The 88,342-nt window shown below is 67.1% G+C and carries 86 protein-coding genes and 1 tRNA gene; 49 read left to right on the top strand and 38 right to left on the bottom strand.

Features of this window, described 5'->3' with window-relative positions:
• Positions 1-108 precede the first annotated feature (108 nt).
• Positions 109-537, top strand: coding sequence for a hypothetical protein (locus P6144_RS20175; RefSeq protein ID WP_277769622.1), 429 nt, complete (start codon positions 109-111; stop codon positions 535-537).
• A gap of 4 nt (positions 538-541) precedes the next feature.
• Here the strand turns inward: P6144_RS20175 and P6144_RS20170 are convergent, their stop codons facing one another.
• The gene (locus P6144_RS20170) at positions 542-1,186 is read right to left on the bottom strand and encodes a TetR/AcrR family transcriptional regulator (protein WP_277769621.1); all 645 of its coding nucleotides are present in this window, start codon (positions 1,184-1,186) and stop codon (positions 542-544) included.
• A 249-nt stretch (positions 1,187-1,435) separates the two neighbouring features.
• Between P6144_RS20170 and argS the strand changes: the two genes are divergently transcribed.
• The 8 genes from argS (at position 1,436) to tatC (ending at position 8,052) form a co-directional block, all read left to right on the top strand.
• On the top strand, positions 1,436-3,157 hold the full coding sequence (gene argS, locus P6144_RS20165; RefSeq protein ID WP_277769620.1) for an arginine--tRNA ligase: 1,722 nt from the start codon (positions 1,436-1,438) through the stop codon (positions 3,155-3,157).
• Positions 3,158-3,166: 9 nt separating this feature from the next.
• Positions 3,167-3,892 (top strand): SPOR domain-containing protein, encoded by a 726-nt coding sequence (locus tag P6144_RS20160; RefSeq protein WP_277769619.1) that lies wholly within the window; start codon positions 3,167-3,169, stop codon positions 3,890-3,892.
• A 77-nt stretch (positions 3,893-3,969) separates the two neighbouring features.
• Positions 3,970-4,977 carry a beta-N-acetylhexosaminidase gene (nagZ, locus tag P6144_RS20155; protein WP_277769618.1) on the top strand — a complete coding sequence of 336 codons (1,008 nt, stop codon included), beginning with the start codon at positions 3,970-3,972 and terminating at the stop codon, positions 4,975-4,977.
• Positions 4,978-5,049: 72 nt separating this feature from the next.
• On the top strand, positions 5,050-5,784 hold the full coding sequence (locus tag P6144_RS20150; protein ID WP_277769617.1) for a ScpA family protein: 735 nt from the start codon (positions 5,050-5,052) through the stop codon (positions 5,782-5,784).
• Positions 5,781-6,392: an SMC-Scp complex subunit ScpB gene (gene scpB / locus P6144_RS20145; RefSeq protein ID WP_277769616.1), complete on the top strand. Its 612-nt coding sequence runs from the start codon at positions 5,781-5,783 to the stop codon at positions 6,390-6,392. The genes P6144_RS20150 and scpB overlap by 4 nt, the downstream gene beginning before the upstream one ends.
• Before the next feature lie 66 nt (positions 6,393-6,458).
• Complete coding sequence (locus P6144_RS20140) at positions 6,459-6,692, top strand: twin-arginine translocase TatA/TatE family subunit (RefSeq protein ID WP_277769615.1); 234 nt, start codon at positions 6,459-6,461, stop codon at positions 6,690-6,692.
• 50 nt (positions 6,693-6,742) lie between these two features.
• Positions 6,743-7,285, top strand: coding sequence for a Sec-independent protein translocase protein TatB (gene tatB / locus P6144_RS20135; RefSeq protein ID WP_277769614.1), 543 nt, complete (start codon positions 6,743-6,745; stop codon positions 7,283-7,285).
• Positions 7,282-8,052, top strand: coding sequence for a twin-arginine translocase subunit TatC (gene tatC / locus P6144_RS20130; RefSeq protein ID WP_277769613.1), 771 nt, complete (start codon positions 7,282-7,284; stop codon positions 8,050-8,052). Before tatB ends, tatC begins: the two co-directional genes overlap by 4 nt.
• 57 nt (positions 8,053-8,109) lie before the next feature.
• On the opposite strand, the gene P6144_RS20125 is transcribed toward tatC, so the two are convergent.
• From P6144_RS20125 to P6144_RS20115, 3 genes are all read right to left on the bottom strand, one after another.
• A complete protein-coding gene (locus P6144_RS20125) occupies positions 8,110-8,244 on the bottom strand; it encodes an entericidin A/B family lipoprotein (protein WP_277769612.1) in 135 nt (44 codons plus the stop codon).
• Positions 8,245-8,543: 299 nt separating this feature from the next.
• Entirely contained in the window at positions 8,544-10,118 is a 1,575-nt protein-coding gene (locus P6144_RS20120) for a histidine kinase dimerization/phosphoacceptor domain -containing protein (RefSeq protein WP_277769611.1), read from the bottom strand.
• A gap of 10 nt (positions 10,119-10,128) precedes the next feature.
• Positions 10,129-10,275, bottom strand: a complete 147-nt coding sequence (locus P6144_RS20115; protein ID WP_277769610.1) for a NepR family anti-sigma factor — start codon at positions 10,273-10,275, stop codon at positions 10,129-10,131.
• 303 nt (positions 10,276-10,578) lie between these two features.
• Between P6144_RS20115 and P6144_RS20110 the strand changes: the two genes are divergently transcribed.
• The 3 genes from P6144_RS20110 (at position 10,579) to P6144_RS20100 (ending at position 12,437) form a co-directional block, all read left to right on the top strand.
• Complete coding sequence (locus tag P6144_RS20110; protein ID WP_277769609.1) at positions 10,579-11,376, top strand: response regulator; 798 nt, start codon at positions 10,579-10,581, stop codon at positions 11,374-11,376.
• 158 nt (positions 11,377-11,534) lie between these two features.
• Positions 11,535-11,672: a hypothetical protein gene (locus P6144_RS20105; RefSeq protein ID WP_277769608.1), complete on the top strand. Its 138-nt coding sequence runs from the start codon at positions 11,535-11,537 to the stop codon at positions 11,670-11,672.
• 102 nt (positions 11,673-11,774) lie between these two features.
• Positions 11,775-12,437, top strand: coding sequence for a sigma-70 family RNA polymerase sigma factor (locus P6144_RS20100; protein WP_277769607.1), 663 nt, complete (start codon positions 11,775-11,777; stop codon positions 12,435-12,437).
• A 68-nt stretch (positions 12,438-12,505) separates the two neighbouring features.
• Here the strand turns inward: P6144_RS20100 and P6144_RS20095 are convergent, their stop codons facing one another.
• Positions 12,506-12,691, bottom strand: a complete 186-nt coding sequence (locus P6144_RS20095; RefSeq protein ID WP_277769606.1) for a hypothetical protein — start codon at positions 12,689-12,691, stop codon at positions 12,506-12,508.
• Positions 12,692-12,765: 74 nt separating this feature from the next.
• Here P6144_RS20095 and P6144_RS20090 point away from each other — a divergent pair, with 74 nt between their 5' ends.
• From P6144_RS20090 to P6144_RS20070, 5 genes are all read left to right on the top strand, one after another.
• The gene (locus P6144_RS20090; RefSeq protein ID WP_277769626.1) at positions 12,766-15,462 is read left to right on the top strand and encodes a bifunctional [glutamine synthetase] adenylyltransferase/[glutamine synthetase]-adenylyl-L-tyrosine phosphorylase; all 2,697 of its coding nucleotides are present in this window, start codon (positions 12,766-12,768) and stop codon (positions 15,460-15,462) included.
• Position 15,463: 1 nt separating this feature from the next.
• The gene (locus P6144_RS20085; protein WP_277769605.1) at positions 15,464-15,937 is read left to right on the top strand and encodes a peroxiredoxin; all 474 of its coding nucleotides are present in this window, start codon (positions 15,464-15,466) and stop codon (positions 15,935-15,937) included.
• Positions 15,938-16,130: 193 nt separating this feature from the next.
• Complete coding sequence (locus P6144_RS20080; protein WP_277769604.1) at positions 16,131-16,928, top strand: ferritin-like domain-containing protein; 798 nt, start codon at positions 16,131-16,133, stop codon at positions 16,926-16,928.
• A gap of 120 nt (positions 16,929-17,048) precedes the next feature.
• On the top strand, positions 17,049-18,239 hold the full coding sequence (locus P6144_RS20075) for a M23 family metallopeptidase (protein ID WP_277769603.1): 1,191 nt from the start codon (positions 17,049-17,051) through the stop codon (positions 18,237-18,239).
• A gap of 127 nt (positions 18,240-18,366) precedes the next feature.
• Positions 18,367-18,939 carry a hypothetical protein gene (locus P6144_RS20070; RefSeq protein WP_277769602.1) on the top strand — a complete coding sequence of 191 codons (573 nt, stop codon included), beginning with the start codon at positions 18,367-18,369 and terminating at the stop codon, positions 18,937-18,939.
• Here P6144_RS20070 and P6144_RS20065 read toward each other — a convergent pair.
• Both P6144_RS20065 and P6144_RS20060 read right to left on the bottom strand, forming a co-directional pair.
• On the bottom strand, positions 18,936-19,472 hold the full coding sequence (locus P6144_RS20065; RefSeq protein WP_277769601.1) for an AAA family ATPase: 537 nt from the start codon (positions 19,470-19,472) through the stop codon (positions 18,936-18,938). The two genes, P6144_RS20070 and P6144_RS20065, sit on opposite strands and share 4 nt — an antisense overlap.
• A 43-nt stretch (positions 19,473-19,515) precedes the next feature.
• Entirely contained in the window at positions 19,516-20,457 is a 942-nt protein-coding gene (locus tag P6144_RS20060) for a zinc-binding alcohol dehydrogenase family protein (protein WP_277769600.1), read from the bottom strand.
• Between the two features lie 77 nt (positions 20,458-20,534).
• On the opposite strand from P6144_RS20060, the gene P6144_RS20055 reads away from it, so the two are divergent.
• The 5 genes from P6144_RS20055 (at position 20,535) to P6144_RS20035 (ending at position 23,034) form a co-directional block, all read left to right on the top strand.
• Positions 20,535-21,005 (top strand): MarR family transcriptional regulator, encoded by a 471-nt coding sequence (locus tag P6144_RS20055; protein WP_277769599.1) that lies wholly within the window; start codon positions 20,535-20,537, stop codon positions 21,003-21,005.
• Positions 21,006-21,044: 39 nt separating this feature from the next.
• Positions 21,045-21,386, top strand: a complete 342-nt coding sequence (gene erpA, locus P6144_RS20050) for an iron-sulfur cluster insertion protein ErpA (protein WP_277769598.1) — start codon at positions 21,045-21,047, stop codon at positions 21,384-21,386.
• A gap of 10 nt (positions 21,387-21,396) precedes the next feature.
• Positions 21,397-22,170, top strand: coding sequence for an exodeoxyribonuclease III (gene xth, locus P6144_RS20045; RefSeq protein WP_277769597.1), 774 nt, complete (start codon positions 21,397-21,399; stop codon positions 22,168-22,170).
• Positions 22,171-22,392: 222 nt separating this feature from the next.
• Entirely contained in the window at positions 22,393-22,665 is a 273-nt protein-coding gene (locus P6144_RS20040) for a hypothetical protein (protein WP_277769596.1), read from the top strand.
• Between the two features lie 99 nt (positions 22,666-22,764).
• On the top strand, positions 22,765-23,034 hold the full coding sequence (locus tag P6144_RS20035; protein WP_277769595.1) for a hypothetical protein: 270 nt from the start codon (positions 22,765-22,767) through the stop codon (positions 23,032-23,034).
• A 133-nt stretch (positions 23,035-23,167) separates the two neighbouring features.
• On the opposite strand, the gene P6144_RS20030 is transcribed toward P6144_RS20035, so the two are convergent.
• A complete protein-coding gene (locus P6144_RS20030) occupies positions 23,168-24,325 on the bottom strand; it encodes a GNAT family N-acetyltransferase (protein ID WP_277769594.1) in 1,158 nt (385 codons plus the stop codon).
• A gap of 152 nt (positions 24,326-24,477) precedes the next feature.
• On the opposite strand from P6144_RS20030, the gene P6144_RS20025 reads away from it, so the two are divergent.
• Both P6144_RS20025 and P6144_RS20020 read left to right on the top strand, forming a co-directional pair.
• The gene (locus P6144_RS20025; RefSeq protein WP_277769593.1) at positions 24,478-25,581 is read left to right on the top strand and encodes a fatty acid desaturase; all 1,104 of its coding nucleotides are present in this window, start codon (positions 24,478-24,480) and stop codon (positions 25,579-25,581) included.
• Between the two features lie 131 nt (positions 25,582-25,712).
• Entirely contained in the window at positions 25,713-26,105 is a 393-nt protein-coding gene (locus P6144_RS20020; protein ID WP_277769592.1) for a DUF559 domain-containing protein, read from the top strand.
• Positions 26,106-26,112: 7 nt separating this feature from the next.
• Here P6144_RS20020 and lptG read toward each other — a convergent pair whose 3' ends face one another.
• Together lptG and lptF are read right to left on the bottom strand one after the other, a co-directional pair.
• The gene (gene lptG / locus P6144_RS20015) at positions 26,113-27,210 is read right to left on the bottom strand and encodes an LPS export ABC transporter permease LptG (protein ID WP_277769625.1); all 1,098 of its coding nucleotides are present in this window, start codon (positions 27,208-27,210) and stop codon (positions 26,113-26,115) included.
• Positions 27,210-28,421 (bottom strand): LPS export ABC transporter permease LptF, encoded by a 1,212-nt coding sequence (gene lptF, locus P6144_RS20010; RefSeq protein ID WP_277769591.1) that lies wholly within the window; start codon positions 28,419-28,421, stop codon positions 27,210-27,212. Before lptF ends, lptG begins: the two co-directional genes overlap by 1 nt.
• 241 nt (positions 28,422-28,662) lie before the next feature.
• On the opposite strand from lptF, the gene obgE reads away from it, so the two are divergent.
• Positions 28,663-29,712 (top strand): GTPase ObgE, encoded by a 1,050-nt coding sequence (gene obgE, locus P6144_RS20005; protein ID WP_277769590.1) that lies wholly within the window; start codon positions 28,663-28,665, stop codon positions 29,710-29,712.
• Positions 29,713-29,767: 55 nt separating this feature from the next.
• Here the strand turns inward: obgE and P6144_RS20440 are convergent, their stop codons facing one another.
• Positions 29,768-29,980 (bottom strand): DUF559 domain-containing protein, encoded by a 213-nt coding sequence (locus tag P6144_RS20440; protein WP_347275845.1) that lies wholly within the window; start codon positions 29,978-29,980, stop codon positions 29,768-29,770.
• Positions 29,981-30,228: 248 nt separating this feature from the next.
• Here P6144_RS20440 and proB point away from each other — a divergent pair, with 248 nt between their 5' ends.
• The 3 genes from proB to P6144_RS19985 all read left to right on the top strand — a co-directional run bounded on the left by proB (position 30,229) and on the right by P6144_RS19985 (position 33,864).
• On the top strand, positions 30,229-31,335 hold the full coding sequence (gene proB, locus P6144_RS19995) for a glutamate 5-kinase (RefSeq protein WP_277769589.1): 1,107 nt from the start codon (positions 30,229-30,231) through the stop codon (positions 31,333-31,335).
• A complete protein-coding gene (locus P6144_RS19990) occupies positions 31,332-32,237 on the top strand; it encodes an NAD(P)H-binding protein (RefSeq protein WP_277769588.1) in 906 nt (301 codons plus the stop codon). Before proB ends, P6144_RS19990 begins: the two co-directional genes overlap by 4 nt.
• Before the next feature lie 91 nt (positions 32,238-32,328).
• Complete coding sequence (locus P6144_RS19985) at positions 32,329-33,864, top strand: HAD-IIIC family phosphatase (protein ID WP_277769587.1); 1,536 nt, start codon at positions 32,329-32,331, stop codon at positions 33,862-33,864.
• Positions 33,865-33,990: 126 nt separating this feature from the next.
• On the opposite strand, the gene P6144_RS19980 is transcribed toward P6144_RS19985, so the two are convergent.
• Entirely contained in the window at positions 33,991-34,479 is a 489-nt protein-coding gene (locus tag P6144_RS19980) for an Lrp/AsnC family transcriptional regulator (protein WP_277769586.1), read from the bottom strand.
• A 93-nt stretch (positions 34,480-34,572) separates the two neighbouring features.
• Here P6144_RS19980 and P6144_RS19975 point away from each other — a divergent pair, with 93 nt between their 5' ends.
• Positions 34,573-35,535 (top strand): DMT family transporter, encoded by a 963-nt coding sequence (locus tag P6144_RS19975; RefSeq protein WP_277769585.1) that lies wholly within the window; start codon positions 34,573-34,575, stop codon positions 35,533-35,535.
• A 142-nt stretch (positions 35,536-35,677) separates the two neighbouring features.
• Here the strand turns inward: P6144_RS19975 and P6144_RS19970 are convergent, their stop codons facing one another.
• Entirely contained in the window at positions 35,678-37,318 is a 1,641-nt protein-coding gene (locus P6144_RS19970; protein ID WP_277769584.1) for an FAD-dependent protein, read from the bottom strand.
• A gap of 122 nt (positions 37,319-37,440) precedes the next feature.
• Complete coding sequence (locus P6144_RS19965) at positions 37,441-38,529, bottom strand: prolyl oligopeptidase family serine peptidase (protein ID WP_277769583.1); 1,089 nt, start codon at positions 38,527-38,529, stop codon at positions 37,441-37,443.
• 133 nt (positions 38,530-38,662) lie between these two features.
• On the opposite strand from P6144_RS19965, the gene P6144_RS19960 reads away from it, so the two are divergent.
• Genes P6144_RS19960 through P6144_RS19945 form a run of 4 tightly spaced genes read left to right on the top strand, consistent with a single transcriptional unit; the run spans position 38,663 to position 42,364 of the window.
• Positions 38,663-38,836: a hypothetical protein gene (locus P6144_RS19960; protein WP_277769582.1), complete on the top strand. Its 174-nt coding sequence runs from the start codon at positions 38,663-38,665 to the stop codon at positions 38,834-38,836.
• 9 nt (positions 38,837-38,845) lie between these two features.
• On the top strand, positions 38,846-39,088 hold the full coding sequence (locus P6144_RS19955) for an acyl carrier protein (RefSeq protein ID WP_277769581.1): 243 nt from the start codon (positions 38,846-38,848) through the stop codon (positions 39,086-39,088).
• Between the two features lie 5 nt (positions 39,089-39,093).
• Positions 39,094-40,356, top strand: coding sequence for an aminotransferase class I/II-fold pyridoxal phosphate-dependent enzyme (locus tag P6144_RS19950; protein WP_277769580.1), 1,263 nt, complete (start codon positions 39,094-39,096; stop codon positions 40,354-40,356).
• A 46-nt stretch (positions 40,357-40,402) separates the two neighbouring features.
• Positions 40,403-42,364, top strand: coding sequence for an ATP-binding protein (locus tag P6144_RS19945; RefSeq protein WP_277769579.1), 1,962 nt, complete (start codon positions 40,403-40,405; stop codon positions 42,362-42,364).
• 6 nt (positions 42,365-42,370) lie between these two features.
• On the opposite strand, the gene P6144_RS19940 is transcribed toward P6144_RS19945, so the two are convergent.
• From P6144_RS19940 to hspQ, 6 genes are all read right to left on the bottom strand, one after another.
• Positions 42,371-42,736, bottom strand: coding sequence for a hypothetical protein (locus P6144_RS19940; RefSeq protein ID WP_277769578.1), 366 nt, complete (start codon positions 42,734-42,736; stop codon positions 42,371-42,373).
• Positions 42,733-43,347: a helix-turn-helix domain-containing protein gene (locus P6144_RS19935; RefSeq protein ID WP_277769577.1), complete on the bottom strand. Its 615-nt coding sequence runs from the start codon at positions 43,345-43,347 to the stop codon at positions 42,733-42,735. Before P6144_RS19935 ends, P6144_RS19940 begins: the two co-directional genes overlap by 4 nt.
• 102 nt (positions 43,348-43,449) lie before the next feature.
• Positions 43,450-44,010, bottom strand: coding sequence for a GNAT family N-acetyltransferase (locus P6144_RS19930; RefSeq protein WP_277769576.1), 561 nt, complete (start codon positions 44,008-44,010; stop codon positions 43,450-43,452).
• Positions 44,011-44,184: 174 nt separating this feature from the next.
• Positions 44,185-44,454: a 50S ribosomal protein L27 gene (gene rpmA, locus P6144_RS19925; protein ID WP_277769575.1), complete on the bottom strand. Its 270-nt coding sequence runs from the start codon at positions 44,452-44,454 to the stop codon at positions 44,185-44,187.
• A 24-nt stretch (positions 44,455-44,478) separates the two neighbouring features.
• The gene (gene rplU, locus P6144_RS19920) at positions 44,479-44,859 is read right to left on the bottom strand and encodes a 50S ribosomal protein L21 (protein WP_277769574.1); all 381 of its coding nucleotides are present in this window, start codon (positions 44,857-44,859) and stop codon (positions 44,479-44,481) included.
• Positions 44,860-44,975: 116 nt separating this feature from the next.
• Positions 44,976-45,308 (bottom strand): heat shock protein HspQ, encoded by a 333-nt coding sequence (gene hspQ, locus P6144_RS19915; protein WP_277769573.1) that lies wholly within the window; start codon positions 45,306-45,308, stop codon positions 44,976-44,978.
• A 174-nt stretch (positions 45,309-45,482) separates the two neighbouring features.
• On the opposite strand from hspQ, the gene P6144_RS19910 reads away from it, so the two are divergent.
• Positions 45,483-45,572, top strand: a tRNA-Ser gene (locus P6144_RS19910).
• A gap of 185 nt (positions 45,573-45,757) precedes the next feature.
• Here P6144_RS19910 and P6144_RS19905 read toward each other — a convergent pair.
• From P6144_RS19905 to P6144_RS19895, 3 genes are read right to left on the bottom strand one after another with little or no spacing between them, the layout of a single operon-like run.
• Positions 45,758-46,444 (bottom strand): aspartate/glutamate racemase family protein, encoded by a 687-nt coding sequence (locus P6144_RS19905; protein ID WP_277769572.1) that lies wholly within the window; start codon positions 46,442-46,444, stop codon positions 45,758-45,760.
• Positions 46,431-47,345 (bottom strand): 3-hydroxyacyl-CoA dehydrogenase NAD-binding domain-containing protein, encoded by a 915-nt coding sequence (locus P6144_RS19900; protein ID WP_277769571.1) that lies wholly within the window; start codon positions 47,343-47,345, stop codon positions 46,431-46,433. Before P6144_RS19900 ends, P6144_RS19905 begins: the two co-directional genes overlap by 14 nt.
• Positions 47,342-47,974 carry an FMN-binding negative transcriptional regulator gene (locus P6144_RS19895; protein ID WP_277769570.1) on the bottom strand — a complete coding sequence of 211 codons (633 nt, stop codon included), beginning with the start codon at positions 47,972-47,974 and terminating at the stop codon, positions 47,342-47,344. The genes P6144_RS19900 and P6144_RS19895 overlap by 4 nt, the downstream gene beginning before the upstream one ends.
• A 214-nt stretch (positions 47,975-48,188) precedes the next feature.
• On the opposite strand from P6144_RS19895, the gene P6144_RS19890 reads away from it, so the two are divergent.
• From P6144_RS19890 to gabT, 8 genes are all read left to right on the top strand, one after another.
• Positions 48,189-49,589 carry a P1 family peptidase gene (locus P6144_RS19890; protein WP_277769569.1) on the top strand — a complete coding sequence of 467 codons (1,401 nt, stop codon included), beginning with the start codon at positions 48,189-48,191 and terminating at the stop codon, positions 49,587-49,589.
• 178 nt (positions 49,590-49,767) lie between these two features.
• Positions 49,768-51,852 carry a TonB-dependent receptor gene (locus P6144_RS19885; RefSeq protein WP_277769568.1) on the top strand — a complete coding sequence of 695 codons (2,085 nt, stop codon included), beginning with the start codon at positions 49,768-49,770 and terminating at the stop codon, positions 51,850-51,852.
• A 64-nt stretch (positions 51,853-51,916) separates the two neighbouring features.
• A complete protein-coding gene (locus tag P6144_RS19880) occupies positions 51,917-53,350 on the top strand; it encodes a peptide MFS transporter (protein WP_277769567.1) in 1,434 nt (477 codons plus the stop codon).
• On the top strand, positions 53,337-54,347 hold the full coding sequence (locus P6144_RS19875) for a LysR substrate-binding domain-containing protein (protein WP_277769566.1): 1,011 nt from the start codon (positions 53,337-53,339) through the stop codon (positions 54,345-54,347). The genes P6144_RS19880 and P6144_RS19875 overlap by 14 nt, the downstream gene beginning before the upstream one ends.
• A 123-nt stretch (positions 54,348-54,470) precedes the next feature.
• The gene (locus tag P6144_RS19870) at positions 54,471-55,670 is read left to right on the top strand and encodes a serine hydrolase (RefSeq protein WP_277769565.1); all 1,200 of its coding nucleotides are present in this window, start codon (positions 54,471-54,473) and stop codon (positions 55,668-55,670) included.
• On the top strand, positions 55,663-57,039 hold the full coding sequence (locus P6144_RS19865) for an aspartate aminotransferase family protein (RefSeq protein WP_277769564.1): 1,377 nt from the start codon (positions 55,663-55,665) through the stop codon (positions 57,037-57,039). Before P6144_RS19870 ends, P6144_RS19865 begins: the two co-directional genes overlap by 8 nt.
• Before the next feature lie 2 nt (positions 57,040-57,041).
• Positions 57,042-58,505, top strand: a complete 1,464-nt coding sequence (locus P6144_RS19860; RefSeq protein WP_277769563.1) for an NAD-dependent succinate-semialdehyde dehydrogenase — start codon at positions 57,042-57,044, stop codon at positions 58,503-58,505.
• Positions 58,505-59,818, top strand: coding sequence for a 4-aminobutyrate--2-oxoglutarate transaminase (gene gabT, locus P6144_RS19855; RefSeq protein WP_277769562.1), 1,314 nt, complete (start codon positions 58,505-58,507; stop codon positions 59,816-59,818). Before P6144_RS19860 ends, gabT begins: the two co-directional genes overlap by 1 nt.
• Before the next feature lie 21 nt (positions 59,819-59,839).
• Here gabT and P6144_RS19850 read toward each other — a convergent pair whose 3' ends face one another.
• From P6144_RS19850 to P6144_RS19820, 7 genes are all read right to left on the bottom strand, one after another.
• A complete protein-coding gene (locus P6144_RS19850) occupies positions 59,840-61,045 on the bottom strand; it encodes a dipeptidase (RefSeq protein WP_277769561.1) in 1,206 nt (401 codons plus the stop codon).
• A complete protein-coding gene (locus P6144_RS19845) occupies positions 61,042-62,616 on the bottom strand; it encodes a serine hydrolase (RefSeq protein WP_277769560.1) in 1,575 nt (524 codons plus the stop codon). Before P6144_RS19845 ends, P6144_RS19850 begins: the two co-directional genes overlap by 4 nt.
• Positions 62,613-63,740: a hypothetical protein gene (locus tag P6144_RS19840; RefSeq protein WP_277769559.1), complete on the bottom strand. Its 1,128-nt coding sequence runs from the start codon at positions 63,738-63,740 to the stop codon at positions 62,613-62,615. Before P6144_RS19840 ends, P6144_RS19845 begins: the two co-directional genes overlap by 4 nt.
• The gene (locus P6144_RS19835) at positions 63,737-64,777 is read right to left on the bottom strand and encodes a DUF1611 domain-containing protein (protein WP_277769558.1); all 1,041 of its coding nucleotides are present in this window, start codon (positions 64,775-64,777) and stop codon (positions 63,737-63,739) included. The genes P6144_RS19840 and P6144_RS19835 overlap by 4 nt, the downstream gene beginning before the upstream one ends.
• Before the next feature lie 20 nt (positions 64,778-64,797).
• The gene (locus P6144_RS19830; RefSeq protein WP_277769557.1) at positions 64,798-66,984 is read right to left on the bottom strand and encodes a TonB-dependent receptor; all 2,187 of its coding nucleotides are present in this window, start codon (positions 66,982-66,984) and stop codon (positions 64,798-64,800) included.
• Positions 66,985-67,136: 152 nt separating this feature from the next.
• Positions 67,137-68,165, bottom strand: coding sequence for a dipeptide epimerase (locus tag P6144_RS19825; protein WP_277769556.1), 1,029 nt, complete (start codon positions 68,163-68,165; stop codon positions 67,137-67,139).
• 4 nt (positions 68,166-68,169) lie between these two features.
• A complete protein-coding gene (locus P6144_RS19820) occupies positions 68,170-70,143 on the bottom strand; it encodes a serine hydrolase (protein ID WP_277769555.1) in 1,974 nt (657 codons plus the stop codon).
• Between the two features lie 152 nt (positions 70,144-70,295).
• On the opposite strand from P6144_RS19820, the gene P6144_RS19815 reads away from it, so the two are divergent.
• The gene (locus P6144_RS19815; RefSeq protein WP_277769554.1) at positions 70,296-70,925 is read left to right on the top strand and encodes an XRE family transcriptional regulator; all 630 of its coding nucleotides are present in this window, start codon (positions 70,296-70,298) and stop codon (positions 70,923-70,925) included.
• On the opposite strand, the gene P6144_RS19810 is transcribed toward P6144_RS19815, so the two are convergent.
• Positions 70,909-71,238, bottom strand: coding sequence for an efflux RND transporter permease subunit (locus tag P6144_RS19810; protein WP_347275840.1), 330 nt, complete (start codon positions 71,236-71,238; stop codon positions 70,909-70,911). The two genes, P6144_RS19815 and P6144_RS19810, sit on opposite strands and share 17 nt — an antisense overlap.
• 166 nt (positions 71,239-71,404) lie before the next feature.
• Between P6144_RS19810 and P6144_RS19805 the strand changes: the two genes are divergently transcribed.
• Positions 71,405-72,121 (top strand): energy transducer TonB, encoded by a 717-nt coding sequence (locus tag P6144_RS19805; protein ID WP_277769553.1) that lies wholly within the window; start codon positions 71,405-71,407, stop codon positions 72,119-72,121.
• Here the strand turns inward: P6144_RS19805 and P6144_RS19800 are convergent.
• Both P6144_RS19800 and P6144_RS19795 read right to left on the bottom strand, forming a co-directional pair.
• Positions 72,118-73,170: a cytochrome c peroxidase gene (locus tag P6144_RS19800; protein ID WP_277769552.1), complete on the bottom strand. Its 1,053-nt coding sequence runs from the start codon at positions 73,168-73,170 to the stop codon at positions 72,118-72,120. The genes P6144_RS19805 and P6144_RS19800 overlap by 4 nt on opposite strands.
• Positions 73,171-73,220: 50 nt before the next feature.
• Complete coding sequence (locus P6144_RS19795) at positions 73,221-75,710, bottom strand: energy transducer TonB (RefSeq protein WP_277769551.1); 2,490 nt, start codon at positions 75,708-75,710, stop codon at positions 73,221-73,223.
• A gap of 383 nt (positions 75,711-76,093) precedes the next feature.
• On the opposite strand from P6144_RS19795, the gene P6144_RS19790 reads away from it, so the two are divergent.
• From P6144_RS19790 to P6144_RS19775, 4 genes are read left to right on the top strand one after another with little or no spacing between them, the layout of a single operon-like run.
• Positions 76,094-76,594 (top strand): spore coat U domain-containing protein, encoded by a 501-nt coding sequence (locus P6144_RS19790; RefSeq protein ID WP_277769550.1) that lies wholly within the window; start codon positions 76,094-76,096, stop codon positions 76,592-76,594.
• Between the two features lie 2 nt (positions 76,595-76,596).
• Positions 76,597-77,337, top strand: coding sequence for a fimbria/pilus periplasmic chaperone (locus P6144_RS19785; RefSeq protein WP_277769549.1), 741 nt, complete (start codon positions 76,597-76,599; stop codon positions 77,335-77,337).
• 14 nt (positions 77,338-77,351) lie between these two features.
• Positions 77,352-79,637 (top strand): fimbria/pilus outer membrane usher protein, encoded by a 2,286-nt coding sequence (locus tag P6144_RS19780; RefSeq protein WP_277769548.1) that lies wholly within the window; start codon positions 77,352-77,354, stop codon positions 79,635-79,637.
• Positions 79,628-80,101 carry a spore coat U domain-containing protein gene (locus P6144_RS19775; RefSeq protein ID WP_277769547.1) on the top strand — a complete coding sequence of 158 codons (474 nt, stop codon included), beginning with the start codon at positions 79,628-79,630 and terminating at the stop codon, positions 80,099-80,101. Before P6144_RS19780 ends, P6144_RS19775 begins: the two co-directional genes overlap by 10 nt.
• On the opposite strand, the gene P6144_RS19770 is transcribed toward P6144_RS19775, so the two are convergent.
• Both P6144_RS19770 and P6144_RS19765 read right to left on the bottom strand, forming a co-directional pair.
• Complete coding sequence (locus P6144_RS19770) at positions 80,096-80,851, bottom strand: response regulator (RefSeq protein WP_277769546.1); 756 nt, start codon at positions 80,849-80,851, stop codon at positions 80,096-80,098. The genes P6144_RS19775 and P6144_RS19770 overlap by 6 nt on opposite strands.
• The gene (locus P6144_RS19765; protein WP_277769545.1) at positions 80,829-81,455 is read right to left on the bottom strand and encodes a PilZ domain-containing protein; all 627 of its coding nucleotides are present in this window, start codon (positions 81,453-81,455) and stop codon (positions 80,829-80,831) included. The genes P6144_RS19770 and P6144_RS19765 overlap by 23 nt, the downstream gene beginning before the upstream one ends.
• A gap of 572 nt (positions 81,456-82,027) precedes the next feature.
• Here P6144_RS19765 and P6144_RS19760 point away from each other — a divergent pair.
• Positions 82,028-82,342, top strand: coding sequence for a BLUF domain-containing protein (locus P6144_RS19760; RefSeq protein ID WP_277769544.1), 315 nt, complete (start codon positions 82,028-82,030; stop codon positions 82,340-82,342).
• 27 nt (positions 82,343-82,369) lie between these two features.
• On the opposite strand, the gene P6144_RS19755 is transcribed toward P6144_RS19760, so the two are convergent.
• The 3 genes from P6144_RS19755 to P6144_RS19745 are packed head-to-tail and all read right to left on the bottom strand — an operon-like array spanning position 82,370 to position 88,098.
• Positions 82,370-83,767, bottom strand: coding sequence for an efflux transporter outer membrane subunit (locus tag P6144_RS19755; RefSeq protein WP_277769543.1), 1,398 nt, complete (start codon positions 83,765-83,767; stop codon positions 82,370-82,372).
• Positions 83,757-84,905 (bottom strand): efflux RND transporter periplasmic adaptor subunit, encoded by a 1,149-nt coding sequence (locus P6144_RS19750; protein ID WP_277769542.1) that lies wholly within the window; start codon positions 84,903-84,905, stop codon positions 83,757-83,759. The genes P6144_RS19755 and P6144_RS19750 overlap by 11 nt, the downstream gene beginning before the upstream one ends.
• Positions 84,898-88,098, bottom strand: coding sequence for an efflux RND transporter permease subunit (locus P6144_RS19745; protein ID WP_277769541.1), 3,201 nt, complete (start codon positions 88,096-88,098; stop codon positions 84,898-84,900). The genes P6144_RS19750 and P6144_RS19745 overlap by 8 nt, the downstream gene beginning before the upstream one ends.
• Between the last annotated feature and the right edge of the window lie 244 nt (positions 88,099-88,342).

Below are 88,342 nucleotides of genomic sequence, written 5' to 3'. Positions count from 1 at the left end.
GCCCCGGCCCGGGTGGGGCGGGGACACACACAGCCCCGCCCCCCGGCGGGGCCCGCCCCCCCCCGGGGGCGCCCCGCGACCGATCCACATTGGAGGAAAGGGCAGGCCATGGTGCGCATCTATTTCCTCGTTGCGGCGCTGGTCGCGGCGGCGGCCGTCTGGGCCGTTTTCGCCTGGCCGCGCGGCGAGCCGGCTCCGCCCGATGCGGGCGCGGTGGTGGTTCGGCCCGCCGATCCGCCCACGGCTTCGCCCGAACCTTCGGTGCTGCCCGGCCCCGCGGCATCGTCGCCGCCGCCGCGCGCTGCGATCGAAACTGCGATCCTCGCCTCGATGGCCGATCCGCATGCCGAGCTGCGCGCGGTCGTGGTGCGCCGCGATGCGCCGCAGATCGCCTGTGGTGAGAAGCGCACCGGGCGTGATCCGGTGTTCCGGCGCTTCGTCTGGCTCGGCCATCTCAAGATGCTGGCGACCGATGACGGCGCGGTCGATTTCGGCAAGATCGCTGCGGTCTGCCGCGAAGGCCGGCCGGTGCCCTGATCGCTCAGCCCGGGGGCGCGCGGCCGTGCGAATCGATCGCGCCTGCGCTGATCGCGCCGTCGACCAGCCGTTTGAGGAAGTCGATCGAGCGCCGCATCTCCTCGGGGTTGGGTGCCAGCACCTGCGCGATCGACAGCCCGCGCGCGGCCCAGACGAACAGGCGCATGCCTGCGAGCAGCCCGGCATCGTCGCCGCTGCCGAACTGCTCCCGGATGCTGTCGAGCGACATCTGCTCGACCCTGGCCTGCATCGGCGCGACCAGGGCGGCCAGCTCGGGATCGCTGCGCGACGCCTGGAGGATCTCGAGCACCGCGAGACCCGAGGGGCGGCTGAGCACTTCCCACAGCATCTCCGGCCAGTCGGAAAGATGCGTGCCGCGGCCGGTGTCCGCCGCGATCTGCGCATAGGCCAGGCGTTCGCGCTCATAGACGGTGCCGATCACCTCGGCCATCAGCTGTGGCCGAGTGCCGAAATGGTGTTGGAGCGCGCCGCGGGTGACGCCGGCTTCCTCGGAGATCGCCTCGGTCGAGGTGCCGCCATAGCCGTTGCGGTAGAGCAGCCGGATCGCCGCATCGAGCAGTGCCTCGCGCGTCTCCGCGGTCCGTTCCGCCTGGGTCCGGCGTTTCTTCCCCGGGGCTGTCTCCGCCACCTTGCTCCAAACCGTTCCTGCGGCGGCGGGAATGGCCGCCGCGCCGCCATTTGGCGGCTCCGGCGCGGCGCCGTCAACAAGCCTGTCCTACAGCCGCGGCATCTGCCATAACCGATTCGAACAGAGTAGGAACATGGGCGCCGATTTTAATAGCGGATACGCGCGAGCTTGGTGAAGTTTGGCCGGGGGCTGTGAAGTTTCGGCCGCATCCGCTAAGAGCGCCCGCTTCCGCAACCACTGGAACCGTGAATGACGCTTTACGCACGCTTCGCCGCGCATCTGAACCTGGCCCTCGATGCGCTCGTCCTCGCCGGCGATCTGCCTGCGGGGCTGGAGCGACGTGCGATCACGGTCGAGCCGCCGCGCGATGCGTCGCATGGCGATCTGGCGACCAACGCCGCGATGGTGCTAGCCAAGCCGGCCGGTACCAATCCGCGCGCGCTCGCCGAGAAGATCGGCGCCGAGCTGGAGAAGCTCGACGAAGTCGCCGCGGTTTCGATCGCCGGCCCGGGTTTCATCAACCTGACGCTGACCGACGCCACCTGGCGCGGCGAGCTGACCGCGATCCTCGATGCCGGGGACGATTATGGCCGCTCGACCGTCGGCGCCGGCACCACCGTCAATGTCGAATATGTCTCGGCCAACCCGACCGGCCCGATGCACATGGGCCATTGCCGCGGCGCGGTGGTGGGCGATGCGCTCGCCGCGCTGCTTGAGTTCGCCGGGCACAAGGTGATCCGCGAATATTATGTCAACGACGCGGGTGGCCAGGTCGACGTGCTCGCCCGCTCGGCGCACCTGCGCTACCGCGAAGCGCTGGGCGAGACGATCGAGATCCCCGAGGGGCTCTATCCGGGCGACTATCTGAAGCCGGTCGGCGCGAAGCTCGTCGCCGAATATGGCGACAAATACGTCGCCGCGCCCGAGAGCGAATGGCTCGTCCTGTTCCGCAAGACCGCCGTCGCCGCGATGATGGACATGATCCGCGCCGATCTCGCGCTGCTCGGCATCCATCACGACCTGTTCTCGTCGGAAGCCGAGCTCCAGGCCGCCGGCAAGCCCGAACAGGCCGAGGCTTGGCTGCGCGAGCGCGGCTATGTCTATGACGGCGTGCTCGAGGCCCCCAAGGGCGAGACGCCCGAGGATTGGGAGCCGGTCGAGCTGCCGCTGTTCCGCTCGACGCAGTTCGGCGACGACCAGGACCGTCCGATCAAGAAGTCGAACGGCGCCTGGACCTATTTCGGCGCCGATCTCGCCTATCACTTCCAGAAGGCGCAGTCGGCCGACCAGCTGATCGACATCTGGGGCGCCGACCATGCCGGCACGGTCAAGCGCATCGTCGCCGCGGTGCAGGCGCTGACCGGCGGCGAGACCAAGTTCGACGTCAAGCTGGTCCAGATGGTCCGGCTGCTGCGCGACGGCGAGCCGGTGAAGATGTCGAAGCGCGCGGGCAATTTCGTGACGCTCGCCGACGTCGTCAACGAAGTCGGCAAGGACGTGGTCCGCTTCACCATGCTGACCCGCAAGGCCGACGCCCAGATGGACTTCGATTTCGCCAAGGTGGTCGAGGCGTCGAAGGACAATCCGGTGTTCTATGTCCAGTATGCGCATGCCCGCGTGGCGTCGCTCGGCCGCCGCACGGCGGAGGCGGGGATCGAGTGTGCCAATGTGGACCTGTCTCTGCTTGATACACAGGAGCTCGGGCTGGTTAAGGCCGCCGCGCAGTTTCCCCGGATCGTCGAGGCAGCGGCATCGGCGCGCGAGCCGCACCGAATTGCGTTCTATCTCTACGACTTGGCGGCCGAACTCCATTCGCTGTGGAATCTCGGCAAGGACGATGCGACCCGTCGATTCCTTATCGTCGATCAAACAGGGTTAACGTGCGCGCGGCTTTATCTGGCGCGTTCGATCGGGCAGATTATCCGAAATGGCCTCCGCATCATGGGCGTAGAGGCCGTCCAGGAGATGTAGGGAATGAATATGCGTGGGGGGGAGGCCGGATTCGGAGACGATGACCGCCTTCCCTGGCTTGAGACGGTGGAAGAGGACTATCGGGAAGGCCCGTCCTTCGGCCGGATATTGCTGCTCATCCTGCTGCTGCTTGCCGTCATCGGCGCAGGCGCCTTTGGCTATTACTGGTATCAGAAGCAGCGCAGCCTTGTCGGCAATGGCGAGCTGATCGCCGCGCCGGCCGGCGAGTACAAGGTCAAGCCGGACGAGCCCGGCGGCATGAAGGTGGAAGGCGAGGGCGACACGGTCTTCGCGACCAGCCAGGGCGATACCGGCAATTCCAGCATCGACACCAGCGCGCTGCCCGAGGCGCCGGTCGATGGCAAGAAGGTGGCGGAGAAGGCGCCGTCGCTTACCGGCGAGAAAGCCGCCAAGGTCGCGATTCCGTCGGGCGCCACCGCCGCTTCGGAGCCCAGGCGCGTGCCTGCGCTTGCGCCGGCCACGGCCTCCGCAGCGGGCTCGGGCTCGCTGATCCAGCTCGGCGCCTTTCCGGACGAGGGCGGCGCCAATGCCGCCTGGGCGCGGCTTTCGAAGCGCTTTTCCTATCTCGCGCCGCTGGGCAAGTCGGTCGAGCGCGGCGAGAAGGACGGCAAGGCGGTGTTCCGCCTGCGCGTGAACGCGGGCTCGAACAGCCAGGCCAAGGAACTGTGCGGCAAGCTCAAGGTGGCGGGCGAGAGCTGCTACGTGGCGAACTGACCGGTCATGCCGGGGGTGCATGGCTGATGAAGGGGGAGGGGCTTATCCGGCGCCTCCCGCTTCGCTAAGAGGCTTGCATGAAGCCAGTAATCTTCGGTGTCTCCGGCCTGTCGCTCACGGCCGAGGAGCGCGATTTCTTCCGTGATGCCGATCCGCTCGGCTACATCTTCTTCAAGCGCAATTGCGAGAGCCGCGAGCAGATGCGCGCGCTCACCGAGGAGCTTCGGGAGCTTTCGGGGCGCGCCGATCTGCCCATCCTGATCGACCAGGAAGGCGGCCGCGTCAGCCGCATGGTGCCGCCCGAATGGCCGGCCTTTCCGGCGGGCGAAGTGTTCGGCAAGCTCTATGACGTCGCGCCGGTTTCCGCGATCGAGGCGGCGCGGGCGAACTATCACGCGCTGGGCATGATGCTCGCCGATGTAGGCGTAACCGTCGATTGCGCGCCGCTCCTCGACGTCGTCACGCCCGAAGTTACCCAGGCGATCGGCGACCGAGCCTTCGGCGGCGAGCCGATGCGCGTGGCGGCGCTCGGCCAGGCGTGCATCGAGGGGCTGCGCCGCGGCGGCGTGGTCGGGGTGGTCAAGCACATGCCGGGGCATGGCCGCGCGTTGGTCGACAGCCATCTCGAGTTGCCGCGGGTCAGGGTGGATGCCGAAGCGCTGGAGCAGGACATCGCGCCGTTCCATGCGCTCAAGGGCGCGCCAATGGGCATGACTTGCCATGTCGTGTTCGATGCCTGGGACGCCGATCGCCCGGCCACGCTTTCGCCCAAGGTGATCCAGGAGATCATCCGCGGCCGCATCGGCTTCGACGGGCTGCTGATGACCGACGACATCGATATGAAGGCGCTGAGCGGCACGCCGGGCGAGAAGGCGACCCAGGCGCTGGCCGCCGGTTGCGACGTGGTGCTCGATTGCTGGGCGCGGATGGACGAGATGGTCGAGATATCGGGCCTGTTGCCCGATGCGACGCCCGAATGCATCGAGCGGCTCGACCGCGCGATGGCCACCACCGGCGCGGACGAGCCCGATGCGGACTTCGCCGAGCTGATCGCCAAGCGGGACGCGTTGCTGGCGCTGGCGTGAGCGTCATCCCGCTTTCGCCAGGATGACGGTTGAAGACATGACAGCGGCTCTCCGACCTGCTTAACTCGCCCGATGGACGTCGAGACCGCCGACATTCTGAAGATCGATATCGACGGCTGGGAAGGGCCGCTCGATCTGTTGCTCACGCTGGCGCGTAGCCAGAAGGTCGATCTGCGCCAGATCTCGATCCTCCAGCTCGTCGAGCAATATCTCGGCTTCGTGAACCAGGCGCGCGAGCTGAAGCTCGAGCTGGCCGCCGATTATCTGGTGATGGCCGCCTGGCTGGCCTATCTGAAGTCCGCGCTGCTGCTGCCGCGCAATCCGGAGGAGACTCCCAGCCCCGAAGAGCTGGCGCTGCGGCTGCAACTGCGCCTCGAGCGGCTCAACGCGATGCGCGAGGCCGGCGCGCGGCTGATGGCGCGCGACCGTACCGGCCGCGACATCTTCTTCCGCGGCGAGCCGGAAGGGCTGCGCGTGTTGCGCAAGGCGCGCTGGGAAGCCGAGATCTACGACCTGATCGCCGCCTATGGCCGGATCAGCGCGCGCACCCGCCCGGTGATGCACGTCGTCCAGCATCGCGATGTGATGACGCTGGAAGCCGCGATCGAGCGCGTATCGGCGCTGATCGGCACGCGGATCGAGTGGAGCACGCTCCAGTCCTTCCTGCCCGAGGGCGCGAGCGGCCCCTATGCCAAGTCGGCGCTCGCCTCGTCCTTCGTAGCGGCGCTCGAACTGGCCAAGCAGGGCAAGGTGGAGCTCAAGCAGAAATCGGCCTTTGCGCCGCTCTATCTCAAGGCCGCAGGATGACTCCCGAAGACGCCGCTTCCCGGGCCGTGGAGGCCGTGCTGTTCGCCTCCGAGCACCCGCTCAACCTCGACGAGATCAAGGCGCATGTAGGCCCCGAGCTCGACGTGCGCGCGGCACTGTCCAACCTGGAGGCGCTCTACGCCGGGCGCGGGATCGAGCTGGTCCGGCGCGGCGATCGCTGGCATTTCCAGACCGCCGCCGATCTCGCCCATCTGCTGCGCCGCGATCGCGAGGAGAGCCGCAAGTTAAGCCGCGCAGGCATCGAGACGCTGGCGATCATCGCCTATCACGAGCCCGTCACCCGCGCCGAGATCGAGGCGATCCGCGGCGTGCAGATCAGCAAGGGCACGATCGACGTGCTGATGGAGGCGGGCTGGGTGCGCCCCGCCGGTCGCCGCGAAGTGCCCGGGCGCCCGCTGATGTACGCCACCACCGCCGGCTTCCTCACCCATTTCGGCCTCGCCAGCCGGCGCGACCTGCCGGGGATCGACGATCTCAAGGCCGCGGGTCTGCTCGATCCGGTCGATCTCGCGATGGAAGCTCTGGGCGAAGGCGGCGATGATGAGCCCGAACCGAGCGAAATCGAAAGTGTAACAGAGGACGAATAGGGGCCCTTCGGCATTGCCGCAGGTTCGCTCGGAGCCTAGATAGGGCTTGAATCAAGGAGATTTCTTATGGGTATGGGCAGCATCTGGCACTGGCTTCTGCTGGGCCTGGTAGCGATCCTGCTGCTCGGCGGCGGCCGCTTCTCGAACATGATGGGCGACGTGGCCAAGGGCATCAAGCAGTTCAAGAAGGGCATGGCCGAGGACGATGACGAGGTGAAGCCGACCCGCATCGAGGGCAAGGCGGCTCCCGAGCCGACCGTGCAGCGCGAAGCCGAACCGGCGCGCGAAGAGAAGCTCTGACCCTTCGCTCCCGGCTCAGGGCGCCGGGGGCCGCTTCTGGCGATTGATCGATGCTAGATTTCAACGCGCCCGAATTCGTGGTGGTCGCCATCGTGGCGCTGCTGGTGATCGGGCCCAAGGATTTGCCCAAGGCGATGCGCTTCGTGGGCAAGTGGTTCGGCAAGGCGCGCGCTGTCGCGCGCCAGTTCCGCTCGGGTTTCGACACGATGGTGCGCGAAGCCGAGCTGGCCGAACTGGAGAAGCAGTGGGCGGCGGAGAATGCGCGGATCATGTCCGAGCATCCGCCCGCCGCGCTTCCCGCACCCGAGACTGAGCCGCTGGATGCCGATGTCCACCTTGTCACAGAGGAGGCTGCGCCCGTGATGGTCGCGCAGCCCGAGATCGTCGGCGAGACCCCGGGCGTGTCCGCACCCAAGCCCAAGCGCGCACGCAAGGCGCCCGCCAAGGCGGAGGCTGTCGCCGAGCCTGTTGCCAAGGCCCCGCCCAAGCCGCGTGCCCGCAAGGCGGCTGCCGCGCCGGCCGAGCCTGCGGCGCCCAAGCCCGCCTCCAAGCCGCGCGCGCCGCGCAAGCCCAAGGCCGAGGCGGCGGAATGAGGGACATCGACGACACCCAGCAGCCGCTGCTCGAGCATCTGATCGAGCTGCGCCGCCGCCTGCTCTACTGCGTGGCCTCGCTGCTGGTCACCTTCTTCGTCTCGATGTACTTCTCGAAGGAAATCTACGGGGTTCTGGTCCATCCGCTTGCTGCGGCGGGGCAGAACAAGATCGTCTTCACCCAGATTTTCGGTGCGTTCTTCGTTCAGCTGAAGGTCGCGTTCTTCGCGGCGATGATGCTGTCCTTCCCGGTGGTGGCGACCCAGCTCTGGCGGTTTGTCGCGCCCGGGCTCTATCGCCAGGAGAAGAAGGCGCTGCTGCCCTTCCTGCTGGCCACGCCGATCCTGTTCATCGCCGGCGCCTGCCTGGCCTATTTCATCGCGATCCCGACGGCGTTGCATTTCCTGCTCGGCTATCAGGGCGATCTGGGTGGCGGGGTCACCCAGGAAGCGCTGCCCGAGGCCGAGAAATATCTCGATTTCGTGATGCAGTTCCTGTTCGCCTTCGGCATCACCTTCCTGCTGCCGGTGCTGCTGATGCTGCTCGAGCGCTCGGGGATCGTCACCTATGAGCAGCTCAAGGGGGCCTGGCGCTATGCCGTGGTCGCCGCCTTCGCGATCGCCGCGGTGCTGACTCCGCCCGATATCGGCTCGCAGCTGTTGCTCGCCTTCCCGCTGGTCGGCCTCTATTTCCTCTCGCTCGTGGCGATCTGGTTCACGCGCCGGCGCCGCCAGGCCGAGGACAGCACGGAAATCGCCGAGGCCTGATACGAAAACCCCTCCCGCGCGGGGGAGGGGCCTTCTTCATGTTTGTTGCCTGCCGGTTTATTTGGCGTCGTCGGCCGTCTTGGCGACGGTGTCACCCGCCGACGAAACGTCCTTGCCCACGCCTTCGACCGTGTTGCAGGCCGAAACCAGCACCGCGCCCGCAAGGGCGAAGCAGGTGATGATCTTACGCATCTACTCTCTCCAAAATACCGGACCCTTTACGGGGTCGGAGGAGTAATGCCCGGCGCCGCTAAAACGTTCCGTCTGCGAAGCAAGTGCTTGGTAATGTTGGGAAAAACTGGGAAGTGCCCCAAAAAGTTTTAGGCCCGGAAGCGTCACCGGGGGGGGGGAGGGTTGACGCTTCCGGGCCCATGTCTTGGATAGCGAGAGCGGGGGGGCAAAAGGTCACTATCCGAAGAGCATAACGGTCCATGCGGGCCCGGGTTCCACGCCGTTCGAATTTTTTCGAAGTTTTTTATCTGGGTTATTGTTCAGGGGCGCCCGGTGATCGCGATCGCCGCTTCATAGGCGCCGGTCAGCGGATCATGGTGTAGCTTGGTGCGAAGCTGGCGGGCCAGGCCGCCGATCACCCGGCCATAGCGGTTTTCCACCAGCGTCTCGAGCGCGGGACTCTCGACTAGCGCGGGAGAGGTGACGCGCAGCAGCGCCTTGGTGTCGTCGTCGTCGATCAGCTTGATCGAGATGCGGATCTGCGCGGCCGGGTTGCAGCTCATCGCCAGTTCTACGATCTCGGTGAGCAGGAAGGCGATCGCGATCGCCACGTCCTGGTTGACCAGCACCGGCGTGAGCTCGAGCGTCACGCTCAGCCCCTGGGCGCGTTCGGGGGCGGTGGCGCGGATGTTTGCGGCCAACTCGCCGATCACCGACCGCAGGTCGAGCCCGCGATTTTCCTCCAGCTCGGCATAATGGTGGCGATGCACCACCGCGAGCGCGTCGACCCGGCGCTGGATCGAGGCATAGGCCTCGCTCGCTTCCTCGCTCTTGGCGCTGCGGGCGTGGAAATTGATCAGGCTGGCAATCACCTGCAGGTTGTTCTTCACGCGGTGATGCACTTCGCGGGTCAGCTTGGTCTGGCGGAGCAGGCCCTCGGCCAGGTCGGCCTCATGCTCCTTCACCGTGCGGCTGATCTCGCGAAACGTGTCGCCCAGCTCGCGGATCTCGGCCGCAGGCATGTCGCCGAAGCGCTTGATGTCGAGCACTTCGCCCGGCTGATAGGCGCCCACGCTGGCGCGCAGCCGGCGCAGGGGGCGGATGAGCAGGATGTCGACCACCAGCCAGCTGATTCCTGCCGCGGCGAGCCACATCAGCACCAGCACCACGGTGTTGATGATCATCGGCGAGGTGATCGGGGTGCCGAGCATCGACATTTCAAGCTGGACGCCGTCTAGCCCGAGGTCGTTTGGCACCGTCTCGCGTCGGTCGAGCGGGCCGACGCCTTCGAGCTTGCGCAGCACCAGCTTGTCGCCATGCCCGGTCAGCGCGGCGCCATATTCCGGCACGAAGCCGCTCGGCTGGGCGATCGTCGCCAATGCGGCGGTTGGATAGAAGGCGGTCGCCGTGCCGCCGGTGCGGCCGCCGATGCGCAGCGTCATCCCGTCGTCATCGAGCGTCGAGCGTACCTGGCGGGGCTGGAGCGGCGCCTTGCTGGCGGCTTTGAAATTCTGCCCGCAGATCACCTTGCCGCTTGAATCGGTGACGGCGAAGCGAGCGCCCGCGGTGGTGGCGAAGGTGCCGGCCAGGCGCGTGCAGGCGGGGGCGTCATGCGGATCTGCCTCCAGCGTCTCGAGCGCGTTGGAAAGCTGGCTGATATGGTTCACCAGCACGTCATGGAGCACGCTCGAGCTCTCGCCCGCCGCTGCGCGCAGCCGGGTGCGCGCCTCCGAATCGGCGTTGCGGGTGCTCTGCAGCGTGGTGAACAGCGCGATCAGCGCCAGCGGCAGCAGGCACAGGATCAGGTAGAGGAATACCTTGGCGCCAGTCGGCATGGCCCCCAGCGCCGCGGCCGGGCGGATCCTGGCGCGTGTCTCGTCGTCCGTGATTCCCATCGTCTCCGGACTAATCGAGCTTCTTGAGCAGGTCGAGCAGGTCGTCCGGCACGGCTTCGCCCAAGGCCTCGTCATAGGCCTGGCGCAGCGCCTGGCCGACATTGCGACCGGGGCGACCGGTTTCCTTTCCGCCATCGGACTTGGGCGGCTTTTTCATTTTCTCATCCGCGGAACGCACCAATTCCCCCCTGTGCCACGGCGTCTACCGCAGCCCGGACTAAAAGCGACCTCTTCCGGATGCAATGTCCGGAATTGAACGAAAGACACCGGTTGCAGAGCAGCGGCGCCTGAGCAGCAACACTAGGCAGCATCTCGCATGAAACCAAATAGCCCGTCGTTTGTTCCACAGGCGATGCAATATCCGGGGAGGGGCTCCTTCGGGTGGCACGAAATGAGATTGCAATGCGTTGGAACGGGAGTGAAACAATCCGTTCCGCACTCGTAGGAGAATAGTTCGACCATGTCGCTTGGACAGCAACTCGCGCCGCACCTTCCACTGCTTCGGCGCTATGCGCGCGCTCTCACCGGCAGCCAGTCCGACGGCGATCGCTATGTGCGCGCGGCGCTGGAAGCCATCGTCGCGGCTCCCGACCAGTTCCCGCGCGACGTCGATCCGCGGCTCGGCCTGTATCGCACCTTCCAGGCGATCTGGCAGTCGACTCACCTCGAGGAAGAGGATGTGGTCGAGGATACCACCAACGAGAACGAGGCGATCGCGCGTGCGCGCCTCGCCCGGCTCACGCCGCTGTCGCGCCAGGCGCTGCTGCTCACCACCGTGGAGGGCTTCAGCATCGAGGACGCCGGCTATCTGATCGAAGAGGATCCAGGACAGGTGCAGAAGCTCGTTGCAGAGGCCGTGGCTGAAATCGAGCGCCAGACGCGCACGCGCGTGATGATCATCGAGGACGAGCCGCTCATCGCGATGGATCTCGAGCAGATCGTCCGCGATCTCGGTCATGAAGTCACCGGCGTTGCCGTCACCCGCGACGAGGCCGTCGCGCTGGCGATGGAGGACCGGCCGGGCCTGGTGCTCGCCGACATCCAGCTGGCCGACGACAGCTCTGGCATCGACGCGGTGAAGGATATCCTCGCCGAGTTCAGCGTACCGGTGATCTTCATCACCGCTTTCCCCGAGCGCCTGCTCACCGGCGAGCGTCCGGAGCCGACCTTCCTGATCACCAAGCCGTTCCAGCGGGAAACCGTGAAGACGACGATCAGCCAGGCGCTGTTCTTCGACCAGGCGACCGTTCCGGCCTGAGGTTCGGGCGACATCGGCCCGCGCTCTCCCGCCTGGGGTGGGGGAGCGGGGCTGTGCCGCCATGCGCCGTCCGGCGCATTCTCGAGCCAACCACGAAAAAACCGGCGCGGGTTCCATATGGTACGGACCCAAAACGGATTTCGTGGGTTTAGGATGGCATGGCTGAGAACGAAAAGTCCGTCCATCTCGACACGGAAGACGCCCGCGCCGGCGCCACGCCGCACATGACCCGATATGTGCTGGGCATCGGCCTGGTGCTGGTTATCGTCGCGTTCGCCATCATTCTTCTTTTCTGAGCAGAACGAGAGCGAGGTCATGCTATGCTGGCAATCGCGGACGGCACGCCTATCTCTGGAACGGGCCGGTACCACCCGGCCGACGCAAGCAAGCGGGAACGAATGAGTCACTCCGAACAGCCCGAGGATCAGGGGACCGAGGCGCCGCAGGAGCATGTTTCGCTCTCGGACCCCGAGTTCAAGAAGCAGCTGGCAACGGTAATTCCGCATCTGCGCGCCTTTGGGCGCTCGCTTTCGGGCAGCCGCGATCTTGCCGACGATCTGGTGCAGGAAACGCTGCTCAAGGCATGGGCCGCGCGCAAGCGCTTCCAGGCCGGCACCAACATGCGCGCCTGGACCTTCATCATCCTGCGCAACCTCTATCTGAGCCAGATGCGCCGCGCCCGCTTCAAGGGCGAGTGGGACGATCTGGTGGCCGACCGGCTGCTCGCCGCGCCGGCCAGCCAGGATCGCCATGTCGAGCTTTCCGACATGCAGCGCGCGCTGCTTCATCTCCCCCAGCCGCAGCGCGAGGCGTTGATCCTGGTCGGTGCGGGCGGCTTCGCCTATGAGGAAGCCGCCGAGATCTGCCAGGTCGCCGTCGGCACGATCAAGAGCCGCGTCGCGCGCGGCCGCGTCGCGCTAGAGCACCTGCTGACCGAGGGTCAGCTTCCCTCGCGCCGGATCGAGCCAGGCACTGCCGAGGGCAAGAGCGCGCTCGACACGATCATGGGCGAGGTCGAGGATCTCAGCCGCGATCGCGGCGGGGATTACTCCGGAAAATAATCCGGCCAGCCGAGAATCGGAAAGGCCGCGCTTCCATGGGAGCGCGGCCTTTTCCTTTTGCGTTCGGTTCAGCCGGCGTGGGGGTCGTCGCGATTGAGCTGGCGGAGCATCGCCGCCATGTCGTCGGGCAATCCCATCTCGCGCACATAGGCGTCGCGCAGAGCAAGGCCAATCGCGTCGCTGGCGCGCGGCGCCTCGACCCGATATGCGGGCTGCCTTGCTTCGCTGGCCGAAGATGAGGACGAGTGGCTCATATTGCTAGAACAATTCAGTTCTCTTTTTGTTGCTTGACAGATCGAAACACATCGTTTCGCAGGTGGCTGATTCTGTGACCGAAACTGGAAATTCTTCGGAAATTGCGGATGCGCTTGCTCGGGCGCAACTACGCGCGCCGTTCCTGGCCTTCCTGCGCAATGGTGAAGAAGCGCTGGTAGAAAATATTGCCACGGCACTCGAGAATCCTCTCCGTGCGGCGGCAGGTATCGAAGGCGAGATGCCCGAGTCCGCGCGTCTCCGGATCGAGCGCAGGCGGCTGGCGCTGATCGTGGCGCTGGGCGATCTCTCCGGGCGGTTCGACCTGACTCGCGTCACGCACCTGCTCACCGACTTCGCAGACAATGCGCTCGACCGTGCAATCCGCACGGCGATTCTCGAGCGCACGCCCGATGCCGAACCACGCGGTTTCGCCGCCATCGCGCTTGGCAAGCAGGGCAGCCGCGAGCTCAACTATTCGTCGGACATCGATCCGATCCTGGTCTTCGATCCCGAGACCCTGCCGCACCGCCCGCGCGAGGATGTGCAGGAAGCCGCGGTGCGGATCGGGCGCCGCGTGGTCGAGCTGCTCCAGTCGCGCGACGAGCATGGCTATGTGCTGCGCGTCGATCTGCGCCTGCGCCCGTCGCCTGAAGTCACGCCGATCGTGCTGCCGGTCGAGGCGGCGATCTCCTATTACGAGAGCCAGGCGCTGCCCTGGGAGCGCGCCGCCTTCATCCGTGCCCGGGCCTGCGCCGGCGACCTCGCGCTGGGCGGCTATTTCCTCGATGCGATCCGCCCCTTCGTGTGGCGGCGCGCGCTCGACTACGGCACGATCCGCGAGATCCGCGACATCAGCCGCCGCATCCGTGATCATTATTCGCAAGCCCAGGCGTTCGGCCCCGGCTATGACCTCAAGCGGGGCAGGGGCGGCATCCGCGAAGTCGAGTTCTTCGCGCAGATCCACCAGCTCATCCATGGCGGCCGCGAGCCGGGGCTGCGGGCGCCTGCCACCCGCGATGCGCTCGCCGCGCTGGCCGAGGCGGGGCGGATCGGCGCGGACGAGGCGCAGCACCTCAGCGCTGCCTATGTCGAGTTGCGCACAATCGAGCACCGGCTCCAGATGGTCGACGATCGCCAGACCCACCAGCTGCCCGAGAACCCGGAAGCGCTCGACAATGTCGCACGGCTTGCCGGCCTCGCCGATGGCGGCGCACTCACCGATCTGCTGCGCCCGCACGTCATGCGTGTCGGCACGATCTATGACGGGCTGGCCGGCGAGGAAGAGCAGCATCTTCCGAACCAGGCGGAGGCGCTGGAGGCCGAACTGGGCAAGGCCGGTTTCGAGCATCCTGTCGCCGCCGCGCGGATCGTCCAGGGCTGGCGAGCGGGCACCTATCCGGCGCTGCGCACCCCGGCTGCGCGCGAGGCGCTGGAAGCGGTGCTGCCCGGGTTGATCCAGGCATTCGCGCGCGCGCCCGACACCGTCCATGCGATCACCCGCTTCGACGCGATGCTTTCGCGCCTGCCGAGCGCGATCAACTTCTTCCGCCTGCTCGAGGCACAGCCGGGTCTCGCGCAGTTGCTCGGCCAGATCCTGGCGCTGGCACCGACGCTGGCGGAGCAGCTCGGCCGCCGCGCCGAACTGCTCGACGGGCTGATCGACGCCACCGCGCTGCAGCCGGTGCCCGATATCGATGCGCTCGCCGCCGGCATGCGCGGCTGGGAGCCGGGTTCGGACTATCAGTACCAGCTCGAATTCGTCCGCCGCTTCGTCAACGAGAAGCGCTTCGCCCTGGGCGCGCAGATCGTCGCGGGGACGAGCGACCCGCTCGAAGTCTCCGCTGGCTATGCCCGTGTCGCGGAGGCGGCGATCGAAACGCTGGCGTCGGCGACGGTAGCGGAGTTCGCGCGCAATCACGGTGCGGTGCCGGAGAGCGAGCTGGTGATCCTCGCGCTTGGCCGGATGGGCGGTCAGGCGCTCACCCACGCCTCGGATCTCGACCTCGTCTATCTCTTCACCGGCGATTATGCGGCGGAGAGCGACGGCGCCAAGCCGCTGGGCGCGGTGATGTATTACAACCGGCTGGGCCAGCGCGTCACCGCGGCGCTCTCGGTGCCCACACCCGCCGGGCCTCTCTACGAAGTGGATACCCGCCTGCGCCCCTCGGGCGCGCAGGGGCCGCTGGTGGTGTCGCTCGACGGGTTCGAGAAATATCAGCGCGCGGATGCCTGGACCTGGGAGCATATGGCGTTGACCCGAGCCCGCCCGGTCTATGGCTCGGCCCAAGCCCGTGCCCGCGTCCAGGCGATCATCGATCAGGTGCTGGCCGGCGCCCGGCCGACGCGCGACATCCCTGCCGAGGCCGCGAAGATGCGGGCGGACATGGCCGCGCACAAGCCACCCCAGGGCCCGCTCGACGCCAAGCTGCTGCCCGGCGGGCTCGTCGATCTCGAATTCGCGGTGCACGTCACCCAGCTCGTCCACCGCACCGGCTTCGAGCCGCGGCTGGGCCCGGCGATCGATGCGCTGGCAGGGCAGGGGCTGCTGCCGCCCGCGATGCGCCCGGCGCATGATTTCCTCACCCGCCTGCTGGTGACGATGCGGCTGGTCGCGCCCGATGCGCAGGAGCCGCGCGCGCCTACCCAGGCACTGATCGCGCGCGCGCTCAAGCTGGAGCATTGGGGCGAGGTGGTTGCGCAGCTGGAGCAGACCCGGCAGGAGGTGCGCGCATGCTGGGCCGCGGTCAGCGGCGGGCCGTACGGAGAATAAGATGGCAATCGAGGAAGGCGACAAGATCCCCGCAGTCAGTCTCGACGGGACCGAGGGCGAGGCGATCGCGCTCGCCGACAAGCTGGGCAAGCCCTTCGTCCTCTATTTCTACCCCAAGGACGACACCTCGGGCTGCACGCGCGAGGCACAGGATTTCTCGGCGCTGCTGCCCGAGTTCACGGCACTCGGTGCCGAAGTGCTGGGCGTCTCCAAGGATCCGCCGATCAAGCACCAGAAGTTCATCAACAAGTACGACCTCACCGTGCCGCTCGCCACCGATACCGAGGGCAAGGCGATGGAGGCGTTCGGCGTGTGGGTGGAGAAGCAGCTCTACGGCAAGCGCTACATGGGCATCGATCGCTCGACCTTCCTGTTCGGCGAGGACGGCAAGCTGTTCCGCGCCTGGCGGCGGGTGCGCGTGCCGGGGCACGCGGTGGACGTGCTCGAATCGATCAAGGAAATGCAGGCGCGGTGAGGGAGCGCAATGCCTTCCCGACAGGTGGGGAGGCATTCGGCTGCGGCTTGAAGTAGCATCTGTTCCCCGGCGAAAGCCGGGGCCCAGGGTTGCAAAGGTCTATGCTCTGTTACCCTGGGCCCCGGCTTTCGCCGGGGAACCAAGAGGTTTGAACGTCGATATGCCCTGGGTTGGGCATCGTTGGAGCTTCGCAATGTCCGCGAGAAGCGTTGCCCAGGCCTGCCGTGCGGTGCTCGTCGCCGCGGCGCCGGCCGACAAGGTGAAGGCTGCCCGCGCCGCTGCGCGCGACTGGCGGCTGGGCCGGCTGGCCTTCGACTTCGATGTCGCGATGCCTGATCGGCCAGCGCGCCCGGACAAGCCCGAGCTACTCGCGCCCAATCGCATGCCCAAGCGGGGCAAGGGCTCGGAACATGGCCGGATCGCGCTGATCCACGCGATCACCCATATCGAATTCTCGGCGATCGACCTGGCGTTCGACGCGGTCGGGCGCTTCGGTGGCGAGTTCCCGCGCGGGTTCACCACCGACTGGATGCGCGTCGGCGGCGACGAGGCGATGCATTTCGCGCTGCTCGATCGGCGGCTGAAGAACCTCGGCAGCTTCTACGGCGCGATGCCCGCGCATGACGGTTTGTGGGACGCGGCGGCCGGGACTGCGCATGATTCGCTCGCCCGGCTGGCGGTGGTGCCGATGGTGCTGGAAGCACGCGGACTGGACGTCACGCCCGCGATGATCGAGCGGTTTTCATCGGTAGATGATGCAGTTACACGCCGTATCCTCACGCGCATTCTGAACGACGAAATCCGGCACGTTAGCGCCGGAACGGTGTGGTTCGAATCGCGCTGTCGCGAAAAGGGGCTTGTCCCCGAAACGACCTGGCACGCGCTGGTGAAACGCCATTATCGGGGCTTGATTAAGCCTCCGTTCAACGACTCGGCGCGCAGTTCAGCCGGTTTGTCCCGGGATTATTACCAAGCCCTTGCCGTGCAGTGATCGCTCGGGTCACAAGCCACCGTCCGGAGGCGGAGGGGCTGTTTCTGTGACGCGGAATAATTGAAGTACGGACACCGGGTCGCTTTTCGGTGCTTACTTCCATGAACTTGCCGGGGACTCATGGCTAAGGCGTCGAACATCAAAACGACCACGGTAGCGCAGCGGTTCCGTGCATTTTTCATCACCCGTGATTTCATTTTCCATGACGGCCGCGATCTGAAGCGCTTCAGCGTTGCGGGCCGCACCCAGGCGCTGCTCGCCGGCGTTGCGGGCATCACCGTCGTGTTCTCGGCCTATGGCGTGGCCCAGGCCGCCGTCGGCGCCATCGCGATCAGTGGCGTGACCACCACGCCGGCCTCGCCCGAGGCGCAGGTCGCCCAGATGCGCGAGCAGGTCGAGAAGATGCAGGCCGATGTCGCCGCCGCCAAGGAGGCAGCCCGCCTCCAGGCCGCGCGTGTCGAGCAGCACCAGGCGCTGATCAGCGCCACGCTCACCGGCAAGGGCGACCGTGCCGTGATCGAGCAGCCGCTTCCCAATGCCTCGGGCCGCACCAGCGCCGTCGCCAGCGAAGTGCTGGCGCCGCTCAAGCAGGTCGAGGCGCGCCAGGTCGCGATGGCCGGCAAGGCCCGTGCCGCCGGCGAGGCCCGCTACAACCAGACCGCCGGCGAGCTGCGCCGCCTGGGCCTCTCGCCCGAGCGCTATGTGAAGATGCCGGCGATGGGCGGCCCCTACGAGCCGATCGACAATGACGGCGCCAGCGGCAGCGATGCATCGGCCGAAGCCGCCGATGCCCAGTTCCGCGCGTTGTTCGTCACCTGGAAGAAGCTCGACATGCTCGAGCAGACGGTGATCTCGGTCCCGTCGATGCAGCCGGTCGACAAGGTCACCTTCACGTCGCACTACGGCGTCCGCTCGGATCCGTTCCGCGGCACCGCGGCGATGCACGCCGGCGTCGACATCCCCGGTGCGCTCGGTACCCCGATCTATGCGACTGCCGACGGCGTCGTCAGCCATGCCGGCCGCCAGGGCGGTTATGGCAACCTGGTCCAGATCAACCATGGCCGCGGCATCGAGACGCGCTACGGCCACCTCTCGAAGATCCTCGTCGACGACAATACCCGCGTGAAGCGCGGCCAGCTGATCGGCCTGATGGGCTCGACCGGCCGCTCGACCGGCAGCCACCTCCATTACGAGGTGCGCGTCGACGGCAAGGCCGTGAACCCGATCCCCTTCCTGCAGACCGGCGAGTATCTCGTCGCGGTGCAGGATCGCGTCCAGGGCGGCGTCGGCGGCCCCGCGAAGAACAAGTAATCCCGCTTTTTGGAGAGGAAGAGGGGCTGCCCGCGAAGGCGGCCCCCTTTTCTTTGGCGCAATCTCCCTGCGACAGCGCGCCGGCTTCGCGCCTAGGATGATCCCCGCAACCGATCGGAGGGGATTCATGCGTCGATATCTGCCCATCCTGCTACTCCTGGGGGCGCTGCCTGCCCATGCCCAGAACGCCACCCCGCGCGAGGCGTACCGCGTCGAGGAACATGGCGGCGGGCTCGGCGTGTTCGTCGATCAGGCCGTTGCCTTCACGTCCGTCGCCGGCCGGCGCTGGGTCGCCGAGCGCAGCCGCCACGACCGCAACTGGTGCGGAGACCATAGTGGCGGCACCTGCAAGCCGATCGACGCGCGCACGCATGCGTGGATCGACAGCGCGAGCTGCCCCCAGCTCGTCGCTGCGCTGCGCGACCTGTCCGCCGTCACGCCGCCGCGCCTGGCCGGCCCCGACGTCACCGATTTCTGGATCAGCGCGGATACCACGATGCTGACGATCACCGGCCACCCCGTGTCCAGCGCCCCGATGTCCGGCGCCGGGGGTGAGGAGAGCCTGACGATCCGCCAGGTCGGTGGCGCGTATCGCACCTGGTGGACGAACACCGAAAAGGCGCTGCAGGGCTGCTGGAGCTCCAACGTGCCGGTGATCGAAGGCAAGCCGCTGGTGGCGGCGCTCGCCGAGCAGCCCTAGCGGCGCGGCCGTTCCAGGCCGGCGGTGTTGTAGAAGCGGGTCAGCGCCGCCGGGCTGGCCAGCCGGAATTTCGGCAGGGCGATCGTCTCGAACATCGCCGCATAGCGCCTGCGGCTGGCGGGGGTGACCACGGCGATGTGGTGCAGCATCAGCCATTTCACGCTGTCCCGGCCGCCTTCGAGCGCGCCGATCCGGTCGTGCTCGAACCAGCATCGCCGGAAATAGCGGAACAGGCTCGTCGCAGTCGAAGTGTCGAGCAGGATCACGCCCGTCGCCCGATCCAGCCTTTGCGGCAGGCAGCGCGAGTAATTCCCCTCGATCACCCAGGTCTCCCCCAGGATCGCCGCATCGTGCAGCGCCAGGAACGCCGCCGGATCGCGCTGCTGCCAGTCGGTGCCGGGCAGGTGGTGGAGTTGGTCGAGATGGATCGGTGGATGGCCGAGCTTGTGCCCGATCGCCGCCGCCAGCGTCGACTTGCCGCTGTTCGACGGGCCCAGCATGCAGATTCGGGGGCCAAGATCCTCGAGCGTCATGGCCAAAGCCTATGCCGCGCATGCCGGGCGCGGCAATGGCTCCTCAGAGCGTCAGCACCACGCGCTCGCGCTCCAGCGCCCAGGCCTTGGCCACCTCGGCAAGCGGCATCGCGCGAGCGGGCAGGGTGAAGCCGTCGCTCGCTGCGGCGCCGAGCACGCCACCGATCGACGCCACCAGCCGCGCGAGCGGGATGCTGCCGATGCCGCTGCCCATCAGCTCGATCGCCGAGGATCGCAGCACCGCTCCGGGCAGGTTGATCTCGCCGCCGCCGACCGAGCCGACCTGGACGAAGCGGATCGGCACCGCGTCCGGCCCCGCCTTGGCGCCGGCGATCAGCAGTCGCTCGGCGCTCGGTCCCCACAGATAGTCGATCACCACGTCGATCCCGCGGGCGAACTCGGCCTTGAACTGCGTCTCCAGCGCGTCGCCGTCGCCGTCGAGCAGGATCGTTGCATCGGCGCCCAATGCTGCCAGCGCAGCTTGATTGCGCCCGGTCGCGATCACCCGCGCCGCGCCCAGATGCCGTGCGACCTGCACGGCCAGGCTGCCCGCCGCGCCGGTGGCGCCGTTGATCAGCACGGTTTCGCCGCGTGCGAGCCTGGCGCGCTCGGTCAGCGCCGCCCAGGAAGACATGCCCGGGTTGATCAGCGCCGCCGCGGCCACCGCATCGAGCCCGTCTGGCAGGGGGACGATATGCGCCAGCGGCACCGGTACGCGCTCCGCCATGCTGCCATAGGGCGCACGGGGCAGGGCGAAGGCGACGCGGCGCCCGTCGTCGAGCCGTCCGACACCGTCCACGCCTGCGACGAACGGGAACTGCCCCCGGCTGCTGTAATGCGTCCCGGCCGCGCGCGCGCGGACCAGCGGGCTGATCGCCGCGGCATCGACCTGGACGATCGCCTCGTCCGCGCCTGCCACCGGCGCCTCGAAATCGCCCAGCACCGGCGCATTCTGCCCGGCCTGCGCCACGATCGCTGCCTTCATCGCCTGTTCCCTTCGACTCGAATATGTGTATGATGCACATATATGGCGAAGGGGTTCTGATGCCGTCAAGCAATAATGTGCATAATACACATATATCGACGCAGCTCGCGGCGCTGCACAGCGCGATGCTCGATATCGTCGCAGTGATGAACCGGCCGCAGCGCGACGAGCTGCTGATCCGCGCCGCGGGGATCAAGCTAGATCGCGCGCTGTTCCCGCTGCTCGTCGGCATCGAGCGGTTCGGCCCGATCGGCGTGGTGGAGGCGGCGGACCGGCTCGGACGCGACTATACCACCGTCAGCCGCCAGGTCGCGAAGCTCGAAAGCCTCGGCCTGGTCGAGCGCCGGGCCGGTGCTGCCGACAAGCGCGTGCGCGAAGCCGTGGCCACGGCGGCGGGCAAGGCGATGACCGACCGGATCGATGCGGCGCGCGAGCGAATCCTGGGCGGCGTGTTCGCCGAATGGAGCGCGGACGAGCTCGACAGCTTCGTGCGCCTCACCCGCCGCTTCGCCGATGCGATCCGGGAAGGGCCGGGGGAGGGTGGCTGACGCATTGCCTCCGCGCGCCTGCGCCACTATCTCCAGCCCATGGCAACGCTCACCCAGCCCGAGATCGGTTTTACCCCCGCCGCCGCCGCGCGCGTCGCGGCGATCGCGGCCAAGCAGGGCAAGCCGGCGATCCTGCGCCTCTCGGTCGAGGGCGGCGGGTGCTCGGGCTTCCAGTACAAGTTCGGCTTTGCCGACGTGGTGGAGAGCGACGACAGCGTCGCCGAAGTCGATGGCGTGCGCCTGGTGGTCGATTCGATCAGCCTCGATCTCGTCCGCGGCGCCCAGGTCGACTATGTCGACAATCTCGGCGGCGCGCATTTCGCGGTGACCAATCCCAACGCAGCCTCGGGCTGCGGTTGCGGCACCAGCTTCTCCGTCTGAAGAGCGCCCCTTGCCCAAGATCGTCACCTACAATGTCAACGGCATCAAGGCGCGCATGGAGCGCCTGCTGGAATATCTCGCCGAGCAGCAGCCCGATATTGTCTGCCTCCAGGAACTGAAGGGCGCTGACGAGACGCTGCCGGTCAAGGACATCGAGGCCGCCGGCTATGGCGCGGTGTGGCACGGGCAGAAGGGGTTCAACGGTGTCGCGGTGCTGGCGAAGGGCCAGCAGCCGGTCGAGCGCCAGCGCGGCCTGGCGGGTGATCCCGAGGACGCGCACAGCCGCTATATCGAGGCCGAGATCGGCGATCTGATCGTCGCCTCCATCTATCTGCCCAACGGCAATCCGCAGCCCGGCCCCAAGTTCGACTACAAGCTGAAGTGGATGGAGCGCCTCGCCGATCGTGCGCAGGCGCTGCTCGCCGAGGAGCGCCCGGTGGTGCTGGCCGGCGACTATAATGTCATCCCCAATGACGACGACACCTTCTCGGTGCGCGCGATGCAGGAAGATGCGCTGATGCAGCCCGAGAGCCGCGAGCGCTACCGCGCGCTGCTGGCCCAGGGCTGGACCGATTCGCTGCGCACCCGCTATCCCGGCGGCGGCATCTGGACCTTCTGGGACTATCAGGCCGGCGCCTGGCAGCGCGATGCCGGCTTCCGCATCGATCACCTGTTGCTGAGCCCGATCGCTGCCGATCGCTTCCTCGGCGCCGGTGTCAACAAGCCCTATCGCGGCCGCGAAAAGGCCAGCGATCACGCGCCCACCTGGGTTTCGCTCCGCTAGAACTGGCCGTTTCCGGACAGGCCGACTGTCCGCTTCCGGACGCGGGGGCGGCGCAAATCCCAATATTTGGTGTGTATTGCTGTGCTATAGCACGTCACCACTTGGTCATATTCGGCTAAGTCATTGAATTTCCGAAACTACCAAAACTGGCACGCCGATTGCGAAGCATTGGGCACAGGCGGGAAGGAGCGCCTGTCATGTCTCGGTAGAGGAGTTGAGGATATGAACAGCACGCCCATCCAGTCCGCGTTTCTGGCCGCTCTGGCCGCCACCACCCTGATCGCGGGCACCGTCTCGCCGGCGCTGGCCCGCGCCAACGACCCGGCCAAGGAATCCACGGCCAAGCAGGACGACCAGTCCGACAAGGCGATGCAGAAGAAGTACTGCGTCCAGGGCCCGTCGACCGGCACGATGTTCCCGAAGCGCGAGTGCCACACCCGCGCCGAATGGATCGCGGCGACCGGCCAGGATCCGGCCAAGACCAAGAAGAACTGAGCGGCTGACGCCGCCCCCTGCGCGGCGAACGGCTGCGGTGCTGCCCCCGGAGCGCCGACCGTTCGCCGGCTCTGCCCCCCTGAGCCAAAGGAATTCGATATGACCCGCAAGACCCTTGTTTCTGCCGCTGCCACCCTGCTGGCCGGCATCACTTTCGCCGCCGGCGCCGTCTCCCCCGCCGCCGCTGTCGGAAATGATCCGGCCGCCAAACCCAAGCAGGAAGAGCAGTCGCCGAAGGCCGACAGTCGCAAATACTGCATCGACGCCCTGATGACGGGCTCGAGGATCCCGAAGCGTCAGTGCCGCACCCGTGCGGACTGGCTCGCCGACGGCATCGATCCCCTGGAATTGATGAAGCAGCCGCGCTGAACGCCCAGGGAGGGCTCCCGCGGCGGCCAGTAGCGTTCCGCCGCCGCGGGTTTCGTTCCCCCGGTTCCCTAGGCCGGCGCCGGCCTGCTCCCATTGCAACCGGGAGCAGGCCGGTCGTGGCCGTTTCGAAGCCTCAGAGCGGCTTCTGGTAGATGACGTATTCGCGGTTGACCTTGGATTCGATCGCGTCGGCGATCGCGTTCATGCCCTGGTTGTCGTCGAGCACCCAGCCGATCTCGCCGCGGCTCGCGCCGTAATTGGCCACCGCCGCGCGGCGGATATATTCGATCATCATGAAGGCCAGCTGGCTCGCCATGCGCGAGGCCTGGAGCCGCTTCACCACGCCCATCAGCGGCACGCGCATCGTCCGCACCTGTGGCTTGCGCAGCCACCAGAGCAGCTTGGCCCAGCCGAAGGGCAGCAGCGAGCCGTTCAGCGGCTTCACCGCTTCGTTGAGGTCGGGCAGGGTGACCATGAAGGCCACCGGTTCGCCTTCGAGCTCGGCGATCATGATCAGATCCTCGAACACCAGCGGCTTCAGCTTCTTCCCGACATCGTCGATCTCGGGCTGGGTCAGCGGCACGAAGCCCCAATTGTCCGCCCAGGCATCGTTGAGGATCGCCAGGATGATCGCCGCTTCCTGGTCGAACTTCGACTTGTCGACCTTGCGGATGCGGATCTTGGGGTTCTTCTCGCCATTCTCGACGATGCGGTTGATCAGCGGCGGGAACGGCTTGCTCACGTCGAGGTCGTAGGTGATCAGCGACTTGGCCGGCTTGTAGCCCGCCGCCTCGATCCAGCCCTGATAATGCGCCGGGTGGTGGCCCATCAGCACGGTGGGGGAGTGGTCGTGCCCCTTCACCAGCAGGCCGGGCTCCTCCCAGATCGACAGGCTGACCGGCCCCAATGCCCTGGTCATGCCCTTGCCGCGCAGCCAGTCCTCGGCGGCATTGATCAGCGCCTTGGCGGCATTCTGGTCCTCCGCCTCGAACAGGCCCCAGAAGCCGGTGCCCGGGCCGAAGCCCTGCTCGGCCGGCATCTCCAGCGCCAGCCGGTCGATATGCGCCGAGATGCGCCCCACCGCCTTGCCGTCGCGCTCGGCGAGGAAATACTGGGCCTCGGCATGGCTGAACCAGCCATTCTTCTTCGGGCTGATCGTCGACGCCACTTCGTCGCGCAGCGGCGGCACCCAGTTCGGGTCGCCCGAATTGAGCGTGTAGGCGATCTCGATGAACTGCTTGGTATCGCGCTTGGAAGAGACGGGACGGATGCTGAGCGGGCCGCTGGGCAAGGGGAAAGCCCTTTCTTGGGTTTGATTCAGCGCAATGCAGTCCTTCGCCAAGGGTCCAGTGTCAAGCACGGCATTACAGGGGCCGGGGTGCCTCGTCCTAACCCCTGGAATGCCACCATAAAGCCACTATCTCCCGCCAAATGGCAGACATCATGACGAAATCGCTTGCCCTGAAGATCGACGATGCCGAGCCGGAAACGGCGCCGGCCTCGGCGCGTATCAAGCTTTCCGGCGTGCCCGATGATCGCGCGATGCTGCGCGCCGCGGCCGAGCTGACGCGCGACCTGCACACGCCCAACAGGCGCATCTACTGGACGGACATGCTGCTGTCGGCCGGGATCGGCTATGGCGCGCTCGCCGCGACCATCCTGGCGCCCAGCTGGCCGCTGGCGCTGCTCGCCGGCGTGGTGGCGGTGCTCGCGCTCTATCGCGCCAGCCTGTTCATCCACGAGATCACCCATCTCAAGCATTCGCTGCTGCCGAACTTCCGCCTGGTGTGGAACCTGATCCTCGGCGTGCCGCTGCTCGTGCCTTCGTTCATGTACGAAGGCGTGCATACCATGCACCATGCCCGCACCCGCTACGGCACGGTCGAGGATCCCGAATATCTGCCGCTCGCGCTGATGAAGCCGTGGACGCTGCCGATGTTCCTGCTCGTTTCGCTGCTGCTGCCGGTGGCGATGCTGATCCGCTTCGGCGTGCTCACCCCGCTCTCGCTGGTGATCCCGCCGCTGCGCCGCCTCGTCGTCGCCAAATATTCGGGGCTGCAGATCAATCCGAAATTCTCGCGCCGCGCGCCCGAGGGCGAGTTCCGCAAGCAGTGGTACTGGCAGGAAGCCGGCGCCAGCATCTTCTCGATCGCGCTGATCACCGCAGTTGCGACCGGCGTGGTGCCGCTGCGCGCCTTCGGCATCTATCTCGCGGTCGTCGCCGGCGTGGCGGTGATCAACCAGGTCCGCACCCTCGTGGCGCATCTCTGGGAGAATGACGGCGAGCCGCTGACGGTGACGGCCCAGTATCTCGACAGCGTCAACGTGCCGACGCCGGGCTTCCTCGCCTATCTCTGGGCGCCGGTCGGCCTGCGCTACCACGCGCTGCACCATTTGCTGCCGAGCCTGCCCTATCACGCGCTCGACGAGGCGCACCGCCGCATCTCGGGCGCGCTCGAAGAGGCGTCGGCCTATCACAAGGCCAATTACCCCACGCTGCGCGGCCTGATGCACCGCCTCGCGCAGAGCACGATGGGCGCCCGCTGATCCTTTCGCGGACGGTTGAAACAGAGAAGGCCGGGGAGCGATCCCCGGCCTTTTTGTTTCAAACTCCCCTCCCTGGAAGGGAGGGGCTGGGGGTGGGTTGCCCTCCGCGAGGGCTGGCGTAGCATCAATGAATGCCAAGGGTGCCACCCAAGCTGACCCAACGCGCCCGCGAGCTGCGCAACAACCCAACGGACGCGGAGAAGCTAATCTGGCACCGCATTTCGCCGTTCCGCCCACGCTTTACGCGCGAACATCGCGTCGGCCCCTATTTCCTCGACATCGCCTGCCGCAGCGTGAGGCTCGCAATTGAGCTCGACGGCAGCCAGCACATCGATTCTGAATATGACGCGCGGCGCACTGCGTTTCTGGAATCGCTGGGATGGAAGGTCCTGCGCTTCTGGAATTCGGACGTAGTGGAGAATCCCGACGGGGTAGCGGAAGCCATTCTCGCGGAAGTCACGGCCCGTGGCAGGCCAACCCACCCCCGACCCCTCCCTTCCAGGGAGGGGAGAAGAAGGGAGTAGCCTGCGCCTATTCCTCCGTCCGCAGCAGCACCGCTTCGCCGATCATCAGGAACAGCAGGAACGGCGCCCAGGCGGCGAGGAAGGGGGGGTAGGCGCCCAGATTGCCCATCGCGAGCGCGAAATTGTCGGCGACGAAATAGAGGAAGCCCAGCGCCATGCCGATCACGGCGCGGACGAACAGCTTGCCCGAGCGCGCCAGGCCGAAGCCGGCGACTGCGCCCAGCAGCGGCATCAGGATCGCCGAGAGCGGCCCGGCCAGCTTGTGCCACAGCGCGCCTTCCAGCGCGTCGGTCTGGCGGCCGGCCACCTTCAGGTCGCCGATCGCGTCGTTGAGCGTCAGGAAGTCCATCGAATCGGCGTCGACATGGGCGAGGGTGAACTGGTCCGGCCGGATATTGTGGCCAATCACCACGCTGCCGACCTTGGCCTTCTTGTCGGTCGCCACGGTGAAGCGCTCGGCATTGTCGACGCGCCAGCCATTGCCGTCGCGCACGCCGTGCGGCGCGGTCAGGATGCTGACCAGCGAGCGGTTCTGCCGCTCATAGACGGTGATGCCGTAGAGCTGCGCCGCATCGCCGCGCCCGCGGATCTGCTGCACCTGGATCAGGTTATTGTCGCCCTTCACCCACACGTTGCTGCGGTCGCCCCGGTCGATCGGCAGCGCCGCATATTCCACCTTCTTCCACTGCTCGAGCGTCGCGGTGGCGCGCGTCACGATCCGGTCGTTGAACAGGAAGGAGATGGCGGCGACCACCACGCCGGTGAGCAGCAGCGGTGCCAGCACCTGGTGCGCGGAGAGGCCGGAGGCCTTCATCGCGGTCACTTCGCTGTTCTGGTTGAGCTGGAACAGCGTCAGGATCGATCCGAGCAGCACCGAATAGGGCAGGAAGGTCGCGGCAATCTGGGGAACCCGCAGGCTCACATAGCGCCAGATCTCGGCATCGCCGTTGCCGGGCTGGGCCAGCACGCGGCCGCTCTCGGTGAGCAAGTCGAGCGACTGAAGGATGAGCACCAGCGCGCCGAGAATAGCGAAGGTGCGCACCAGGAACATCTTGGCCATGTAGGCGGACATGGTGCGCGACGGGAAGAACTGGGTCAGGCCCATCATGCGGTGGCCTCGTCGCTCTGCAGCTTGCGGCGGCGGCCGGGCAGGAAGCGCACGATCGCCTTGGTGAGCTTCTCGAACGCCTTTTCGAGCGCGCCGATCGGCTGGGCGCCGGGCACATAGGCGATTTGATAGTACATCCAGATCACCAGGGCAGCGAAGACCGTGAAGGGGCCCCAGAGCGCGATGATCGGATCGACGCTGCCGCTGGCGCCGAACGACTGCCCGAACTCGTTGATCTTGTGATAGGTCACGATCATCACGATCGACAGGAAGATGCCCAGCGCCGAGGTCGATCGCTTGGGCGGCACGCCCAGCGCCACCGCGAGCAGCGGCAGCAGGAACATCGACGCGACTTCCGCCAGGCGGAAATGGAAGGCGGCGCGGCTGGTCTCGCGGTCCTCCACGCTCGATTGCGGGTTGCGGCCGATCACCGCCAATTCGGGCAGCGTCCGCTCGATATTCTTGCCGCCGCGCGTGCGGAACTGCTCATATTTGGGCAGCGGGATCGGCAGGTTGTGCGTGGTGAAAGTCAGCACCCGCGGCGTCGGCGATCCCTTGTCCTGGTGGACCAGGGTGCCGTTCTGCAGGCGGAAGATGATCACGTCGGGATCGTCGGAGCGCAGGAACTGGCCGTTCTCGGCAGTCACCGCCACCGGGGTGCCATCCTTGGTCATCATCTGCACGAAGATGCCCGAGAGCTTGCGGCCCTCGTCCTTGCTCTCCTCGATGCGCAGCGTCATCTTCTGGCCGAAGCTGGTGAACTCGCCCACCTTGATCGAGGCGCCGAGCGCGCCCGAGCGCAGCTCGAAGCGCAGCTGCTCGTAATTGTAGCGCGAGGTCGGCTGGATATAGCCGACGATCGCCAGGTTCAGCAGTGCCAGCGCAAAGGCGTACATGTACGGCACCTTGAGCAGCCGCGTGTAGCTCATGCCTACGCCGCGCAGCACGTCGAGCTCTGACGAGGTCGCCAGGCGTCGGAAGGCGAGCAGGCAGCCGAGCATCAGGCCGATCGGAATGCCCAGGCCGAGATATTCGGGCAGCAGATTGGCGAGCATCCGCCAGACGACGCTCACCGGGCCGCCCTCGGTCGCAACGAACTCGAACAGGCGCAGCATGCGGTCGAGCACCAGCAGCATCGCCGAAATGAGCAATGTGGAGATCAGGGGCACCGCGATCAGCCGCGCCATGTACCGATCGATCGAGTTCATCTGCGCGCGACGGTTGCCTTGGTTTCTTCTCGCCGGCGCGCATCGGCGCCGTCTCCATGAACCGAAAGCCTATACTCCGGGTTCCGGGCAGCGCCAGCAGGAAAGTTGCGCGAAGGAAACGCAAGGCCCCGATTCCGCGGCGTTCCGTCGGCGCGGTGCCCCGGTGGCGCAATACCTGTCGCGCAAATACTGGCCGATAGATGGGGGTGACGGATTTGCGACATTCGCCTATGGCGCGGCGATGCATTTCCTGGACCAGGCAAAGATCTTCGTCCGTTCCGGCGCGGGCGGCCCCGGCGCGGTGAGCTTCCGGCGTGAGAAGTTCATCGAATATGGCGGCCCCGATGGCGGCAATGGCGGCAAGGGCGGCGACATCATCTTCGAGGCGGTCGCCGGCCTCAACACGCTGATCGACTTCCGCTACACGCAGCATTTCCGCGCGCCGCGCGGCCAGGGCGGCTCGGGTTCGAACCGTACCGGCGGCGGCGGCGAGGATCTCGTCATCAAGGTCCCGATCGGTACCCAGGTGCTCGCCGATGACGAGGAGCGCACGCTGCTGCTCGACCTCACCAAGGAGGGCGAGCGCGTCGTCTTCCTGCGCGGCGGCGACGGCGGCCGCGGCAATGCGAGCTACAAGACCTCGACCAACCGCGCGCCGCGCCAGCACGGCACCGGCTGGCCGAGCGACGAAGCCTATGTCTGGCTGCGCCTCAAGCTGCTTGCCGACGCCGGCCTGGTCGGCCTGCCGAACGCGGGCAAGTCGACCTTCATCAACCAGGTGACCAACGCCCAGGCCAAGGTCGGCGCCTATGCCTTCACCACCACGCGGCCTCAGCTCGGCGTGGTGCGCCACAAGATGCAGGAATTCGTCGTCGCCGACATTCCGGGCCTGATCGAGGGCGCGGCCGAAGGCGCCGGCATCGGCGACCGTTTCCTCGGCCATATCGAGCGCTGCCGCGTGCTGCTCCACCTGGTCGATGCCAACGACGCCGACGTTGCCGAGAGCTACCGCATCGTCCGCGACGAGCTGGAAGCCTATGGTGCCGGCCTCACCGACAAGAAGGTGATCGTTGCGCTCAACAAGATCGACACGCTCGACGACGAACTGATCGCCGCGCTCTCCGCCGAGCTGGAAGAGGCGAGCGGGCATCCGGTGATCCCGATCTCGGGCGCCAGCGGCGTCGGCGTCGACTGGGTGCTCGACCAGCTCCTCGAAGCGATCGGCCTCGACCACGCCAAGGTGGAAGAGGACGACGAAGGCGAGGAAACGATCGAATGGTCGCCGATCTAGTCTAAAATCCTCCCCCGGAGGGGGAGGGGGACCGCCGAAGGCGGTGGAGGGGTAGCTAGCCGCGGGCGAAAGCCACGATGTGGCGGACTGCCCCTTCCATATTTCCCAGAACTTCCGATGCCGGAATACGAAGCACACGCACCCCTTCGGACGCCAGCCACGCGTCGCGCTGAACGTCGCGTTCCGGCCGATCCCCTCGCTCATGCGCTTCGCCATCCACTTCGATGGCCAAACACCGGGCGGGGCAGAAGAAGTCGAGGACATAGATGCCTGCAGGATGTTGCTTGCGAAAGCGCAGTCCGCCAGGGCGTTTGCGAAGCTCCAGTCAGAGCAGGACTTCGGGCAGCGATAGCTCCCGGCGCAGTCTGGCGGCGCGCTCCTGCGTTCGTTTCGGGCCGTGCAGCATGCGGCGGGCTACCCCTCCACCAGCCTTCGGCTGGTCCCCCTCCCCCTCCGGGGGAGGACTGAAAATGCTCCTGCATTGCGATTTTGACAATGCTCGCTAAGCGGAACCCCATGTCCCTATTCCCGCCCGCATCCTGTCCGCGCATCGTCGTCAAGATCGGTTCGGCCCTGCTGGTCGACCCGGACGGCAGCGTGCGCCGGGAATGGCTCGAGGGCATCGCCGCCGATATCGCCGCGCGCGCCCGGGAAGGGCAGCAGGTCGCGGTGGTCTCCTCGGGCGCGATCGCGCTCGGGGCCCGGCGCCTCAAGCTCGCCAAGGGCGGCCGCGCCAGCCTGGAGGACGCACAGGCCGCTGCCGCCACCGGTCAGATCGAGCTGAGCCGCGTCTGGGCCGATGTCCTCGGCGCCAACGGTCTCACCGCCGCGCAGATGCTGGTCACCCTCGGCGACCTCGAAGACCGTCGCCGCTACCTCAATGCCGCCGCCACGCTCGATCGGCTGCTCGGCCTCGGCGTCGTGCCCGTGCTCAACGAGAATGACAGCGTCGCCACCGAGGAAATCCGCTTCGGCGACAATGACCGGCTCGCCGCGCGCGTTGCCCAGGCGGCGGGGGCGGGGGGCGTCGTGCTGCTCTCCGATATCGACGGGCTCTACGACCGCAACCCGGCGCTGCCCGGCGCGGTGCATATCCCGCGCATCGAGCGGATCGACGGCGCGATCGAGGGCATGGCCGACAAGGGCAGCGCGTCGGGCATGGGCTCGGGCGGCATGGTCTCGAAGATCGCCGCCGCGCGCATCGCCAATGCCGCCGGCGCGCATCTCGCCATCGCCTCGGGCCGGATCGAACATCCGCTCTCGGCCGAGGCGAAGCACAGCCTGTTCGTCGCCGAGAAGGCCGCGCCCGCGCGCAAGGCCTGGCTGGCAGGCGGCATCACCGCGCATGGCACGATCCATGTCGATGCCGGCGCGGCGAAGGCGCTGGGGCAGGGGCGCAGCCTGCTCGCGGCCGGCGCCACCCGCATCGAAGGCGATTTCGCCCGCGGCGACCTGGTGGTGATCGCGGGGCCGGACGGCAGGCCGCTCGCCCGCGGTCTCGCCGAATATCCCGCCGAGGACGCCGCCCGCATCCTCGGCCGCCGCAACGAGGATCAGGCCGATCTGCTCGGCTATGCCCCGCGTTCGACACTCGTCCACCGCAGCCATATGGCGCTGCTGTGAGCATCATCGCCCTTACCGGCGGCACCGGCTTTGTCGGCACCCGCCTGATCGCGCTTGCGCTCGAAGCCGGCCACCAGGTCCGCGCGCTAACGCGCCGCCAGCAGGCGGAGCGGGAAGGCATCACCTGGGTCCAGGGCGACCTCAACGCGACCGAAGCGCTTGCCCGGCTCTGCGAAGGCGCCGATGCGGTCATCCATGTCGCCGGCGTGGTCAACGCGCCCGACAAGGCCAGCTTCGCCGCCGGCAATATCGACGGCACCCGCAACATGCTCGATGCCGCCAAGGCCAGGGGCGTCACCCGCTTCGTCCATGTCTCCTCGCTTGCCGCGCGCGAGCCGGAGCTTTCCGCCTATGGCTGGTCCAAGGCCGAGGGCGACAGGCTGGTCATGGCCTCGGGCCTCGACTGGGCGATCGTCCGGCCGCCGGCGATCTACGGCCCGGGCGACCTCGAGATGCTCGAGCTGTTCAAGCTGGCGAAGAAGGGCCTTGCGCTGATGCCGCGTGGCGGCCGTATCTCGCTGATCGAGGTGAGCGACCTCGGCCGCCTGCTGCTCGCGCTCGCCGCCACCGACGGCTGCAACCAGATCCTCGACGCCGATGACGGCACCGAGACCGGCTGGAGCCACAAGCAGTTCGCCCAGGCGATCGGCACCGCGCTCGGCAAGCGGGTGGCTTCCTTCGCCCTCCCGCGCATGCTGCTGATGGCCGGCGCCCATATGGACCGGCTGGTCCGTGGCAAGAACGCCAAGCTCACGCCGGATCGCGTCGCCTATTTCTGCCATGAGGATTGGGTGGTCGATGCGGATCGGCGCCCGCCCGCCAATCTGTGGAAGCCCCAGGTCGAAACGCCCGCCGGCCTCGCCGCCACCGCCGCCTGGTACCGCGCGCAGGGGCTGCTCTAAAAAAGCCGTCAGCAAATAATCGTCATCCCGGCTTTCGCCGGGATGACGGAGTAAGTGCGCCGCTCCCCGGCCGAGCGTCCTAGAATGAAGGATGCTCAAGCTCATCATCTGGGATCTCGACGACACGCTCTGGTCCGGCACGCTCGCCGATGGCGAGGCGGTGCGCCTCCACCAGCATCGTGCCGAGCTGGTCCGCGCGTTCAATGCGCGCGGCGTCGTATCCTCGATCTGCTCGAAGAACGACCATGCCACCGCCGAGGCGAAGCTGCGCGCGCTCGGCCTGTGGGACGAATTCGTCTTTCCCCACATCGCCTTCACGCCCAAGCCCGAGGCGATCCGCGCGATCCTCGGCGACATGCAACTGCGCCCCGCCGATGTGCTGTTCGTCGACGACAATTCGGCGAACCTGCGCGAAGTCGCGCATGCGATCCCCGAGATTCAGCTACTCGAGATTACCCGCTCCGATGCCGATGATCACCTCGCCGGGCTGCTCGCGCGCACCCCGCCCGGCAAGAGCCGGGTCGAGCGCTACCGGATGCTGGAGCGCCGCAAGGCCGATCGCGCCGCCGTGCCGGCGCTGTCGAACCACGATTTCCTGCGCAGCTGCGGCCTCCACGCCACCGCGCCCTATCTGATGGACAATCTCGATTTCGCGCCCCGGATCGCCGATCTCGTCAACCGCTCGAACCAGCTCAACTATACCGGCTCGCGCGTCGATCAGGCCCGGCTCGAGGCCGACATCATCGACGTCGTCGGGTTCGACAGCTGGTCGATCTTCGCCTGGGACGCCTATGGCCGCCACGGCCTGGTCGGCTTCGTCATGGTCGATCGCGCCGCGCAGGTGCTTGTCCATTTCACTTTCTCGTGCCGGATCATGCACATGGGCCTGGAAGCTTATGCGCTGTCCAAGGTCCGCGAGAAATGGCCGGCGATCGATACCAGCGCCTGGGACGGCCGGTTCGACCGCACCGATCCCGACTGGATCGCCGATAGCGATTTCCACGATCCCCGGGTCCGCGCCGAAATCCTCGCCGAACAGGCGCCGCAGCTCCTCGCCGAGCCGGCGATCCGCATCATGTTCGATTGCCAGTCGGGCGGCATCGCGCATTACAGCCGCTTCCGCCCCGCGATCGAGTTCGATCATCACCCGCGCGTCTTCTCGATGGCGATGATGGACGACGGCAGCTGGCAGGATCAGGCCTTCCCGCCCTTGCTCGTCTATGGCGCCGCGGTCGACTATCTCGACGGCCGCTGGGGCGAGCGCTGGCCGCTGGTCGATATCGGCCTGTACGAGACCTGCATCATCCGCACGCTGATCCTGCTGATCGAGCAGGACCGCCGCATGCTCGTCGTCCTCCCGCCTGAGGACGCGCCTGCGGACAGATATCGTCCCGCCCACAATCTCGGCCCCGAGCGCTGCCGCCGGCTCAACGCGCTGTGGCGCAAGGCAGCGCGCGAGAATCCGGCGCATGTCTGGGTGCTCGACGTCGCCGACATCGCCGGGCCGGACGAGATGGCCGACGTGACCCACCTCCATGCCGGCCTGCTCCAGAAGATCGCCGGCCAGGTCGATTGCTGGATCGAGGCAGTGGCGCTGGGCGGGGAGGATGCGCGGGACGCGGCCTGATTGGAGGCTATTCCTCTCAGTCGTCATCCCCGCGAAGGCGGGGATCTATTGCCGCTGAAGGTAGTGAAACCCATGGCAACCAGCCCGAATGGATCCCCGCCTGCGCGGGGATGACGGCGTGAGAGGCTATGGGATAATGATGCTCGTATCCGCCTTCACCCGGTCGAGCGCGATCAGCGAGCGATAGCTGGCGATGAAATCCTTCTCGGCGAACAGGCTCTTGGTCAGCGCCGAATAGGCGCGCATGTCGGTGGTGACGATTACCAGCACGAAGCTCACCCCGCCGGTGACGTAATAGCATTGCTGCACCTCGGGCGTGGCGAGGAACAGCCGCTGCGCCTGCGCTACTGTCGGCGCATGCTCGTTGATCAGCTGCACCTCGACGATCGAGGTGATGGTGAGCGGCACCGCGTCGGGATCGACGACCGCGACGTTGCGCGCGATCACCCCGGCCGCCTCCATCGCCGCGATCCGCCGCTGCACTGCCGCCGCCGACAGGTTCACCGCCTCGCCGATACGCCGCTGCGGCAGCTTGTTGTCCGCCTGCACGAGTCGAAGGATCGCCCGGTCGAAGGAATCGAGTGCGCGCGAAGATTTGTCCTGCCCGTCGGTCATCCGGCGAGTTTTTGTTGCATCCGGATCCTGAATCAAGAGCGCTCGGCCCGTCGTAGCGATGATATTCCCCGCCGTGGAAAAGGAAGGAGCGGGATGACGGATCGCGGATCACTGGTGCTGGGCGTGCTGTGCGGGGCCGTGGCCGGCGCGCTCTGGGGGCTGGTGTTCCTCGCGCCCGAACTGGCCCGCGCCTTCGGTCCGCTCGAGCTGACCATCGGCCGCTATCTTGCCTATGGCCTGATCTCCGCCGCGCTGATCGCGCCGCGCTGGCGCAGCCTCGCGCCCATGCTGGGAAGCGGCGAGTGGCGCGCGCTCGGCTGGCTCGCGCTCCTCGGCAACACGCTCTACTACATCCTCCTCGCCGGCTCGGTGCAGCTCGGCGGTGCGGCGGTCACCGCGCTGGTGATCGGGTTCCTGCCCGTCCTCGTCACCATCGCCGGCAGCCGCGCCAGGGATGCCGTTCCGCTCGCCCGGCTGGCGCCCTCGCTGCTGCTCTGCGTGGCGGGCGCGGCCTGCATCGGCGGGCAGGCGCTGTTCCTGCCCTCGACCCGCCCGGCCGGCGCCCAGCTTGCCGGCCTGCTCTGCGCGATCGGCGCGCTTGCTTCCTGGGGCGCCTATGCGGTGTACAACAATCACCTGCTCGCCCGGCTGAAGACCATATCCTCGCACGATTGGAGCCTGCTGACCGGCATCGCCACCGGCGCGCAGAGCGTGCTGCTGATCCCGCTGGCGCTGCTGCTCGGCGCGCGCAGCCACGGGGCAGGGGACTGGGCGCTGCTCGCCGCAGTCTCCGCCGGCGTGGCGGTCTTCGCCTCGATCCTGGGCAATGCGCTGTGGAACCGGATGAGCCGGCTGCTGCCACTCACTCTGTCGGGCCAGATGATCACCTTCGAGACGCTGTTCGCCTTGCTCTACGTCTTCGCCTGGGAGCACCGCGGGCCGACTGCGCTCGAGGCGCTTGCCTTCGTGCTGGTGGTGGCGAGCGTGGTGACCTGCGTCGCGGCGCATCGGCGGCCGGGGCCTTCGTTCGCACCGCGACCTCGGCCATCGTCCTGAATTTGCTGTCCGCCCTTTGCGCCACCTACATCGTCATCCCCGCGCAGGCGGGGATCCATTCTGGCTGATCGTGGTGAGTCTCATTGTCTTCGGTGGCAATGGATCCTCGCCTGCGCGGGGATGACCAAAGGAGATAAGGCGATCAATCGGCCCCCACCAAACTCCGCGCCACCGCCTCGGCAGTCTTGATCCCGTCGATCGCCGCGGACAAAATCCCGCCCGCATAGCCGGCGCCTTCGCCCGCCGGGAACAGCTGCGCCACGTTCAGGCTCTGGTGGTCCTTGCCGCGCGTGATCCGCACCGGCGACGAGGTCCGCGTTTCCACCCCGGTCATGATCGCATCATGATGGTCGTAATTGGCGATCTGGCGCCCGAACACCGGCAGCGCCTCGCGGAACGCTTCGATCACGAAGCCCGGCAGGCATTCGGAGAGGTCGGTCATCTTCACCCCCGGCTTGTACGAGGGGATGACTTCGCCCAGCGCGGTCGAGGCGCGCCCGGCGAGCAGGTCACCCACCAGCTGCCCCGGCGCATGATAGTTGGAGCCGCCGGCGATGAACGCCATGTCCTCCCAGTGCCGCTGCAGCTCGATCCCCGCCAGCGGCCCGCCCGGAAAGTCCTTGGCCGGATCGATCGCGACAACCAGCCCGGAGTTCGCATTGAACTCGGCCCGCGAATATTGGCTCATCCCGTTGGTGACGACGCGGCCTTCCTCGGAGGTCGCTGCCACCACGCGCCCGCCGGGGCACATGCAGAAGCTATAGACGCTGCGCCCGTTCGAGGCGTGATGGACCAGGCTGTAGGCCGCCGCGCCCAGGTCCGGATGCCCGGCGCACTTGCCGAAGCGCGCCCGGTCGATCCAGCTCTGCGGATGCTCGATCCGCACGCCGATCGCGAAGGGCTTGGCTTCGATATGCACCCCGCGCCGGTGGAGCATCTCGAAGGTCGGCCGGGCGCTGTGCCCTACCGCCAGCACGACATGATCGGCCTCCAGGAAGCTGCCCCCACCCGTTGCAAGATCGTGCAGGTGCAGCCCGCGCATCTTCTGGCTGCCGTCGGGCGTGCGCTCCAGCTCCAGGTCGTCGACCCGGGTTTCCCAGCGATATTCGCCGCCCAGCGCCTCGATCGTCGCCCGCATGCTCTCCACCATGGTGACGAGGCGGAAGGTGCCGATATGCGGATGCGCTTCCCACAGGATATCGTCGGGCGCGCCGGCCTTGACGAACTCCTCGAGCACCTTGCGGCCGAGGAAGCGCGGGTCCTTCACCCGGCAATAGAGCTTGCCGTCGGAAAAGGTGCCGGCGCCGCCCTCGCCGAACTGGACGTTGCTGTCGGGATTGAGCTTGCCCTGGCGCCACAGCCCCCAGGTGTCCTTGGTCCGCTGGCGCACCACCTTGCCGCGGTCGAGGATGATCGGGCGGAAGCCCATCTGCGCGAGGATCAGCCCGGCGAACAGCCCGCACGGCCCCGCGCCGATCACCACCGGGCGCAATCCGCTCCAGCCGCCGGGCGCCATCACCGGGAAATGATAGGCCATGTCCGGGGTGGGGCGCAGGTCCTTGTCGTCCGGAAAGCGCGCCAGCACCGCCGCCTCGTCGGCCAGCTCGACGTCCACCGTATAGACGAGCTGGATCGCGTTGCGCCGGCGCGCGTCGTTGCCGCGGCGATAGAGTTCGTGGCGCTTCAATTCGCCGGCCTCGATGCCCAGCCGTTTGACGATCGCCTCGGGCAGGGCCTCGGGGGCGTGGTCGAGCGGCAGATAGAGTCCGGAAAGGCGAAGCATCCCGGGCCTCTAGCGGCTTATCGCGCCTGCCTCAAACCCCCGTCCTCCCACCAGACCGTCATCCCCGCGGAGGCAATGGATTCCCGCCTGCGCGGGAATGACGATTGATAGGGAGTGGAAGCTTACAGCCGCGTTTTCAGCCAGGCATAGGCCTGGTCGCGCACGCCGGGCGGGAAGTCGTGGTTGCCGCCGGCCTCGTCGAAATAGATCACGTCGAGCGATTTGCCCGATCCCCGCGCGCGGGCATGGGCAACCATGTCCTCGGTCTCGGCGACGTGGCGCAGGCTCGCCTCGCGCCATTCGCCCTTGGTGCCCCATTCCCAGCGCCCGCGGGTGAGCAGCACGTTGCGCGGCGCGACCATCGCCAGATAGTCGGCCGAGCGCCCCAGCGCCGCCAGGCCGGGCAGCGCGATCGAGGCGGAGCGGCGCTTGATCGCGTCCTCGCGGAAGAAGTTGAGCATCTCGAACAGCCCGCAGGAGGAGATGCCCGCCTTGGCGCGCTTGTCCGCCGCCATCCAGTGGACCAGCATCATGCCGCCCGCCGAATGGCCGATGCCGGCGATCCGCGCCGGATCGACATAGGGCAGGCTGACCAGCAGGTCGGTCGCCACCATCGCATCGAACACTTCCTTGCCGATCGAGCTGCGCCCGCGCAGCAGCAGCTGGCCGACGCGGTGGTCGAGCAGCTTTACGTCGCGCGGATTGTCCGCCGGCCCCGCGGGGTCGACGCCGCGGCGCCGCTCGGCATGGTAGAAGCGGTCCGGGCACAGCACGACATGGCCGCGGCGGAATAGGTCCAGCGCGTAGAACAGGTTGGCGTCGCCGGCGAGGCCGACGGGCTCCGCCTTGCCCAGGTTGAACTGCGGCCCGTCCTGGTGGAAGGCAAGGATCGCCGGCAGCCGCTGCCCGGCGCCGCGGTTGGGCACCATCAGATAGGCGCGCACCCGGTCCTCGGGCTCGCCGAGCGGCGGATAGGCCGCCTCCAGGAAATATTCGATCTTCAGCCGCTGCCCGCCTTCGATGTCGGTGGTCTCGAGCACGGTGAACTGCGGCTTCGGGCGTGGCGGCATCGCGCCGAACAGCCCGAGCAGCGCCGCGTCGCGCGACTTCGGCGCCGCGCCGGCAGCCGGCACCCCGAGCATCGTGGGCGCCAGCCCGGCGGCAAGCCCGGCGGACAGAGCGGAACGGCGCGACAGCGTGTGATTCGGCATGGGACCCCCTTTGTTGTTTACAACTGTAAACGACATCGCCCGCCGCGGTGTTTCAGTCAAGTGCCACACTGTCTCCGGCGGCGAAAAATCGGCGCGGCTTGCAATGTAGGATTTCGTCTGGTTTGCTTTCCCGATGATCGGCTTCGGGCTCAGCCGCCGGCAAAAGGGCGCCATTGCGCTGCCCCCGATTGCACCGATTCAAAGTGAAATGATTTCCGCCGACTGCCTTCACTTTGCCGCCGCCGATCGCCCCTTCATCGGCCCCTTTCCGCCGCAATCGCTTGGCACTGCCAGCCGATATCACTAGAGGGACCCCATGACCGACCGCGCTTCCGTCTTCGAGACCGTCACCGCCCAGATCGAGCCCTTCAACAAGAAGGGTGTCGCGCTCACCGAGAGCACCACCTTCGCGGGGGACCTCGAGTGGGACAGCCTCACCGTGATGGATTTCGTCGCGGCGATCGAGGACGAGTTCGACATCATCATCACGATGAACATGCAGGCCGAGATCGAGAATATCGGCCAGCTCGTCGACGCGGTGCAGAAGCTCAAGGGCTGATCCACGTGACCGACAGCCTGAACACCGCCGACGCGCTCCCCGCCAACCCGGCCGAAGTCGCGCCCGAAACCGACCTGATGTCGAAGTTCGATGCGCTGATCAACGAGCGCGAGCGGCTGCTCGCCAGCGGCGTCATCGATCCGTACGCGGTGGTGATGGAGCAGGTGAAGTCGCCCACGCAGGCGGTGATCAAGGGCAAGGACACGATCCTGCTCGGCACCTACAACTATATGGGCATGACGTTCGATCCGGACGTGATCCAGGCCGGCAAGGACGCGCTCGACCAGTTCGGCTCGGGCACCAACGGCAGCCGCATGCTCAACGGCACCTTCCGCGACCATATGGAAGTCGAGCAGGCGCTGCGCGACTTCTACGGCGTCTCGGGCGCGATCGTCTTCTCGACCGGCTATATGGCCAATCTGGGCATGATCTCGACGCTCGTCGGCAAGGGCGAATATGTCATCCTCGACGCCGACAGCCACGCCTCGATCTATGACGGCTGCAAGCAGGGCAATGCCGAGATCGTCCGCTTCCGCCACAACAGCGTCGAGGATCTCGACAAGCGCCTCGGCCGCCTGCCCAAGGAAGCCGGCAAGCTGGTTGTGCTCGAAGGCGTCTATTCGATGCTCGGCGACATCGCCCCGCTCAAGGAAATGGTCGACGTCGCCAAGAAGCACGGCGCGATGGTCCTTTCGGACGAAGCCCATTCGATGGGCTTTTTCGGCCCCAATGGCCGCGGCGTCTATGAGGAGTTGGGTTGCGAGGGCGATGTCGACTTCGTCGTCGGCACCTTCTCCAAGTCGGTCGGCACCGTCGGCGGCTTCTGCGTGTCGAACCACCCGAAGTTCGAGGCGATCCGCATGGCGTGCCGCCCGTACATCTTCACTGCCTCGCTGCCGCCCAGCGTCGTCGCCACCGCGGCAACTTCGATCCGCAAGCTGATGCATGCGGGCAAGAAGCGCGCCCAGCTGTGGGACAATGCCCGCACGCTGCACGGCGGGCTCAAGGAAATGGGCTTCAAGCTCGGCACCGAGCAGGCGGACAGCGCGATCATCGCGGTGATCCTCGAGGATCAGGTGCAGGGCGCGATGATGTGGCAGGCGCTGCTCGAAGGCGGCCTCTATGTGAATCTCGCCCGTCCGCCGGCAACTCCGGCCGGCACTTTCCTGCTGCGCTGCTCGCTCTGCGCCGAGCACACGCCCGAGCAGATCCAGCGCGTGCTGGGCATGTTCAAGGCGGCCGGCCAGGCCGTGGGCGTGATTGGCTGAGAGACGCTTTCCAGTGCGGTTCGGCTCGACTAAAATCGATGCCGTAATGAGTGAGAGTAACCCCGCTCTGGAGCGCGCCATAAGGGCGACGAACTGGCGGTTCGCGCTGCTGGGGGCGCTGGCGCTGCTCGGGATCGTCGTGCTTGCCGCCGTCGCGGTGATCCAGGCACGTACCGATGCCGAGCGCGACCGCGCGATCGCCCGCCAGCAGCACACCTTCGACGTGATCATGCGCGTCAGCCAGCTCTCCGGGGCGATCGCCGGGGCAGAGGCGGCGCTCGGCCGCTATGTGGTCAGCGCCGACAAGACGCTCGGCCGGCAATATAGCGAGCAATGGGACCGCGCTGCCGAGCAGCTCGACCGGCTGCGCCAGGTCACCGGCGACCATGCCGAGCAGCAGGCCCGTATGGCCCAGTTGAAGCGGGCGTTCGATGCGCGCGGCAAGGAGCTGGCGACCACTGCGCTCTATTCGGCCTATAAGCGCCACAGCGATGCCTGGGGCAGCTACTATCAGGTCCGCCAGAGCCCGGCGCGCAGCCGGCTGGAGGCGTTGCTCAACGAAGTCGTCGACAGCGAGCGCGTCCAGCTCAATGCGCGGACCAAGGCAGCGGCCGATCTGCTCGCCAATTCGGGCGTGGCGTCCCGGGTGCTCACCGGCTTCGGCATATTGATCGTGCTGGGAGCGGTGCTGCTCGGCTGGATGGCGATCGAGGCGCAGGGCGAGCGTGCCGTCGCCGATGCCAATGCCGATGCCGAGCGCGAGCGCTCGCTCGAGCTGCAGCAGGCGGTGGCTGAGGCGACCGAGCAGCTTCGCACCGAAGCGAGCGAGCGCGAAGCGGCGCAGGAGCAGCTCCGCCAGGCGCAGAAGATGGAGGCGGTCGGCCAGTTAACTGGTGGCATCGCGCATGATTTCAACAACATGCTCGCAGTTGTTCTGGGTGGATTGGAGCTGGCCAAGCGCCATCTCCATCGCGGCGGCACCGATGCCCAGAAGCATATCGAGAATGCGATGGAAGGCGCTAACCGTGCCGCGGCGCTCACTCGCCGCCTGCTTGCCTTCTCCCGTGCCGAGCCGCTGCTGCCCGAGGGCGTCGAGGCCGGCACGCTGATCGACGGCATGGCGGAACTGCTCGATCGCACGCTGGGCGACGGCATTGCGGTCGAGACCCGGGACTGCGGGAAGCATTGGCGGATCTGGGTCGATCGCCACCAGCTCGAGAACGCGTTGCTCAACCTGGCGGTGAACGCCCGCGACGCGATGGAGGGGCAGGGCACGCTGAGCATCGTTACCGGCGGCGTCACCCTGGCCGAGAACCAGGTCGGCGAGTGCGCGGCGGGCGACTATGTGTCGATCGAGGTAGGCGATACCGGCATGGGCATGACGCCCGAGGTGCTGGAGCGCGTGTTCGAGCCCTTCTTCACCACCAAGCCGGTGGGCAAGGGCACGGGGCTGGGGCTCAGCCAGATCTTCGGCTTCGTCCGCCAGTCGGGTGGCGAGATCGGCATCGACACTGCGCCCGGCAAGGGCACCCGGGTGACGCTCTACATGCCGCGCCACCTGGGCGAATCGTCTCCCCAGGCGGTGGCGGCGGACGAGGATCTGTCCGCGCCGCATGGCCGCGCGCTCGAAGTGCTGGTGGTCGAGGACGATCCGCGCGTGCTCGCCGCGACGCTGGGCGCGATGGAAGAGCTCGGCCATCATGCCAAGGGCTGCGACGATCCGCTGGCGGCGCCGGGCAAGATCGCGGTGATGCCGTCGCTCGATCTGATCGTTTCCGACGTGCTGATGCCCGGTCAGACCGGTCCGGAGATGATCGCCGCGCTGGGAAGCCGTATCGAGGGAGTCGCGGTGCTGTTCGTCACCGGCTTTGCCGGCGAGGCGGATGCGGCGATCTTCCAGGGCCGTACCGTGCTGCGCAAGCCCTTCACCATCGCCGGCCTGGCTGCTGCGGTGGAGGAGGCGATGGCGCAGGAGTCGCGGCGCGCCGGCAGGGCTGCGGCGGAGTAGCGGTGATCAGTCCGCCGTCTTCGGCGGCGTGGCCAGCGGCGGGGCCGGCTTGTAGCTCACCACGCACCAGTCCGGCGCGCAATTGGCCGAGGCTTCGATGATCTCGGCATAGTGCTCCACCACGGCACAGTCGGTGCCGGCCGCGTAGAGGATGATCGGCCGGTGCGGCGTCTCGCGCCCCGCGCCGCTGGCGAGATCCTCGAGCGCGGTGTCGCTTGCCTGGATGAAGCCCCACAGCGCCGTGCCGCCATTGTCGCGCACTTCATGCGCATCGGCGGTCTTCCTCGGCACCTTGGTGCCCCATTGCGCCGAAAGGTTGCAGCCCTTGTCCGGCGCGGGAAGCACGAGCATCGCGAGCGAGAACAGGATCATGGATGCGGTTCCTCGTCGGCGTGGTGATGCTCGCCCATGTTGCGCGAGAGCTGGGCGGCAGCGATCTCGCGGGCCTTGTCGCGCGGCAGGCCGAGCGCGCGGGCCATCGGCGCGCCGAGCAGCGCGTCGCCCAGCGCCATCAGCACCAGCTGCAGCGTCTCCTCGTGGAGCGAATGCGTCTTGTCGTCATGCCCCTCGGCGAGCTCGTCCATCAGCCGGTGGATCGCGTTGAGGATCGGATCGAGCGCGTCCTGGTTGCCGGTCAGGATCATCCAGCTCGCCAGCGCGCCTGCACCGCCCTTGTCGAAGGCGTCGAAGGTCATGTTGACCACTTCGCGGTCGTCATGGTCCGCGCCGGCGCGCGCGCGCATCACCGCGGCGCCGATCTTCTCGGTCACGCCATCGGCGATATTGGCGGCCAGCGCCTTTTGCAGCCCGGCCGCCGAGCCGAAATGATGGAGCAGATTGGCGTGCGTGCGCCCGATCTTCGCGGCGACTGCCTTCAGCGTCACAGCCTGCGGCCCCGCTTCCAGCAGCAATTCGCGTGCAGCTTCCAGCGCGGCGTCGCGGGATTCTTCGGGAGATAGGCGTTTGCGTGTCGCTGCGGTCATCGTGTCTTTGGTTGCCCCTGCAAACCCATGGCTTAGGCCATGATTTACAAAGGCGAAAGCACTGAGATCAAAACTCCCCGAGCCGGGCCCGGGGAGTTTTGATCAGGCTGCCATTCGGTGGTCTTCGTCATTGCCGCCGCCACAATCGCCCTCGGTGAGGTCGATCTCGTAGCGCGTGCTCGCCACGTCGCAGCCGCGGCCGCGCGAATAGAGGGTGACGAGCTGGCCGGTCGGGCGGAAGCCCAGCTTGCGCAGTACCTTGCCCGAAGCGGGGTTGTCGATGAAATGGCCGGCGGTGACGCGGCGGATGCCGCGCGCCCGCGCCGCGTTGAGCACCCCACGCGCCGCCTCGGTCGCATAGCCGCGGCCCCAGGCGTCCGGAGTGAACCAATAGCCGAGCTCGTTGGGCTCTTCCTTCCATTCGCTCAGCCCCATGCCGCCGATCAGGCGCACGGTGCCGCCCCGGTGCTCGAACACCAGGAACTTGGGCTCCAGCGGATCGCCGAAGCTGGTCAGGAAGGTTTCGGCCGCTTCCATCGGATAGGGCCAGGGCGCGCGCGACAGGTTGCGCACCACGCTTTCATGCCCGATCGCCTGGGCCAGGGCAGGGGCGTCCTCGGGCCAGCCGGGCCGCAATGTCAGTCTCTGCGTTCGCACGAACATGACCATCTCCTCGGTCCTGCGACGCCCCACGCCACGTAACTGTGACGAGGTTATTGCGCCGTGGTGTCAGGGAGGAAATAAAAAAGGGAGCCGGGGTGACCCGTCTCCCTTTTCAGCTGGTTCGTTCGTCGAACCCGGGTCACCCTGGTGGGCAACCCGGTCGGTTACCCGATGTTATTCGGCAGCTTCCGCAATCATCTCTACCGAGCAGAACTTGCGGCCGAGCTTGCCTTCCTTGAACGACACGCGGCCGTCCACGAGCGCGAAAAGGGTATGGTCCTTGCCCATGCCCACGTTCACGCCCGGGTAAATCTTGGTGCCGCGCTGACGCACGATGATGTTGCCGGCGACGACTGCTTCGCTGCCGAACTTCTTCACGCCGAGACGACGGCCGGCCGAATCACGACCGTTGCGCGAAGAGCCGCCTGCCTTCTTATGTGCCATTGCCTATACTCCTCGTATCTCTGCTTACGCTTCCGCGGCCGGGGCTTCGGCCTCGGCGGGAGCGGCGGCCTTCTTCGCCTTCGGCGCGGCCTTCTTCTTCTCTTCCTGCGCACCGATCGCGGTGATCTTCAGGATGGTGTGGTTCTGGCGATGGCCGTTCTTGCGGCGATAGTTGTGCCGGCGGCGCTTCTTGAAGACGATGACCTTCTCGCCCTTCGCCTGCGCGACGATCTCGGCCGAGACGGTCAGGCCGTCGGTCGACTTCAGTTCGCCACCTTCGCCCGCCAGAAGCACGTCGCCCAGCGTGACCGTCGAACCGGCCTCACCGTCGAGCTTCTCGACTACGATCTTGTCTCCTGCGGCAACGCGATACTGCTTGCCGCCCGTGCGCACGATAGCGAACATCGGTCTCTTCTCTGGTTCAAATGCTTGTGCCCGCCAAGGTTACACCCCGGCAGGAGGAAGGGCGCAGCTAGGGGAGAGAGTCGCCGAAGTCAACCGATAACTGCCGAAAACGGCGGTTAGTGGCGATGGGTGCGCTTCAGCGTGTAGCGGCCGCCCGTATAGCCGTCGAAAAGCCCGTTGATCGCCGGGTGGTCGATCGGCTCCTCGCTGTCGTCCGCCACCAGGTTCTGCTGGCTGACATAGGCGACATAGCTCGATTCGTCGTTCTCGGCGAGCAGGTGGTAGAAGGGCTGGTCCTTGCGGGGGCGCACGTCCTCGGGAATCGCCTCGTACCATTCCTCGCTATTGGCGAAGACGGGGTCGACGTCGAAGATCACGCCGCGGAACTCGAACTGGCGGTGGCGTACCACGTCACCGATGGCGAAGCGCGCGGTGGCGACGGACGGCATCGGAACTCCGGGTTCGAAGGCGGGAAGCGAGGCACCGGGAGTGTGAGTCATGCCCTTAATCTAATATCTCTTCGTTTAGGTACAAGGACGTGCTTGCAGTATCCGAAACGCTGCGCTAGTGGCCCCCGCTCACAGCGACCGACGCGGACCTCTTCCGCGCAAGAATCGCCTCGCGGAGAGGTGGCAGAGTGGTCGAATGCGCCGCACTCGAAATGCGGTTTACGGGTAACCGTAACGTGGGTTCGAATCCCACCCTCTCCGCCACTCATTTTATCAAAATTGACACCTCCCCGGTGAAGAATCGCCAGGAAACGGCGCCGCTTGCGCATGGCAACCGGTATCGCGGAGAATCGGAGCGGTGGCGCTGATCCGACCGCAAAAGCGGTGGTCAGACCTTCCTCGAGCGTCAAAATTCGGCTTGCGGCCGAACCTTCTCAATCAAGCACGGGTTAGCCAACCAGGCGACGCCGAAGCGTGTGCACGGCCGCGCCTGGCGTCGTGATTACCCGTTTCGCCGTGCGGCGCTCGACTATCGGTGCGGCTCTGGCCAGCGAAAACTGCCCCAGCACGATGACCTCTGCGGCGTGCAAGGTCGCCGCAGCCTCCGCGGCAAGGATATCGTGACGCTCGCTGTCCCCGGCTTGCAGCGCGGCGAGAGCGCCGGTTGCGACAACCGCATGCACTGCAATTGGCTTTCCGGCGATCTCGGCATGGTTGCGCAGTTCCTCGGCCAGCGCATCGAGCGAAGCTTCGAACGTGACGACCAGCCCGATGGAGGAAGCTGACGCCACCGCATCGGCAAAGGCCGCCTCGTTCGGCTTGAAGACCGGCAGGCGCGTGAGCCGTTGCACGGATTCGATCGCCGGCCCGAATGCCGAGCAGGTGAACAGCAGCGCGCGCGTGGCGCCGGCCTCGCCGCTGCTGGCTTCGGCATAGTCCGCCAGCGCCTGGACCCGGCGCATGATCGATGCGTCCAGCTGTCCGATCGCCGCGCGATCCTGGGACAGCGAGGTGTCGAGCAGGTCGAAGCAATAGGCTTCGGGCCAGATCCGCGCGAAGGCGGCATGGCAGGGCGCGATGGAATCGCTGAGCGCGTGGATGAGCGCGATGCGTGGCCGGCTTTCAAACTTCATCATTTTCGCCTTCACGGCGCACGGCGAGCGCGCGGACCAGGGCGCGGTCTCGCGCCGCGGCGATCTCCGGCAGCGCGCGGCCGGCAGCCTCCGCCTCCACCCCCTCGATCAGCAGCGTGCAGACCTCCGGCGTGAGGCTCGGCGCGCCGAGACTCTCCCAGCGGCGCTGCTGGCTGGGTCCGAGATGCTCGAGATAGGCCCGGATCCCGCCCGGGCCGCCGCCCAGGTGATAGGCCATGTGCGCGCCGATCACCGACCAGCGCAGCCCGGGGCCGTGGACGAGCGCACGATCGACCGTCTCGACATCGGCAATGCCCTCGGCAACCAGATGCACGGCCTCGCGCCAAAGGGCCGAAGCCAGGCGGTTGGCGATATGCCCCACCGCATCCTTCTTCAGCGTCACCGCTTCGCGGCCGAGCCCGGTATAGAAATCCACGGCCCGGTCACGCAGTGCCGCATCCGGCGCGTAGATTTCCACCAGCGGCATCAGGTGCGGCGGATTGAAGGGATGCGCGGTGAGCAGCCGACCGGGATCGCGCAGGGCGGGGGACAGCTCCGACCAGGTGAGCGACGAGGTGCTGCTGGCGATCGGCACCACGGCATTCGCTGCCTCGATCTGCCGATACAGGTCATGCTTGAGCGCAATCTTTTCGGGTGCATTCTCCTGGATCCAGCGTGCATCGCGAACCGCTTCCGCAAGCGTGGGTGCGATACGGACATGCCCTTCGCCGCGCGCCATGCCGCCGCCGGCCGCAACGACTTCGGCGCGGAGCCGGGCGATGCGCTCTTCTATTCCGACGAGCGCTGCCCCGGCCGGGTCCCACAGGATCACGTCATGGCCATAGGCGGTCATCAGGCCGGCCCAGCTCTCGCCGATCAGGCCGCAGCCCAGGATCGCGATCATAGCGCCCCCGCCAGGTCGGCAGCGATATAGTCGGCCAGGCTGGGTTCGCGGCGCGCCCGCAGCGCCGCCACCACTCGCTCCCGGTCCCCCGCCGGATGGCGCTGGCTCAGCTTGGTCGAGCCTTCGATGCTGTCGATATGGATACGGAAAGAGCGGATCAGCGGCAGCAGGAAGGCGACCCGGCCCTCCTGCGCGTCGTCGATCGTCCACGGATGCTCCGCGTCCGCTTCCATGCGGTCGATCGTGCGGCGCAGGATCTCGACCTGCCCGGCATCGTCGTCGATCACTTCCAGCCGGCCGCGGACATGGGTGGCGACATAGTCCCAGGTCGGCACCTCGGGCTTCTCGGCATACCAGCGCGGCGAGATATAGGCATGCGGCCCGGCGAAGATCGCCAGCACGCGGTCGCCCGTCTGCATCGCCTGGGCATGGCTGCCGCGGCGCGCGAGGTGCCCGATCAGCGTGGTACGGTCGTCGCGTTCGAACAGGATCGGCGTCGCCGTGGCGTGCAGATCGGGCGAGAGCAGGGTGGCGAAGGGATAGTCATCGACGATCCGCTCGGGCGCGAGCGCGGCATAGGCATCGGGGCGGTAAAGCGCCGGTGCCGCCGGCTTTGGGGTATCGGCCATCATATCCTCGACAGGTCCGGAGCGGGAAACTTAGCACCGGCATGTCTGCCCTAAAGTGCCAATGCCGCCCCCGCTGGTGTCTGGCCCGCACCAGTCTCGCCGATCGGGGCCCGTGGTGCATCCAATGCACCAGCCAGAACCTTTTTTGCATATGTGAGCCCGCGATTTCTGACGCAGACTGCCGCGTTAGATCAAAAGGGAAGGGTCGGAACTTATGAAGCATCGCACTGGCGTCGCCGCGCTTGTCACCTGTCTGTTGATGGGAGCGGCCCCTGCGATCGCCCAGACGCCCGCGCCGACGCCACCGGATTCGCAGGCGGATCTCGTCCCGGTCCTCAACGGCGGCGGCACCGAGATGCGTTTCGACTGGCCTGCGCTCAAGGTCGGCAGCGCTTCCTATCGCGAGGGGCCGACCGGGGTGACGGTGTTCAGCTTCGACAAGAAGGTGCTGGCGGCGGTCGATGTGCGCGGCGGGGCGCCGGGCACGGTGAACACCGATCTCGTCCGCCTTGGCTATTCGAGCTACGACATCGATACCGTCGTGTTCGCCGGCGGCTCTGCCTATGGCCTCGAAGCGACGACTGCCGTCGCCACCGCACTCAAGGACGAGGGGCGCAACACCGGGCGCTGGGATTCGATCGCCGTGGCGGTGGGCGCGATCATCTTCGATTATGGCGACCGGCGGCTGAACGAGATCTATCCCGACAAGAAGCTTGCCCAGGCAGCCTATCGTGCGCGCGAGCCGGGCGTTTTCCGCAACGGCGCAGCCGGTGCCGGCAGCATGACGCGCACCGGCGATTTCTTCGGGTGCAAGGCGCATTCCGGGCAGGGCGGGGCGTTCAAGCAGATCGGCGCGCTCAAGATCGCGGTGTTCTCCGTGGTCAACGCCTATGGGCTGGTCACCGATCGCGAAGGCCATCCGGCCGCCTGCTACCGCGATCCGAGCTGGCCCAAGGACATCCGCGTCGACGATCTGCTGCGCAACCTGCCCGAGAGCCGCAAGGCCGGCTGGGGCACGGAGAGCGGCAGGTTGCGCAACACCACGGTGACGCTGGTCGCGATCAACCAGAAGATGGAGCCCGCCGAACTCCAGCGGCTGGCAATCCAGGTCCACACCGCGATGGGCCGCAGCATCCAGCCCTTTGCCACCGGATCGGACGGCGACACGCTCTACGCCATCACCACCGGCGAGATCGATGCGCCCGATCTCACGGTGCCCGGCGCGCTCAACAGCGTCGAGATCGGCTCGATCGCCAGCGAGCTGGCCTGGGATGCGGTGCTCGCATCGGTGCCGCCGCAGCCGGCACTACCGGTGATCGCGCCGCAGCCGCCCGTGCCCGCCAAGACGCTGGCAAGCTATGTGGGCGACTATCGCTTCTCCAACTTCGTCACGGTGAAGGTCACCCTGCAGGATGGCAAATTGTTCGGCCAGGCGGTCGGGCGCGCCGCCTTCAACGTGCCGATGGACAAGCCGGTGGAGCTGCTGCCCTATGACGGCGGCCGGTTCGCCGTGCCGGGGCGCTACCCGATGGTCCTCGACTTCGCGACCAAGGGAAAGCTGGTGATCAACCCCGGCGAGTGGGTGCAGACCGGCATCAAGCAGGTCCGGCGCTGAGCGCGCCCTCTCCGGGTCCTTCGTGGTGCCCCGCGCGCACCACGAAGGACCCTCTACGCGCCTTTTCACCTTCCGGAGTGCGCAACAGTCTCCGTACTGCAACAAAGCTTGGGGGTTAGCGATGAGACTGAACACTCTGGGTCACCGTCTTTGTACCGTATCTGGCCTCGCGCTTGCGATGGCTTCCGCGCCGGCCTTTGCCCAGGATGCGGGCACGCCGGCTCCCGCTGCGGAGACCGGACAGGCCGCCGGCGAAACCGAGATCTTCGTTACCGCGCAGAAGCGCGAGCAGCGGCTGATCGACGTGCCGGTGGCGATCAACACGATGAGCGCGGACGCGATCGCCGATCGCGGGATCAGCGATCTGCAGCAATTCTCCTATGCCGTGCCCGGCCTGGTCCTGCGCTATGACGGCCCGGGTTCGAGCCAGGTGTTCCTGCGCGGCGCCGCCAATATTCGCGGCTCCGATGCGATGGTCGCCACCTATATGGACGAAGTGCCGGTCACGCTGACCGGCGGCTTCCGCCAGGTCGATCTGCGCATGCTCGATATCGATCGGATCGAAGTGCTCAAGGGGCCGCAGGGCACGCTCTACGGCCAGGGCGCGATGACGGGCACGGTGCGCTTCGTCACCAAGGACCCCGATCTCAAGGAGGTCACCGGGTTCGCCAAGGCGGACTATTCGCTGATCGATCAGGGCAGCGACAATCTGCGGCTCTCGGGTGCCTTGAGCATCCCGATCGTCACCGATGTGCTTGCCGTGCGCGTTGCCGGCAATCTCGAGGACGGCGGCGGCTGGATCGATCAGCCCGCGGCCGGCATCAAGAACGGCAACAACCAGAACATCCGCAATTTCCGCGGCAAGATCCTGTTCAAGCCGAGCAGCGATTTCGACATGACCGGCACGATCGGCCTGTACCGGATGAGCAGCGAGTTCGGCATCGACTATGAGAATCCGGATCGCACCCGCCCGGTGCCGGTGAGCCCGGACTATGACTTGCTGCCGAGCCGCAAGGATCGGGCGTGGATCTATAACCTCACCGCCAACTATCATCTCGATTTCGCGACGATCACCAGCTCGAGCAGCTATGTCCGGCTCAATCGCGACTATTACACCACCTATATCGCCGGCCCGGGCACGCCCTACACCGTCGAGAATGAGGGCTATGACGGCATCCACGATCGCGCCCGGCAGTTCACCCAGGAACTGCGGCTGACGTCCTCGGGCAGCGGCCCGCTGCAATATACCGTCGGCGTCTATTATCGCGATGCGCGCTCGGACCTCTACGACACCGGCATCTCCTATTATGCCGGCGGCACCTATCCGTTCGTCTATGAGGATCTGGACACGTCCAAGTCCTGGTCCGGCTTCGCCGATCTGTCGTACCGGATCACGTCGCGGCTGACGCTCGGCGCCGGCGTGCGGACGTTCAGCGACGACGTCACCCAGTGGAACGGCGGCACGACCACGCAGAAGGCGAACTTCAAGTCGACCGATCCGCGCTTCTATTTCACCTATGCGCTCAACCCGAAATGGAACCTCTACGGCAACATTTCGCGCGGCTTCCGTTCGGGCGGCTTCAACGCGGCCGGCCTGCCACCGTACAACCCGGAAAAGCTGACCAATTTCGAGCTGGGCACCAAGGGGATCACCGCCGGCGGCGCGCTGCAGTTCGATATCGACGCCTTCTACTCGAAATATGACGATGCGCTGCGCACCGGCCAGTTCTTCAACTTCGACGGCGGCGGCGGGTTCGTCTCGCTGACGCGCAACATCGGCGAGCTGGAAATCTACGGCATCGAGGCGAGCCTGAACTGGGCGGTCACCCGCGGCTTCCACCTCAGCGGCATGGCGGCGCTTACGCACAGCGAAGTGACCAAGCTCGCCATCCAGAGCGGCGAATCCACCAATGTCGAAGTGGGCGACCCCGGCGACTATGCGCCCGAGGTCACCTTCAGCGTCGCGGCGGACTATGATTTCGACATTGCGCCGAACATCGCCGGCTTCGCGCATGCCGACTTCAGCTATCGCGACAAGACCTGCGCGTCGGACAGCTCGATCCTGGTGCCGCGCATCCAGTGTTCCGACACCGTGCCGCTGCTGAATGCCCGCATCGGCGCGACCTTCTCGCAGGTGAAGGTGGAACTCTATGCCACCAACCTGACCAACGAGAACCGCCAGGTCGATCCGTACCAGGCATGGCAGCAATCCTCGCGGACCAAGCCGCGAACGATCGGCATCGCCTTGTCACACGACTTCTGACGTTCTTTTCTGTCAGGCCCGTCCCGCTCTTCGGGGCGGGCCTTTTTTCTGTCGGAGCATCTGGATGGCCCCAGCATTCGAAACTGCCGAGACGGGTGCCGCGCTGCCCGATGCCGGCGCCGATCTGTTCGGCCATCCCCGCGGCCTCACCTATATCGCCGCGACCGAGATGTGGGAGCGCTTCTCCTTCTACGGGATGCAGGCGCTGCTGATGCTCTACATGACCGGCCATCTGCTCCAGCCGGGCGTGGTCGAGCATGTCTGGGGCTTCGCCACGCTGCGCGCGGGGCTGGAGGCGGTCACCGGCCCGCTCACGCTCCAGGCGCTCGCGGCGCAGCTGTTCGGCATCTATGTCGCGCTGGTCTATTTCGGGCCGATCGTCGGCGGACTGATCGGCGACAGGCTGACCGGGCGCACCCGCGCGGTGCTGATCGGCGCCGGCATGCTGGCCTGCGGGCATTTCCTCATGGCGATCGAGCAAGCCTTCCTGCCGGCGCTCGCTGCGATCATCGCCGGGGCGGGGCTGCTCAAGGGCAATCTCGCTGCGCAGGTGGGCGCACTCTATCCCGAAGGCGACCGGCGGCACGACGACGGCTATACGCTCTATGTCACCTCGGTGGTCGTCGGCGCGTTCCTCGCGCCCTTGGTCTGCGGTACGCTGGGTGAGCTTTATGGCTGGCACTACGGCTTCACCGCCGCGGGCTTCGGGATGCTGCTGGGCATCGCCATCTATCTGCGCGGCATGCGCTATCTGCGCGAGCCGGCCGGCGATCGTGGCATCGCTCCCAAGGTCCCGCTCACCGCGGACGAATGGCGCACCGTGCTGGCGCTCTCGATCCTCATCCTGATCACCGCGAGCTTCTGGACGGTGCAGTCGCAGATCTGGAACACCTATCCGGTCTGGGTGCGCGACCATGTCGATCTCGGCATCGGCTTTGGCCTCCACATGCCGGTCACCTGGTTCCAGTCGCTCGATGCCGTCGCGGTGCTCGCGCTGGCGCCGCTGCTGATGCGGTACTGGCGCGCCCGTGCGAAGCGCGGCGGGGAGCCGGGCGAACTCGGCAAGCTGGCGCTGGGCTGCTCGATCTTCGGGCTTGGCTGCGCGCTGCTCAGCCTGGGCGAATGGAGCACGGGGGCGGGCAGGGTGGCGATCTTCTGGCCGGTGCTTTTCCACTTCGTGATCGGCCTGGGCTATCTGCTCTGTGCGCCGGTGGCACTCGCGCTGGTCGCCCGGGTCGCGCCGGTGCAGGTCCGCTCGATGATGGTCGGCAGCTATTATATCGGCCTGTTCCTCGCCGGGATCTTCGCCGGCTGGCTCGGACGCTTCTACGAGCCCTTGCAACCGCCTGCCTTCTGGTTGTTACATGCCGGCATCGGCGTCAGCGGCACGATCTGTATCCTCGTGCTCTACCGCCCCTTCAGCCGGCGGTTCGGCGATGCCCATCCCGAAGCGGCGGCGCGTACCGTTGCGGGAGACGCTCGACTTGGAAACGCCTGACGAAGACCGCCCGACCGCCGCGTACAACCCGCCCTCGCGCAAGACGATTCCGCCGTTCGAGGCGCTGCGGGCGTTCGACGCGGTGGCCCGGCTCGGCGGCGTCCGCCAGGCCGCGCGCAGCCTGGGGCGCGATCATGCGGTGATCAGCCGGCATTTGAAGACGCTCGAGCAATGGACCGGCGCGCGCCTGATCGAGCGCACGGCGCGGGGCGTGGCGCTGACCCAGGATGCGCGGCGCTATCACCGCGAGATCGCTGCCGCGATGGACGCGATCGCCGCCTCGACCATCGATCTGATGCGGCGGGGCTATCACAACCATCTCTACGTCTCCTGCGCGCCCGGCTTCGCGTTGCACTGGATGTCGCGGCGCGTGGGGCTGTTCGAGAAGCTGCACCCCGATGTCGAGATCGAGCTGCGCTCGCTCGACCGCAACATCTCGGTCGCGCCCTATGAATCCGATATCGAGATCCGCTTCGTCCCGGCCTATCGCACCAGCGTGAAGGTGCCGGCGGGGGTGCACAGCGAGGAGGTGGCGAGCGTGGCGGTGGTCGCGGTGGCCAGCCCCGCCTATCTCGCCGACGCCGCACCGATCCGCACGCCGGCCGACCTGATCGGCCACCGGCTGCTCCACGAGCATGATTTCGATGGCTGGGCGCACTGGCTGGCGGTGCACGGCGTCTATGACGATCTCGACCTGACCGGCCCGCGCCTGTCGCAAGGCCATCTCACGCTGGACGCGGCGTTGCACGGGCGCGGAGTCGCGCTGGTCAACGGACTGGTCGGGCAGGCCTTTCTCGATTCCGGCGAACTGGTCGAGATCGGCCGCGGCGAGCCGGCCTTCCAGCCCTACAGCTTCGGCAAATATTATGTGTTCGTCGGCGCCGACCGGAAGGACACCCCGCTGGTGCGCCGCTACCTGCGCTGGTTCACTGCGGAGCTGGCGCGCGACGTGGCCAAACCCCATTCCGCCGGGCGCGTGGTTCTTGCGAGCAAGTAACGGAGAAACAAGGATATTCATAGGTGGTGCGCGCAGCGCAACACCCCTTCCGCCCTTGGCACCTTAGCCGCGGCGCTGCGTGGGATTAGCTGTCTGACGAGCAACAGTGGTTAGGGGGCTTTGTTGAACGTCTCTGATGCACCGGCCGAGGCGCCGCAGGGCCTGACGTCCGGTTTCGCCGGTTCCAGCGGGTATGCGGACAGGATGACGCCGCTCTACGCGGGCAAGCTGATGCCCGGCGTCCAGGTCGAAACGCTGCGCAGCACGCATCGCGCCTTTCCGGTGCGAGTCATTCGCCGGGGCGGTATCGTCACGCCCTTCGTCTATGCCCAGACGCCGATCGAGGATTTCACGATCAAGGCCAATGGCCGCGAATATGACCTGTATGACTATGTCTTCCGCAATCGGGTGGCGGGCCTGCTGATCCAGCGCCGCGGCGAAGTGCTGCACGAGCGCTACGAACTGGGCCTGCAGCCCGATACGCGCTGGGTGTCGATGTCGATGGCCAAGTCGATCTCGACCACGCTTCTGGGCGCGGCGATCCAGGACGGCCATATCGGCGGTGTCGAGGACATGCTGACCGATTACCTGCCCGAGCTGAAGGGCGGCGGCTATGACGGCGTCTCGATCCGCCACCTTCTCCAGATGACCTCGGGCGTGCGCTGGGACGACGAGCATGTCGATCCCCAGTCCGAGCGGCGGCACATGCTCAAGCTCCAGATCGCCCAGAAGCCCGGCGAGATCCTGCGCTACATGGCCTCGCTGCCGCGCGTCGCCGATCCGGGCACGCGCTGGAACTATTCCACCGGCGAGACGCATGTCGTCGGCGCTCTCGTCCATGCGGCGACGGGGAAGTGGCTGTCCGACTATCTGTCGGAGAAGATCTGGTCGCGGCTGGGCATGGAGCAGGATGCCTGCTGGTGGCTCGAGTCCCCGGGCGGACTCGAAGTCGCCGGCAGCGGAGTCAGCGCGACGCTGCGCGACTATGCGCGCTTCGGACAGTTCGCGATGGGCGACGGCACGATCGCGGGCGAGCGCATCCTGCCCGAAGGCTGGATGGCGGAGGCCGGCAGCGCCCGCATCGTCGGCGGAGAGCGGCGCGACTATGGCTATATGTGGTGGGTGGTGCCCGATGCATCGGGCTCGCTTGCCGATGGCGCCTTCTCCGCGCGCGGCATCTTCGGCCAGTACATGTACATCAATCCGAAGCGCGGGCTGCTGATCGCGGTGCTCAGCTCGCGTGCCAAGCCGCGCGGATCCGAAGTGATCCTCGACAACGACTTTTTCAATTCCGCGGTGGAGGCGCTGACCGCCCATGACTGATACCAACATGACTCCCACCGCGCACTGGCAGGTGCGCGACGCCCGCCACCATCTCCATTCCTTCACCGATCCCGGGCTGATCCTCGAGCAGGGCTCGCGCATCATCGTGCGCGGCGAAGGATCGCATGTGTGGGACAGCGACGGCCGCAAGATCCTCGACGGGATGGCGGGGCTGTGGTGCGTCAACATCGGCTATGGCCGCACCGAATTGTCCGATGCGGCCAAGGCGCAGATGGACGTGCTTCCCTATTACAACAATCACTTCCAGAGCGCGGTGCCGGCGATGATCGAGCTGGCCGAGCGGCTGGCCGGACTGACCCCGCCCGGGCTCGACCATTTCACCTTCGCCAATTCGGGGTCCGAGGCGAACGACGTCATCGTCCGCCTGGCGCGCTATTACTGGAAGCTGCTGGGCAAGCCGGGCAAGCGCACGATCATCAGCCGCACGCTCGCCTATCACGGCTCCACCGTCGCGGGCGTCAGCCTGGGCGGCATGCCGGCGATGCACGGCATGGACAATGGCACGCTGCCCGAGTTCGCGCATGTCGAGCATCCGCACTGGTATGTGAACGGCGGCGACCTGACGCCTGCCGAATATGGTCTCAAGGCCGCGCGTGCGATCGAGGAGAAGATCCTCGAGCTCGGCGCCGACAAGGTCGCTGCGTTCATCGCCGAGCCGGTGCAGGGGGCGGGCGGGGTGATCGTGCCCCCCGAGACCTATTGGCCCGAAGTGCAGCGCATCTGCCGCGCGCATGACGTGCTGCTGATCGCTGACGAAGTCATCTGCGGCTTCGGGCGTACCGGCGCCTGGTTCGGTTCGCAGACCTTCGGCATCGAGCCCGACTTCATGCCGATGGCGAAGGGCATTTCCTCTGGCTATCTGCCGATCGCGGCGGTGGCGCTGCACGACCGCATCTTCGACGTGATCGCCAAGGGCGGGCTGTGGCCGCACGGCTATACCTATTCGGGCCATCCCGTCTCCTGCGCAGTGGCGCTCGCCAATATCGACATCATCGCCCGCGAAGGGCTGGTCGAGCGGGTGCGCGACGATATCGGGCCCTATTTCCAGGCGAAGTTGCAGGCGCTGGCCGAGCAGCACCCGCTGGTCGGCGAGCGGCGCGGCGTGGGGCTGATGGCTGCGTTGCAGCTCGTCCGCGACAAGGCGACGCGCACCGTCTGCACCGTGGAGGACAATGCCGCGATCCTGACGCGCGAGGCCTGCTACACCGACGGGCTGATCGCCCGCGCGGTCGGCCAGTCGATGGTGCTCAGCCCGCCGCTGGTGATCACCCACGCCGAGGTCGACGAACTGGTGGAAACCCTCACGCGCGCGCTCGACGGCACCGCGCGCACGCTGGGTCTGATGTGAGAATGACGATGCATCCCGATATTTCGCCCGCGGGCAACGCGCTGCTCGCTCGCGTGCTGGCCTTCACTCAGGCTGCCGCCACCGATGCGACCTTCCCGGTCCATAACCCTGCCGACGGCGCCTTTATCGGCGACGTGGCCGATATGGGCGCCGTCGAGACCGAGCAGGCGATCGCCGATGCCAAGGCAGCCTTTCCCGGCTGGGCGGCGAAGACGGCGCGCGAGCGCGGCGAGGTGCTGCGCGCCTGGTTCCGGCTGATCCTGGCCAATCAGGAGGCGCTGGCCGAGATCCTTACGCTCGAACAGGGCAAGCCGCGCGCCGAAGCGCTGGGCGAGATCGTGTTCGGCGCCAATTTCATCGAATGGTTCGCCGAGGAAGGCAAGCGCCTCTATGGCGACATCGTGCCCCCCCACGCACCGGACAAGCGCTGCCTGGTGCTCAAGCAGCCGATCGGCGTCGTCGGCGCGATCACGCCGTGGAATTTCCCCAGCTCGATGATCACCCGCAAGGTCTCTCCGGCGCTTGCCGCGGGATGCACGATCGTCGTCAAGCCGGCCGAGGATACGCCGCTCTCGGCGATCGCCTTGCAGGTGCTGGCCGAGGAGGCAGGCTTTCCCGCGGGCGTGATGAACATCGTCACCGCGCGGCGTGCCGAAGCCGTTGCCGCCGTGCTTACCGCGAGCCCGGATGTGCGCAAGCTGTCCTTCACCGGCTCCACCCGGGTCGGCAAGATCCTGATGCGGCAATGCGCCGACACGGTGAAGAAGCTCTCGCTCGAGCTGGGCGGGAACTCGCCGTTCATCGTGTTCGACGATGCCGATCTCGATGCGGCAGTGGCGGGCGCGATGGTCACCAAGTTCCGCAACGCGGGCCAGGCCTGCGTCGCCACCAACCGTATCTATGTGCAGTCCGGCGTGCGCGCCGCGTTCACTGAAAAGCTCCGAGCGGCGATGGAGGATCTGCCGGTCGGGCCGGGGCTGGAAGCCGACACCAAGATCGGCCCGCTGATCAACCCGGCGGCGGTCGCCAAGGTCGAGGAACTGGTCGAAGACGCGCTCGGCAAGGGGGCCGAAGCGGTGCTGGGCGGCGCGCCGCATGCGCGCGGCGGCCTGTTTTTCGCACCGACCCTGCTCGTCGACGTACGGGCGGACATGGCGATCGCCAGCACCGAGATCTTCGGCCCTGTCGCCGCGATCTACGGCTTCGAGACAGAGGCGGAGGTGATCGCCGCGGCGAACGACACGCCCTATGGCCTGGCCGCCTTTCTCTGGACCCGCGATGTCGGCCGCGTCTTCCGCGTCGGCGAGGCGCTCGAATACGGCATGGTCGCGGTCAACGAGACCCTCACTTCCAACCCCGCGACGCCCTTCGGCGGCGTCAAGGAATCGGGCCTGGGTCGCGAGGGCTCGCGCTACGGCCTCGAGGACTTCGTGGAAATCAAATATCTCGCACTGGGAGGCATCTGATGACGGTGGCAACTCTGGATCCGCGCGCGGCTGCGCAGGACAATGCCGGGCTGGGTGCCCGCCGCGCCGCCTCGGTGCCGAGCGGCATCGTCAGCGCCACGCCCGCCTATGCCGCCCGCGCCCGCAATGCCGAGGTGTGGGACGTCGAGGGCAATCGCTTCATCGATTTCGTCGCCGGCATCGCGGTGTGCAGCACCGGGCACTGCCACCCCAAGGTGATCGGCGCGGTGCAGGACCAGCTCGAGCGCTTCACCCACACCTCGTTCCAGGTGCTGCCCTACGCGCCCTATGTCGCGCTCGCCGAACGGCTGAACGCGCTCGCGCCGGTTGCCGGCCCGGCCAAGACGATCTTCTTCAACAGCGGCGCCGAGGCGGTGGAGAACGCGGTCAAGATCGCGCGCTTCGCCACCGGGCGTACCGGCGTGGTGGCGTTTGCCGGCGCGTTTCACGGTCGCACGCTGATGACGACTGCGCTCACCGGCAAGGCAATGCCCTACAAGCGCGGCTTCGGCACGCTGCCGGGCGAAGTCTGGCGCGTGCCGTTCCCGATCGCGCATTATGGCGTGTCGGTGCAGGACAGCCTGAACGCGCTCGACGCGCTGTTCCGCACCGATGCCGATCCCAGCTCGATCGCGGCGATCATCGTCGAGCCGGTGCAGGGGGAGGGCGGCTTCCACGTCACCCCGCCCGAACTGCTCCAGACCTTGCGCGCGATCTGCTCGGAGCACGGCATCCTGCTGATCTGCGACGAGGTCCAGACCGGCTTCGCGCGAACCGGCAAGCTCTTCGCCGTCGAGCATAGCGGCATCGCACCCGACATCGTCACCATGGCCAAGGCGCTGGGCGGCGGCTTCCCGATCGCGGCGGTCACCGGCCGCGCCGAACTGATGGACAGCGTCCATGGCGGCGGGCTGGGCTCGACCTTTGGCGGCGCGCCGATCAGCTGCGCGGCGGCGCTCGCGGTGCTCGACGTCATCGAGGAAGAGGAGCTGATCGATCGCGCCAACGCGATCGGCGCAACGCTGCGCGCACGGTTCGAAGCCTGGGCCGGCCGCGAGGACCTGATGCCGATCGCCCATGTGCGCGGACTGGGCGCGATGATGGCGTTCGACCTGGTCAAGGCGCGCGGTTCGGACGAGCCCGATCCGGACGCCGCGCGAAAGCTGGTTGCCCGTGCCTTCGAGCTGGGCTTGGTCGTCATCTCTTGCGGCATCCATGGCGAGACGCTGCGCCTGCTGATGCCGCTGACCATCTCCGACGAGGTGCTGCTCGAGGGGCTCGATCGGCTGGAACAGGCGCTCGCGGAACGCTAGGCGGAAGGCCGGGCTCCCGGCTCAGGGAGTCCCGGCCTGCGCGGCGGCGGCATGGCGCTGCGCCTCACCCACGATGCGCAGGATGTTGCCGCTCCACATCTTCTCCAGGTCGGCGTCGCCATAGCCGGCCTTGCGCAGCCGCTCGGTGACCTTGGGCAGCGCCGAGATGTCTTCGATCCCCGGCAGCCCACCGCCGCCGTCCCAGTCCGCCCCGAAGCAGACATGGTCGACCCCGGCGACTTTGATCACATGGAGCACCATCTCCATGTAGCGCTCGAAATCGGCCTTGCCCCACATCGGCTGGGTCTTGTCGAGTTCGCGCCATTTGCGGGCGAGGTCGGCCTGGTCGGCGGGCGAAAGCTCCGAAATATGCTCGTACTTGCCGAACAGCGCGGCGCGTTCGGGCGTGAGGTTCATCGTCGCCAGGAAGATCGTGCTCATGCAGATCGCGCCGCCCTTGGCCGCAAGCTTGCGGATGCGCGCGTCATCAAGGTTGCGCGGATGGTCGAAGGCCCAGCGGCCGCTCGAATGCGACAGCAGCAACGGCGTCTTCGACAGCTCGAGCATCTGGTCGAAGGTCGCGTCCGAAGAATGGCTGGCGTCGATCACCATGCCCAGCCGGTTCATCTCCGCCACCCATTTGCGCCCCAGGGGGGAAAGGCCGTTCCATTTCGGCTTGTCGCCCGAGCTGTCGGCGAACTGGTTGCTGGCGCCGTGCACCGGCCCGGCCAGCCGCACGCCGCGATCGTGGAATTCCTTGAGCAGCGAGACGTCCTCGCCCAACTCGTAGCTGTTCTCCATGCTCTTGAACGCGACCAGCTTGCCCTCTCGGTTGAGCCGCAGCGCATCCTCCGGGGTCAGCGCGCGGCCGATCCGGTCGGGGAATTTGGCGAGCGTGGCATCGATCAGGTCCGATCGCCCGCGCGCATAGGCCAGCGCATCGGCATAGCCCTTGGCGGTCAGCGGGCCCTGTTCGGTGTAGATCGCGAAGAAGCCGCCATCGAGCGCGCCCGCTATCATTCGCTCCATGTCGACCTGGACGAGGTCGGTCGCCGGATCATGATGCCCGTCGAAGCTCCAGCCGGGCCTGCCGAAATGCAATGGCGTGTCGATATGCGTGTCGAGGACGAGGAAGTCCTTGTGCGCCTTTTGCGCGGGCGCCTCAGCCTCGGGCGCCGCCGCGCAGCTGGACAGGAGCAGGGCGAGCAACGCGGTACGCTTGATCATTTCTTGTCTTCCACCGGCCGCAGATCGAGATCGCGATAGTCGTAGCTGAAATCGGCGATCGGGCTCTCGGGCTTCATCGTCACCCGCGCCACCTTGCCCTCCGCATCGAGCGCGAAGGTCACATAGGCCGGCTCGATCGCCTTGTCGTCGAAGCGGGTGACGAAGGTGTCGTACTGCCAATGGACCAGCTTGCCCGCCATGCGCGGCGTCGTCTTGAAATCGATGCGCAGCCCGTCCGTGCCGTGTGTCACCGCGACATCCCCGTACCACGGGTCGCGATAGGTGCCGGCATAGCGTTCCGGCGCCAGAGAAGGCCCGACCTTGGCCGGCGTCGCCTTCCCGCTCGCCAGCGCCGCCTTGCCGCCGGCGATGCGCGTATCCATGAACTCGCTGAAACGCTTGAACCAGTCCTGGTCCGGAATGCCGAGATAATGGTCGACCAGAAGATGCGCGACCCCACGCAGCAACGCGACATCCTCCGAGTTCACTACCACCGCAATGCCGACATCCTGGTCGGGCAGCAGGATGACATGGGTGATCGATCCGAACACCCCGCCGCCATGCGAAATGATCCGCGCGCCCTTGTAATCCTCGACCTCCCAGCCGAGCGCATAGGTGCTGAACTTCGGCGTCAGCGGCGCGAGGCTGCCCGGATAGGGAGTGAGCGGCTGGACGGTCACGCCCTTCCACATCTCCATCGCCTGGGTCTCGCTGAACAGCCGCCCGCCGCCGGGCAGCGCGCCGTGCCCAAGCTGGATCTTGAGCCACTGCGCAAGGTCGTTGGCACTGAGCGCGAGCCCGCCCGCTGGCATCGCGGCGCGGCCCAGCTCCTCGCGCTCGTCGAGCACGGAGTTCGGCCCGTCGCCGCGCACCACGCCGCCGATCCGCGCATGCGGAAAGGCGCGGTCGGCGGTCGCCCAGCGCGCCTCATAGGTGGCGGTCGCGGTGGTCATGCCGCCGCGTTTCAGCACCTCGCTGGTCATGAAGTCTTCCCAGCTCTTGCCGGAGACTTCCTCGATCAGCTGGCCGGCGACCATGTAGAGGATGTTGTCGTACGCATAGTTGGAGCGGAAGCTGGTAGCGGGCTTGAGATAGGCGAGCCGCTTGACCGTTTCCTTGCGCGACAGGCTGCCGCGCGGGACGAAGAGCAGGTCGCCGGCACCGAGCCCGAGCCCCGAATGATGGACGAGCAGATCGCGCACCGTGATCTCGCGCGTGACCCAGGGATCGTACATGCGGAACCAGGGCATGTGGTCGATCACCCTGTCGTCCCAGCCGAGCTTCCCTTGATCGACCAGGATGGCGAGCGCGGTGGCGGTGAACGCCTTGCCGGTGGATCCGGTCTGGAAGATCGTGTCGGCATCGACCTTCGCCGGATCGCCGAGCTTGCGATAGCCCCAGCCCCTGGCGAGCGTGGTCTTGCCATGCTCGACGACTGCGACGGCAATGCCCGGCGCGCCGCTGGCCTTGCGCAGCGCTTCGATCTTGGCGTCGAGCCCGCCTGGGGGATCGGCCAGCGCCGGCGTGGCGAGCGCGAGCAGGGGCAGGGCGAGAAGGATGCGCAGCTTCATGCGGCAATCTCCTGGGGAGAGGCGGGGCGGCGGAGCAGTCGCACCAGCCCGATCGTCATCAGCGGTAGTACGAACACGGCGAGGAACAGCCAGGCGAGCAGCCGGTAGCCGCTGGCAATCAGCGCGATCAGCCCTACGCGATCGGCTACGAACATGCAGACGAGCAGCAGCGCGCCGGCGATCGCGGCGCGGGCGCGCGGGCCCAGCTCCACGCCGCGCCGCCGGCGCACCACCCCCGCCACCCGCTCGTTGATCGCATGGACCGCGCCGGCACCGCTTTCGAGCAGCGCGGCGAAGATCATCATCTGGAAGGCCCAGTGGAAGACCGGCACGTTCAGCTGGCGCAGCAGGAAGTCCGAAGGCAGCGTCTCGGCGCCGATGCCGGGATAGAAGGCGATCATGCAGGTGAAGAACAGGATCGCCGGCAGCATCGCCAGCGGCCCGGCGACCAGGCCGGCGACCACGGCGTCGCGGGTGCTGGTCAGATGGCGCAGCACCGGCAGGATCACTACCGCGCCGATGATGTTGTAGCTCGCATAGGTGAGCCCGCCACTCGCCCAGCCGTTCCAGGGCGCGGGCGTGGCGAAGCCGGTCGCGATGCGGTCGCCGAACCGCCACAGGCTCAGCGCGAGGAAGATCGCATAGACGGCGTAGAGCAGGAACGAGACATATTTGAATACGCCTTCCACCGCCGCATTGCCGAGCGTGACGGTGGCCAGGATGGCAATGGCCAGCGCCAGCGTGCCCGCGAACACCGGCCAGCCGAACATCGCCGCACCGATCGCCCCTGCGCTCGCGCCGAATACCGCGAGGATCAGCACGACGAAGAGGATGTACGCCGCTTCGAACGCGATCCAGGCCGGGCCGAGCAGATCGGCGAAGAAGGCGCGATAGTCGAGGGCGCCGACCATCCGGGCATAGGCGAAGGTCGCGGCGGCGATGACGCTCCACAGCAGCATCGCCAGCACCATGCCGGCGAGCCCGCCCCAAGGGCCGGCGGGCAGGAAATACTCGGCCAGCTCGCGCCCGGTCGCATAGCCGCCGCCGATGATCACGGCCTTCATCGCGAAGCCCGGCAGCAGGAAGCGCTGGAACCAGCTCGACCCTGCCGCCGGCGTGCTCATGCGAGGCAGCTTTCGACCAGCGCATCGAAGGCCGGCCCGCCGCGCACCGGATCGGCGACGGGCAGGCCCAGGCGCTGGCTCTCGGCTTCCATCAGCGCGGTGGCCTCGGCCTCGGCCAGCGCCGAGCTGTTGAAGCTCACCCCGCCGCAGCGGATGTCCGGATTGGTCCGGCGGCCCAGCGCGGTGGTGAGCGCGATGATCTCCTCGATCGTCGCGACCTGATAGCCCGCGGTACCGAGCATCACGGTTCGGCCGGGCTCGTGGCAGACCACGAACACGTCCGGCTGGCTGCCGTGGAGCAGGCCGAGCGACACGGCGGCATAGGCGGGGTGCGCAAGCGAGCCCTGGCCTTCGATCACGTCCCAGTGCCCGGGCTCCGCATCGGGCGAAAGCACTTCGGCCGCGCCCGCCTCGAAATCGGAGATCACGGCGTCCATCGGCATGCCGCCGCCGGCGATCATGATCCCGGTCTGGCCGGTGGCGCGGAAATCGGCATCCACTCCGCGCGCCGCGAACGCGCGGGCGAGGGCGAGCGCGGTGTATTTCTTGCCGAGCGCGCAATCGGTGCCGACGGTGAGCAGCCGCTTGCCGCTGCGCTTGCGTCCGGTGGCGACCGGAATCTCGGCCGGGGGCACGCGGATGTCGATCAGCCGGCGGCCGAGCAGGCTGGCCGTTTCGGCCAGTTCGGGAATGTCGGCCAGCCGGACATGCATGCCCGATACGATGTCGAGCCCCGCCTCGAGCGCTTCGACCAGCGACCTGCGCCACGACGCCGGGATCACCCCGCCGGGATTGGCGACACCGATGACGAGCCCGCGCGCGCCCTTCGCCACCGCCTCGGCCGGGGTGAGGCCGGGCAGCCCGGTGGAGACGGTCGCGCCGGCCAGCGCCAGCTCGCCGACGCATTTGTCCGGCGCCCAGTCCCGCAGCCCGAGCGCGGTCTTGGCGAAGCCGCGCTCGGTGGTGTCGCCCAGGAACAGCAGATAGGGCTGGGGCAGGGTAAGCGTGTCGGCCTTCAGGCCGAAGGGGGCGTTCATGGATGCGCCTTCCTGGAAGATCAGAACGAAAGATCGAAGGCGAGGCCGATCGTGCGCGGCTGGAGCGGCGTGATCGCCAGGAAGCTCGGCTGGTTGAGCCCGTCCGTCATCGTCGTGCGCGACAGCTCGCCATCGTCGTCGAGCAGGTTGCGCACATAGCCGCGGAGCTTCCAATGCTCGCCGATGTTGAGCGCCGCATTGAGATCGACCGACGTATAGGGCGCCGCCCGTGCCGCCAGCGGATCGCTCTCGACCAGCGACAGCCGGCTGCTGGCGTGGCGCACGCCGATGCCGAAATCCCCCGACAGATCGCCGCCGAGCGGGGCATGATAGTCGAGCCGGGCGGAGCCGCTGAACTTGGGCACGCCCGGCAGCCGGTCGCCATCGGCGCCGCTGATCTCGGGCACGTCCTCGCTCAGCTTGGCATCGGTATAGGATCCGGTCAGCCCGATCGTCAGCCCCTGAATTGGGCGGAACGACAGCGTGCCTTCCACGCCCTGGCTGCGCGCCTTGCCGCCATTGGCCTGGCCCGAGACGCCGCCGAACGCGCGCGTCACCTGGATGTCGTCCCAGTCCATGTAGAAGGCGGCAATGTCGATCGAGACGGCGCGGCCGGCCAGATCGGCCTTGAAGCCGACTTCATAGTTGGTGAGCGTGTCCGAGTTCACGCTCGGCGGCACGTTCGGGACGATGACGTTGGGGCCGCCGGGGCGATAGCCGGTGGCGACCCGGCCATAGAGCATCGCATCGTCGTTCAGGTGGAATTGCGGGCTGACGCTCCAGGTGACGACGTCCTCGCTGGATTCGCCGGGATCGTCGGCGGTCGGCACGATCGCGCCCTGGCTGATCTGGCGGAAGGTCTGCTCGTTGCGCGCCCAGCGGACGCCGCCGGTCACTTCGAAGCGCTTGCCGAAGCGCAACGTCGCGTTGCCGAAGACGGCATATTCCTTGTACGTCGCCGGCAGGCCTACCGTCGCCAGCGGGTCGAGCGGCGCAATGACGTTGCCTGCCATGTCGTACGAACGGACCAGCTGCGAGTTCGAGGTCTTCTCGTCGGTGTAGAAGCCGCCGACCAGCCACTCGAAGCTGCCGCCGCTCGCCGAGGCGAGGCGGACCTCCTGCGTCCATTTGCGCAGGCCCAGCTTGATCTCGAACGGGGTGATCCCGGGAGCGATCGCGCCGCCGGTGAGCAGCGGGAAGAGCACGCCGAACGCATAGGTGGCGTCCTGGAGCTGGGTCGCGTGGGTGGTGCTGTGCGTGGTGACCGAGGTCGCGGTCACGCCGCCGAAGTCATAGTCCAGCGTCGCGGCATAATATTGCAGCTCGGTCTTGAAGGCTTCGGCGACATAGTTGTTGTACGAGCTGCCGTCGCCCAGACGTTTGCCGGTGAGGTCCGAGGCGTAGATGCCGTTGCCGTCCGAATCGAGGTCCTGATAGATCGCGGTCAGCCGCGCGCTGAAGCGCTCGGTCGCCTGCCAGAGCAGCGCGACGCGGCCGCCGACCTGCTCGTAGCTGTTCTGGTCGCGCAGTCCGGCATTGTTGACGCTGTTCACGAAGCCCGGAGTCTTGCGCCATGCGAAGCTGCCGGTCATCCCTAGCTTGCCTTCGACCAGCGGGGCGTTGAACATCGTCTGCGCGGCCCATCCCAGCTCGCCCGCCCCGTTGATTCCGAATCCTTCCACCCCACCCTTGACGCTGAACTTGCTCGTGCTCGGCGCCACCGTGACATATTTGAGCAGGCCGCCGATCGAGCTGGCGCCGTACAGCGTGCCCTGCGGCCCGCGCAGCACTTCGATGCGCTCGATGTCATAGGGCAGCAGGTCGAGCGAGAACTGGCCGGCGCGGTTGTAGATCGCGCTCGATCCCACCGGCGCATCGTCGAGATAGATGCCCACGGTCTGGCTGGCGGTGAGCGGCGCGACGCCGCGCAGGGTGATCGTGGTCTGGCCCGGCGTGCCGGTGGTGGTCACCTGGAGGCCCGGGACATAGCCGGCATAGTCGGTGAGCGAGGCGGCGCCCTGCTCCTGCATCGCCTCGCCGCTGACGACGCTGATCGAGACCGGCACGTCCTGCAGGTTCTGCTCGCGCTTCTGCGCGGTGACGACGATCTCGTTGTCCGACGGCGCAGTGTCCTGCGCGAAAGCGGCCGAAGGCAGCAGCAGCGCGCCCGCGGCAACGGTAATCAGCAATGTGGCTCGATTGGTCATGCGCGTCATCGTCGTTCTCCCCCCTTAGGAGTTCGATGGGACCGCCCGCTTCGGGCGGGGAAAGGCTGCGCGCCTTTGGCGCTTACCAGCCGCATTGTTGCTAATCAGGATGCTATTATCCTAATTGGAGAAGAGTCAATCCAATTTGACAATTAAGTTGCAGCGACTGCGCTCCGCGAGGCCGAATTATGTCCCCAGACGGCATCGGGGCATTCGATATGCCCATCGCGATAGGCGATCCCGGGCGTTCGATCGGTGGCGAGGAAGGTCGGGCCGTCGAGGTCGACCACGTCGCAGAGCTGGCCGAGCAGCCAGGCGGGCGCCATTGCCCAGCTGGAACCCACCATGTTGCCGACCATCACGTCGAGCCCCAGCGTCCGTGCTCGCCGGGCGATCGCGATCGCTTCGGTAAGCCCGCCGCATTTGTCGAGCTTGATGTTCACGGTCTGGAAGCGCCCGACCAGGCCGTCGACATCGGCGAGAGTCAGCGCGCTCTCGTCGGCAGCGATCGGGATCGGCGACTTGAACCCGTCAAGATCCGCCTCGCGCCCACGCGCCAGCGGCTGCTCGAGCAGCGCGATGCCGCATTCGACCAGCACTGCCACGAGCGGGTCCAGCTCGTCGGCCGTGAAGCCCTGATTGGCATCGACGCCGATCCAGCATTCGGGCCGCGCCGACCGCACCGCGCGCACCCGGGCGATGTCGAGATCGAGATCGCCGGTGAGCTTGAGCTTGAGCGCGCGCGCCTCGGCGTAGGCCCGGGCGCCCTCTGCCATCACGCCGGGATCGTCGGCGCCGAGCGTGAAGGTGGTGAGCAAGGGGCGAGGCTCGGGGAGGCCGGCGAGCTTCCACACCGGCACGCCTTCGCGCTTGGCGTCGAGTTCCCAGAGCGCGCAGTCGGCAGCGTTGCGCGCGCCGCCCGCGGGCAGTGCCTGTTGGAGTTCCGTACGGGTCATGCCCGCGCAAAGGCCTTCCCGCACCGTCTCCAGCGCGGCGACCATCGTCTCCTCATTGTCGCCCAGATAATAGACGCCGCTCGCCTCGCCGCGCCCGATGTGGAGGCCGTCAGACAGGCTGACGACCACCACGGGGGACTCGGTGAAGACATGGCCGGAGATGCGGAACGGCTTGGCGAACGGCAGCCGTTCCACCGCGATGTCGGGCGAGCGGCGCATCACCATGGCCTCAGAACTCGGTCCCGAACGAGACCAGGTTGAAGGCCAGCGCCACCCACAGGATGAAGAACGTCCCAAGCACCAGCAGCACGCTCCAGATGCGGGCAAACCAGCTCCGCTTGTCGCGCCAGGTGAGCCAGGCGTTCCACACCGACAGGCCGAACATCCCGAAGAAGGCGAGCGTGCCGACGAACTCGACGAGCAGGATCAGCCAGTCGGTCGAGCCATGGCTCTCGAAATTCTCGAGCCCGGTGATCACGACGCCCCACAGCACCAGCACCGCCAGCACCAGCCAGGCGAAGCCGCGCAGCACCCGGTAAGTGCGCCGCGCCTCGCCTTCGAGCTTGAGCGGCGCGGCGTAGCGGCGGCGGGCGAACCAGCCGACCGGCCAGGAGAGCGCGGTGAGGAACACCATGCCCACGCCGAACAGCAGCGCCGGAATCAGCCAGGCCGAGTCGAGGGAGGCTGGCGTGCGGTACCAGATCATGAAGGGCGAGACTTCGCCGAAGCTCCAGCGCACGACCTTGCCGTCCACCATCTGCGCGGCGAGCCGCTCATGGCCATAGGCATCCTGCCAGACGAAGGGGGCGACCTCGATCAGCTTGCGCGGGGCGCCGCCCGGGCTGGTCAGCGCCGGGATCACCGGCCGGCCATCGGCATCGAGCGTCACCTTGGTATCGCCGAGCAGGTTGATGATCTTGGCGAAGCTCGATTCGATCCGGCGGCTGTTGGTCCAGCTGCCCACGAGCAGCTTGGCATGTTCCTTCGCGGTCGGCAGTTCCTTCGGCGCCGCCCTGTTGGGGTCGGGCAGGTAGCGATCGGCGAACTCGTCGAACAGCGAGCCGCGCAGCACGCGGGTGACCCCGTCCTTGCCGTCGCTGTTCATCGAAACGTACAGGCCGACATTGTCTTCCGGGAAGATCCACAGATCGCTGTGGAAATAGACCGTGTCGCCGCCGTGCGCGATTGCGCGGTGGCCGTTGATCCGCTGCTCGTAGAAGCCGAGCGCCATGGTGTTGATCGCCGGGATCGCGCTGGGCTGGGCGGTGTGCATCAGCTTCGCCGTCTCGGGCTTCAGCAGCGGGCCGCCATTGGCGAGATGCGCGATCATGAACCTGGCCATGTCGCCGCCGCTGATCGCTGAGGCACCGGCCGGCGCCATACCGATCAGCTCATAGCCCTTGGCCGGGCCGGAACCGAGCTCATAGCCTTGCGACATGAACGGCTTCAGTCGATCGGGCAGCGGCTGGCGGAAGCTGGCATATTGCATGCCCAGCCGGCCGAAGATGTTCTTCTCGACATAGTCGTCGAAGGGCATGCCCGATGCGCGCTCGACGATATAGCCGGCCAGCGCGGTGGCATAGTTGGAATAGGCCGGCGTGGTACCCGGCGCGTAGATCCGCTCGGGCACCCGATGCTTGAGCACCGCGCCCAGGCTGGGCACCGGCTTGTCGAACGCCAGCAGGCCCTTGATGATCTCTTCGAAGCCTGCCGTGTGCGTCATGATGTTGCGCAGCGTGATCGGCTTGCCCTGATAGGGCGGGATCTTGAAATCGAGATACTGGTTGACGTCGGCGTCGAGGTTCAGCTTGCCGGCCTCGACCAGCTGCATCACCGCGGTCCAGGTATAGAGCTTCGAGGTCGAGCCGGGGCGGAACAGCGTGGTCGCCGGATCGACCGGCTTGCGCTTCGCGACATCGGCATAGCCGAAGCCGCGCTGCGTCACGACCTGGCCGTCCTTGACGATCACTACCACCGCGCCGGCAACGTCGCCGCGCGCAATTGCATAGGGCATGAAGCCGTCCAGCCAGGCGTCCGCGTCCGCCTTGGTGAGGTTGGGGGCAACGGCGGGCCGGGCAGTCGGCGCAGGCCCATTGGTCTGCGCTATTGGCGTGAGCGGTGCGGGTGCCTGGCTGAAGCCCGGCACCGTCATGGCGATGCCCAGCAATCCTGCCGTCATCACCGCGAGCGAACGTTTCCACATAAGCGCGTCGTCCCCCTTCCTGATCTCCTGCGCAGGACTCCGGCATGTCGATTGCGCCGGTATCCGTCTGCGGCTAGTCTAGATACATCAACGAATAATCCTGATTGGGACATGATGATCCTATTCAGAGAAATGTCAAACTGAGGTGCCGCATGGCAACGAAGCTCAAGGCCGAACATCCGACGCTGGGTACGCTGCTCAAGGCGCTGCGCGCGCGGAATGGCTGGACCCTCAAGGAGATGAGCCTGAAGAGCGGCATCCCGGTATCGACCCTGTCGAAGGTCGAGCATGACCGGCTGACGCTGACCTATGACAAGCTGTTGCAGCTCAGCCAGCGACTCAACATCCGCATGTCCGAGCTGTTTGCGGAGAATGATTCGGCGCCGGAGACCCAGGTAACTGCGCGCCGGAGCATCGGCGATCTCGATCGGGCGGTGCGCGTGAACACCGCGAACTATGACTATTATTACCTGTGCACCGAGCTGCGCCGGAAGCGGATGATCCCGGTGATCACCAAGGTGCGCGCCAAGACTGCCGAGGAGTTCGGCGATCTCGTCCATCATTCGGGCGAAGAATATATCTACGTCGTCAGCGGCAGCATCGTCGTGCACACCGAATTCTACGATCCGGTCATGCTCGAGGCCGGCGAATCGATCTACATCGATTCGAACATGGGCCATGGCTATGTGACGGGCGAAGGCTGTGACGAAGCCGTGATCCTGGGCGTCTGTTCGAGCGCCGAGGACGGGCTGATGGATTCGCTGCTCAATCTGCACGCCTGAGGGCGCGGAACCACCTCTGCCTGGGTTGCGAAGGATCCGGACTCGCAGCCCGTCTCGCGGCGAAGAAGCGCCTTGCTCCGCGCTCGAAATCATCGACGAAGGTGAAGATCACCGGCACGACGAGCAGGCTGAGAAAGGTCGAGGTCAGCAGCCCGCCGATCACTGCGGTGGCCATCGGCTGACGGAAGCTGGCATCGGCGCCGAGGCCGAGCGCGATCGGCGTCATGCCCGCGATCATCGCCACCGTCGTCATGATGATCGGCCGCGCACGCTTGCCGCACTCCCTATCGTCGCCGGTGCATGGCCACCGCAACAGGTGCCCATGATCGCCGAACCTTCCGCCAAGCTTTCGGAAAGGCAAAGGGAATCGGTGCGATCCGCTGCCCGCTGCGATCGGCCGCCGGGGACCAGGACAGGCCAACCGGGGCGCTCACCCACTAGCTATTGAAAATCATTATCGTTTGACATAGGCGGCGAAGATGGCACGCGATCGTCTTTGTGCGGTGCTTCTTGCCGGGGCGCTCGAGTGCGGGCTGCTTCTCTCGGTATTGAGCTTCGAGATGAAGCAGGGCGAGCAGAAGCCTGCTCGCGGCCTGCATCTTTTCGACGTCGAAGCGGCGAACCCGGCGTCGCCCGAAGCCGCTCCTCCGACAGATCAACCTGACGATCCGCAGCAGCAACCGGCCAGCAGTCCTCGTCCGCCGCTCGTGGAAACGGTGTCCGTCAACCAGCGACTTTCGCCCATGCAAATCCAGCTGGAGGAACCTGCGGCGGCCGTCGAGCTGCCGCTGCCGGCAAGCGTGTTCGACAAGGGGGAAGCCAAGGCGGTGTCGTCCTCCTCCGCGCCCGCTTCCGGCGCCCCGGCCAGGCAGGCGGCCGGTAGTCCGCAGCCGGCCGCGGCCGATCCCGACATCTCCAACGCATATGCGCGCAGGATCGTGGCGTGGCTGGAGGCGCGCAAGAGCTTTCCGGCCGACCTCGCCCGGCGTTCGAACGGCGGTCTGGTCATCGTGCGCTTTTCGCTCGATCCGCGCGGCCAGCTCATCATGAGCGCGATCGCCCAGCCGAGCGGCAGCGCGTGGCTCGACCAACTGGCGCTCGACCAGGTCCGGCGTGCTGCGCCGTTTCCGCGCCCGCCCGCATCGCTGCCGGCGTCGGCGCGGGTCTTCGAGGTGCCGCTGCGCTATCGCTCCTAGAGCGTCTCGAGGAAGGCGACGAGCGCTTCGCGCTCGGCCCTGGTCAGCCCGAGCGGGCGCATCAACGGATCGGGGGTTGGGTGCGGTGCGCCGCTCTCCGATACGGCCGTATCGCGATCGCGCCCGCCGCCGCCGTTGTAGAAGGCCACGACATTGGGCAGCGTCCGCAACAGGCCGTTGTGCATATAGGGCGCGGTACGCCCGATCCCGCGCAGCGAGGGCGTGCGGAAGCGCCCGACATCCTCGGCGCGTTTGGTGACGTTGAAGCGCCCGAGATCTTCGAGTGCGCGGCCGTAGAAGCTCAGGCCGAGATTGTGGTAGTTCCCGTCGCTGAGCTCTGCGCCACTGTGGCAGGCGACGCACCGGGCCTTGCCCCGGAACAGATCGAGCCCCCAGAGTTCCTGATCGGTCAGCGACGATGCGCCCGCGGCCAGCACGCGATCGAAGCGCGAGCGGGGCGGGCGGAGCGTCCGCTCGAAGGCGGCGAGCGCGCGCGCGATGTCGCGCCGGGTAATCCGGCCCTTGTGCCCCATGGCGGCGAATGCGGCGCGATAGACCGGCTCGGCGTTGACGCGCCGCTCGATCGAGCCGAGCGATGCCGCCATCTCGACGCCGTCGACGATCGGCATCAGCGCCTGCTCCTCGAGCGTCGCGGCGCGTCCGTCCCAGAACAGCTCGCGGGTGAAATCGGCGGTGAACAGCGACTGGACGTTGCGCTTGCCGCGCTGACGGTCGTGGCCAAAGGCGCTGCGGATGCCGTTGCTGAAGCCGAGTTCGCGAATATGGCAGGTCGCACACGCGATCTGCCCCGATCGCGAAAGCCGCGGATCGTCGAACAGCTGCGCGCCGACCCGGGCGAGCAGCAGGTCGTTGCCCTGAAGCCGCGGGGCGGGCGGCAGCGCGGCGAATTCGGTGAAGCTTGCCCCCGCATCGACCTGCGGCCGCACCCATTCCACGGGCTTGCCCCCATAGCGTGCGCGCAGCCCGGCGATATCGGGCAGGATGTCCTGCGCCATACCGGCCAGCAACACGATCGCCGACACCGCCATCACACCGTGCAGCAGGCGCCGGACACCGGGGGGCAAGCCTTCCCTCTGCATCAGAAGCGGAACGTCAGGCCAGTCCAGAACGAACGACCATATTGATAGGGCTGGGTGGTGGCCGTGGCGTTCCGCACCGGAATCGAGTCGAGCAGATTGGCGATCCGAACGTCCAACGTCAGTGCGCCGAGCTCGTTGCGCAGCAATTCGGCCTGGATGTTCATGTTGGCCTCGACGCTCGCCGGCACGCGGATCAGGTCGTAATTGTCATAGCGCACGCCATCGATCGTCGTGGTGCCGTCCTGCATGATCATCTGGAACGGATCGCGATAGCGCAGATTGAGGTTGGTGGTGATCCGATCGTGCCACCAGCGCGAGGTGAGCGTTCCGTTGACCATGAACGGCGTGGCGAAATCCTCGCGCTGCGAGAGCAGCGTGAGCTGCGAATAGGTCAGCAACTGGCCCTTATAGGCGACGACCGTGTCGTCGATCAGGTCGCTGGCGTCCTCGATATAGTCGGTATTCGACGTCTTGGTTTTCGAGAAGTTGGTGCTGAGCGCGACGGTGTGCTTGCCGAAGGTGCGCTGCCATTCGATCGAGCCGCCGCGATAGCGGCTGAAGCCGTCATTGTTCAGCACATATTCGTTGTAGTTCTGCACCCGGCCGTTCGGGAGCGTCATCGTCGCAACCTGCACCTCCGAACGATTGAACTCGTTTTCGCCGCGCCGATACACTCCGCGGAGGGTCAGCGTGCCGCCGAAGATCGGGCCGCTGACATTCGCGCTGATTTCGTCCGATCGCGGCGTCTTTAGCGTCGACTTGTTGGCATAGGTGGTGCGGCTGGCGCTGCCGAACGCCCAGTTTTCCGAGACGATATTCTGTCCGTTGGTCAGCACCGGAACGCGCCGCTCGATGATGGTCGCGGGCAGTTTCTCGCGCAGCGCATAGGCGAACATCGAGCGGCCATAATAGCGATTGACGCCGGCAGTCACCTTCCAGCGCGTGCCCGGCACGGTGTAGGAGGTGGTCAGCCGCGGTGCGAAATTATGGTTCCCCAGGAACTCCTCATAATCGTAGCGCACGCCGATGCGTGTATCGAAGCCGCCGCCGCCGATATGGTATTCGAGCCAGCCCGCGGCGCTGCCCATCGAAACGTTCGCCCGATAGGCAGAGTACATCTGCCGGCTGAGCAGCGCATATTGCCCGGTGACGCAGGACATGCTGTCGCCCGCCGCACAGACGATGGTCGCGCGCGCGACTGTGGTGTTGGTAAGATAGGCATAGCCGTCGACCGGGCGCTCGCGCATCCCGTCGATGCGCTGCAGGTCGATGCCGCCGGCGAGGGTGCCGCCCCACAGGTCGGTCGAGGCGCGGGCGTTCAACTGATAGTTGTCCTGCGTCTGGTTGAGGTCGCCAAAGCCGCCGATCGTGCACGAGGTGGCGACGCACACCGCGCCGTTGGTGGTGCTCGACGGGATCGAATAGTTGATCGGCGATGCCTCGCGGCCGGTGTTGCTATGGGTGTAGCTGGCACGGACCGACCAGTCGATCTTGCCGTTCATCTCCAGGCCCAGCTGGCCGGTGACGCCGCCGCCCTGCGAGGTGACCTGGTTGTCATAGCCGTTGGGCTGCGATGCCTGGCTGGTATAGGGCGTATAGGTCGCCTGGCCGGTCACGCGCAGATCGCCGAACTCGGCATTGATCTTGCCCATGAAATTCTCGCTGCGGCTGCGCTGGCCGAACGGGGTCGAGCCGTAATTCGCGCCGCGCGAATAGACGACGTCGGATTGCGAGCGGTTATAGGCGAACAGCGTCTGGATCGTGTCGGTGATCGGCACGTCGAGCGTGGCGCCGAAGCGGATCTTCTCGAACGAGGGGCGTTCCGGGAAATTGCCCGCCAGTCGGGTGCGGGCTTCGTCCGACACCTTGAAGCTGGTCAGCCAGTCGGAGGTGTAGGACACGGTGGTGGACCCGCCGAAGCGGCTGCGCGGCGCACGCGTCTGCACATCGACCGCGCCGCCGGTGAAGCGGCCATATTCGGCCGAAACGTTCGAATCGCGCACCACGATCGCGCCGACCAGATTGGTATCGACCCAAAGCGACTGCGAAATCGCGCTTTCGGGCGAGTGCAGCGCGAACGGGTTTTCGCTGCTGCGCTCGCCGGCGGTCTCGACCCGCGCCGATACGTCGACGCCGTCCATGGTGAAGAGATTGTCGTAGATGCGTCCGCCGGAGATGGAGATGTCGGCCGGGCGGATGTCCTGGATGTTCTCGCGCGTGGCGAGGAATTCCTCGCGCGAGAACTGCACCGTCGGCAGGACCTTGAGCAACTGCATCGCATCGCCCGAGCCCGGCGCGCGGGCCTTCACCTCTGCCTCGCCGATACGCGTCGTCCCGCTGTCGACTCCTTCGCCCCGTTCATAGGCCGGCGTTTGCTTCTCCGCGTCGGCGGTCACTTCGGGAAGGCGCTGCGCTTCCTGGGCATGGGCGGCTTGAACGAGCGCGATCGCGGTGCCGAGAACGAGCGTGAGACGTACGGTACGAGACATGGGACCCCCTTGATGAGGGCCGCTCCATGACGAATTTGGATCTTATTTGCAAGTGACTCGCAATTGCAATTATGCATTCATTCATGCAGGTACGGCATATTGCTGAAACCGTGGGGATGGCAGGGCACCACGCGGCCTTCCCCAAGGCCCTCCACCTGAAAGGGGTTTGCAAGGCGCCGCGCATGTCAGTTGCAGCCTCATACCGGGCAGTTAACCAGCGCATGCCGCGGGCTTGCAGCGAATCCGGGCATTTTTCGTCGAAATCGAAACGATCGCGTACCGGGTGACTACGGTCGCGCGAAAAACATCTCCGAAAATTCCGCCGCCCTAGAGCCATGCGTGCCCCAACTTGCGGGGGGCATTCCAGGGAATCGGAGAAAATTATGCGTTCGATTAGTAAGTTGCTGCTGCCCACCGGGCTCGCGGCAGGGGCCTGCATCGCCACGCCCGCGATGGCACAGACCGCGGGCCCGTCGACGATGTCGATCTCGGCCGAAGTCGTTGCAAGCTGCTCGATCGACCAGGTCGGTGCGATCTCGCTGACCGGCCTCACCGGCGCGTCGGCTGGCACGGGCACCGCCGACATCGACGTCACCTGCACCAACGGCACGGGCTATGACGTGCTGATCGACAATGGTGCCAACTACGCCAATGGTACCCGCAACCTGCTGGGCGACGACACCGGTGAAGCGCTGCCCTATGGCCTTTACACCGCCTCCGATTACGCAACGGCATGGCCGACGGTTGCCGGCGGTACCGCGGCCTATACCGGCACCGGCGATTCCGAGACGCACACCGTGTATCTTGAGATTCCGACCGCGTCGCTGCAGGCCGCCAAGGCCGACAGCTATACCGACACCGTGAACGTCACGGTCGAGTACTGAGCATGCAGTCGGCAAGGTTTGTCTGGAAGGCGACGGGCCTTGCCGTCTTGCTGGGGCTGGGTGCGGCATGGTCGTGCCCGGCTTCGGCGCAGGGGCTGTCGGTCGATCCGGTGGTGATCGAACTGCCTGCCGGTAAACTGGCGGGCACGCTGCGGCTTCGTAACGGCACCGGCAAGGAACATCTGGTCCAGCTGCGCGCCTTTGTCTGGCACCAGGGCCTGGACGGGCGCGACCAGTTGAGCCCGACGGACGATCTGGTGATCGGCCCGCCGCTGGTGCGGCTTGGCCCGGGCAAGGAGCAGGTCGTCCGGGTGCTGCTGCGTGCGCCGGTCGAGGGGGAGCGCGCCTATCGCATCGTCGCGGATCGCCTGCCCGAGGCGCCGAAGGGCGGGCAGATCCAAGTCCATCTCACCTTGTCGCTGCCGCTGTTCGCGGGCGTGCCCCGCCAGAAGGACAGCGCCGAGCCCGAATGGGGGCTGGTGCCCGATGGCAAGGGCGGCAGCTTCCTGACGGTGCGCAACCGCGCCGGGGTGCATCTGCGTTTCGACGCGCTTGCGCTGCGCGGCGGCACCGGCGCCTATGTCGAGATACCCAGCAACGGCAGCCGCTATGTGCTGGCCGGTGGGGAGCGGCGCTGGTCGCTGCCGCCGGGGTTGACGCTGGCGCCCGGGCAGGGCGCGCAGGTTCGCTTCCAGATGCGGGGCAAGACGATCGAGACCGCGGTGTCGCGCCGATCGAGTTGATCCAGGTGCTGCTCATGGCCGTTCTGCTGGCCCTCCTGTCCGACAACCGTTCCCCCGCATCCGCGGACCCGCCCGCCGTGGAAGCCGATCTCGCGGGGCTGGCGGTGGTCGCGGTAATCCTGAACGGGCGCGACACAGGCAATGTGATCGAGGTCGTGCAGCGGCCCGACGGGCTCTATGCCCGCCGCGGCGACCTGCGGGCGATCGGGCTGCTGCTGCCGCCCGGCGACGAGCGGGCGCTGGTCCGGATCGACGGGCTGCCCGGCGTGCAGGCGCGCTACGACAGCGCGGCGGCGGTGCTGTCGATCGATGCGGGGCAGGGCGCGGTGCTCGCGACCCGGGTCGGCGCGCGGGACAGCGCGACACCGGCACTGTCACCCGTCACCGGAGTCGGCGTCGTGCTGAACTATGACCTGCAGTTCGAGCAGGATGATCGCTCCGGGCCACGCGTGGCCGGTGCATTCGAGGCCGGCGTCTCGCGCGGTCCGCTGGCGGCGCGCACGACCGTCACCGTGTCGGCGGGCGATGATATCGATACCCGGGTGCGGCGGCTGGAGACGGTGTTGAGCTATTCGGACCCGGGCGGAATGCGCGTCTATCGCGTCGGCGATGTCATCTCGGGCGGGCTCGATTGGAGCCGGCCGGTGCGGATGGGCGGGGTCCAGATCGCCTCGGACTTCTCGATGCGGCCCGACCTGGTCACCTTCCCGGTGCCGCGTGCGGCAGGAACCGCGGCGGTGCCGACGACGGTAAGCGTGCTTGTTGATGGCGTCGAGCGGCTGTCGCAGAAGGTGGGGCAGGGCCCGTTCGAGATTCCGCGGCTGCCGGTGATGGGTGGTGCCAACCAGGTCTCGGTCGTTACCCAGGACGCACTCGGGCGGCAGGTGGTGCAACAGCTTCCCTTCTATGCCAGCCCCTTGATGCTCGCGCCGGGGCTGCAGGCGTTCAGCGCCGAGCTTGGCTGGGTGCGCCGCGATTTCGGGCTGGCGAGCGATCGCTACACGGGCATGGCAGCCTCCGCGACGTTGCGCCGGGGGATCTCCGACTGGGTGACTGGCGAGGCCCATGCCGAGGCGGCCGAGGGGCTGCTCAATGCCGGGCTGGGCGCCACGTTCCGCGTCGGCGCGCTCGGCACCGTCTCGCTGGCCGGGAGCGCGAGCCGGGCGGAGGGGCAGACGGGAGCGCTCTATTCGGTCGCGGTCGACCGCACCTCGCGCAACCTCTCGTTCGGTGCCTCGATCCAGCATGCCGACAGCGCCTATCGCGACATTGCCGCGATCAACGGCGAACCCGAGCCGCGCACCGTGGCGCGCGCGCGCTTCGGCTTTCGCACCGAAGCCCTGGGCTCGCTTGGTGCCGGCTATGCCGAGATCGACTGGGCCGACCGGACCGATACCCGGCTGGTGACGCTGAGCTGGCAACGCGCACTCGGCGAACGCTTCCGCCTGTTCGCGACCGGCTATCGCGACTTGCGCGACACGGGAGGCACCGGCGGCATGCTGTCGCTTTCGCTGGCGCTGGGCGGCGGCAAGACAGCTTCCGCCAGCGCGACCGCCGCACGCGGCCAGCGCAGCGCGACCATCCAGGCGAGCGATCCTGTGACCGGCATCGGCAGCTGGGGCTGGCGCGGAGCGGTTTCGGCCGAGGAGGATCGGCTCGGCGGGTTCGGCGAACTGCGCTATCGCGCTGCCGTCGGCGAGTTCGGTATCGGTGTCGATCGCGGCCGCAACCGCACCGTGGCGCGCGCGACTGCCGAAGGTTCGCTCGTGGTGGCGCATGGCGGCGTGTTCGCAAGCAATCGCATCATCGACAGCTATGCCGTGATCGACACCGATGGCCAGGCAGGCATCGACGTCTATGTCGAGAACCGGCGGGTCGGACAGACCAACAGCGCCGGGCTGCTGCTCGCGCCCGAATTGCGCGCCTTCGAGGCCAATCGCGTCAGCATCGACCTGGACGCGCTGCCCCTCGACGCCACCGTCAGCGATTCGGCGCGCATGGTGGTGCCGTATCGGGCCGCGAGCACGGTCGTGCGCTTCCCGATCGAGCGGGCCCGGGCGGTGCGACTGAGTCTGGTCGATGCGAGCGGAACGCCGCTGCCGGCGGGGAGCCTGGCCCAGCCCGGGGGTGGCGGGGCTCCGGTCCCGATCGGCTATGGCGGGGACCTCTACCTCCCAATGCCGGGTGCCCAGGCAATACTGACCGTGGATTTGCCCGCGGGCGGCAAATGCCGGGTAACCGTCACCTATCCCGCGCACGCAGATGCGCTGCCCAATCTCGGGAGACTGGCATGCCAGTGAAGCTTGTCCTGCCAGCCGCGACGGCACTCGCTGCACTGCTCGGCCTGGCCGGTGCCGCGCACGCGGCGGATTGCACCGTGCAGGCGACTCCGCTGGTATTCGGCAGCTATCGGCCGACCTTGCGCGGTCCGACCGATGTCACGGCGACGATCACCGTGACCTGCACTGCCAGCCAGGCGGAGAGCATCGGCTACGAGATCGCGCTGCTGGGGACGGGACGCGATGCGCTGGAGGCGCCGGAGGGCGGCCCGGCGCTGCGTTTCGGGATATTCGTCGATGCCACGCGCCTGCGGCGCTGGGGTGACGGCATGGGCGGCACTGCGACGCTTGTGGGGAGCATGGTGCTGGCGCCGGGGGAGCGCCGCAGCATGTCCTACACCGTCTATGGCCGGCTGGCGGGTGGGCAGAAGGTGCGGGCTGGGGCCTATGCCTTCGCCCCGATGATCACCCTGCGATTGTCATGAAGGTCGGCGCGGGCCGCGCACGACGCCCATCTCGAGCGCGAGCGCGACGACGTCCGCGAGATTCTTCACTCCCAGCCGGTCCATCATCCGCGCGCGATGCATCTCGATCGTGCGGACGCTCAGGCCCAGGTCGGCAGCGATCGCCTTGTTCGACTGGCCTGCGCCGAGGCCGCGCAACACCTCCATCTCGCGCACGGAAAGCGAGGACAACAGCCTGGCATTCTGCGTGAGCGCCTGGTTCGCATCGCGTTGCTGGTCGATCGTCTCGAACGCGCGCGCCAGGGCCTGCTGGAGCAGCACCTGGTTCGTCGGCTTTTCGAGAAAATCGCTCGCACCCAGCTTCATCGCGCGGATCGCGGTTGGAATATCGGCATGGCCGGTCATCATGATGACCGGCAGCACGTCGAACCGTCCGCCCATGCGCTGGAGCACATCCAGACCCCCAAGCCCGGGCATCCACAGGTCCAGCAACACGCAGCCGGGCCTGAGCGAGTCGATCTCCTCGAGGAAATCATACCCGTTCAGGAACGGCCGCGCGCGATAGCCGAGCGTCGTGACGAGGAAGTGCATCGACTGCCGCGACGCACGCTCATCGTCGATGATGTAAACCTTGCGTACGATATTGCCGGATACATCCGGCAATCTGGCATGGTGACCGGGCGCGGTTGGTGGGCCGGCCCCGCCCGGCAGGAAATATGCTTCGACGCGTTGTTCCATGCGATCCCATTTACGCTCGGCTTTGATCGTCAAATTCGGCGAGCGAGATCGGCGCAGCGAACTGAAGGCCCGCGAACCCGTTGCGCACCCACCGAACCTGACACCGCAAAAGCGGTGCCGCCCCACAGACGATCTCGACGACCTGACCGGGCAGTAATATCGGCCGGCCAAAGATCAACATGCCGCCTTCAGAAATGTTGCGAATTTCGACCGCCAAGCGCTTGTCTCCAGCGCAGATCAGCGTTGCGGGGCGCGCGACGGAATAGCGGCGCGCCCGCGGCGTTGTGCCGCCTTTCTGGTCATGGCGACCTACATGCAGCAGATCGAGCGGCAGCGGCAGGGAAAAATAGAGACCGGCGAGTTGTTCGCGGGTCCAGCGCACGCTTGCCGGCACGCTGCGGCCGCCCTCGAACAACACCGTGCCCGTCTGCCCCTTCTCGAGCGGCTCGGCGGCAATGCCGGAGGCCCCCCGCAACGACAGCGTCCGCAGGCGAAATTCGAACGGCGCATCGCCAAAGGTAAAATGCACGGTGCGAAACAGCTGCGAAATGCGTAGATCGCGGCGCCGCTCGGCTGGGTTGGCATAGGCTGGGATCTCGGCCGGTTCCGTAGCGGCGACGTTTCCTCTCTCAGACAATCGATGCACCCCTCGTTCTGAAGAATCTCAAGGGTTTTGTGCCCTTTGCACCGGAATCCGCCATTAACGGGGTGACGGTAGTACTACGGTATCCGCTTCCCGCCGGCACTTATGGTTGCGGAAGGGTTTCCTTCCGAATGGTAGGATTGCCATCTTGTCGATCCGATCCCCGCGCGCGATTCAATCGCGGTGATGGACGGATCTGAAGGGCGATGGGAGGAGTGCACGCTGGTCGTCGCACGCTTGCCTTGGCCCGACGTAGCGCAAATCGGGCGACGCTTCCCCAGGCCCGCCTCCACGCTCGACGAAGCGCTATGCCGGCGCGATCCGCCCCGGCCGCTGCTGCGGCCGGCCGAGGCGTTGCTGCGCTATACGGCTTCCATGGATGCACCCGGAAATTTGGTCGATTGCATCGCTTGACCCCTGAAAACACGTATAAATACTGATGTCGGGAGAGGCGCCTGCAAGGTAAGAAACAAGACGGACACATTCGGGACACGAACATGACACTCACGCAATGGCTCTATGTAAGCCGCTCCTGTGGATGCGGCGATTGCGGTCAGGGTCGGGTAGTGGACCGCGACATCTGGCCGGGCGTGACTGGAATGATGGTGCGCGCAGACGACTGGCAGGTCGAATGGCTGGAAGGCGGTCAGGATGACATTGCCGCGCTTCGCGCCCAAACCATGGCGGACCCCGGCCTTGCCGAAGTGATCACGCTGGCAGAGGGCGCAATGCCGGCGCGGCAGTTCGGCCGCTGGTCGCTCGTCTATGAAGGGCGGGCCGTCGGCATCGAGCAGATCATCGCCAGGGCGGCAGCAGGTGCTGCCGGCGGACGCGAAGGGCTGCTCGCGATGCTCAGCGAATTTTCTCCCAAACCCAATTGAGGATGGCGCGCGGCACCTTGGCGCAGGTTAGCGGGCCCGCAAATAGCCGCCGCCGACTGCGCGCACCATGTCCGTCGCGACGCCCAGCTGGGCGGCCTGGGTAATCAGCAGCGCGCGCCGCGCGTCGAGCGCCGCGGTTTGCGCAGTGACCACTTCCAGATAGTCCGAGGCGCCGTCGCGGTAGCGCGTCATCGCAAGGTCGCGCGTGCGCTCGGCGGCCGTGACTGCGTCGAGCTGGTTGTGCTCCTGCGATGCAAGGTCGCGCGCGGTGGCGAGATAGTCCTCGACCTCGCGAAACGCATCGAGCACGGCGCCGCGATAGAGCGCCGCGGATTCGTCGAACTGGGCGCGGGCGATCCGCAGATTGGCGCGACGGGCGCCGCCGTCGAAGATCGAGGCCACCGCCGACAGTGGCCCCAATGCCCAGAAGCTGTTCGACGCCGACAGGATGTCGCCGTGGATCGTCTCGAAGCCGGCCTGGCCGCCCAGCGTCACCCGTGGGAACAAGGCGGCGCGGGCGACGCCGATCCCGGCATTGGCCGCGGCCACCCGGCGCTCGGCGGCGACCAGATCGGGACGCCGCTGGAGCAAGGTGGAGGGCAAGCCGACCGGAACTGCGGGGGCTTCGATCAGGCGATCGGCGACCGGCAGCGAGAAGCTCGCCGGCGCCTCGCCGATCAGGATCGCGATCGCGTGCTCGTCCCGCGCGCGCGCCGCCGCGACAGCGTCGAGTTCGGCGCGGGCATTGGCGAGGATCGTCGCCGCGCGGCTCACGTCCAGCCCGGAGGCGATGCCGCCGTCATGCCGGGTCGAGGTGAGGTCATAGGCGCGCTGGAAGGCCGCGACGCTTTCGCGCAGCAGCACCAGCCGGGCGTCGAGGCCGCGCAGATCGAAATAGATCGAGGCGAGCCGCGTCTGGAGCGCCAGCTTCGTCGCGGCCAGATCGGCCTCGCTTGCCTGTGCGCCGGCGCTGGCCTGGCGCACCGAATTGCGGATGCGGCCGAACAGATCGAGCTCGTAACCCAGCGACACGCCCAGGCTGCGATCGCTATAGGTCGCAGCGCCCGGCGCGGTCGGCGCGCGGCCGGCTGACACACGCGCGCGCTCGGCATCGGCGCCTGCATTCACGTTCGGCAGCAGATCGGCACGTTCGCGGCGCACCTGAGCAGCCGCCTGGTCATAGCGCGCGACCGCGGCGGCCAGGCTCGGGTTGCCGGCCTCGATCTTGGGGATCAGCGTGTCGAGCGTCGCGTCTCCGAACATCTGCCACCAATCGGCATTGGCGGGCAGGTCCGTGCCGACTGTGACCCAGGGTCCTTGCTCCTTGAACGCAGGTACGGCGGGGGTTTCGGGCACCGCATAATGGGGGGCGGTCGCGCAACCCGAAAGCAGCGCGGCAACGAGCAGCGAGAGCCTAGCGCGCATTGGCGCCTCCCTGCGCGACACGCACCGGATCGCCGGTCTGGAGCGATTCCGGCGGGCTGTCGATCACCCGGTCGTTCGGCGACAATCCCGCGCTTACTTCGATCGACTTGCCCAGGTCGCGCCCGATGGTGATCTTGCGCAGCTCGGCCTTGCCGTCGGCGCGCAGCACGGCGACTCGCGTGCCGTCCTGGCCGACCATCAGCGCGCTGGGCGGCAGCGTCAGCGCATTGCCGCCGCCATGGATCGGGAAACTGGCCTGGGCATAGGCACCGGGCTTGAGCGCACGGTCGCCGTTGGACGCCTGCAGCTCGACCAGCACGGTACCCGAGCTGGGGTCGACCGCGCCGGCGCTGCGGGTCATCGTCGCGGTGAAGGTGCGGCCGGGATATTCGGGTAGCGCCAGCGTCACTTCCATCCCCGGCTTCACATCGGCGGAATAGCCCTGGGGCACGCGGACCAGGGCGCGGATGCGGTTGACGTCGGCGACGACGAACAGCGGCTGGGCGCCGGCATTGCCCGCCGTCACCAGCGCGCCGATCTCGGCATTGCGGGTGGTGACGATGCCGTCGAACGGTGCGCGCAGCCGGGTGAAGCCGATCGTCGCCTGGAGCCGGCGGACATTGGCCTGGGCCGCCGCGGTGACCGCGGTGCGCGCCGCGAGCTCGCCGCGCTTCTCGTCAGTCTCCTGCTGCGAGACCGCGTCCTTGGACAGCATCTGGCTCCAGCGCTGCGCGGTGGTGTTGGCAAGCTGCTGGTTGGCGCGTGCGGTCTGCAGATCGGCCTGGGCGGCAGCGAGCTGCTGCTCGACCTCCGGCGCGTCGAGCACGGCAAGCACCTGGCCGCGGTGGACCGTGTCGCCGATATTGACCAGCCACTGGCGGACATAGCCCGAGGTGCGGGCATAGATCGGCGCGTTGTTCAGCGCCTGCAGATTGGCCGGCAGCGTCAGCGTGTCGTGGTTGGTGCCGGGCTTGGGCGCGATGAGGTTGACGGTGGGCACCGCCGCGCCGGCCGCGACGCTGGCAAGATGCTGCTCGGCATGGATGCGGCCATAGATGCCGGATCCGACCAGCGCGACCGCCACTGCGGCCGCCGCGACACCCCACCATTTGCGACGATTGGGAGCAGTGTCAGGCATGGGCTTCCTCCAGGGGGGCAGGTGCGGGCGCGGGCGCCGCTGCCTTGCGCTTGTGGGCAAGGCTGAAGATTACGGGGACGAACATCAGCGTGGCGAAGGTCGCGACCAGTAGGCCGCCGATCACGGCGCGGCCGAGCGGGGCGTTCTGCTCGCCGCCTTCGCCCAGACCGAGCGCCATCGGCAGCATGCCGATGATCATCGCGAGTGCGGTCATCAGCACTGGACGGAAGCGGGTCATGCCCGCGTCCAGCGCCGCCTGGACCGCATCGCCCAGCTCGGCGAGCCGCTCGCGGGCGAAGCTGACGACCAGGATCGAATTGGCGGTCGCCACGCCCATGCACATGATCGCGCCGGTAAGGGCGGGGACGGACAGCGTCGTGCCGCTGAGGAACAGCATCCAGACGATGCCGGCCAGCGCGCCGGGCAGCGCGGTGATGATCACGAACGGGTCGAGCCAGCTCTGGAAGTTGACCACGATCAGCAGGTAGATCAGCACCGCCGCACCGAGCAGGCCGAAACCCAGGCCGGTAAAGGCGCTCTGCATCGTCGCATATTGGCCGCGCAGCGTGATCGTGGTGCCCGCCGGGGCCTTTTCCTGCGCGGCGCGGATCACCTTCTGGATGTCGGCGGAAACCGCGCCCAGGTCTCGGCCGCTGGTGGTCGCATAGACGTTGATCACCGGGGCGATGTTGTAGTGCGAGACCACGGCGGCGGCGTTGCTGCGCGTGATCGTCGCGATGCCGCCCAGCACCTGGCTGTTGCGCGCGTCGCCGCCACTGCCGGTCACCGGGATGTTCGACAGGTCGCTGATCGAGCCGACGCGATATTCCGGGGCCTGCGCGACCACCGGATAGGACACGCCGTTCTGCGGATTGAGGAAGAAGACCGGCGCGGTCTGCTGCGTGCCGGCGAGCGACGCGCCTACGCTGGTCGTCACGTCGCGCTCGGTCAGCCCGAACTGGCCGATGCGGTTGCGATCGACATTAACGTTGATCTGCGGATAGCGCGTCGATTGCTGGACGCGGGCATCGGCGACGCCGGGGATGCGGGCGATCCGGCGCAAGATGTCCTGGGCGATCGCGGTGTTGGCGGCGACCTTGTTGCCGTTGACCTGGATGTCGATCGGCGCGGGGGCACCGAAGTTCAGGATCTGGCTGGTGATGTCGGCGGGCAGGAAGGCGAAGCTCGAGCCCGGGAAGAGCTGCGGCAGCTTGGTCCGGAGCTGCTCGACATAGTCCGCCGTCGGGCCGTGATGCTCGGCGAGCTGGATCAGGATGTCGCCGTCCTGCGGGCCGAAGGTCCCCGAGTTGTTATAGACATTGTTGATCGAGCTGACCGGCAGGCCGATATTGTCGACGACCGAGGTCAGTTCCCTGGCGGGGATGATCTCCCGGATCGCGCGCTGGACGCGATCGAAATGCGCCGAGGTCTCTTCGATGCGGCTGCCCACCGGCGCGCGGACATGGATCGCGATCGCGCCCGAATCGACCGACGGGAAGAAGTTCTGGCCGAGGAACGGCACCAGCAGGAACGACACGGCGATCAGCCCCAGAAAGCCCAGCACGAAGGGCCGCGGCCGGGCAAGCAGGCCCTTCAGCGTGTCGCCATAGCTGGCGCGGATCCGCTCGAAGCGATGCTCGAACGCGCGTTGGAAGCGCACCAGCGGGTTGCGGCTGCCGGGCGTGCCCGCTTCGTGGATATGCCCCGGCGCATGCGGCTTGAGGAAATAGGCGGCCATCGTCGGCACGAGTGTGCGCGACAGAATGAACGAGCCGATCATCGCGAAGACCACCGACAGAGCCATCGGCACGAACAGGAAGCCGGCTACCCCGGGCAGGAAGAACATCGGCACGAACACGATACATATGCAGAGCAGTGCGACAAAGGCGGGCGCGACAATCTGCTGCGCGCCGTCCAGGATAGCCTGGTGCACGGGTTTCCCCTGTTCGAGATGCCAGTTGATGTTCTCGATCGTCACCGTCGCGTCGTCGACCAGGATGCCGACGGCAAGCGCGAGGCCGCCCAATGTCATCACGTTCAGCGTGTTGCCGGTGATCGTCAGGCCGATGATCGCGAACAGGATCGCCAGCGGGATCGAGATCGCGATGATCACGGTGGAGCGCCACGAGCCGAGGAACAGCAGGATCATCGCCGAGGTAAGCGCCGCGGCGATCGCGCCTTCGAAGATCACGCCCTGTACGGCGGCACGCACGAACACCGATTGATCGCCCAGCACGACGATCTTCACGCCCGGCGGCAGCGTCGGCTGGATCGCCTTCACCTTGTCCTTGATGCCCTGCACGATGGCCAGGGTGGAGGCGGAGCCGTTCTTGAGGACGGTAAGCACCACCGATCGGCCGCCATCGACATGCACGACATTGGTCTGCGGCGACGCGCCGTCGCGGACATGGGCGACGTCGCGCATCCGGATCGTCGCGCCGCCGACGACGCGCACCGGCAGGTCGTTGAGCTCGTCGATCGATTGCGGCGCGTTGTTGAGGCGGACGGCGTACTGGAATTCGCCGATCTTCGCGAAGCCGGCCGGATTGATCTGGTTCTGCGCCGCGATCGCGTTGCCGACATCCTGCGCCGACAGCCCCTTGGACTGGAGCGCCTGGGGATCGAGATCGATCTGCACCTGGCGCTGGCTGCCGCCCTGCGGCAACGGCACGGCGGCGCCGGGCACGGTGACCAGCTGCGCACGGATTTGGTTGAGCGCGATGTCGAACAGCTGGCTTTCCGAAACGCCTTGGCCCTGCAGCGCGAGCTGGAGGATCGGCACGGTGGAGGCATTGTAGTTCAGGATCAGCGGCGGGGTGGTGCCCGGCGGCAGCTGGCGGAGCAGCGTCTGCGAGATCGCAGTGACCTGGGCATTGGCGAGGCGAATGTCGGCGCCGGGCTGGAAGAAGATCTTCACCACGCCGACGCCCTGCATCGACTGGCTCTCGATATGGTCGATATCGTTGACCGTCGTCGTCAGTGCGCGCTCATAGGGGGTGATGATCCGCCCGCCCATCTCCTCGGGCGGCAGTCCGGCATATTGCCAGGCGGTGGCGATCACCGGCACGCGGATGTCAGGGAAAATGTCCACCGGCGCACGCATCGCGCTGAGGACGCCCAGCAGCGCAATGAAGATTGCCATGACGATGAAGGTCAATGGCTTGGACAGTGCGACCCGGACAATGCCGATCATGCGCGATCTTCCCGTTCGAATTGGAGCGCCGGCGGTCGCGGCAAGGAGAGGCGGGTGTTGCGCTGCACCATAGGATTATTTCCAGGATGCGACTGCGAGGTGTCATCGTTGTCGGATTGCGAATTTGTTGCCAATTTTGGAGCGCATTCAGCCAGTTACGTCCGGATCGGTACTTTTCTGCCGCCATGGCGCTTATCGGAGGAGTATGGCAGCCCCCAACCGCGCACTTCCGAAAAAATTCGAA

Origin of the sequence: Sphingomonas sp. HITSZ_GF (assembly GCF_029543155.1) — a bacterium.
Lineage (GTDB): Bacteria > Pseudomonadota > Alphaproteobacteria > Sphingomonadales > Sphingomonadaceae > Sphingomonas.
This window is presented reverse-complemented; position numbering and strand designations above follow the sequence as displayed.

Coding starts and splice junctions, on each gene's coding strand:
- P6144_RS20175 (WP_277769622.1), top strand. CDS start 109: ATGGTGCGCATCTATTTCCTCGTTGCGGCGCTGGTCGCGGCGGCGGCC.
- argS (WP_277769620.1), top strand. CDS start 1,436: ATGACGCTTTACGCACGCTTCGCCGCGCATCTGAACCTGGCCCTCGAT.
- P6144_RS20160 (WP_277769619.1), top strand. CDS start 3,167: ATGCGTGGGGGGGAGGCCGGATTCGGAGACGATGACCGCCTTCCCTGG.
- nagZ (WP_277769618.1), top strand. CDS start 3,970: ATGAAGCCAGTAATCTTCGGTGTCTCCGGCCTGTCGCTCACGGCCGAG.
- P6144_RS20150 (WP_277769617.1), top strand. CDS start 5,050: ATGGACGTCGAGACCGCCGACATTCTGAAGATCGATATCGACGGCTGG.
- scpB (WP_277769616.1), top strand. CDS start 5,781: ATGACTCCCGAAGACGCCGCTTCCCGGGCCGTGGAGGCCGTGCTGTTC.
- P6144_RS20140 (WP_277769615.1), top strand. CDS start 6,459: ATGGGTATGGGCAGCATCTGGCACTGGCTTCTGCTGGGCCTGGTAGCG.
- tatB (WP_277769614.1), top strand. CDS start 6,743: ATGCTAGATTTCAACGCGCCCGAATTCGTGGTGGTCGCCATCGTGGCG.
- tatC (WP_277769613.1), top strand. CDS start 7,282: ATGAGGGACATCGACGACACCCAGCAGCCGCTGCTCGAGCATCTGATC.
- P6144_RS20125 (WP_277769612.1), bottom strand. CDS start 8,244: ATGCGTAAGATCATCACCTGCTTCGCCCTTGCGGGCGCGGTGCTGGTT.
- P6144_RS20120 (WP_277769611.1), bottom strand. CDS start 10,118: ATGGGAATCACGGACGACGAGACACGCGCCAGGATCCGCCCGGCCGCG.
- P6144_RS20115 (WP_277769610.1), bottom strand. CDS start 10,275: ATGAAAAAGCCGCCCAAGTCCGATGGCGGAAAGGAAACCGGTCGCCCC.
- P6144_RS20110 (WP_277769609.1), top strand. CDS start 10,579: ATGTCGCTTGGACAGCAACTCGCGCCGCACCTTCCACTGCTTCGGCGC.
- P6144_RS20105 (WP_277769608.1), top strand. CDS start 11,535: ATGGCTGAGAACGAAAAGTCCGTCCATCTCGACACGGAAGACGCCCGC.
- P6144_RS20100 (WP_277769607.1), top strand. CDS start 11,775: ATGAGTCACTCCGAACAGCCCGAGGATCAGGGGACCGAGGCGCCGCAG.
- P6144_RS20095 (WP_277769606.1), bottom strand. CDS start 12,691: ATGAGCCACTCGTCCTCATCTTCGGCCAGCGAAGCAAGGCAGCCCGCA.
- P6144_RS20085 (WP_277769605.1), top strand. CDS start 15,464: ATGGCAATCGAGGAAGGCGACAAGATCCCCGCAGTCAGTCTCGACGGG.
- P6144_RS20080 (WP_277769604.1), top strand. CDS start 16,131: ATGTCCGCGAGAAGCGTTGCCCAGGCCTGCCGTGCGGTGCTCGTCGCC.
- P6144_RS20075 (WP_277769603.1), top strand. CDS start 17,049: ATGGCTAAGGCGTCGAACATCAAAACGACCACGGTAGCGCAGCGGTTC.
- P6144_RS20070 (WP_277769602.1), top strand. CDS start 18,367: ATGCGTCGATATCTGCCCATCCTGCTACTCCTGGGGGCGCTGCCTGCC.
- P6144_RS20065 (WP_277769601.1), bottom strand. CDS start 19,472: ATGACGCTCGAGGATCTTGGCCCCCGAATCTGCATGCTGGGCCCGTCG.
- P6144_RS20060 (WP_277769600.1), bottom strand. CDS start 20,457: ATGAAGGCAGCGATCGTGGCGCAGGCCGGGCAGAATGCGCCGGTGCTG.
- erpA (WP_277769598.1), top strand. CDS start 21,045: ATGGCAACGCTCACCCAGCCCGAGATCGGTTTTACCCCCGCCGCCGCC.
- P6144_RS20040 (WP_277769596.1), top strand. CDS start 22,393: ATGAACAGCACGCCCATCCAGTCCGCGTTTCTGGCCGCTCTGGCCGCC.
- P6144_RS20035 (WP_277769595.1), top strand. CDS start 22,765: ATGACCCGCAAGACCCTTGTTTCTGCCGCTGCCACCCTGCTGGCCGGC.
- P6144_RS20025 (WP_277769593.1), top strand. CDS start 24,478: ATGACGAAATCGCTTGCCCTGAAGATCGACGATGCCGAGCCGGAAACG.
- P6144_RS20020 (WP_277769592.1), top strand. CDS start 25,713: ATGCCAAGGGTGCCACCCAAGCTGACCCAACGCGCCCGCGAGCTGCGC.
- lptG (WP_277769625.1), bottom strand. CDS start 27,210: ATGGGCCTGACCCAGTTCTTCCCGTCGCGCACCATGTCCGCCTACATG.
- lptF (WP_277769591.1), bottom strand. CDS start 28,421: ATGAACTCGATCGATCGGTACATGGCGCGGCTGATCGCGGTGCCCCTG.
- obgE (WP_277769590.1), top strand. CDS start 28,663: ATGCATTTCCTGGACCAGGCAAAGATCTTCGTCCGTTCCGGCGCGGGC.
- proB (WP_277769589.1), top strand. CDS start 30,229: ATGTCCCTATTCCCGCCCGCATCCTGTCCGCGCATCGTCGTCAAGATC.
- P6144_RS19985 (WP_277769587.1), top strand. CDS start 32,329: ATGCTCAAGCTCATCATCTGGGATCTCGACGACACGCTCTGGTCCGGC.
- P6144_RS19980 (WP_277769586.1), bottom strand. CDS start 34,479: ATGACCGACGGGCAGGACAAATCTTCGCGCGCACTCGATTCCTTCGAC.
- P6144_RS19975 (WP_277769585.1), top strand. CDS start 34,573: ATGACGGATCGCGGATCACTGGTGCTGGGCGTGCTGTGCGGGGCCGTG.
- P6144_RS19970 (WP_277769584.1), bottom strand. CDS start 37,318: ATGCTTCGCCTTTCCGGACTCTATCTGCCGCTCGACCACGCCCCCGAG.
- P6144_RS19965 (WP_277769583.1), bottom strand. CDS start 38,529: ATGCCGAATCACACGCTGTCGCGCCGTTCCGCTCTGTCCGCCGGGCTT.
- P6144_RS19960 (WP_277769582.1), top strand. CDS start 38,663: ATGATCGGCTTCGGGCTCAGCCGCCGGCAAAAGGGCGCCATTGCGCTG.
- P6144_RS19955 (WP_277769581.1), top strand. CDS start 38,846: ATGACCGACCGCGCTTCCGTCTTCGAGACCGTCACCGCCCAGATCGAG.
- P6144_RS19945 (WP_277769579.1), top strand. CDS start 40,403: ATGAGTGAGAGTAACCCCGCTCTGGAGCGCGCCATAAGGGCGACGAAC.
- P6144_RS19940 (WP_277769578.1), bottom strand. CDS start 42,736: ATGATCCTGTTCTCGCTCGCGATGCTCGTGCTTCCCGCGCCGGACAAG.
- P6144_RS19935 (WP_277769577.1), bottom strand. CDS start 43,347: ATGACCGCAGCGACACGCAAACGCCTATCTCCCGAAGAATCCCGCGAC.
- P6144_RS19930 (WP_277769576.1), bottom strand. CDS start 44,010: ATGTTCGTGCGAACGCAGAGACTGACATTGCGGCCCGGCTGGCCCGAG.
- rpmA (WP_277769575.1), bottom strand. CDS start 44,454: ATGGCACATAAGAAGGCAGGCGGCTCTTCGCGCAACGGTCGTGATTCG.
- rplU (WP_277769574.1), bottom strand. CDS start 44,859: ATGTTCGCTATCGTGCGCACGGGCGGCAAGCAGTATCGCGTTGCCGCA.
- hspQ (WP_277769573.1), bottom strand. CDS start 45,308: ATGCCGTCCGTCGCCACCGCGCGCTTCGCCATCGGTGACGTGGTACGC.
- P6144_RS19905 (WP_277769572.1), bottom strand. CDS start 46,444: ATGATGAAGTTTGAAAGCCGGCCACGCATCGCGCTCATCCACGCGCTC.
- P6144_RS19900 (WP_277769571.1), bottom strand. CDS start 47,345: ATGATCGCGATCCTGGGCTGCGGCCTGATCGGCGAGAGCTGGGCCGGC.
- P6144_RS19895 (WP_277769570.1), bottom strand. CDS start 47,974: ATGGCCGATACCCCAAAGCCGGCGGCACCGGCGCTTTACCGCCCCGAT.
- P6144_RS19890 (WP_277769569.1), top strand. CDS start 48,189: ATGAAGCATCGCACTGGCGTCGCCGCGCTTGTCACCTGTCTGTTGATG.
- P6144_RS19885 (WP_277769568.1), top strand. CDS start 49,768: ATGGCTTCCGCGCCGGCCTTTGCCCAGGATGCGGGCACGCCGGCTCCC.
- P6144_RS19880 (WP_277769567.1), top strand. CDS start 51,917: ATGGCCCCAGCATTCGAAACTGCCGAGACGGGTGCCGCGCTGCCCGAT.
- P6144_RS19865 (WP_277769564.1), top strand. CDS start 55,663: ATGACTGATACCAACATGACTCCCACCGCGCACTGGCAGGTGCGCGAC.
- P6144_RS19860 (WP_277769563.1), top strand. CDS start 57,042: ATGACGATGCATCCCGATATTTCGCCCGCGGGCAACGCGCTGCTCGCT.
- gabT (WP_277769562.1), top strand. CDS start 58,505: ATGACGGTGGCAACTCTGGATCCGCGCGCGGCTGCGCAGGACAATGCC.
- P6144_RS19850 (WP_277769561.1), bottom strand. CDS start 61,045: ATGATCAAGCGTACCGCGTTGCTCGCCCTGCTCCTGTCCAGCTGCGCG.
- P6144_RS19845 (WP_277769560.1), bottom strand. CDS start 62,616: ATGAAGCTGCGCATCCTTCTCGCCCTGCCCCTGCTCGCGCTCGCCACG.
- P6144_RS19840 (WP_277769559.1), bottom strand. CDS start 63,740: ATGAGCACGCCGGCGGCAGGGTCGAGCTGGTTCCAGCGCTTCCTGCTG.
- P6144_RS19835 (WP_277769558.1), bottom strand. CDS start 64,777: ATGAACGCCCCCTTCGGCCTGAAGGCCGACACGCTTACCCTGCCCCAG.
- P6144_RS19830 (WP_277769557.1), bottom strand. CDS start 66,984: ATGACCAATCGAGCCACATTGCTGATTACCGTTGCCGCGGGCGCGCTG.
- P6144_RS19825 (WP_277769556.1), bottom strand. CDS start 68,165: ATGGTGATGCGCCGCTCGCCCGACATCGCGGTGGAACGGCTGCCGTTC.
- P6144_RS19820 (WP_277769555.1), bottom strand. CDS start 70,143: ATGTGGAAACGTTCGCTCGCGGTGATGACGGCAGGATTGCTGGGCATC.
- P6144_RS19815 (WP_277769554.1), top strand. CDS start 70,296: ATGGCAACGAAGCTCAAGGCCGAACATCCGACGCTGGGTACGCTGCTC.
- P6144_RS19805 (WP_277769553.1), top strand. CDS start 71,405: ATGGCACGCGATCGTCTTTGTGCGGTGCTTCTTGCCGGGGCGCTCGAG.
- P6144_RS19800 (WP_277769552.1), bottom strand. CDS start 73,170: ATGGCGGTGTCGGCGATCGTGTTGCTGGCCGGTATGGCGCAGGACATC.
- P6144_RS19795 (WP_277769551.1), bottom strand. CDS start 75,710: ATGTCTCGTACCGTACGTCTCACGCTCGTTCTCGGCACCGCGATCGCG.
- P6144_RS19790 (WP_277769550.1), top strand. CDS start 76,094: ATGCGTTCGATTAGTAAGTTGCTGCTGCCCACCGGGCTCGCGGCAGGG.
- P6144_RS19785 (WP_277769549.1), top strand. CDS start 76,597: ATGCAGTCGGCAAGGTTTGTCTGGAAGGCGACGGGCCTTGCCGTCTTG.
- P6144_RS19780 (WP_277769548.1), top strand. CDS start 77,352: ATGGCCGTTCTGCTGGCCCTCCTGTCCGACAACCGTTCCCCCGCATCC.
- P6144_RS19775 (WP_277769547.1), top strand. CDS start 79,628: ATGCCAGTGAAGCTTGTCCTGCCAGCCGCGACGGCACTCGCTGCACTG.
- P6144_RS19755 (WP_277769543.1), bottom strand. CDS start 83,767: ATGCGCGCTAGGCTCTCGCTGCTCGTTGCCGCGCTGCTTTCGGGTTGC.
- P6144_RS19750 (WP_277769542.1), bottom strand. CDS start 84,905: ATGCCTGACACTGCTCCCAATCGTCGCAAATGGTGGGGTGTCGCGGCG.
- P6144_RS19745 (WP_277769541.1), bottom strand. CDS start 88,098: ATGATCGGCATTGTCCGGGTCGCACTGTCCAAGCCATTGACCTTCATC.